The 111,061-nt window shown below is 64.2% G+C and carries 114 protein-coding genes and 1 tRNA gene (1 of these 115 cut by a window edge); 72 read left to right on the forward strand and 43 right to left on the reverse strand.

From position 1 onward, the window contains the following. Nucleotides 1–1,069: 1,069 nt before the first annotated feature. Together NKH29_RS03015 and NKH29_RS03020 are read right to left on the reverse strand one after the other, a co-directional pair. Nucleotides 1,070–2,137, reverse strand: coding sequence for a TraB/GumN family protein (locus NKH29_RS03015; protein ID WP_023722719.1), 1,068 nt, complete (start codon nt 2,135–2,137; stop codon nt 1,070–1,072). Nucleotides 2,138–2,221: 84 nt separating this feature from the next. Further along, the gene (locus tag NKH29_RS03020) at nt 2,222–3,160 is read right to left on the reverse strand and encodes a tyrosine recombinase XerC (protein WP_352998989.1); all 939 of its coding nucleotides are present in this window, start codon (nt 3,158–3,160) and stop codon (nt 2,222–2,224) included. Nucleotides 3,161–3,275: 115 nt separating this feature from the next. Here NKH29_RS03020 and rimM point away from each other — a divergent pair, with 115 nt between their 5' ends. Both rimM and trmD read left to right on the forward strand, forming a co-directional pair. Next, on the forward strand, nt 3,276–3,875 hold the full coding sequence (gene rimM / locus NKH29_RS03025) for a ribosome maturation factor RimM (protein WP_352859611.1): 600 nt from the start codon (nt 3,276–3,278) through the stop codon (nt 3,873–3,875). Beyond that, nucleotides 3,872–4,570 carry a tRNA (guanosine(37)-N1)-methyltransferase TrmD gene (gene trmD / locus NKH29_RS03030; protein WP_352845356.1) on the forward strand — a complete coding sequence of 233 codons (699 nt, stop codon included), beginning with the start codon at nt 3,872–3,874 and terminating at the stop codon, nt 4,568–4,570. The genes rimM and trmD overlap by 4 nt, the downstream gene beginning before the upstream one ends. Here the strand turns inward: trmD and NKH29_RS03035 are convergent. Next, nucleotides 4,552–5,304 (reverse strand): sulfite exporter TauE/SafE family protein, encoded by a 753-nt coding sequence (locus tag NKH29_RS03035; protein WP_352998991.1) that lies wholly within the window; start codon nt 5,302–5,304, stop codon nt 4,552–4,554. The two genes, trmD and NKH29_RS03035, sit on opposite strands and share 19 nt — an antisense overlap. Before the next feature lie 367 nt (nt 5,305–5,671). On the opposite strand from NKH29_RS03035, the gene rplS reads away from it, so the two are divergent. The 5 genes from rplS to leuC all read left to right on the forward strand — a co-directional run bounded on the left by rplS (nt 5,672) and on the right by leuC (nt 10,505). Further along, a complete protein-coding gene (gene rplS, locus NKH29_RS03040) occupies nt 5,672–6,211 on the forward strand; it encodes a 50S ribosomal protein L19 (protein WP_023722714.1) in 540 nt (179 codons plus the stop codon). Nucleotides 6,212–6,468: 257 nt separating this feature from the next. Beyond that, complete coding sequence (locus NKH29_RS03045; RefSeq protein WP_352998993.1) at nt 6,469–7,266, forward strand: transporter substrate-binding domain-containing protein; 798 nt, start codon at nt 6,469–6,471, stop codon at nt 7,264–7,266. Between the two features lie 76 nt (nt 7,267–7,342). Beyond that, a complete protein-coding gene (locus tag NKH29_RS03050) occupies nt 7,343–8,158 on the forward strand; it encodes an amino acid ABC transporter permease (RefSeq protein WP_352998995.1) in 816 nt (271 codons plus the stop codon). A 51-nt stretch (nt 8,159–8,209) separates the two neighbouring features. Then, a complete protein-coding gene (locus NKH29_RS03055; protein WP_352859608.1) occupies nt 8,210–8,845 on the forward strand; it encodes a class I SAM-dependent DNA methyltransferase in 636 nt (211 codons plus the stop codon). A gap of 250 nt (nt 8,846–9,095) precedes the next feature. Further along, nucleotides 9,096–10,505, forward strand: coding sequence for a 3-isopropylmalate dehydratase large subunit (gene leuC / locus NKH29_RS03060; protein ID WP_352998997.1), 1,410 nt, complete (start codon nt 9,096–9,098; stop codon nt 10,503–10,505). Between the two features lie 59 nt (nt 10,506–10,564). Here leuC and NKH29_RS03065 read toward each other — a convergent pair whose 3' ends face one another. Continuing rightward, nucleotides 10,565–10,876 carry a hypothetical protein gene (locus NKH29_RS03065; RefSeq protein ID WP_352468075.1) on the reverse strand — a complete coding sequence of 104 codons (312 nt, stop codon included), beginning with the start codon at nt 10,874–10,876 and terminating at the stop codon, nt 10,565–10,567. Between the two features lie 161 nt (nt 10,877–11,037). On the opposite strand from NKH29_RS03065, the gene NKH29_RS03070 reads away from it, so the two are divergent. Together NKH29_RS03070 and NKH29_RS03075 are read left to right on the forward strand one after the other, a co-directional pair. Beyond that, nucleotides 11,038–12,279, forward strand: a complete 1,242-nt coding sequence (locus NKH29_RS03070; protein ID WP_352998999.1) for a GGDEF domain-containing protein — start codon at nt 11,038–11,040, stop codon at nt 12,277–12,279. Nucleotides 12,280–12,310: 31 nt separating this feature from the next. Beyond that, entirely contained in the window at nt 12,311–13,531 is a 1,221-nt protein-coding gene (locus tag NKH29_RS03075) for a GGDEF domain-containing protein (protein WP_352999001.1), read from the forward strand. Here NKH29_RS03075 and NKH29_RS03080 read toward each other — a convergent pair. Beyond that, nucleotides 13,515–13,874, reverse strand: a complete 360-nt coding sequence (locus tag NKH29_RS03080) for a hypothetical protein (RefSeq protein ID WP_352917800.1) — start codon at nt 13,872–13,874, stop codon at nt 13,515–13,517. The genes NKH29_RS03075 and NKH29_RS03080 overlap by 17 nt on opposite strands. Before the next feature lie 251 nt (nt 13,875–14,125). On the opposite strand from NKH29_RS03080, the gene NKH29_RS03085 reads away from it, so the two are divergent. The 8 genes from NKH29_RS03085 (at nt 14,126) to NKH29_RS03120 (ending at nt 20,392) form a co-directional block, all read left to right on the forward strand. After that, entirely contained in the window at nt 14,126–14,497 is a 372-nt protein-coding gene (locus tag NKH29_RS03085; protein ID WP_031195237.1) for a hypothetical protein, read from the forward strand. A 242-nt stretch (nt 14,498–14,739) separates the two neighbouring features. Beyond that, a complete protein-coding gene (sdhC, locus tag NKH29_RS03090; protein WP_292663224.1) occupies nt 14,740–15,159 on the forward strand; it encodes a succinate dehydrogenase, cytochrome b556 subunit in 420 nt (139 codons plus the stop codon). Nucleotide 15,160: 1 nt separating this feature from the next. After that, entirely contained in the window at nt 15,161–15,556 is a 396-nt protein-coding gene (gene sdhD, locus NKH29_RS03095) for a succinate dehydrogenase, hydrophobic membrane anchor protein (protein ID WP_352643747.1), read from the forward strand. 3 nt (nt 15,557–15,559) lie between these two features. After that, complete coding sequence (gene sdhA, locus NKH29_RS03100; protein ID WP_352643748.1) at nt 15,560–17,398, forward strand: succinate dehydrogenase flavoprotein subunit; 1,839 nt, start codon at nt 15,560–15,562, stop codon at nt 17,396–17,398. Nucleotides 17,399–17,724: 326 nt separating this feature from the next. Continuing rightward, nucleotides 17,725–18,162, forward strand: coding sequence for a DUF3052 family protein (locus NKH29_RS03105; RefSeq protein WP_352999004.1), 438 nt, complete (start codon nt 17,725–17,727; stop codon nt 18,160–18,162). Next, on the forward strand, nt 18,162–18,941 hold the full coding sequence (locus tag NKH29_RS03110; RefSeq protein WP_023722699.1) for a succinate dehydrogenase iron-sulfur subunit: 780 nt from the start codon (nt 18,162–18,164) through the stop codon (nt 18,939–18,941). The genes NKH29_RS03105 and NKH29_RS03110 overlap by 1 nt, the downstream gene beginning before the upstream one ends. A 6-nt stretch (nt 18,942–18,947) precedes the next feature. Beyond that, nucleotides 18,948–19,760 carry a nucleotidyltransferase domain-containing protein gene (locus NKH29_RS03115; RefSeq protein ID WP_023722698.1) on the forward strand — a complete coding sequence of 271 codons (813 nt, stop codon included), beginning with the start codon at nt 18,948–18,950 and terminating at the stop codon, nt 19,758–19,760. Continuing rightward, nucleotides 19,757–20,392 (forward strand): YceH family protein, encoded by a 636-nt coding sequence (locus NKH29_RS03120; RefSeq protein WP_352481035.1) that lies wholly within the window; start codon nt 19,757–19,759, stop codon nt 20,390–20,392. Before NKH29_RS03115 ends, NKH29_RS03120 begins: the two co-directional genes overlap by 4 nt. A 9-nt stretch (nt 20,393–20,401) precedes the next feature. Here the strand turns inward: NKH29_RS03120 and NKH29_RS03125 are convergent, their stop codons facing one another. Genes NKH29_RS03125 through NKH29_RS03135 form a run of 3 tightly spaced genes read right to left on the reverse strand, consistent with a single transcriptional unit; the run spans nt 20,402 to nt 21,444 of the window. After that, on the reverse strand, nt 20,402–20,911 hold the full coding sequence (locus NKH29_RS03125) for a hypothetical protein (protein ID WP_352999006.1): 510 nt from the start codon (nt 20,909–20,911) through the stop codon (nt 20,402–20,404). 30 nt (nt 20,912–20,941) lie between these two features. Next, nucleotides 20,942–21,295, reverse strand: coding sequence for a hypothetical protein (locus tag NKH29_RS03130; protein ID WP_352494069.1), 354 nt, complete (start codon nt 21,293–21,295; stop codon nt 20,942–20,944). Beyond that, nucleotides 21,292–21,444 (reverse strand): hypothetical protein, encoded by a 153-nt coding sequence (locus NKH29_RS03135; protein WP_352917796.1) that lies wholly within the window; start codon nt 21,442–21,444, stop codon nt 21,292–21,294. The genes NKH29_RS03130 and NKH29_RS03135 overlap by 4 nt, the downstream gene beginning before the upstream one ends. A 180-nt stretch (nt 21,445–21,624) precedes the next feature. On the opposite strand from NKH29_RS03135, the gene NKH29_RS03140 reads away from it, so the two are divergent. Further along, nucleotides 21,625–22,584, forward strand: a complete 960-nt coding sequence (locus tag NKH29_RS03140; RefSeq protein ID WP_352494071.1) for a helix-turn-helix transcriptional regulator — start codon at nt 21,625–21,627, stop codon at nt 22,582–22,584. Nucleotides 22,585–22,895: 311 nt separating this feature from the next. Here the strand turns inward: NKH29_RS03140 and NKH29_RS03145 are convergent, their stop codons facing one another. Then, complete coding sequence (locus NKH29_RS03145) at nt 22,896–23,321, reverse strand: OsmC family protein (protein ID WP_352494072.1); 426 nt, start codon at nt 23,319–23,321, stop codon at nt 22,896–22,898. Between the two features lie 236 nt (nt 23,322–23,557). On the opposite strand from NKH29_RS03145, the gene NKH29_RS03150 reads away from it, so the two are divergent. The 3 genes from NKH29_RS03150 to NKH29_RS03160 all read left to right on the forward strand — a co-directional run bounded on the left by NKH29_RS03150 (nt 23,558) and on the right by NKH29_RS03160 (nt 24,797). Beyond that, a complete protein-coding gene (locus NKH29_RS03150; RefSeq protein ID WP_352917795.1) occupies nt 23,558–23,794 on the forward strand; it encodes a hypothetical protein in 237 nt (78 codons plus the stop codon). 2 nt (nt 23,795–23,796) lie between these two features. Continuing rightward, nucleotides 23,797–24,153, forward strand: coding sequence for a YciI family protein (locus NKH29_RS03155; RefSeq protein ID WP_352999009.1), 357 nt, complete (start codon nt 23,797–23,799; stop codon nt 24,151–24,153). A gap of 116 nt (nt 24,154–24,269) precedes the next feature. Next, nucleotides 24,270–24,797: a hypothetical protein gene (locus tag NKH29_RS03160; RefSeq protein WP_023722688.1), complete on the forward strand. Its 528-nt coding sequence runs from the start codon at nt 24,270–24,272 to the stop codon at nt 24,795–24,797. A gap of 187 nt (nt 24,798–24,984) precedes the next feature. On the opposite strand, the gene NKH29_RS03165 is transcribed toward NKH29_RS03160, so the two are convergent. Next, complete coding sequence (locus NKH29_RS03165; RefSeq protein WP_352917816.1) at nt 24,985–26,229, reverse strand: ubiquinone biosynthesis hydroxylase; 1,245 nt, start codon at nt 26,227–26,229, stop codon at nt 24,985–24,987. Between the two features lie 100 nt (nt 26,230–26,329). Here NKH29_RS03165 and tesB point away from each other — a divergent pair, with 100 nt between their 5' ends. The 3 genes from tesB (at nt 26,330) to NKH29_RS03180 (ending at nt 29,216) form a co-directional block, all read left to right on the forward strand. Next, the gene (tesB, locus tag NKH29_RS03170; RefSeq protein ID WP_023722686.1) at nt 26,330–27,205 is read left to right on the forward strand and encodes an acyl-CoA thioesterase II; all 876 of its coding nucleotides are present in this window, start codon (nt 26,330–26,332) and stop codon (nt 27,203–27,205) included. A 219-nt stretch (nt 27,206–27,424) separates the two neighbouring features. Next, complete coding sequence (locus NKH29_RS03175) at nt 27,425–27,763, forward strand: P-II family nitrogen regulator (RefSeq protein ID WP_023679755.1); 339 nt, start codon at nt 27,425–27,427, stop codon at nt 27,761–27,763. A 31-nt stretch (nt 27,764–27,794) separates the two neighbouring features. Continuing rightward, entirely contained in the window at nt 27,795–29,216 is a 1,422-nt protein-coding gene (locus NKH29_RS03180) for an ammonium transporter (RefSeq protein WP_352481028.1), read from the forward strand. 130 nt (nt 29,217–29,346) lie between these two features. Here the strand turns inward: NKH29_RS03180 and NKH29_RS03185 are convergent, their stop codons facing one another. Then, nucleotides 29,347–29,496: a hypothetical protein gene (locus NKH29_RS03185; protein ID WP_023722684.1), complete on the reverse strand. Its 150-nt coding sequence runs from the start codon at nt 29,494–29,496 to the stop codon at nt 29,347–29,349. A gap of 136 nt (nt 29,497–29,632) precedes the next feature. On the opposite strand from NKH29_RS03185, the gene NKH29_RS03190 reads away from it, so the two are divergent. From NKH29_RS03190 to NKH29_RS03200, 3 genes are all read left to right on the forward strand, one after another. Beyond that, entirely contained in the window at nt 29,633–32,293 is a 2,661-nt protein-coding gene (locus tag NKH29_RS03190) for an FtsK/SpoIIIE family DNA translocase (RefSeq protein ID WP_352999011.1), read from the forward strand. 133 nt (nt 32,294–32,426) lie between these two features. Continuing rightward, a complete protein-coding gene (locus NKH29_RS03195; RefSeq protein ID WP_352481025.1) occupies nt 32,427–33,110 on the forward strand; it encodes an outer membrane lipoprotein carrier protein LolA in 684 nt (227 codons plus the stop codon). A 386-nt stretch (nt 33,111–33,496) separates the two neighbouring features. Beyond that, entirely contained in the window at nt 33,497–34,303 is an 807-nt protein-coding gene (locus NKH29_RS03200) for an exodeoxyribonuclease III (RefSeq protein WP_023721396.1), read from the forward strand. A 20-nt stretch (nt 34,304–34,323) separates the two neighbouring features. Here the strand turns inward: NKH29_RS03200 and NKH29_RS03205 are convergent, their stop codons facing one another. From NKH29_RS03205 to NKH29_RS03215, 3 genes are read right to left on the reverse strand one after another with little or no spacing between them, the layout of a single operon-like run. After that, entirely contained in the window at nt 34,324–35,175 is an 852-nt protein-coding gene (locus NKH29_RS03205) for a TIGR01459 family HAD-type hydrolase (RefSeq protein WP_352999013.1), read from the reverse strand. Further along, a complete protein-coding gene (locus tag NKH29_RS03210; RefSeq protein WP_352999015.1) occupies nt 35,172–36,473 on the reverse strand; it encodes an FGGY-family carbohydrate kinase in 1,302 nt (433 codons plus the stop codon). Before NKH29_RS03210 ends, NKH29_RS03205 begins: the two co-directional genes overlap by 4 nt. A gap of 1 nt (nt 36,474) precedes the next feature. Then, nucleotides 36,475–37,518 carry a class II aldolase/adducin family protein gene (locus NKH29_RS03215; RefSeq protein WP_352961997.1) on the reverse strand — a complete coding sequence of 348 codons (1,044 nt, stop codon included), beginning with the start codon at nt 37,516–37,518 and terminating at the stop codon, nt 36,475–36,477. 229 nt (nt 37,519–37,747) lie between these two features. Here NKH29_RS03215 and NKH29_RS03220 point away from each other — a divergent pair, with 229 nt between their 5' ends. From NKH29_RS03220 to NKH29_RS03245, 6 genes are all read left to right on the forward strand, one after another. Then, nucleotides 37,748–38,530: a DeoR/GlpR family DNA-binding transcription regulator gene (locus tag NKH29_RS03220; RefSeq protein ID WP_023721392.1), complete on the forward strand. Its 783-nt coding sequence runs from the start codon at nt 37,748–37,750 to the stop codon at nt 38,528–38,530. Next, nucleotides 38,527–39,906 (forward strand): FGGY-family carbohydrate kinase, encoded by a 1,380-nt coding sequence (locus NKH29_RS03225; RefSeq protein ID WP_352481021.1) that lies wholly within the window; start codon nt 38,527–38,529, stop codon nt 39,904–39,906. Before NKH29_RS03220 ends, NKH29_RS03225 begins: the two co-directional genes overlap by 4 nt. After that, nucleotides 39,903–41,447, forward strand: coding sequence for a sugar ABC transporter ATP-binding protein (locus tag NKH29_RS03230; RefSeq protein WP_352999018.1), 1,545 nt, complete (start codon nt 39,903–39,905; stop codon nt 41,445–41,447). The genes NKH29_RS03225 and NKH29_RS03230 overlap by 4 nt, the downstream gene beginning before the upstream one ends. A 20-nt stretch (nt 41,448–41,467) precedes the next feature. Then, nucleotides 41,468–42,445, forward strand: coding sequence for an ABC transporter permease subunit (locus NKH29_RS03235; RefSeq protein WP_502896313.1), 978 nt, complete (start codon nt 41,468–41,470; stop codon nt 42,443–42,445). An 85-nt stretch (nt 42,446–42,530) separates the two neighbouring features. Then, nucleotides 42,531–43,469 (forward strand): ABC transporter substrate-binding protein, encoded by a 939-nt coding sequence (locus tag NKH29_RS03240; protein ID WP_023721388.1) that lies wholly within the window; start codon nt 42,531–42,533, stop codon nt 43,467–43,469. Between the two features lie 117 nt (nt 43,470–43,586). After that, nucleotides 43,587–44,480 (forward strand): sugar phosphate isomerase/epimerase family protein, encoded by an 894-nt coding sequence (locus tag NKH29_RS03245; protein ID WP_352494078.1) that lies wholly within the window; start codon nt 43,587–43,589, stop codon nt 44,478–44,480. Nucleotides 44,481–44,523: 43 nt separating this feature from the next. On the opposite strand, the gene NKH29_RS03250 is transcribed toward NKH29_RS03245, so the two are convergent. Beyond that, complete coding sequence (locus NKH29_RS03250) at nt 44,524–44,979, reverse strand: Crp/Fnr family transcriptional regulator (RefSeq protein WP_023680480.1); 456 nt, start codon at nt 44,977–44,979, stop codon at nt 44,524–44,526. A 195-nt stretch (nt 44,980–45,174) separates the two neighbouring features. Then, entirely contained in the window at nt 45,175–45,858 is a 684-nt protein-coding gene (locus tag NKH29_RS03255; RefSeq protein WP_023721386.1) for a response regulator transcription factor, read from the reverse strand. A 144-nt stretch (nt 45,859–46,002) separates the two neighbouring features. Here NKH29_RS03255 and NKH29_RS03260 point away from each other — a divergent pair, with 144 nt between their 5' ends. Beyond that, nucleotides 46,003–46,539, forward strand: a complete 537-nt coding sequence (locus tag NKH29_RS03260; RefSeq protein WP_245278686.1) for a L,D-transpeptidase family protein — start codon at nt 46,003–46,005, stop codon at nt 46,537–46,539. 84 nt (nt 46,540–46,623) lie between these two features. Here the strand turns inward: NKH29_RS03260 and NKH29_RS03265 are convergent, their stop codons facing one another. After that, nucleotides 46,624–46,869 (reverse strand): hypothetical protein, encoded by a 246-nt coding sequence (locus NKH29_RS03265; protein ID WP_023721384.1) that lies wholly within the window; start codon nt 46,867–46,869, stop codon nt 46,624–46,626. A 162-nt stretch (nt 46,870–47,031) separates the two neighbouring features. Here NKH29_RS03265 and gcvA point away from each other — a divergent pair, with 162 nt between their 5' ends. Further along, nucleotides 47,032–47,952 (forward strand): transcriptional regulator GcvA, encoded by a 921-nt coding sequence (gene gcvA, locus NKH29_RS03270; RefSeq protein ID WP_352999020.1) that lies wholly within the window; start codon nt 47,032–47,034, stop codon nt 47,950–47,952. A gap of 25 nt (nt 47,953–47,977) precedes the next feature. Here gcvA and NKH29_RS03275 read toward each other — a convergent pair whose 3' ends face one another. The 6 genes from NKH29_RS03275 to tsaD form a co-directional block, all read right to left on the reverse strand. Further along, complete coding sequence (locus NKH29_RS03275; protein WP_023721382.1) at nt 47,978–48,397, reverse strand: DUF1761 domain-containing protein; 420 nt, start codon at nt 48,395–48,397, stop codon at nt 47,978–47,980. Between the two features lie 48 nt (nt 48,398–48,445). Beyond that, nucleotides 48,446–49,102 (reverse strand): class I SAM-dependent methyltransferase, encoded by a 657-nt coding sequence (locus NKH29_RS03280; RefSeq protein ID WP_023721381.1) that lies wholly within the window; start codon nt 49,100–49,102, stop codon nt 48,446–48,448. After that, nucleotides 49,099–49,524, reverse strand: a complete 426-nt coding sequence (locus NKH29_RS03285) for an EVE domain-containing protein (protein ID WP_352494080.1) — start codon at nt 49,522–49,524, stop codon at nt 49,099–49,101. The genes NKH29_RS03280 and NKH29_RS03285 overlap by 4 nt, the downstream gene beginning before the upstream one ends. A gap of 135 nt (nt 49,525–49,659) precedes the next feature. Then, nucleotides 49,660–49,956 (reverse strand): YciI-like protein, encoded by a 297-nt coding sequence (locus NKH29_RS03290; RefSeq protein WP_023721379.1) that lies wholly within the window; start codon nt 49,954–49,956, stop codon nt 49,660–49,662. A 26-nt stretch (nt 49,957–49,982) separates the two neighbouring features. Continuing rightward, a complete protein-coding gene (locus NKH29_RS03295; protein WP_352643901.1) occupies nt 49,983–50,984 on the reverse strand; it encodes an NAD(P)H-dependent glycerol-3-phosphate dehydrogenase in 1,002 nt (333 codons plus the stop codon). 11 nt (nt 50,985–50,995) lie between these two features. Then, nucleotides 50,996–52,081 carry a tRNA (adenosine(37)-N6)-threonylcarbamoyltransferase complex transferase subunit TsaD gene (tsaD, locus tag NKH29_RS03300; protein ID WP_352861565.1) on the reverse strand — a complete coding sequence of 362 codons (1,086 nt, stop codon included), beginning with the start codon at nt 52,079–52,081 and terminating at the stop codon, nt 50,996–50,998. Between the two features lie 106 nt (nt 52,082–52,187). Between tsaD and hemC the strand changes: the two genes are divergently transcribed. The 6 genes from hemC to NKH29_RS03330 all read left to right on the forward strand — a co-directional run bounded on the left by hemC (nt 52,188) and on the right by NKH29_RS03330 (nt 58,772). Continuing rightward, nucleotides 52,188–53,114 carry a hydroxymethylbilane synthase gene (gene hemC / locus NKH29_RS03305; protein WP_352999022.1) on the forward strand — a complete coding sequence of 309 codons (927 nt, stop codon included), beginning with the start codon at nt 52,188–52,190 and terminating at the stop codon, nt 53,112–53,114. Between the two features lies 1 nt (nt 53,115). After that, the gene (locus NKH29_RS03310; protein WP_352643902.1) at nt 53,116–53,832 is read left to right on the forward strand and encodes a uroporphyrinogen-III synthase; all 717 of its coding nucleotides are present in this window, start codon (nt 53,116–53,118) and stop codon (nt 53,830–53,832) included. Between the two features lie 554 nt (nt 53,833–54,386). Continuing rightward, nucleotides 54,387–55,892 (forward strand): COG4223 family protein, encoded by a 1,506-nt coding sequence (locus NKH29_RS03315; RefSeq protein WP_023721374.1) that lies wholly within the window; start codon nt 54,387–54,389, stop codon nt 55,890–55,892. An 8-nt stretch (nt 55,893–55,900) separates the two neighbouring features. Continuing rightward, entirely contained in the window at nt 55,901–57,517 is a 1,617-nt protein-coding gene (locus tag NKH29_RS03320) for a heme biosynthesis protein HemY (protein ID WP_023721373.1), read from the forward strand. A 39-nt stretch (nt 57,518–57,556) separates the two neighbouring features. Then, the gene (locus tag NKH29_RS03325; RefSeq protein ID WP_352481012.1) at nt 57,557–58,036 is read left to right on the forward strand and encodes a tellurite resistance TerB family protein; all 480 of its coding nucleotides are present in this window, start codon (nt 57,557–57,559) and stop codon (nt 58,034–58,036) included. 19 nt (nt 58,037–58,055) lie between these two features. Then, a complete protein-coding gene (locus NKH29_RS03330) occupies nt 58,056–58,772 on the forward strand; it encodes a glutamine amidotransferase (RefSeq protein ID WP_352588106.1) in 717 nt (238 codons plus the stop codon). Nucleotides 58,773–58,854: 82 nt separating this feature from the next. Here the strand turns inward: NKH29_RS03330 and NKH29_RS03335 are convergent, their stop codons facing one another. The 6 genes from NKH29_RS03335 to NKH29_RS03360 form a co-directional block, all read right to left on the reverse strand. Further along, a complete protein-coding gene (locus tag NKH29_RS03335; protein WP_352977058.1) occupies nt 58,855–60,096 on the reverse strand; it encodes an MFS transporter in 1,242 nt (413 codons plus the stop codon). Between the two features lie 182 nt (nt 60,097–60,278). Beyond that, a complete protein-coding gene (locus tag NKH29_RS03340) occupies nt 60,279–60,743 on the reverse strand; it encodes a Ros/MucR family transcriptional regulator (RefSeq protein ID WP_352999025.1) in 465 nt (154 codons plus the stop codon). A 165-nt stretch (nt 60,744–60,908) separates the two neighbouring features. Beyond that, nucleotides 60,909–61,613 (reverse strand): ROK family protein, encoded by a 705-nt coding sequence (locus NKH29_RS03345; RefSeq protein WP_023721368.1) that lies wholly within the window; start codon nt 61,611–61,613, stop codon nt 60,909–60,911. Nucleotides 61,614–61,632: 19 nt separating this feature from the next. Further along, nucleotides 61,633–63,009, reverse strand: a complete 1,377-nt coding sequence (gene zwf / locus NKH29_RS03350; RefSeq protein ID WP_352999027.1) for a glucose-6-phosphate dehydrogenase — start codon at nt 63,007–63,009, stop codon at nt 61,633–61,635. Between the two features lie 22 nt (nt 63,010–63,031). Further along, the gene (gnd, locus tag NKH29_RS03355; RefSeq protein ID WP_023721366.1) at nt 63,032–64,048 is read right to left on the reverse strand and encodes a phosphogluconate dehydrogenase (NAD(+)-dependent, decarboxylating); all 1,017 of its coding nucleotides are present in this window, start codon (nt 64,046–64,048) and stop codon (nt 63,032–63,034) included. 14 nt (nt 64,049–64,062) lie between these two features. Further along, the gene (locus tag NKH29_RS03360; protein ID WP_352999028.1) at nt 64,063–66,489 is read right to left on the reverse strand and encodes a glucan 1,4-alpha-glucosidase; all 2,427 of its coding nucleotides are present in this window, start codon (nt 66,487–66,489) and stop codon (nt 64,063–64,065) included. Nucleotides 66,490–66,707: 218 nt separating this feature from the next. Between NKH29_RS03360 and NKH29_RS03365 the strand changes: the two genes are divergently transcribed. The 5 genes from NKH29_RS03365 to NKH29_RS03385 all read left to right on the forward strand — a co-directional run bounded on the left by NKH29_RS03365 (nt 66,708) and on the right by NKH29_RS03385 (nt 73,405). Continuing rightward, the gene (locus NKH29_RS03365; RefSeq protein WP_023721363.1) at nt 66,708–67,721 is read left to right on the forward strand and encodes an ABC transporter substrate-binding protein; all 1,014 of its coding nucleotides are present in this window, start codon (nt 66,708–66,710) and stop codon (nt 67,719–67,721) included. Between the two features lie 47 nt (nt 67,722–67,768). Continuing rightward, entirely contained in the window at nt 67,769–69,289 is a 1,521-nt protein-coding gene (locus NKH29_RS03370) for a sugar ABC transporter ATP-binding protein (RefSeq protein ID WP_352641263.1), read from the forward strand. Nucleotide 69,290: 1 nt separating this feature from the next. Next, nucleotides 69,291–70,265, forward strand: coding sequence for an ABC transporter permease (locus NKH29_RS03375; RefSeq protein WP_352494089.1), 975 nt, complete (start codon nt 69,291–69,293; stop codon nt 70,263–70,265). A 2-nt stretch (nt 70,266–70,267) separates the two neighbouring features. Next, nucleotides 70,268–71,215, forward strand: a complete 948-nt coding sequence (locus NKH29_RS03380; RefSeq protein ID WP_352999031.1) for an ABC transporter permease — start codon at nt 70,268–70,270, stop codon at nt 71,213–71,215. 120 nt (nt 71,216–71,335) lie between these two features. After that, entirely contained in the window at nt 71,336–73,405 is a 2,070-nt protein-coding gene (locus NKH29_RS03385; protein ID WP_023721359.1) for a 3-hydroxyacyl-CoA dehydrogenase NAD-binding domain-containing protein, read from the forward strand. Between the two features lie 8 nt (nt 73,406–73,413). On the opposite strand, the gene NKH29_RS03390 is transcribed toward NKH29_RS03385, so the two are convergent. Continuing rightward, nucleotides 73,414–74,226, reverse strand: a complete 813-nt coding sequence (locus NKH29_RS03390) for a response regulator transcription factor (protein WP_352481005.1) — start codon at nt 74,224–74,226, stop codon at nt 73,414–73,416. A 114-nt stretch (nt 74,227–74,340) separates the two neighbouring features. Between NKH29_RS03390 and NKH29_RS03395 the strand changes: the two genes are divergently transcribed. The 10 genes from NKH29_RS03395 (at nt 74,341) to NKH29_RS03440 (ending at nt 85,370) form a co-directional block, all read left to right on the forward strand. Further along, on the forward strand, nt 74,341–75,471 hold the full coding sequence (locus NKH29_RS03395; RefSeq protein ID WP_023721357.1) for an ABC transporter ATP-binding protein: 1,131 nt from the start codon (nt 74,341–74,343) through the stop codon (nt 75,469–75,471). Continuing rightward, entirely contained in the window at nt 75,452–76,615 is a 1,164-nt protein-coding gene (locus tag NKH29_RS03400; protein WP_352999033.1) for an ABC transporter substrate-binding protein, read from the forward strand. Before NKH29_RS03395 ends, NKH29_RS03400 begins: the two co-directional genes overlap by 20 nt. Before the next feature lie 76 nt (nt 76,616–76,691). Next, nucleotides 76,692–77,555 carry an ABC transporter permease gene (locus NKH29_RS03405; RefSeq protein ID WP_352481004.1) on the forward strand — a complete coding sequence of 288 codons (864 nt, stop codon included), beginning with the start codon at nt 76,692–76,694 and terminating at the stop codon, nt 77,553–77,555. Then, nucleotides 77,555–78,367, forward strand: coding sequence for an ABC transporter permease (locus NKH29_RS03410; RefSeq protein WP_023721354.1), 813 nt, complete (start codon nt 77,555–77,557; stop codon nt 78,365–78,367). Before NKH29_RS03405 ends, NKH29_RS03410 begins: the two co-directional genes overlap by 1 nt. An 11-nt stretch (nt 78,368–78,378) precedes the next feature. Then, on the forward strand, nt 78,379–79,140 hold the full coding sequence (locus NKH29_RS03415; protein ID WP_023721353.1) for an SDR family NAD(P)-dependent oxidoreductase: 762 nt from the start codon (nt 78,379–78,381) through the stop codon (nt 79,138–79,140). A gap of 140 nt (nt 79,141–79,280) precedes the next feature. Next, a complete protein-coding gene (gene pcaF / locus NKH29_RS03420; RefSeq protein ID WP_352494090.1) occupies nt 79,281–80,486 on the forward strand; it encodes a 3-oxoadipyl-CoA thiolase in 1,206 nt (401 codons plus the stop codon). A 167-nt stretch (nt 80,487–80,653) separates the two neighbouring features. Next, nucleotides 80,654–81,685, forward strand: coding sequence for a BMP family protein (locus NKH29_RS03425; RefSeq protein WP_023721351.1), 1,032 nt, complete (start codon nt 80,654–80,656; stop codon nt 81,683–81,685). A gap of 183 nt (nt 81,686–81,868) precedes the next feature. Beyond that, entirely contained in the window at nt 81,869–83,374 is a 1,506-nt protein-coding gene (locus tag NKH29_RS03430; RefSeq protein ID WP_502895833.1) for an ABC transporter ATP-binding protein, read from the forward strand. After that, nucleotides 83,374–84,429 (forward strand): ABC transporter permease, encoded by a 1,056-nt coding sequence (locus tag NKH29_RS03435; protein WP_023721349.1) that lies wholly within the window; start codon nt 83,374–83,376, stop codon nt 84,427–84,429. The genes NKH29_RS03430 and NKH29_RS03435 overlap by 1 nt, the downstream gene beginning before the upstream one ends. After that, on the forward strand, nt 84,426–85,370 hold the full coding sequence (locus NKH29_RS03440) for an ABC transporter permease (RefSeq protein WP_023721348.1): 945 nt from the start codon (nt 84,426–84,428) through the stop codon (nt 85,368–85,370). Before NKH29_RS03435 ends, NKH29_RS03440 begins: the two co-directional genes overlap by 4 nt. Nucleotides 85,371–85,384: 14 nt before the next feature. On the opposite strand, the gene NKH29_RS03445 is transcribed toward NKH29_RS03440, so the two are convergent. Next, nucleotides 85,385–86,152 carry an SDR family NAD(P)-dependent oxidoreductase gene (locus tag NKH29_RS03445; RefSeq protein ID WP_352480998.1) on the reverse strand — a complete coding sequence of 256 codons (768 nt, stop codon included), beginning with the start codon at nt 86,150–86,152 and terminating at the stop codon, nt 85,385–85,387. Nucleotides 86,153–86,420: 268 nt separating this feature from the next. On the opposite strand from NKH29_RS03445, the gene NKH29_RS03450 reads away from it, so the two are divergent. Both NKH29_RS03450 and NKH29_RS03455 read left to right on the forward strand, forming a co-directional pair. After that, complete coding sequence (locus NKH29_RS03450) at nt 86,421–86,576, forward strand: hypothetical protein (protein WP_292657228.1); 156 nt, start codon at nt 86,421–86,423, stop codon at nt 86,574–86,576. Between the two features lie 131 nt (nt 86,577–86,707). Continuing rightward, nucleotides 86,708–87,673 (forward strand): LLM class flavin-dependent oxidoreductase, encoded by a 966-nt coding sequence (locus NKH29_RS03455; RefSeq protein ID WP_352814958.1) that lies wholly within the window; start codon nt 86,708–86,710, stop codon nt 87,671–87,673. Nucleotides 87,674–87,707: 34 nt separating this feature from the next. Here the strand turns inward: NKH29_RS03455 and NKH29_RS03460 are convergent, their stop codons facing one another. From NKH29_RS03460 to NKH29_RS03470, 3 genes are read right to left on the reverse strand one after another with little or no spacing between them, the layout of a single operon-like run. Next, the gene (locus tag NKH29_RS03460) at nt 87,708–88,658 is read right to left on the reverse strand and encodes a dihydrodipicolinate synthase family protein (protein WP_352999035.1); all 951 of its coding nucleotides are present in this window, start codon (nt 88,656–88,658) and stop codon (nt 87,708–87,710) included. Continuing rightward, complete coding sequence (locus NKH29_RS03465) at nt 88,648–89,643, reverse strand: Gfo/Idh/MocA family protein (RefSeq protein ID WP_023721344.1); 996 nt, start codon at nt 89,641–89,643, stop codon at nt 88,648–88,650. Before NKH29_RS03465 ends, NKH29_RS03460 begins: the two co-directional genes overlap by 11 nt. Continuing rightward, nucleotides 89,640–90,611 (reverse strand): Gfo/Idh/MocA family protein, encoded by a 972-nt coding sequence (locus NKH29_RS03470; RefSeq protein ID WP_352480996.1) that lies wholly within the window; start codon nt 90,609–90,611, stop codon nt 89,640–89,642. Before NKH29_RS03470 ends, NKH29_RS03465 begins: the two co-directional genes overlap by 4 nt. 97 nt (nt 90,612–90,708) lie before the next feature. Between NKH29_RS03470 and NKH29_RS03475 the strand changes: the two genes are divergently transcribed. The 7 genes from NKH29_RS03475 (at nt 90,709) to NKH29_RS03505 (ending at nt 97,874) form a co-directional block, all read left to right on the forward strand. Next, the gene (locus NKH29_RS03475; protein WP_031194640.1) at nt 90,709–91,422 is read left to right on the forward strand and encodes a FadR/GntR family transcriptional regulator; all 714 of its coding nucleotides are present in this window, start codon (nt 90,709–90,711) and stop codon (nt 91,420–91,422) included. 32 nt (nt 91,423–91,454) lie between these two features. Next, on the forward strand, nt 91,455–93,035 hold the full coding sequence (locus NKH29_RS03480) for an ABC transporter substrate-binding protein (RefSeq protein ID WP_352999037.1): 1,581 nt from the start codon (nt 91,455–91,457) through the stop codon (nt 93,033–93,035). A 66-nt stretch (nt 93,036–93,101) separates the two neighbouring features. Further along, complete coding sequence (locus NKH29_RS03485) at nt 93,102–94,061, forward strand: ABC transporter permease (RefSeq protein ID WP_352857106.1); 960 nt, start codon at nt 93,102–93,104, stop codon at nt 94,059–94,061. Continuing rightward, nucleotides 94,061–94,963, forward strand: a complete 903-nt coding sequence (locus NKH29_RS03490) for an ABC transporter permease (protein ID WP_352857104.1) — start codon at nt 94,061–94,063, stop codon at nt 94,961–94,963. The genes NKH29_RS03485 and NKH29_RS03490 overlap by 1 nt, the downstream gene beginning before the upstream one ends. A gap of 18 nt (nt 94,964–94,981) precedes the next feature. Then, complete coding sequence (locus tag NKH29_RS03495) at nt 94,982–95,899, forward strand: dihydrodipicolinate synthase family protein (RefSeq protein WP_352788032.1); 918 nt, start codon at nt 94,982–94,984, stop codon at nt 95,897–95,899. Next, nucleotides 95,896–96,906 carry an ABC transporter ATP-binding protein gene (locus NKH29_RS03500; protein WP_352481116.1) on the forward strand — a complete coding sequence of 337 codons (1,011 nt, stop codon included), beginning with the start codon at nt 95,896–95,898 and terminating at the stop codon, nt 96,904–96,906. The genes NKH29_RS03495 and NKH29_RS03500 overlap by 4 nt, the downstream gene beginning before the upstream one ends. Continuing rightward, nucleotides 96,906–97,874 carry an ABC transporter ATP-binding protein gene (locus NKH29_RS03505; protein ID WP_352480991.1) on the forward strand — a complete coding sequence of 323 codons (969 nt, stop codon included), beginning with the start codon at nt 96,906–96,908 and terminating at the stop codon, nt 97,872–97,874. Before NKH29_RS03500 ends, NKH29_RS03505 begins: the two co-directional genes overlap by 1 nt. Nucleotides 97,875–97,890: 16 nt before the next feature. Here NKH29_RS03505 and NKH29_RS03510 read toward each other — a convergent pair whose 3' ends face one another. The 3 genes from NKH29_RS03510 to NKH29_RS03520 form a co-directional block, all read right to left on the reverse strand. Further along, on the reverse strand, nt 97,891–98,604 hold the full coding sequence (locus tag NKH29_RS03510) for a haloacid dehalogenase type II (protein ID WP_352480990.1): 714 nt from the start codon (nt 98,602–98,604) through the stop codon (nt 97,891–97,893). A gap of 290 nt (nt 98,605–98,894) precedes the next feature. Beyond that, a complete protein-coding gene (locus NKH29_RS03515) occupies nt 98,895–99,227 on the reverse strand; it encodes a DUF167 family protein (RefSeq protein WP_023721333.1) in 333 nt (110 codons plus the stop codon). After that, nucleotides 99,224–99,526, reverse strand: coding sequence for a YggT family protein (locus tag NKH29_RS03520; RefSeq protein ID WP_023721332.1), 303 nt, complete (start codon nt 99,524–99,526; stop codon nt 99,224–99,226). Before NKH29_RS03520 ends, NKH29_RS03515 begins: the two co-directional genes overlap by 4 nt. A 164-nt stretch (nt 99,527–99,690) precedes the next feature. Here NKH29_RS03520 and NKH29_RS03525 point away from each other — a divergent pair. The 6 genes from NKH29_RS03525 to NKH29_RS03550 all read left to right on the forward strand — a co-directional run bounded on the left by NKH29_RS03525 (nt 99,691) and on the right by NKH29_RS03550 (nt 103,782). Beyond that, nucleotides 99,691–99,766, forward strand: a tRNA-Ala gene (locus NKH29_RS03525). Nucleotides 99,767–100,395: 629 nt separating this feature from the next. Beyond that, nucleotides 100,396–101,295, forward strand: coding sequence for a DMT family transporter (locus tag NKH29_RS03530; RefSeq protein WP_352999040.1), 900 nt, complete (start codon nt 100,396–100,398; stop codon nt 101,293–101,295). Continuing rightward, nucleotides 101,292–101,921: a LysE/ArgO family amino acid transporter gene (locus NKH29_RS03535; RefSeq protein WP_352999042.1), complete on the forward strand. Its 630-nt coding sequence runs from the start codon at nt 101,292–101,294 to the stop codon at nt 101,919–101,921. Before NKH29_RS03530 ends, NKH29_RS03535 begins: the two co-directional genes overlap by 4 nt. Nucleotides 101,922–101,986: 65 nt before the next feature. After that, the gene (locus tag NKH29_RS03540) at nt 101,987–102,826 is read left to right on the forward strand and encodes a hypothetical protein (protein ID WP_352999043.1); all 840 of its coding nucleotides are present in this window, start codon (nt 101,987–101,989) and stop codon (nt 102,824–102,826) included. Nucleotides 102,827–102,877: 51 nt separating this feature from the next. Beyond that, complete coding sequence (locus NKH29_RS03545) at nt 102,878–103,564, forward strand: LOG family protein (protein ID WP_352494101.1); 687 nt, start codon at nt 102,878–102,880, stop codon at nt 103,562–103,564. Continuing rightward, a complete protein-coding gene (locus NKH29_RS03550; protein WP_023721327.1) occupies nt 103,561–103,782 on the forward strand; it encodes a hypothetical protein in 222 nt (73 codons plus the stop codon). Before NKH29_RS03545 ends, NKH29_RS03550 begins: the two co-directional genes overlap by 4 nt. On the opposite strand, the gene NKH29_RS03555 is transcribed toward NKH29_RS03550, so the two are convergent. The 6 genes from NKH29_RS03555 to NKH29_RS03580 form a co-directional block, all read right to left on the reverse strand. Further along, nucleotides 103,779–105,833: a M3 family metallopeptidase gene (locus NKH29_RS03555; protein WP_023721326.1), complete on the reverse strand. Its 2,055-nt coding sequence runs from the start codon at nt 105,831–105,833 to the stop codon at nt 103,779–103,781. The genes NKH29_RS03550 and NKH29_RS03555 overlap by 4 nt on opposite strands. Before the next feature lie 90 nt (nt 105,834–105,923). Further along, entirely contained in the window at nt 105,924–106,334 is a 411-nt protein-coding gene (locus NKH29_RS03560) for a hypothetical protein (protein WP_023721325.1), read from the reverse strand. A gap of 11 nt (nt 106,335–106,345) precedes the next feature. Further along, nucleotides 106,346–106,990, reverse strand: a complete 645-nt coding sequence (locus NKH29_RS03565) for a carbonic anhydrase (protein WP_023721324.1) — start codon at nt 106,988–106,990, stop codon at nt 106,346–106,348. A 167-nt stretch (nt 106,991–107,157) separates the two neighbouring features. Continuing rightward, a complete protein-coding gene (locus NKH29_RS03570) occupies nt 107,158–108,183 on the reverse strand; it encodes a transporter (protein ID WP_352588145.1) in 1,026 nt (341 codons plus the stop codon). An 84-nt stretch (nt 108,184–108,267) separates the two neighbouring features. Beyond that, nucleotides 108,268–109,872 (reverse strand): inorganic phosphate transporter, encoded by a 1,605-nt coding sequence (locus tag NKH29_RS03575; protein ID WP_023721322.1) that lies wholly within the window; start codon nt 109,870–109,872, stop codon nt 108,268–108,270. A gap of 120 nt (nt 109,873–109,992) precedes the next feature. Next, complete coding sequence (locus tag NKH29_RS03580) at nt 109,993–110,529, reverse strand: TetR/AcrR family transcriptional regulator (protein ID WP_352641294.1); 537 nt, start codon at nt 110,527–110,529, stop codon at nt 109,993–109,995. 150 nt (nt 110,530–110,679) lie between these two features. Between NKH29_RS03580 and NKH29_RS03585 the strand changes: the two genes are divergently transcribed. Continuing rightward, nucleotides 110,680–111,061, forward strand: the 5' end (the start) of a protein-coding gene (locus tag NKH29_RS03585) for an efflux RND transporter periplasmic adaptor subunit (protein WP_502905034.1). 896 nt of this gene lie beyond the right edge of the window; 382 of the gene's 1,278 nt are visible here — the first part of the coding sequence; its start codon is at nt 110,680–110,682; its stop codon lies off the right edge, out of view.

Consider the following 111,061-nt stretch of genomic DNA (forward strand, 5'->3'; position numbering starts at 1 on the left):
GTTTAACTTCTCGATTGGTCATGGCACTTCCCCTTCCACGGGAATCGGTGATTGCAACGTCACCACCGTGCCATGGCCGCTCGCCCTTCAGAGCAAGCGCCGTTCTCTCTCCAAAACTTTTTGCAGAACCTTCAGGACACTATCCTTAGAGATTGGCTGAAACAGCCGCGATTCGTCATCCCAGGGCGGAGCAGGAGCGGAGCGATGTCGCGGAGACCCTGGGATCCATGCCGTTACCTAAGCGGCAGTGTTCCGGCGAACCAGAATCGAGTGCCTCTTCGCATCGGCTGGTAACCGGTGATTCTGCACCACTGCATTCTTCGGCGGATGTCACGGCATGGATCCCAGGGTCTGCGCTCCGCTTCGCGTTCGCTCCGCCCTGGGATGACGAGCCATCGACGGCTGTTCCCAAAAACAAAACGGCCCGCCTTTCAGCGGGCCGTTCATATATTAAGTCGGCAGTCTGATTACTGAGGGGCCGGTGCTGGTGCCGGGGCCGGGGCCGGGGCTGGCGCAGGGGCCGGAGCGGGTGCAGGTTCTGCCGGAGCGGGAGCCGGAGCGGGTGTTGCCGGAGCTGGCGCAGGAGCCGGTTCGGCTGGCTTCATCGGCTCGGCAGGTGCTGGAGCCGGAGCCGGTGTGCTGGCTGCGGGCGGTTCGGCAGGCGCAGGTGCCTCGCTACGTCTTCCAAAAACATAATAGGCGACAATTGCCAGGATAACGACGACCAGGGCAATCAGCCAGCCGCTGCCGCCGCCGCGTGGCCGTGCGGTACCCGGTGAGGTGAATGGGTCGTTCGGATTGGGTGTGTTCGCCATAAAAGTGTCCTCCGTGGATGAAAAACATCAAGTAATAGCCATCAACGTACAATCGTTGAATCGGTTTCACATTAGGCGTTGAAAACGCCGAAAACAGGGCAATTCTGATCCGGAATCGCTTGCAGGCATGCATTTCCACCGCAAAATGGGTTCGATCGAGCCAAACCGAACCTTTTTCAGTTTCTTGGCACGAAGCGCGGGTGGTCCGCCGGCGCGCCACGGCAATGATTCGGTGTGCAACTCCGCCGTGTTGTTCAGTTGACGGCGGTCACCGTGTAGCCGGTCTTGCGGAAACCCTCGACCAAGCCTTGCGCTCCGGGAAGGTGCATGGCGCCTACCGCCATGAAGACATTGCCGTGGGCGAGGATCGGCGCTGCACGATCGACCATCACCTTGTTGCGGCTGGTGATCATGGTCTGCTCGAATTCGGCGTAACCCGATTGGTCGTCGACCTGTTCGGGAATGACGGTCCGAAACAGCGGTACGTACATGCCAGTGTCGCCACGCCGGTAAAGCACGATCATGGTTTCGTTGACGTCGTTCACCTTGTCGCCAAGCTTCAGCGTATCGACCAGCCCCTTCAGGTGAAAGGCGATCGGCAGCGAAGCCATGGCGCGCAACTGGTCGGCGATTGTCTCCAGCCCCTCGACTGATTTGCCCGAAGCCTCGGCGTCCTTGGCAAGCTTGACGTCGAGCACCGGTGCGCCGCCAGCTTGGCGGGCGACTTCGCATGCAGGCAGCGCCACCATCGCCGACAGCAACCAGGGCTTCATCTTGGCGACGGTCGCTGGCGGGATGCCACGCGCATCGAGCGCCTTGTTGACCACCGCCGCATCCTGCGGCGACAGCAGCGACGAAAGCGTCGTCTTGTCGGTGAACATCATCAGATCCGGCTCTTTCAGCAGTGCGGCCATCATCTTCTGCTTGTCGAGCACTTCGGTGGTCTCGATGATGACGGTGCCAGCCGCATCGAATGCCTTCTGCGCGGCGGGCGGCAGCGTGGTGACGCGCGGGTCGGTAACGTGCATGGTGCCGAACAGGAAAGACGGTTTTTCGCCTGATTTTTCGAGCTTCCACAGCAGGCCCTTGCCGTTCGGCGTCACTGCCGCGTCCGCCTCGATCTTGCGGTAGGTGGCCGGGTCGTCCTTTTGCAGCGCCCCCAGCATATCGGTACCGGCGCAGACCGGGATCTCGGCGCGTGCTTTGCCTGCGGCGAGCAGCGCGATGATGAGGAAGGAGAGGAAAAACAGGGCGTTGAGCGCGACAAGCAGCTTCAACGACACATGGGTCGCGCGGTCGGCGATGGCGATGAGGCGTTTCATGCTGCGGTTCTAGGCGCAAAAAGCGGCAAAACGGTTAATCGGCGCATCAAAATTGTTGCGAGATGGCCACCAATCAAGCATCCATCACGCACGCGGATGAGCTGCTTCGTAAATCTCGAGCAGCCTGGCGCTGTCGACACCGGTGTATATCTGGGTTGTCGACAGGCTGGCGTGGCCGAGCAACTCCTGGATGGTGCGCAGGTCGCCGCCGCGCCCAAGCAGATGCGTTGCAAAGGAATGGCGCAGCGCATGCGGCGTCGCCGTGTCGGGCAGGTTGAGCGCCGAGCGCAGCTTGGCCATGTCGCGCTGAACGATTGCCGGGTTCAGCGGGCCGCCGCGGGCACCGCGAAATAGCACGCCCTTGGGATCGAGATGATAGGGACACAAGCGGCGGTATTCGGCAATCGCCCGCAGCGCCACCGGCAGCACCGGCACCAACCGCGTCTTGCCGCCCTTGCCGGTGACGCGCAGCACGGTCTCACCAGGCGAGGACAGATCGGCGCCCGACAGGCCGAGCGCCTCGGAAATGCGCAAGCCGGACCCATAGAGCAGGGTCAGCACGGCGGCGTTGCGCGCGGCGATCCACGGCTCCTCCGCCAGTTGGCCTTCCACCGAGACGACGTGTTTTGCATCGCTTGCGGTCAGCGGCTTGGGCAGCGATTTCGGCTGTCGCGGCGCGCGCAGGGCTGCCGCACCTGCCGCATTGGCGAGGCCGCGCCGTTCCAGGAAACGCAGCAGCGAGCGGATGCCGGCTAGGCCGCGCCCGAGCGTGCGGGCGCCGGCGCCCTCGGTACGGCGGGCAGCGAGAAAGCCGCGCAGATCGGCGGGGCGCAGATCGGCGATGTCGGAAATGCCGGGCGAGCCGCCGCAATGGCCGGTCAGGAAATGCAGCAACTGGCGCGTGTCGCGCTCATAGGCCTCGACGGTTTCGGGCGACAGCCGTCGTTCGCGCGCCAGCATCTTCAGCCAGGCCTCGCGCGCCGCCTGTAGATCGGGTTTTGCCGGTATGAGGAATTCCTGCATTGCGCTCTTCCAGTTCTCCGCCATCTTCCGGCACGCGGGTTAGGAAGCGGTGAAGAGCGGCATCATTGAAATGACGACGGGCTGGGGTTAGAGCAAGGCAAAGGATTTTCCGCAGATGAGCAAGCCGCAAAACCCCGTCCAGATGGCCGTGATCGGTGCCGCGCATGGCATCAAGGGCGAATTGCGCGTCAAGAGCTTTACCGGCGACCCGCTGGCGCTGGCCGATTACGGTCCGCTCTACGCCAGGGATGGCCGCGCCTTCCAGATCGTCGATATCAGGCCTGCCAACACGGTGGTGGTGGTGCGTTTCAAAGGCGTCAGCGATCGCAATGCCGCGGAGGCGCTTGCCGGCACCGAATTGTTCGTCGACCGTTCGGTGTTGCCGGATGAGGGCGAAGAGGATGAATTCTACCATGCCGACCTCGTCGGGCTGGAGGTCAAGGATGACACTGGTGCGGTCATCGGAAAGGTCGTCGCCGTGCATAATTTCGGCGGCGGCGACATTCTCGACGTGACGCTTGCCGAGCGCAAAGGCGTGCTCATCCCGTTCACGCAGGCCGCCGTTCCGGAAGTGTCGATCGCCGGCGGCTTTGTCCGCATCGATCCGGCCGCCGCAGGGTTGGTCGAGAACGAGGACGGCGAGCCTGCCGGTGACGACGGTTTCGACCCCAAGGGCAGGCCGCGCGGGCCGAGGGACGCCGGAGGCAACCGGTGAGTTTTTCGGCTTCGGTGCTGACGCTCTATCCCGAGATGTTTCCCGGCGCGCTGGGCCTGTCGCTGGCCGGGCGCGCGCTCGAGACCCGCATTTGGTCGCTCGAAACGATCCAGATCCGCGACTTTGCCCGCGATCGTCACCGGACCGTGGACGACACGCCGGCCGGCGGCGGCGCCGGCATGGTGATGCGGGCAGACGTGCTGGCCAGCGCCATCGACCATGCCTCGCCGCCGGGCGATCCACGTCCGCGCCTGCTGATGAGCCCGCGCGGCAAGCCGCTGAACCAAGCACGCGTGCGCGAGCTCGCCGCCGGGCCGGGTGCGGTGATCGTCTGCGGCCGCTTCGAAGGCGTCGACCAGCGGGTCATCGAATCGCGAGGCCTCGAGGAAGTCTCGATCGGCGACTTCATCCTGTCCGGCGGCGAGCCGGCGGCACTTGTGCTGTTAGACGCCGTGGTGCGGCTGCTGCCCGGCGTCATGGGCAATGCGGTGTCGGGCGACGAAGAGAGCTTTGAGAACGGCCTGCTCGAACATCCGCACTACACGCGGCCGCAGGAGTTCGAGGGCCGGCCGATCCCGGAGGTGCTTACTTCGGGCAATCACAAGAAGATCGCCGCCTGGCGGCGGGCCGAGGCGGAAAAGCTGACGAAAGAGCGAAGGCCGGATCTTTTGGCCGCTCAGCCCTTGTCGAAATAGTAAAACGCCAGGAACAGGCCGACCGCGATGACGAAGCCGCGCACCGCGTTCTGTGGCACGCGCCTGGCGATCCAGACGCCGGCATAGCCGCCCAGCGCGCCGCCTGGGATCATGATGATCGCCTGCAGCCAGGCGATGACGCCGCCGGAGACAAAGACCAGGATGGCGACCGCAGCTATGACAACGGCCAGCATGTTCTTCAGTGCGTTCAGCCGGTGATAGTCGCCGGACTGGGTGAGGCCGAGCGTCGCCAGCATCATGACGCCCATGCCGGCGCCGAAGAAGCCGCCATAGACGGCGGTGGCGAACTGCGCCAGCGATCCGACCAGCGAACCCACCGCGGCCTCATGCTCCGGCTTGGGCGCCGGCTTCAGCCATGGCCCGGCAGCGAACAACGCCGTCGCCGCCAGCAGCAGCCACGGCACCAAGGCGCGGAACGCCGGGTTGTCGAGCCCTAGAAGGATGAGCGCGCCAGACAGCGCACCGAAAGCCGAAATGAGGCTGAGCAGCAGTGCGCCGCGCCAGAAATGCTTGATGTCGTGCCAATAGGCGAGCGTCGAGGTGATGTAGCCAGGAAATTGCGTCACCGACGATGTCGCATTGGCGACGATCGGCGGCAGGCCGGCCAGGGTCATGGCGCCAAAGGTTATGAACGTGCCGCCGCCGGCAACTGCGTTGACCGCGCCTGATAGAAAGCCGGCGAGAAAGAGCAGGACCGCGTCCAAGATTGACATGAGGGGTGTCGTCGCTGGAGGAAAATGCTTATCTTCCGGCTTAGAAAGCTTGACGCGCGGGCGCAACCCCCTGGACCACAAGCGATCATGGGATTGCCACAGCGGGCGCCAGTCAAAAGAAGCAGCGCCAAAAAAGAAACAGCGAAGGCGTGACAAAGCGCCGAAATAGCTGTATGTGCGCGCCGAACCGGAAGAAAATCTGCCAAGAGCGATCTTCTGGCCCGTCAACAATGACGGTGTAGTCGCCCCTGCCCGATGTTCTCGAACAGACGTTCTCGAACGAAGGGCATAGCCGAGCGGTCGATGCGACTGCAAGGCGAGTGTCGGACGCTCTGACTGTCGGAAGAACAAGAAGTGGATTTATGAGATGGATATCCTCCGTCAGCTCGAGGCCGAGCAGGCCGCCAAGATCGAAGCCAAGCGCAAGCTTCCCGAATTCCAGCCCGGCGACACCGTGCGCGTCCAGGTCCGCGTGACCGAAGGCACCCGCACCCGTGTCCAGGCCTATGAGGGCGTCGTCATCGCCCGCGCCGGCGCCGGTTTCCAGGAGAGCTTCACCGTTCGCAAGATCTCCTACGGCGAAGGCGTGGAGCGTGTGTTCCCGGTCTATTCGCCGATGGTCGAGGGCGTCGAGATCGTGCGCCGCGGCAAGGTGCGTCGCGCCAAGCTGTATTACCTGCGCGATCGTCGCGGCAAATCGGCCCGTATTTCGGAAAACACCGGCGTGCGCGCCCGCAAGCTGAACGACGAAGAGCGCGATGCGCTGAACGCCGAGAAGGCGCGCATCGAGGCCGAGAAGGTGGCCGCCGCCCAGGCGCTGGCCGCCGAGAAGGCAGCGCAGGACGCCGCCGAGAAGAAGGCCGCCGACGAGGCAGCCAAGGCCGCGGAAACAGCTGCCGCCGAATAAGGCGTCTTCAAAACCCATGTTTTCGGAAAGGCGGCTTCGGCCGCCTTTTTGTTTCGCGAGGTGGATTCGATTTGCCAGTCCCGCAATCGATACGGATCGTTCCGTAATGCCGTCGTTGAAAGCATCGGAAATCCATTTTCGTGCCGAGCGGCGCATCGGAGCGGCTTGCAAGGCGCCTGCGGAAAGCTAAAGTCGGCGCCGGATTTTCCTGCATGCCTCGGCCGATCGAGGCGGTTCAGTTCCTGGGGAGCATAGTCATGATCAATTCGAAACTGCTGCTGGCCGGCCTGCTGGCTTGCCTTCTTGTGCCTGTCGCGGCTATGGCGCAGGCGTTGCCCGACCTCGGCGGCAAGAAAGTGGTGGTGGTGACGGAAAACGCCTATCCGCCGCTGCAGTTCATCGATGCCAAGACCGGCAAGCAGATCGGCTGGGAATATGACGCGATGAACGAGATCGCCAAGCGGCTGAATTTCAAGGTCGAGTACCAGAATACTTCCTGGGACGCGATGATCCAGGCGGTTTCCGACAACCAGTACAACATTGGCATGACCGGCATCACCATCAAGGACGACCGCAAGCAGAAGGTCGATTTCTCCGACCCGTATATGCGCTCGGAACAGTTCATGCTGGTGCGCGGCGACGAGAAGCGCTTCAGCGATGCCAAGACGTTCGCTGCCTTCAAGGACGGGCTGATCGGCGCGCAGGCCGGTACCACGCCGTTCTACACCGCGGTCTACAGCGTCCTCGACGGCAATGAACAGAATCCGCGCATCAAGCTGCTCGAGACATTCGGCGCGACGGTGCAGGCGCTGAAGTCCGGCGACGTAGACGTCGTGCTCACCGACGGCACTGCCGGCAAGGGCTATGTCGATGCGTCCAATGGCGGCCTTAAGCTGATCGGCGGCCCACTCGGCACCGAGGATTTCGGCTTCATTTTCCCCAAGGGCTCCGACCTGGTGAAGCCGGTCAACGCGGCAATCGCCGCGCTCAAGGCCGACGGCACGCTCGACGCGCTCAACAAGAAGTGGTTCCTCGACTACAAGATGGGGCAGTAGGACTTTTGTCGCGGGTGCCCGGTGATGCGCGGGAACTCGTGCTGACTCTGGGCGACTCTGTCACCGGTATTGCTTGATGCCGCCGGCGCCCCCAGCCTCCGCCAGATCCGACTTCCCGTGGTGGCTTGCCGTGGCCGTGACGATCGCCTTGGCCGCCGCCATCTTCATCGCCGCCAGCGACCTCTATGCCCAGGTGTTCGCGACCGTCGCCAAGGGCATCGGCGTCACCATCTTCGTCACCGTGGTCGCCTTCACGCTGGCTTGCGCCATCGGGCTTGGCGTGGCGCTGATGGGGCTGTCGGGCTCACGCTGGCTCAGCCAGATCGCCCGCTTCTACGTCGAGATCATCCGCGGCGTGCCGATCCTGGTGCTGTTGTTCTGGATCGCCTTTGCTGGCGCGCCGGCCTTCGTCGCGGCATGGAACGCGCTGACGGCGCCGCTGCAAAGCGCCGGCCTGTTCGGTGAGCTGCTGGTACGCGACGTGTCGCTGCTATGGCGCGCCATCATGGCGCTGACCATCGGCTATTCCGCTTTCATCTCGGAGGTCTTCCGCGCCGGCATCCAGGCGGTCGAGAAGGGTCAGATCGAGGCGGCGAAGGCGCTCGGGCTGACGCGCACGCAGCGCTTCCGGCTGATCGTCTTTCCGCAGGCGATCCGCACCATCCTGCCGCCGCTCGGCAATGATTTCGTCGCCATGGTCAAGGATTCCTCGCTGGTCTCGGTGCTCGGCGTCGCCGACATCACCCAGATGGGCAAGATTTACGCCGCCGGTTCGTTCCGCTTCTTCGAAACCTATTCGATCGTCGCCTATATCTATCTCATCCTGACCGTCGGTCTGTCGCTGGCGTTGCGGGCGCTGGAGAAGCGGCTGCGGCACCAGCATGGGGAATAGAAGACAGGCGAAAACGGCGCTACCATCGAACGAATGCGACCGGGGAGAACCATGATCATCGACAAAGCCAATGCGGCGCTGGAAGCGGTCTACACGGCCGACACGCCTGAGGCGCTCGCCAAGGCCTATGCGCAATGGGCTGCGACCTATGACGGCGAAACCGCGGCGCTCGGCTATCTCCTGCCGTTCCTGATCGCCGCCTGGGTGACGCGCCACGTGCCGTCAGGCGAAGGGCCGCTGCTGGACGCCGGCTGCGGCACCGGCCTGTCGGGGCCGTCGCTCAAGGCGCTCGGCTACCACGACATTGCCGGGCTCGACCTGTCGGAGGACATGCTGAAAATCGCCGGCAGCCGGCAGGCCTACAGCGAGCTGAAACAGGCGATGCTCGGCGGGCCATTGCCCTGGGCGGACGGGTATTTTCGCGCCTTCTTCTCGACCGGCGTGTTCACCATCAGCCACGCGCCGGCGTCCGGCCTGCGTGAACTGGTACGCATCACCAGGAAGGGCGGCCACGCCATCTTCACCGTCCGTGACCAGGTATTTGAAAGCGGCGGGTTTCAAGCCGTGTTTGACGAACTGGAGCAGGCGAAAAAATGGCGGCCGGTCGAGGAGAGCCCATGGTTCCGCTGCTATGCGATCGCCGAGCCCGACGCGCTGGTGAAGACGTTTGTGTTCGAGGTGCTGTGAAGCGCCTGCGAAGGCCGCCACGATTGCTGAAAAGCCAAAACATTGATAAGAGCAGCGCCATGGAAGAGCTTTTTGGCGATCCGGCCTATAAGGGTTTCGTGCTGCAGGACAGAAAACGCCTGCCGTCGCGATTTTCGGCGCGCGTCTGCGGGGCGCTGACCAGCCGACTTAGCTAAGGCAGACTCGCCAGGCTGTTTCGCCGGGCCGACCGGCGTCCTTTTCCTTTTTTTAAATCGACGGATTTACGCGAATGAGCGCACCGCGCACCCTCTACGACAAGATTTTCGACGACCATGTGGTCGACCGCCAGGACGACGGCACCTGCCTGCTCTACATCGACCGCCACCTCGTCCACGAAGTCACCAGCCCGCAGGCTTTCGAAGGCCTGCGCATGACCGGCCGCAAGGTTCGGCATCCGGAAAAGACGCTGGCCGTGGTCGATCACAATGTGTCGACCTCGCCGGAACGCAAGTTTGGAATCAAGAACGAGGAAAGCCGCATCCAGGTCGAGGCGCTGGCCAAAAACGCCAAGGATTTCGGTATCGAATACTATTCCGAGAAGGACATCCGCCAGGGCATCGTCCACATCATCGGGCCGGAGCAAGGCTTTACGCTGCCCGGCATGACCATCGTCTGCGGCGACAGCCACACCTCGACGCATGGCGCGTTCGGCGCGCTGGCGCATGGCATCGGCACCTCGGAAGTCGAGCATGTGCTGGCGACGCAGACGCTGATCCAGCGCAAGGCCAAGAACATGCTGGTGCGTGTCGACGGCGCGCTGCCGGAAGGCGTCACCGCCAAGGACATCATCCTCGCCATCATCGGCGAGATCGGCACGGCCGGCGGCACCGGCTATGTCATCGAATATGCCGGCGAGGCGATCCGTGCGCTGTCGATGGAAGGCCGCATGACGATCTGCAACATGTCGATCGAAGCCGGCGCGCGCGCCGGCCTGATCGCGCCCGACGAGACCACCTTCGCCTATGTCAAGGACAAGCCGCGCGCCCCCAAGGGCGAAGCCTGGGATGCCGCGCTCGCCTATTGGAAGACGCTGCAGTCCGACGAAGGCGCGCATTTCGACAAGGTGGTCGTGCTCGACGCGGCAAAGCTGCCGCCGATCGTCTCCTGGGGCTCCTCGCCCGAGGACGTCGTTTCGGTCCAGGGCATCGTGCCGAACCCGGACGACATCACTGATGAGAACAGGCGCACCTCCAAGCAACGCGCGCTCGACTATATGGGCCTGACGCCGGGCACCAAGATAACCGATATCGAACTCGACCGCGTCTTCATCGGCTCCTGCACCAATGGCCGCATCGAGGATCTGCGCGCCGCCGCCAAGGTGATCGAGGGCAAGAAGGTCAATCCGCGGGTCAGCGCGATGATCGTGCCCGGTTCCGGCCTGGTCAAGGAACAGGCCGAGGCCGAAGGCCTCGACAAGATCTTTGTCGCCGCCGGCTTTGACTGGCGCGAGCCGGGCTGCTCGATGTGCCTTGCCATGAACGACGACCGGCTGAAGCCGCATGAGCGCTGCGCCTCGACCTCGAACCGCAATTTCGAAGGGCGCCAAGGCTTCAAGGGCCGCACCCATCTGGTGTCGCCGGCAATGGCGGCGGCAGCAGCGATCGCCGGCCATTTCGTCGATATCCGCGAGTGGAAATAGCGCAGGCGCGCGCAGTCGGATATGAGTTGCCCGAGCCGCAGTGCGGTTCGGGCATTTCTTCAGCCGGGGCGCCTGACGAATTCGTGGAATCCCTCACGGCGGCCGGGTTGGTCCTTTGCGACGACCAGCGCCAGTTGGCGCTCGTCGAAGAGCTTGAACCATTCGTCCCATTCGACCAGTTCATAGCCGCCGGCATTGACCGGGCGTTCGGCCTCATCCTGGTCCTGGTAGGCATGCTGGCCGAAAACCAGCCTCAGCATGGGCTGCGTTCCGGCTTCAGGCGACACGTCGACGATCGCCGGAAAGCCGGCGCGCGCCGCGGCCCATGAGCGAATTGCATCGTGATCGGTCAGCATGATCGTGTCGGCCATCGGAGCGTCTCCTGGTTGCCGTCGTGAAACGCCGCTCGCCGTTCGCGGTTCCGCCCAGCGGCTTTGTCGACGCACCTGTCGTATATTCGCTTTCGCTTAACCGCTTGTTTGGGCTTCCGCTCTAACGTCTCCTGAGGGGAAGCGAGGGGAAATTACAGCGCTTGGACACCGGCCTGCTCATAGCGCTGCTCAATCCAGGCATCGCCCTTACACTCGGCGCGGCATTTCTCGTGCTGTGGTTCTATCAGCGCCACCGTCCCTATCTGATCGTGCTGGCAGCGGGCTACTCGGCCTCGGCCGCAGGCTTCCTGCTCCAGTATTTCACGCTGCCGGTCGGAATGGCGCCGACCAAGCTCATGTCCATCCTATGCTTCACCTTCGCGACCTGCTGTCTCGCCGGCGCGGTCATCGCGCGCTACGGGCGGCGCGTGCCGTATCCAGCGATCGGCATTCTGGCGGGCGGCGGCCTGGCCGCGGTCTCATGGTTTCTCTTTGCCCGGCCGGATATCACGTGGCGGATCCTTGCCATCAATTTCAGCTTCGGCGGCATCAGCCTGGTTGTCGCCGCCGAGTTGCGCGTGGTGCGCAACAACGGCCCGACGGAGATGATCCTGTTCGTGCTGTCGCTGCTTTCCGGCCTGAACTTCCTGGCGCGGACCCTTGCTGTCGTCATCGCGCATGGGCCGTTCACCAGCTATGAAGGGCTTTACACTTCGTCCTACTGGACGACGGCGCTGCTGTCGCATGCATTGCTGTCGCTGCTCATTGCACTCTGCCTGTTCGGCGCCGCCGCGCTCGATGTGATGAAGGCCCTGAAGACAGAAACCCTGACAGACCCGCTGTCGGGCTTGCTCAACCGCCGCGGTTTCGAGGAACGCGCCACGCTGGTCCTGCAGCACTGTGCCACGGCGCGGTTGCCGGCGACGCTGGTGCTGGCCGATCTCGATCATTTCAAGGCGCTGAACGATCAGCATGGCCACGCAGCCGGGGATCGCGTCATCGCCGACTTCGCCGCCAAGCTTCTATTGGCTGCAGGCACGGGCGGCGTTGCCGGCCGCATCGGCGGCGAGGAGTTCGCCGTGCTTTTGCCGCTCAGCGACCTTGGCGCGGCAAGACTGTTTGCCGAAACCATTCGCACGCTCTATTCGGCGGGCAGAATCGACGGGCTTCCGCCCGACACAAGAGTGACCGCGAGCTTCGGCGTGGCCGCCCGCACTAGCGACGAAGGGCTGGACCCGCTGATGCGGCGCGCCGACGAAGCGCTCTACAAAGCCAAAGGAAATGGCCGCGACAGCGTGTGCCTGTCCTATCAGCGGCTGAAACGGTCGTCCTTCCCAATCGGACCGGTGCCGGCGGAGCGTCAGCGGCGGCGTCGAATTAACGTCTTTTTCGCGCCTCGGTGATTTGCTGTTCGGCGGGGAGTGCCAAAACGCCATGGGCAGCGCTAATTTCATCCTGGTGATCAACCTGTTCGTTGCCGGGCTGCTGGCGGCGGCCTTCATGACGATCGCGGTCTATGACGCCGGACGGGTGTCGGCGCGCTGGCTGGCGTTCGGCTATGTGCTCGGCATGGCCTATTTCGCCATCGAGTTCAGCATTCCCGCCTTCGACAATGCGCGCCCCGTGGTTGTCGCCGCCTTTGCCGCTTTCCTTGGCGCAACCGTCGCCTTCAATGGCGGGCTTGCCCAGAAATACCGCGTTTCGCCGCCTTGGCCGCCGATGCTGTTCTTCCTGGTCTTCGCCACCGTGGCGGTCTACGTCGTACAGGACCTGCAACGTCAATCCTTTGTGCGCATGGCGGCCTACCAGTTTCCCTATGCGGCCATGCAATTCACCGGGCTGACGATCGTCTTGTCGTCCAGGCAAAGACGCGAGCGGCTCGACTATATGCTGATGGCTGTCCTGGCAGCCAGCACCTTGCAGTTCGCCAGCAAACCCTTCATCGCCCATGCGCTTGGCGGCTGGGGCGCCAACCCGCAATCTTATGCGCAGACCAGCTACGCGTTGGTGTCGCAGTCTATCGGCACCGTGTTCGGCCTGGCGCTTGCGCTGGTGACGTTGGCTATCCTGGTCCGCGACGTGCTCGCCGAGGCGACGTCGAAATCGGAAACCGATACGCTTTCACGGCTGCTCAACCGTGGCGGCTTCGAGCGCCATGCCGAGATCGCACTGCGCGACGCCATGCGGCGGGCTGTCTCGGCGGCACTGGTCATTGCCGATCTCGACCATTTCAAGCGCATCAACGATACGTACGGCCACGCGTCCGGCGATCGGGTCATCGAGACCTTTGCCGGTTTTCTCCGCGATGCCGCGGCCGACCATCATGTCGCCGGCCGGATCGGCGGCGAGGAATTCGCTATTTTCCTGCCGGGGACCAACCTCGCCGCCGCCCGGCTCTTCGCCGAGGGCACGCGTACCGCCTTCGGTGCCACGCCCATCGACTGCCTGCCGGCGGATCATCGCTGCAGCGCCAGTTTCGGCGTTGCCGAGCTTGGTTCGGGCGAAAGCTTTTCCGACCTGCTGCGGCGCGCCGACAAAGCGCTCTATCAGGCGAAGGGCAGCGGCCGCGATTGCGTGCGTGTCTCGGCCGGGCCGGCTGCTGCCCAGCCGGCGCCGGCGACAAACGGCAGCGCGGCCGTCAGCGGCACGGGCTGAGCTCCGGCATCTCGCCGTCGGAGAGGCCGTACATATAGCTGCGGCCCTTCACGAAAACCGGCGGCCTGTAGCAGTCGCCGTTTCGGACCTCATCCGAGTCGTTTTCATAGATCACCTCGGGCTGGCCGGCGCTGGTGTAGTCGGACAATTCCTTGGCGAGCTTGCCCTCGCCGACGAGGATGCGCTTGTAGCCGGCGGCGCTTTCGATGACCAGGTTGCCGAAGGAATCGGCATAGACGCGGTCGTGGTGGCGCGTTCCGGCGAATGTCGGTGCGGCGATGCCGACGGCGAGCGCCGCCAATAGGAACCCGCGAAGGCACGATCTTGCTGAATTCGAATGCATGGCGAGCTGCTCCATTGCTGAGAGGCAAGCCTCCTCGAATCAGAAATTAACCTTTTATTAACCTTTGTTAAGAGGGCAACCGCCGCCGCCGCGAGGTCTCGGAAAACATGGTTAATATTCGAGCGGCCACCGGCCATCATTCGGCCATGCTTGTTCCCACCATCGCCGGCATCGAGCGCGACTCAAAAAGCATGAAATCCGGCGGCTTGCCGGGGCATCGCGGCCGGTTTCGAGGCGCGGGGAAGCAGCATATGAGATTACGCCGCACGTTTCGGATAGCGCTGGCCGTCTCCTCGCTGCTGGCTGCCGCCGCCTGCACGCCGCAGACCAGTGCGCCCAAGCTCGGGAATACAGTGGCCGCTTCTGTCGCGATCGCTCCAACCGAATCGACACCGCAGCCGCGCACGGCGACCTACAAATGCGCCGACGGGAGCATGATGACCATCGAGAATCTCGGCACGTCGGTGCGCGTGCTCGGCCCGGACGGCACCAGCTCCGAGCTGCCGGCCTCACCCGCCAATCAGACCAGCCGGTACGGCGAGGCGCATGACGCAATCGTGATCGACGGGCGCGACGCATTGGTGATGAAGGGCGGTGCCTCACCGGTGGCCTGTACACGCTGATCGACCCGGCGCGGCAGCCATATTTTGCAGTGCAGCGACATTGTGCCGGCTCAAGGCCACAGCCCTAATCGATTGAAGCTGAAACCTTCGCTTTCATCAGACTAAATTACGTTTTCAAAACGGTTTTCCGGCTTTGACGCGGTGCAAAAAGAGCATTAGAAACCGGCTGTCCGAAGTCGCAACCGGAAGCGGTAATGCCGCATTTCCACCTGAGGCTCCAGAGACGCCGAACTGGGGGAGCCATGAGCAAATCACCAGCCACCCGCGAATTTGCCAGACGCGAACGGCCGCTTTCGCCGCACCTGACCGTCTATCGGCCGCCGATCACCATGACGATGTCGATCGTCCACCGCATCACCGGCGGGGCGCTCTATTTCGGCACGCTGCTGGTCGCCCTGTGGCTGATGGCGGCGGCGAGCTCGGAGGCGACCTTCAATGCCGTCAACTGGGCCTTCGGCTCGTGGCTGGGACGGCTGGTGCTGTTCGGCTACAGCTGGGCACTGATGCACCACATGCTGGGCGGTGTGCGCCATCTGATCTGGGACACTGGGGCAGGGCTGGAAAAGCATACCGCCTCGAGGATCGCCTGGGCGACGCTGGCCGGCTCGGTCACGCTGACGCTGCTGATCTGGATCGCCGGCTACATGGCGCGAGGAGCCTGAGATGAGCGGCAAGAACACCGACATGCGCACGCCGCTGGCCAAGGTCCGCGGCCTCGGTTCGGCCCGCGAGGGCACCGGCCATTTCTGGCGCCAGCGGCTGACGGCGATCTCCAACATCCCGCTTGTCCTGTTCTTCGTCGGCTTCCTGATCGCACTCAACGGCGCCAGCTATCTCGAGGTGCGCGCCGCACTTGCCAATCCGTTCGTGGCACTGGTGCTGGCGCTGGTGCTGCTGTCGGTGCTCTACCACATGCGGCTCGGCATGCAGGCGATCATCGAAGACTATGTGCATGGCGAAGGCACCAGGCTGGCGCTGCTCGCGCTCAACACATTCTTTCCCGTAGTCGTCGGCGTCGCTTCGGTCTTCGCGCTGCTTAAACTGGCATTTGGAGGCTGATTTTTGGCCAAGGACGCGAAGAACGCCAATACGGCTTCCGCCTATAGCTATGTCGACCACAAATTCGACGTCGTGGTCGTCGGCGCCGGCGGTGCCGGCCTGCGTGCGACGCTCGGCATGGCCGAGCAGGGCCTGCGCACCGCCTGCATCACCAAGGTTTTCCCGACGCGCTCGCACACGGTCGCCGCTCAGGGCGGCATCGCCGCCTCGCTCGCCAATATGGGCCCCGACAACTGGCAGTGGCATCTCTTCGACACGGTCAAGGGCTCGGATTGGCTGGGCGATACCGACGCGCAGGAATACATGGTGCGCGAGGCGCCGGCGGCGGTCTATGAACTCGAGCATTACGGCGTTCCCTTCAGCCGCACCGAGGACGGGAAAATCTACCAGCGGCCGTTCGGCGGCATGATGATGAATTTCGGCGAAGGGCCGCCGGTGCAGCGCACCTGCGCTGCCGCCGACCGCACCGGCCACGCCATGCTGCATACGCTGTACGGTCAGTCGCTGAAGCACAATGCGCAGTTTTTCATCGAGTACTTCGCGCTCGACCTGATCATGGAGCCGGACGGCACCTGCACCGGCGTCGTCGCCTGGAACCTCGACGACGGCACCATCCACCGTTTTTCGGCCAAGATGGTGGTGCTGGCGACCGGCGGCTATGGCCGCGCCTATTTCTCGGCCACCTCGGCGCATACCTGCACCGGCGATGGCGGCGGCATGGCCGCACGCGCCGGCCTGGCGCTGCAGGACATGGAGTTCGTGCAGTTCCACCCGACCGGCATCTACGGCGCCGGCTGCCTGATCACCGAGGGCGCGCGCGGCGAGGGCGGCTATCTCGTCAATTCCGAAGGCGAGCGCTTCATGGAGCGCTACGCACCGTCGGCCAAGGACCTTGCTTCGCGCGACGTGGTCTCGCGCTGCATGACGCTGGAGATCCGCGAAGGCCGTGGTGTCGGCCCGAAGAAGGACCACATCTTCCTGCATCTCGACCATCTCGACCCGGCCGTGCTGCACGAGAGGCTTCCGGGTATTTCGGAATCGGCAAAGATCTTTGCCGGCGTCGACCTGACCAAGGAGCCGATCCCGGTGCTGCCGACCGTCCATTACAATATGGGCGGCGTGCCGACCAATTACTGGGGCGAGGTGCTCAACCCGACCGCCTTGAACCCGGACCAGGTGTTGCCCGGGCTGATGGCCGTCGGCGAGGCCGGCTGCGCCTCGGTGCACGGCGCCAACCGCCTGGGTTCGAATTCGCTGATCGACCTGGTGGTGTTCGGCCGTGCGGCGGCGATCCGGGCCGGCAAGGTGATCGACCGCACATCGGCGATCCCCTCGCCAAACGAGGCCGCCGTCGAAAAGATCATGGACCGCTTCGACCGGCTGCGGCACGCCAACGGCTCGACGCCGACAGCGGTTTTACGCGAAAAGATGCAGAAGGCGATGCAGGAGGACGCTGCGGTGTTCCGCACCCAGGAATCGCTGGAAAGCGGCTGCAGGCGCATTTCGCAGATCTGGGGTGAACTCGGCGACGTCAAGGTGTTCGACCGCTCGATGATCTGGAACTCCGACCTGGTCGAGACGCTGGAGCTGGAAAACCTGATGGCCAACGCTATCACCACCGTCTATGGCGCCGAAGCGCGCAAGGAAAGCCGCGGGGCGCACGCGCGGGAGGACTTTTCGGCCCGCGACGACGCGAACTGGCGCAAGCACACGCTGGCCCGGCTCAACGAGGCCGGCGAGGTGGCGCTCAGCTACCGGCCGGTGCACACCGAGACGCTGCTCAAGGAGGCAGACGGCGGCATCAATCCGGCCAAGATCGCGCCAAAGGCCAGGGTGTATTGAGATGAGGCTGCTGGCGGTCGCGATGCTTTCCATTGCCGTCAGCGGCTGCGCAACGTCGGCTGATACCGTCTATGTTTATGATAACGCTGATAAAATATCAAAGTCAGTGAACGACATCCCGGTTTGGAGGGACGCCTCCAGCGCGCAATCGTCAAACAGGTTTTGGTTCGAGAAAGGCAACGGGCCGGTTAGTTGCGTGGTAGGGGACGGGCATTTGCCAGCCCGGGCCGCGAGAAGGCAAATCGTGGGGAAAGCCGTGGAAGTGCGCGTATACGGCAGTTGTACGGGATTCGTAAATTCCCTTTACGTTCACGCGGAGAAATAGGGTGGCGTTGACGACAACGGGATATTCCGGCACGCCCCTTCCGGCCAAGCTCGGCCTGAAGGACGGGATGATTGCCGCCTTCGTCGCCTTGCCGCCCGAGCTGGACGACCTTGCCGAAGCAGTGGACTTTGCCGAGCTCGACCGGCTGGCCAACTGGTCAGCGATTTCAGGCGTTCATGAGAAATACGATGCCGTGCATGCTTTCGCCCGGCGGCGTGTCGAAATCGAGGACCGTCTTGGCGACGTAGAAGCGGCGATTAAGCGGCACGGCATGGTTTGGGTGTCGTGGCCAAAGAAGGCATCGAAAGTGCCGACCGACGTCAGCGAGGACGTTATTCGTTCCGAGGCGCTGAAGCTCGACCTCGTCGACGTCAAGGTCGCCGCGATAAACGAGATCTGGTCCGGGCTGAAGCTCGTCATCCGAAAGGACCTGAGGTAATGGTCGAACTCACGCTTCCGAAAAACTCGAAGATCATGGCCGGAAAAACCTGGCCGAAGCCGGAGGGCGCGACCAACCTGCGCGAATACCGCATCTACCGTTGGTCGCCGGACGATGACGAGAACCCGCGCATGGACACGTATTTCGTCGACATGGACGATTGCGGGCCGATGGTGCTCGACGCGCTGCTCTGGATCAAGAACAAGATCGACCCGACGCTGACGCTGCGCCGTTCCTGCCGCGAAGGCATTTGCGGCTCCTGCGCCATGAACATCGACGGGTCGAACACGCTGGCCTGCACCAAGGGCTGCGACGACATTTCCGGCGCGATCAAGGTCTACCCGCTGCCGCACATGCAAGTGGTCAAGGACCTTGTGCCCGACCTCACCAATTTCTACGCCCAGCACGCCTCGATCGAGCCGTGGTTGAAGACGGTGTCGCCCGAGCCGGCCAAGGAATGGCTGCAGAGCCATGAGGACCGCGAAAAGCTCGACGGGCTCTACGAGTGCATATTGTGCGCCTGCTGCTCGACCTCCTGCCCGAGCTACTGGTGGAACGGCGAGCGCTATCTCGGCCCGGCGACGCTGCTGCAGGCCTATCGCTGGCTGATCGATTCCAGGGACGAGGCAACGGGCGAGCGGCTCGACAATCTCGAAGACCCGTTCCGGCTCTATCGCTGTCACACGATCATGAACTGCGCCCAGACCTGCCCCAAAGGGCTCAACCCGGCCAAGGCGATCGCCGAGATCAAGAAGATGATGGTGGAGCGACGGGTTTAGCAGCAGATGAAGCAGCTACCTGCCGATTTTTCATCTGACGCCGTCGCGGCGATCCGGGCGCGACTCGATGTCGTGCGAACGCAAGGCGTGACGATCCTGTTCGCCATCGAAAGCGGCAGCCGCGCCTGGGGGTTCCCGTCTCCCGACAGCGACTATGACTGCCGTTTCGTCTATGTCAGGCCGGCATCGGATCACCTTGTGTTGGAACAGGCACGCGACGTGATCGAATTTCCCATCGAAGGCGAGATCGATGCCGGTGGCTGGGATCTGCGCAAGGCCTTGCTGCTCGGGCTCGGCGGCAATGCCGTCATCGTCGAATGGGCAAAATCATCAATCGTCTACGAAGAGGTCACGGGATTTCGGCGGCGCCTTCTCGACCTGCTTGCCGAGATCGTCGATCCGGCAAAAGTAGCGCGTCACTATCTCGGCCTGGCGCGTTCACATGTTGCCAAGATCGGCAGCTTTTCCGGCGAGGTGAAGCTGAAGAAGCTGTTCTATCTCATTCGACCACTGGTCGCGTTGGACTGGATGGAGCAGCGCGGCCTCGCCGGTCTACCGCCGATGAACCTTGGCGAGTGCATCGACCAGATCGAGATGCCAGCGCAGGCAAGCGATGAAATCCGCAGCCTGATCGACCGCAAAAGCCAGACGCGGGAAATGGGGACCGGTCTCATCCCGACGGCGATCGCGCGCTATCTTGAGGCGCGCTATGGTCACCACGAAATGAACCTTGCCGGCGTGATCCGGGATGAAGCCCGCCAGGCGCGAAACCGTGTCCTTGCAACCGACTTTTACCGCCGGGAGGCTGAACTTCAATGAGCGATGAGCTTCCCATCCTCTCCCCCATCGAGGCGCGTGTGCTCGGCTGCCTGATCGAGAAGAAGGAGCTGACGCCCGACGTCTATCCGCTGACGCTCAATGCGGCACTTGCCGCGGCCAACCAGAAGACGGCGCGCGAGCCGGTGATGTCGGTCGAGCTGGCCGAGGTCAGGCGGGCGCTTGGCCAGCTGGAGCAGAAGGGCCTGGTCAGGCAGGTGTTCGCGTCGCGCGTCGAGCGCTACGAGCATGTCGTGGCGCAGCGCTTTTCCCTGACCTCGGCGCAGATCACGCTGCTCGGCCTGTTGCTGCTGCGCGGCCCGCAGACGGCTTATGAATTGCTGGCACGAAGCGAGCGCATGGCGCGGCTGCCGTCGATCGACGAGCTCCGCGGCAATCTCGATCTGCTGATCGGCCGCAGGCCGCCGCTGGTGCAGCAGATCGACCGCGGCCCGGGCCAGCGCGAGGACCGTTATGTCCAACTGCTCAGCGGGCCGGTGCAGCTGTCGGCTGCCGCGGCGCCCCAGCAATTGCCCTTGCCGGCCTCGGATCTGGAAATGCGCGTGCAGGCCCTCGAGCAGGAGGTCGCGGCATTGCGCGCCCGCCTCGACGCGCTGACCGGGGAGGGGCACTGAATCGCGACCTCACCTCCTGCTGTAGACGCCGCTCGCCTCGCCCCCCGGATCGACCAGCCGCAACTGCCGGCCATTCAGCTGCCAACTCAGCGAGACCGGCTTCAGGTCGCCGGCGCCGAACTTCCAGGTGCCGGTCAGATCGGGCCGGCAGCCATTGACGGATTTGTAGGTTCCGGCCTTAGGCGTGAAGACCAGCGTCGAGCCGTGCACGGTCGTCGTGCCCGTCTTCAGCGTCAGCGACTGGATTTGGCCGCAGCCGTCGACCAGCGAGGATTCGAACAGCGCATATTGCGTGCGCCCGTTGGCGCTGAAGGTGAAGGAGATGCTGCCGCCGCTGCCCGGCGCACAATGGCCGAGCGTCGTGCAATAATCGCCGCTGGCGACTGCAAAGCCCCATTTGCCGACAAGTGCTGGTGGTATCGAGCCCTGGCGCGAACGGGCTGTCCGCCCCTTGCCTTGGCCGGCGGCATCGGCCGGGCCGACGGCCAGGCAACCGGTCAGGCCCCGCCAGTGTGACAAAAACCGCCAGGCGCGCGGGTGAGGAGCCGGTCAGCATCCCTTGTTCGCGATAAGCTTGTGCAGATGGGCAAGCCGCGTGGCTATGACATTGTTGACGATCGCCATCTTGCCGGGGGGTGCCATGCCGCCATATTTCTTCGGCGAAGGCCCATGGTTCCTGGCCTCCTCGTAGCCGGCGGCCTGTTGCCGCAACTCGGCACAGGACATGCCGGCATATTTCGCCTGCTCCTGCGGGCTGATGACACCCGATTGCGCCATGCCGATGGAGTTTGCCGCCGCCATGCCGCCGAGGCCGACAGCCGCGGAAATCGGATTGAGGCCGACGCAGCCGGAAAGGCCAAGGCACAGCATCGGCGCCGCCAAAAAAGCATATCGCAGGCTCATGGCTGACGCTCCCTGATGCGCGGCGGCAGCTTCAGGTCGCGATGATCGGTGGCGGTTTTTCCGAGCGCAAGCGACAGGAGATAGACGCGCGGATTGAAGCCCGCCGAGGCGACCGCCGACAGCGTCCTGAGCAGTTGCAGGTGATACATCGAACCCCCTTGTGGTGGTCATTGCCGATGGATTTCCGGTTTTGGAAACGGGCTGCAAACTACGTCCGATGAGACAAGCCGGCTTGGACGAGACGGCCCTAAAAACGGCCTAAACGGCCCTGTATTGACGTTTCAGGGGGCTCGGCGCATATCAGCGCGCTCTCGGGCTGGGGGATGCCGATGAATGCGACGACCTCGTTCAGGCTGATGACGGACGCGTTTCCGGAGCAAGATCGCGTCGAGGTGATGCGCGAGGTCTACGGCCGCACGGTCCTCAAGGTCGAGCTCGATCCGCTCGCACCGACGCGTGTCGACATGAAAGTGCGTGCGCTGCCCGGCCTCGGCATTGCCACCGGCACTTCCTCGGAATTCCGGGCGCATCACTCGATGCCGCTGATCGACAGCGACGACCTCATCCTGTTGGCGGCGCTCGATGGCGCGAGCGTCATGAAGCATCGCGGCCGCGAGGAACCGATCGGCAACGGCCGGGCGCTGATGATGAGCGGCGAAGAGGTCGGCCTCAACCTCATCCAGCCCGGCGGCATGCGCTTCGTCAATATGAGCTTCTCGCTGAGGCAGCTTTCGCCGCTGATCGGCGATCCGGCTTCGGTGCTTATGCAGCCGTTGCCGACCACGAGCGGGGCGATGCGGCTGCTGCTCGACTATGTCCAGTCGATCCAGGATGCAGACGATGCGCTGACGCCGGAAACCTGGCAGCTGGCCGCGACTCACATTTTCGACCTTGCCGCGCTTGCCATGGGGGCGACCAGGGATGCCGCCGAAATTGCGCGTGGCCGCGGCGTGCGGGTGGCGCGACTGCGCGCCATCAAGGCCGATATCCTCGCCCATGGCGGGCACGGCGAGCTGTCGGCCGAAGACATCGCCGCCCGCCACCATCTCTGCGCCCGCTATGTGCGAAAACTGTTCGAGAGCGAAGGCACGTCGCTGTCGGACTTCATGCTGCGCCAGCGGCTAGTGCGCGCGCATCGCATGCTGGGCGATCCTTCTCATGCCGACCGCAGCATCACGGCAATCGCCTTCGATGCCGGCTTCAACGACCTTTCCTATTTCAACCGGGCGTTCCGCCGGCGCTATGACGCGACGCCGTCGGACGTGCGCGCTGCGGCCTTAAAGAACTGACATTGGGTTACGCCCGGGCATGATGGGAGCCCGTGGGGCCCCCGACTCTCAAGACTGGGTTCCTCGCCCACCGCGAAGCGGGGGAGAGGTGGCCGCGAAGCGGCCGGAGAGGGGGCTTCATAGAGCGCGGTTCCCCTCTCCGTCTCGGCTTCGCCGAGACACCTCTCCCCACTGTCGTGGGGCGAGCAACCCAAGCTGGAATAAAGCCGCGATCTTCCCTCTATCCTGCCAGCCCCCCGCAAGGGAGATCGGATGGCCGCTATGCTGTCGCCAATCATCGACTGGCTGTTCGATGCAGGTTTGCTTACGGCTCACCCGAGACTGGCGTCGAGCGATACTTTGATGGCGCCGAGCGCTTTCGAGACTGGGCATTCGGCCTTGGCCTTTTCGGCCAGTTCCTTGAACTTGGCGGCATCGATGCCCGGCACCTTGCCGACCAGCGTGATCGCGCTGCCGGTGATGCCGGTGCCGGGGACCAGCGTTACCACGGCCTTGGCGTCGAGCTCGGCAGCCGGAGTGCCGTTCTCGGCGAGGAAATGCGAAAGCTGCATGGCGTAGCAGCCGGCATGGGCGGCGGCGATCAGCTCTTCCGGGTTGGTGCCGGATTTGCCGCTCTCGTCCTCGAAACGCATCTTGGCAGAATAGGGCGTACCTTTCAGCGTCCCGCTCTGGGTTTCGAGCGTGCCTTTGCCTTCCTTGAAACTGCCTTTCCAAACGGCGTTGGCGGTGCGGTCCATCAATTCCTCCTTGATTGTCGTGATTGAGCCCGTGATCGGCATCCAGTCGACTATAGCGCGCGCTGGAGCGAAGGCCACCCGCGCTTTCGTATCGGCGGCAGCGTGACACATCATGGTCAAGCAAAAAAATCGCTCGGGAAAAAAATCGCGAAAAAAATATGCGTGCAAAAATGTCGACTTCCATCTGTCCCGGCCGTCCTGCGGGCCATGGAATTGGTGGCTGGATGGAGGATCACATGAACAATCTGTTTTCTGCTCACTGGACAAACACCAGCCACAGGGCCGGTGAACAACAAGCCGACTGGTCGCGCCTGCCGCCTTCCGGCTTCGGCCGGCTGCTTGCGGCGATTGCCATTATCGGGATTGCGGTGTCCTTTCTGGATTATGCAGCGGGGCTCGATCATACAGCGGGCAAAGGCCCGGCCGAGATTTCCCTAGCCTCGGCTGCCGCTTCAACCCAGGAATGGAGGTAAAGATGAAATACGTTTGCCTGGTCTACGGCGAAGAAAAAGATCTCTACGCAATGACGCCTGCGAGGCTGGCCAAGCTCGACGCCGATTCGCTGGCCTATGACAGGTCGGTGGCGCAAAGCGGCCGGCTGATCATCGCGCAGGCGCTGCAATCGGTGCAGACGTCGAAGACCGTGCGCCGGCGCAAAGGCAAGCGGCTGGTCACGGACGGCCCCTTCGCCGAGACCAAGGAGCAGTTGCTCGGTTTCGTCATGATCGAGGCCGGGGACCTCGACGAGGCGCTGGAGATCGCCGGCGGCATTCCGCTGGCAGAAATCGGCACGATCGAGGTGCGGGCGATCTACAATGTGCCGGGGTCGTAGAGATGTCGGCGGCCGGCGACTGGCGCAGGCTTTCGTTTCTTCAATTGACGCAACTTTTGCGTGTTGAAGCGAAACGACACTTCTCTTATCGTCGCCTGAGATTGGGGATCTTGGGCATGCATATATTGATTGCTGCAATCGGCCTGCTGGGGGCAGCGGCGTTCTGGTGGTACCGGCTGAAGACCATGAACGACGCGGCGCGTGAGGTTGCCGACGTCGTTGGCCGCGTCCAGGGCAATGTCCGCCGCAAGAAACTGCGCAAGCAGGCGGCGCTCTCGCCGTTGACGGCGATCGACGATCCGGTCGTGGCGGCGGCGACGCTGATCACCGCCATTGTTTCCGAGCATGGTCCGGTGCTGCCGCAACGCGAAGCTGCCATTCGATCGGTGATCTCGGAGATTGCCGACAAAAAGCAGACCGATGAAGCGGTGATCTACGCCAAATGGGCGGCCTCGCAAATCGACGATGCCACGGTCGTCATCGACAAGCTGGCACCGTTCCTGCGCGAACGCCTCGACGCGGCTGAAAGGAACGATCTGCTACAGATGGTCAGCCGTGTCACGGAAGTCGGCGGGCAAAGCCAGCAGATTTCCGACCAGCGCATGCTCCGGCTGCGCCAGAAGCTCGGTTTCGAGGTCAATTAGGGTGTGCTGATATTCAGGTGATGCCGGCCTGCAAAGGGTGGCTTCCTGCGCTTCCTATTCTCACGTACCCAAACGCACGCTCCGCTCCGGTTCTCGGAAGCCACTGTTGGTCGCTTCGCGCCCCGTCTTCGACTCCGGCTCGGCCTGACCTGAATCTCAACACATCCTGGCATGTCTGTGAGATGGATCAGATCGCCTCGCCCTTCAACAGCTTCGGCGTGTCGCCGGACAGACCTGACGCCTGGCGGATGAAGAACCCCCTCAGCCGCGGCATGCGTTCGACAAGGCCAAGACCGACGTCGCGCAACGTACGCAGCGGGCCGAAATCGTTGGAAAACAGCCGGTTCAGCACATCGGTGGTGATGCCCATCTGCACCGTGTCGAAGCGCCGCCATTGCTGGTAGCGCTCAAGCACGTCGAGCGCGCCGATGTCCTGGCCGAGCCGGTCGGCCTCGACCACCACCTCAGCAAGTGCCGCCACGTCCTTGAAGCCCAGATTGAGGCCCTGGCCGGCGATCGGGTGGATGCCGTGGGCGGCGTCGCCGGCCAAGGCGATGCGCGGCGCGACGAAGGCGCGCGCAATGGTCAGCCCGAGCGGCCAGGCGCGGGGCTTGTCGGCGATATGGATTTCGCCGAGCTTGAGGCCAAAGCGGTGCTCGAGCTCATACTCCAGGACCAGGGTGTCGCCTGCGACCAGCTTTTCGGCATCCTGCGACCGTTCGACCCAGACGATCGACGAACGGTTGGTGCCGTCCTTGCCCGGCTTGAGTGGCAGCGTGGCAAAGGGGCCGGCCGGAAGAAAATGCTCTTCGGCGCGGCCGTTGTGCGGCCGCTCATGCGCCACCGTGCAGACGATGCCGGACTGGCCATACTCCCATTTCACCGTTTTGATGCCGGCCATGTCGCGCAGCTTCGAGTTGACGCCGTCGGCGGCGACCAGCAGCCGCGCCTTAAGCGTCGCGCCATCGGCAAGATGCACGGTGATGCCGGCGCCGTTGGTATCGAAGGCGCGCACGGCGACGCCCTCGATGATGCCGATGCCGAGCTGTTCGGCGCGCCGGCGCAAGGCGCCGTTCAAATCCTTGTTGGCGACCATATGCGCAAAGGGTTCGCCGGGCGCGACCTCGCCGTCGAAGGTGAGGAACACCGGACGGACCGGATCCGTTGTGCGCGAATCGGTGACGGTCATTTCGGTGATCGCCTGCGCCTCCGGCGCTATCTCGTTCCAGACGCCGAGCTGGTCGAGCATGCGGCACGCGGCGGCTGCAATCGCCGAGGCGCGGCCGTCCTTCTGCCAGACGCCGGCGGGTGCTGCGTCGACGACGGCAACGGCGAGGCTCGGCCGCGCCTGCTTCAGAGACACGGCGGCGGCCAGGCCGATATAGCCGGCGCCGGCGACCAGAACGTCGAGCGAATTCTTGCTGTCCACCATGGCAATTCCTTTCGCAGCCTGACTGTCGCCGGGCATTCCGCCCTTGACTGCCCGCTGTTCCTGTCGGAAACCGCCATGGTAATTTTGCGGCGAGGTCAAGATGACGGCAGCCATGGACGAGCTTCTCGGCATTCTCGACCTCGAGCAGCTGGAACACAACCTGTATCGCGGTCGCAGCCCCAAGCTCGACTGGCAGCGCATCTTCGGCGGCCAGACCATCGCCCAGGCGCTTGTCGCCGCGCAGCGAACGGTCGAGGCCGAGCGCCATGTGCACTCGCTGCATGGCTATTTCATGCGACCGGGCGACACCAAGGTGCCGATCATCTACGAGGTCGACCGCATCCGTGACGGCGGCTCCTTCACCACGCGCCGCGTCGTCGCGATCCAGCACGGCCAGGCGATCTTTTCGCTGGAAGCCTCATTCCAGCAGGATGAGGTCGGCCTGGAACATCAGGTGCCGATGCCGCAGGACGTGCCGGCGCCCGACACATTGCTGTCGCAGCGCGAATTGCTGGGCAAGTTCGGCGAAGCCGTGCCCGACGGCATCAAGCGCTATTGGGAGCGCGACCGGCCGATCGAGATGAAGCCGGTGATGCTGAAGCATTACACCAGCCGGGAAAAGCTCGAGCCGAAGCAGAACATCTGGATCCGCACCACCGGCCCGGTGCCGGCCGACCGCGCCACGCAGGCGGCCGTGCTCGCTTACCTCTCCGATATGACGTTGCTCGACACCTCGACTTTTGCCCACGGCCGCGCCATTTTCGATCGCGACATCCAGGCAGCGAGCCTCGACCACGCCATGTGGTTCCATCGCAGCCACCCGCTCGACGACTGGATGCTGTACACGCAGGACAGCCCGTCGACGCAAGGATCGCGTGGCTTTACCCGCGGCTCGCTGTTTGCCCGCGACGGCACGTTGATCGCCTCGGTTGCCCAAGAAGGACTCATCCGGCTGAAGCGGCCGCCTGCCGAGTAGGCATTTTTCGAATTTTGCCTATTTTTTAAGCATTTGCATTGACGCGACTGTGAACAGGCAGCCGACAAACCTTCCCGATTTCGTTGTTTAACAACAGCTTAACACCCTGCTTCGGCAATTGGCACGGAGCTTGAATCCTAGCGGGCACTCTCCGGCTCTCATGGGGATCGGCGAAGTCGTGCAAACGCGGGGACCCGCAACAGCAAAGGGTGAAACCTTATGAAGATCGTGATGGCAATCATAAAGCCGTTCAAGCTCGACGAGGTGCGCGAGGCGCTCACCGCAGTCGGCATCCAAGGCCTGACCGTCACCGAAGTAAAAGGCTACGGACGTCAGAAGGGGCACACGGAAATCTATCGCGGGGCGGAATACGCGGTCAGCTTCCTGCCGAAGATCAAGATCGAAGTCGCGGTCGCCGTCGACATGGTCGACAAGGCCGTCGAAGCCATCACCGCGGCGGCCAAGACCGGTCAGATCGGCGACGGCAAGATCTTCGTCTTCGGCATCGACCAGGCGGTGCGCATTCGCACCGGCGAAACAGACACCGACGCGCTTTGAGCCGCGGACACGTATTCCAATGGAGAGTTCAATGAATATTCCTTCCACCTTGAAGATAACGGGACGCGCGGCCGTTTTGGGTTCGCTCGCTCTCGCTGCACTGGGCACGGTTGCTGCGTTCGCTCAGGAAGCGGCTCCGGCAGCACCGGCAGCGGCGCCGGCATTCACCGTCGACAAGGGCGACACGACGTGGATGATGATCTCCACTATTCTGGTGCTGCTGATGACCATTCCCGGCCTTGCCCTTTTCTACGGTGGCCTGGTTCGCGCCAAGAATATGCTGTCGGTGCTGATGCAGGTCTTCACCATCACCAGCGTGGTCATGATCGTCTGGGTTTTCTACGGCTACAGCCTGGCCTTCACCCCCGGCAACGCCTTCGTCGGTGGCCTTTCCAAGATGTTTCTGGCCGGCGTCGACGTGACGACGGTGTCCGAAACCTTCACCAAGGGCGTGGCCATTCCCGAACTGGTGTTCGTTCTCTTCCAGATGACCTTCGCCTGCATCACGCCTGCCCTGATCGTCGGCGCTTTCGCCGAACGCATCAAGTTCTCCGCCGTGATCCTTTTCACCATCCTCTGGGTCACCTTCGTATACTTCCCGATCGCGCACATGGTGTGGTTCTGGGGCGGCCCGAGCGCTTATAGCGATCCGTCGGGTCTCATCTTCGGCTTCGGCGCCATCGACTTCGCCGGCGGCACCGTCGTTCACATCAATGCAGGCATTGCCGGCCTTGTCGGCGCGCTGATGATCGGCAAGCGTATCGGCTACCAGAAGGACGTCATGGCGCCGCACTCGATGACGCTGACCATGGTCGGCGCCTCGCTGCTGTGGGTCGGCTGGTTCGGCTTCAATGCCGGTTCGAACCTGGAAGCGAACGCCTATGCCGTGCTGGCCATGGTCAATACGTTTGTCGCCACGGCGGCGGCGGCAGTGACCTGGATCGTGCTTGAAACGCTGCTGCGCGGCAAAGCATCCATGCTTGGCGCCGTTTCGGGTGCTGTCACCGGCCTCGTCGCCGTGACACCTGCCGCCGGCTTTGCCGGACCGATGGGCGCCATCGTGCTCGGTCTCGTCGCCACTTGCGTCTGCTACTTCTTCGTCTCGGTGGTGAAGAACAAGTTCGGCTACGACGACAGCCTCGATGTTTTCGGCATCCACTGCATCGGCGGCATCATCGGCGCGCTCGGCACCGGTATCCTGGTCAATCCCGCTCTCGGCGGCGCCGGCATCGTCGATTACTCGACAGCCGACTTCGCCGCCGGCTACGCCGGCACGGCCACCCAGCTGATGTCGCAGTTCAAGGGTGTGCTGGTGACAATCCTCTGGTCGGGTATCGGCAGCGCGATCCTCTACAAGATCGTCGACCTGATCGTCGGCCTGCGTCCGACAGCCGATGCAGAGCGCGAGGGGCTCGATCTCACCTCGCACGGCGAAGTGGCCTATCACCCGTAAGCTCGTCCGGGGCGGCCTCGGCCGCCTCGCGACGTCCCATCCCGTCGTGATGCTCCCGCAAGGGCTCACGCCTTGAGGCCCGGAAATCTTCCGGGCCTCTTTTTGTGCGCGGATGGCCGTGACGGCTCGATCACGATCGCTTGATCAAGGTGCTCGATCCGTCGGCGGCGTGAAACATCTGCCGCAGCGGCTCCAGCGTGCCCGCCATTTTCGCCGAGTCAGCGTGGTTGCCAATGCCTGTCGCAGGATCACCGCCGCGTTTGAACAGGAAGTCAGGCATGACATCCTGCGCCCGTTCCGCAGACGCAGGCTGCCCATGGTTAATGCGCCCTTAACCTTCCCGCCGCTAGTCTGACAGCCGAATCTGCCGTGTTGCGCGTCCGCGCCCGGCCGGGCAACGACAGACGAGGAAGAGCATGCGTTCAGGGGCTTCAGCACCGTTTGCGCTGGCCGATACGGGGCACGGCATCCGGGCGTTCGCGAGGCGCCAGGTCGGGCGGCTGGTCGGTGCCGGGCTGTTTGCTCTGGTTGGCTTCGGCGTCGCCGCCCTTGCCACCTGGAACGTCGCCGATCCGAGCTTCTCGCACGCCACCGATAATATCGTCACCAATGCAATGGGTTATGCCGGCGCCGTCTTTTCCGACATTGCCATGCAGTTCTTCGGACTCGCCGCCGTTGCGGCGCTGGTGCCGGCGGTGATCTGGGGATTTCTGCTGTTTACCGCGCGCGGCGTCGACCGGCTGCCGAAACGGGCGCTGGCCTGGTTCGGGTTTTCGCTGCTTGGCGCGGCAATTGCCGGCTGCGTGGTGCCGCCCAAGACCTGGCCGCTGCCGACCGGCCTCGGCGGCGTCTTTGGCGACATGGTGCTCAACATTCCCGGCCTGGTCATCGGCGGCTATCCGACCGGCCTCGTCGCCAGCGTGCTTGCCGTGCTCCTTGCAGCACCGGCGCTGGGGCTGTTTCTGTATGGTTCGGCGCTGATTTCACGCAAGAACGGCTTTGCCGTGCTTGATCAGCCCACTGCTGCCGATCCGCAGGACGACCTGCTTTTCGACAATGAAGAGGACGAGGGCGACGAAGGCATATTGGCGCTTGGCGCCATCACCCATTGGTGGCTGTCGCTGCGGGCCTATCTGCGTCGCCGCGCCGCGCGCCGGCGCGAGCGCGACGATTTCGAGCCGGAGATGGAGCCGCGGGCCAGCGCCTGGCGGCGGGCGGCAGAACGGGTCGAATCGGCCGAGTTCGCCGAGGCGCGGATGAGCCCGGGCGGGCGCGCCCGCGTCGAGCCGGAATTCTTCGCCGCCATGGTCAACGACCGCAGTGCCTCGATCGACCCCGACGATGCCGATGTCTTCGATAACGACGACAATGACGACGACATGGATTTCGCACCCGAGCCGGCCGGCCAACGCCGCGTCGCGCCGACGGCGAAGGTGCAGAACTTCCGTTCCGATGCGGCGACACGCGTCGAGGCGCCGGCGCCGCGGCCGGCACCCGGCGCCCGGGTCCAGCGCGAGGCGCAGACCTCGCTGATCGGCTCGGAAAAATTCGAGATGCCGTCACTGCATTTCCTGTCGGAACCGAAGAACGTGGTGCGCGACGCCAGCCTGTCGAAGGACGCGCTGGAGCAGAACGCCCGCCTGCTCGAGGGCGTGCTGGAGGATTTCGGCGTCAAGGGCGAAATCATCCATGTGCGCCCGGGTCCGGTCGTCACGCTTTACGAGCTGGAACCCGCGCCCGGCATCAAATCGTCGCGGGTGATCGGCCTGTCCGACGACATCGCCCGCTCGATGAGCGCCATCGCCTGCCGTGTCGCCGTGGTGCCTGGCCGCAACGCCATCGGCATCGAATTGCCGAACGCCAGGCGCGAGACCGTCTATTTGCGCGAGATCATGGCCAGCCGCGATTTCGAGACCACCAAGGCCAAGCTGGCGCTGGCGCTGGGCAAGACCATCAATGGCGAGGCGGTCATCGTCGACATCGCCAAGATGCCGCACGTGCTGGTCGCCGGCACCACCGGCTCGGGCAAGTCCGTCGCCATCAACACCATGATCCTGTCGCTGCTCTACCGGCTGACGCCGCAGGACTGCCGGCTGATCATGATCGATCCGAAAATGCTGGAACTCTCGGTCTATGACGGCATCCCGCATCTTCTGACGCCGGTGGTCACCGATCCGAAGAAGGCGGTGGTGGCGCTGAAATGGACCGTGCGAGAGATGGAGGACCGCTACCGCAAAATGTCGAAGGTCGGCGTCCGCAACATCGACGGTTTCAACGCGCGCGTGCAGCAGGCCGAGAAAAAAGGCGAAAGAATCTCGCGCACCGTGCAGACCGGCTTCGACCGCCAGACCGGCGAGGCGATCTACGAGACGGAGAACCTCGACCTCGAGCCGATGCCCTACATCGTCGTCATCATCGACGAGATGGCCGATCTGATGATGGTCGCCGGCAAGGACATCGAAGGCGCAGTGCAGCGCCTGGCGCAGATGGCGCGCGCCGCCGGCATCCATGTCATCATGGCAACGCAGCGGCCGTCGGTCGACGTCATCACCGGCACCATCAAGGCCAACTTCCCGACCCGCATCTCCTTCCAGGTGACATCGAAGATCGACAGCCGCACCATCCTGGGCGAGCAGGGCGCCGAACAGCTGCTCGGCATGGGCGATATGCTCTACATGGCCGGCGGCGGCCGCATCCAGCGCGTGCACGGTCCCTTCGTTTCCGACGACGAGGTGGAGAGGATCGTCGCGCATCTGAAATTGCAAGGCGTGCCGGAATATCTCGACGCCATCACCGAGGATGACGACAAGGATGATGATGAGCCGTCGGGCAAAGGCAGTGGCAGCAGCGGCGACGTCGGCAATTTCGAGGATTCCGACGATCCCTACGACCAGGCGGTCGCGGTGGTGCTGCGCGACGGCAAGGCCTCGACCAGCTACATCCAGCGCCGGCTCGGCATCGGCTACAACCGCGCCGCCTCGATCATCGAGAAGATGGAGAAGGAAGGCATTGTCGGCCCGGCCAACCATGCCGGAAAACGCGAAATCCTGGTGCCGACGGAGGACGACAAGTTCTAGAGCGCATCCGCGCCGGCAACTTTGAACCTCTCGGCGCGTTGCAACGGATGAGCGCTGCGCGCCCGCCAAACTTAAGCCCAACTGGGGGGCCAGACCAATATAACGAGCAAGCAATCAGATGATGGTGACCGGCATGAAAAACGCATCTTTCGCCCCAAGCAGGGATTTCGCCCCAACCCGCCGACAGGTGCTCGGCCTCGGTCTGGTCCTGGCCGGTGCCGCGGCCGTCAACGTCGTGCCCGGCTTCCAGCTGCTGGCGTCGGCGCAAGCAGCGGTTCCGGCGACGGCGCAGAAGATCGCCGATCATTTCTCCTCGGTCAAATCGATGAGCGGCGAGTTCGTGCAGTTCGGGCCAAAGGGCGAGCAGACCGGCGGCAAGTTCTTTCTGGAACGGCCGGGCAAGATCCGCTTCAACTATGACGGCGCCTCGAATTTCAGGGTGATTTCCGACGGCAAGTCGGTGGTCATCCTCAACAAGAAGCTGCGGACCTCCGACCTCTACCCGCTGTCGAAGACACCGCTGAAGCTGCTGCTCGACGACAAGATCGATCTGTCGGGCGGACGCGTCAGAAGCGTTAAGGAAGAAAACGATCTCACCACCATCCAGCTTGCCGACAAATCGGTGTTCGGCAATTCGAAGATCACCATGATGTTCGATCCGAAATCCTATGAATTGCGGCAGTGGACCATCACCGATGCGCAAGGCAAGGACACGACGGTGATGATCTTCAACACCAAGGAGGGCGTCAGTTTCGCGCCCGACACCTTTGCCATCGACTATACGGCCAACCGGGAACTGAACACCAAGTCGCGCTAAGGTGTGTCGATATTCAGGTGATGCCGGCCTGCAAACGGCGGTTTCCTGCGCTTCCGGCCTTCGCCGGCCAAAGCACTCATGAGCGGTCGTGGCAGTTAACGCTACGGCCGGCGTAGGCCGGTGCTCACGTACCCAAAAGTACGCTCCGCTCCGGTTCTCGGAATCCACCATTCTGGTCGCTTCGCGCCCGTCTTCGACTCCGACTCGGCCTGACCTGAATCTCAGCACACCTTGGGCTTGGTTCCTGTATTGATATTTCTGGAAAGTCATGGGCCGCGCCCCCCAAGGCGCGGCCGTCTTGTTTTTGCGGTGCGCGGCTGGCAGTAGTTTCCGCGATTGACTTCCGTCGGGCCATCCGGCGGATCTTGCGTTGTCCGGAACCCCACATGCCGTTTTCCGTCGCTACCTGGAACATCAACTCCGTCCGGCTGCGCATGCCGATCGTCGAGCGTCTGCTGGTCGAGCAGGCGCCGGACGTGCTCTGCCTGCAGGAAACCAAGGTTCCTGACGAATTGTTTCCGGAGAAGGCGTTCCGCAAGCTTGGCTACGAGCACATCGCCTTCCATGGCCAGAAGGGCTACCACGGCGTTGCGACGGTGGCACGGCGGCCGATCGAGGTGGTCGAAAAGCGCCGCTTCTGCGAGATCGACGACAGCCGGCATCTGTCGGTCACCGTCAAGGCTGGCGGCAAGGCGATCCTGCTGCACAATTTCTACGTGCCGGCCGGCGGCGACGAGCCCGACCCGGCCGTCAACCGGAAGTTCAAGCACAAGCTCGATTTTGTTGCCGAGATGAACGCCGTCCGCGCCGAGCATGACGAGGTTTCCGGCTCGATCCTGGTCGGCGATCTTAACATCGCGCCGCTCGAGCACGATGTCTGGTCGCACAAGCAGCTGCTCAACGTCGTCAGCCATACGCCGGTCGAGACGGAAAATTTCGAAGCGATGCGGCTCGCCGGCGACTGGGTCGACCTGATGCGGCTCAATGTGCCTTACGAGGAGAAGCTCTACACCTGGTGGAGCTATCGTGCACAGGATTGGCAGGCGTCAAATCGCGGCCGCCGCCTCGACCATATCTGGTCGTCGCCAAACCTGGTGCCGCAGTTTGCCGGCTATGAAATCCTGCGGCCGGCGCGCGGCTGGGAGCGGCCCTCCGACCATGTGCCGGTGATCGGGCGTTTCAACCTCGATTAGCTTTGTCTCGCCTTAACAATTCAGCGAAACCTGAAGCTATCCGCGATGTAGTCGGGGCGGGCGTTCAGCGTGGCGAAAACAGTCTCCAGATCAGGTGTCTCCGCCAATATGCCGGACAGGACCAGCGTCGTCGCGACGCCGACGCCGTTGCCGCCGGCGATGTCGTGCTCGACGCTGTCGCCGACGCAGACCACGTTGCTGCGCTCCGGGTTGCCCGCCAGCGCCAGCGCTGCCTCGAATATCTGCGGATAGGGCTTGCCGATGCGGGTGACGCTGCCGCCGAGGTTCTCATAGAGATCGGCTAGCCGGCCGGCGCCGAAGCGAGGCCCGACGGCAGTCAGCATGATGTTGTCGGGGTTGGTGCAGAAGCACGGCACCTGGCGCGCCGCTGCCGGACCAAGAAGCCGGCGATAATGATCGAGGTCGTAGCGATCGCCCTCGCTGGCGGAAATCAGTACCAGTTCTGCATCGTCGCCGTCCTTGGCCAGGACAAGGGGAAGGCCGTCGACAGCCGAACGGTCATTGTCGCGGCTGATCAGCAGGCATTTTGTCTGCGGGCGCAGGGTCCTCGATGCCGCCATTTCGTGGAAGGAGCGCCACGCCACCTCGCCGGAGGAGACAAAATGGTCCCAGCTTCCCGGTGCGAAGCCGAGCTTCAGCAGGCGGCGCTCATTGGGTTGCGCCCGCTTGCCGGAATTCGAGATCAGCACGATGGTCTTGCCGGCGCGCTTGAGTGCCGACAGCGCGTCCACCGCGCCGGGATAGGGGCTGGTACCGTCGTGCAGCACGCCGAACTGATCGAGCAGGAACACCTGGTAGCGCTCGGCCAGCGCGCCGATCCCGTCGAGGTGCTGAATTATCTTGGCCGTCATAAAAGCCCCGCTGCGCCTGCGCCCATCAGCGCCAGCCGCGCCGTACCGGCGGCGGCCTCGTCCGACAGAGCCGGCAAGAGGGCGACGCCGAGCTTGCGCTGCCGGATCGCCGTCCAGGCCGGATTGGCCGCACCACCGCCGACGCTCCTGACCGACGTCAGCCGGGGGGCACCGAGTTCGGCAAGCCGGCGATAGCCGAGCGCTTCGATCGCCGCAATACCCTCGAACATCGCTTTCAGATAGTCGGCGTCGTCGGCGGGCCGCGGCTCGAGGCGGGACGGCAGCGCCGGATCGGCTACGGGGAAGCGTTCGCCCGGCGCCGGCAGCGGGTAATAATCGAGGCCGGTCTCGGTCGCCGGGTCGATCTTTTTGCTGAGCTCGACAATGCGGGCGACGGGGAAATGCTGGGCCAGCACCTTGCCGCCGGAGTTCGAGGCGCCGCCCGCCAGATAGGTGTCTCCCAGCCTATGGCTGTAGATGCCGAATTGCGGCGCCGAGATCGGCCGGTCGGAGAGGATCTTGATGGTCAGCGATGAGCCGAGCGCGGTGACGCCGGCGCCCGCGGCAGTCGCACCGGTCGCCAGGAACGACGCGCAACCATCGGTGGTGCCGGCGACGACAACCACGTCGCGCGGCAGGCCGAACATTTTCGCAGCGCTGGCGGTGAGCGTGCCCGTGACATCGCCCGGCCGCACGATTCGGGGCAGGAATTCCATGCGCATGCCGGTCGCCGCGATCCAGTCCGGCCAGCGCCGGGCCTCGACGTCGTAGCCGGTTTTCAGCGCGTTGTTCTCGTCACTGACATCGAAGCGGCCGGAAAACTGTCCGGCGATCCAGTCGGCCTGGTGCAGCACAGTGGCGACGCCGGGCAGGTGCTGGAAAGACAGCGCCTTGGCGAGACCGGACGTCGCCCCAAGTGCAGCGCTCGTTGCCGGTGCCGCGCCGGCTATTGCAGTCAGAATAATGTCGTCAGCGACCTTGTCGTTGTACATCAGCGGTTCGGCCAGCGGCCGCCCGGAGCCGTCGACCGGCAGCAGCGTGCCCGACGTACCGTCGACGGCGATCGAGAGCACTGCCGCGCGATCGATACATTTGAGCACTTCCGCCAACGTCGCGCCGACCGCCTCCCACCATACGGCGGGGTCGCGGCCGTTCAGCCCAAATCGCTCAAGGGCAATTGCGGAATGCGCGGCGATGGAAAAGTCCGGGCGCATTGCGACGGCGCGCGCGCCGGATGTGCCGATGTCGATGCCGATGGCAAGCGGGCCAGTTGATAGCGGGCTTGACGAACGCGGCATGTCAGCTGCCTCCGGCATTGAGTTTCTGGCGATATTTTTCGGCGTCCCAGTTGATCAGTTCGTCATTCTCCGCCGCTGTCAGATAATTCAGCTTCGCTGCGACATCGACCCGCGCCGTCACGTCGGCGAGGCAGCGCTGCATGGCGTCGGCGCCGGCGCCGGCGTCGCCGCGCATCAGCACGCCAAGGCCGGGAAACAGGATCGCCACGGGTGCGGCGCCGCAGCGCTCGATCACGCGCTTCACATCCTCGCCCGGTCCCGCCACGACCGAACCCTCGCCGAGAAAGATGACGTGGTCGGGGTAGAGGCTGCCACCCGAAGCCATGCGGCAGCTTTCGGGGTCGATCGCCACCGCGTGCGCCTCCACGTCGGCTGGCAGTCTGTAGCCGCTGCCGCCGGCGCGCGCCGTCAGTGCGGCAATGTCCGGCTCAGCCACCTGGCGCGGCGGCCGCGCCAGGAGCCGGGTTACGCGGCGCAGCAGCATGTCGGCCGCGGCGACGGTCTCGGCTGCAACGACCAGACCGTGATTGCCGAGGATCAGGATGTCTACGCCTGGCCGCAAGCGCTCGGCGATCCCTTGGGCAAGCGGCAGCCCCGGCCGGCGATAAGGAACATAGGTCCATTGGTGGCCATCGAGCCGCCTGGCGACCTCGGCCTCGCAATCGGCCTGCACGGCCAGCGAAATGGTCTCGACGCAGTGGACATGCAGGACGATACGCTGCGGCATCAGCGCATGCACCGTGGTCTCGATCGACGGGCGCAAGCCGCGTGGATTGAGGGCGCCGATGGCAAAGGCCTGCGGCTGTTCGGCGGCCGGGTCGCGCCGTTCGATGGCTTCAAGCAATGGCGGGATGCTGACCGGCACCATGATGTCTGCGGTAAGCGCGTCCTTCAGCCAGGTACCGGAGGCCTTGATCCAGAGCGTGTCGCCGGCTTTCAGCGAGGTATTGCCGCCGGCGGCCTGGGTCAGATGCGGGTCGCTGCCGATGACGGCCGAAAGCGACCGCAGCGCTGCCAATTCCTGCGCATCCGCACTGATCGTCATCGAAATTCCTCCACAAACCGGCCGCGTGGCCACGGCTTTGGACGGCCCGTTGCCGGGACTAAGACCGACGCTGGTATCGCAGATGCGAGTAAGTTACGTCAACAGTGATGTTATCGCGTCAAATCACGCTTGCAATCCGATGCCCGTTGAGTAAGTTGCACCAATTGCCGTGCAAAATGGCAATGCCGTGCAAAATGGCTTGGGAGGCAAGCGCATTGGGAGGTAAGGGTTGAGCGACTCCGGCCGCCAGCGCCAGATTGTCGAGCTTTTGCGAGACCGGCCTTTCGCATCGGTGCGCGAGCTGCAGGAGCGGCTTGGCGTGTCGGCGGCGACGGTGCGGCGCGACATCGACAAGATCGACGAGGCCGGCGAAGCGCGCAAGGTCTATGGCGGCATCTCGGCGCTCGATGGCGCTTCGCAAGTTGGCGTCGCCTATGCCAGGCCCTATGACGAGAACCGCGACCTCGCCGTCGAGGCCAAGCGGCAGATCGCCGCTCTCGCTGCCACCATGGTGCGCGACGGCGACGCGGTCATCGTGCATGGCGGTTCGACCTGCTTCCATCTCGGCGTCAAGCTCGCCGACCGCAACATCCGGCTCTACACCAACTCGATGCCGCTCGCGGCCTATCTCAGCGATCACGGCCATTGCAGCCTGACCGTCGCCGGCGGCGAACTGCACCGCGAGCCGGGTATCATCCATTCGCTGACCCAGACGGTGCCGTTCTACGCCTCGAAGTTCTTTCTCGGCGCGCAAGGCATCGGCCAGGAAGGCCTTCTGGAATCGCACCCGCTGCTGGTCCGCTCGATCGTCGAGCTCAGCCTCTGCGCCGACCAGATCGTCGTGCTGGCCGACAGCCGCAAACTGTCGATCCACGCCCGCAACGTGGCGCTGCCGCTGTCGCGGATCGGTACGCTGGTCACCGATGAGGGCCTGTCCGACACCGACGCGCGCATGCTCGAAGATGCCGGCGTCATGGTGCGCATCGCCGCTTCCTCGGGAGGCGCCCAGTGAAAGTAGCCGTCCTCGATTTCGGCAAGACCAATTCGAAGCTGTTCGTCTTCGGCCAGGACGGACGCATCCTCGACGAGCGCCGCACCCAGCCGAGCTGGATCCGCAAAAACGGCTTCAGCGTGCTCGACGAGGCAACGCTGCACGACTGGGCGGCCCGCGCCATCGATGACGCCGTCGACACGCATGGCGTGGAAGGGCTGATGGTATCCGGCCATGGCTGCACCTTCGCGTTGGTCGACGACGCCGCGCTGACGCATCCGATCCTCGATTACGAGCAGGAACCGCCGGCCGAGATCGCCGCGCAAATCGATCGCCGCATTCCGGATTTTGCCGAGACCTTTTCGCCGCGCCTGCCGCTTGGCTTCAACTACGGCCGCCACATGTTGTGGCTGAAGGAGGTGGAGCCCGGTGCCTTCGCCGCAGCGAAATCGATCCTCGGCTACCCCCAATACTGGAGCTGGCGCCTTGGTGGCCGGCCGGTATCGGAAGTGTCCTATCTCGGCTGCCACTCGCATTTATGGGCGCCGCGCAAACGCGATTTCAGCTCGCTGGTCGATGGCGAGGGCTGGCGCGGCCAGATGCCCGCCTTCGAGCGTGCCGGCGCGGTGATCGGCGAGCAGCGCTTCGGCCGAGCCGCGAAGCCGGTCGCCATCCATAATGGCGTCCACGACAGCAATGCCGCGCTCCATGCCTACCGCCGGCAGCAGCTCGGGCCGGTGACCGTGGTCTCGACCGGCACCTGGGTCGTCGTTCTCAATCCGGACTGCCCGCTCGACGCACTCGACGGCGAGCGCGACATGCTGGTCAACGTCGATGTCGATGGCGGCCCGGTGCCAACCATCCGCTTCATGGGCGGCCGCGAATTCGCGACGATCAGCGCCGGCTGGCAGGGCGCCATCGCGCCGTCATCGATACAGCGGGTGATCGACGCCGGCATCATGGCGCTGCCGAGCTTCGCGCCCGGCGGCCCGATGGCACACCGGCGCGGCGAACTGGTCGGGCGCACGCCCAACGCCGACGAACGCGCGGCCATGGCGCTGCTCTATGTCGCGCTGATGGTCGATTTGTGCCTCGAGCTGATCCATTCCGACAATACCGTCATCGTCGACGGCGGCCTGAACAATGGCGGGCTGCTTGCCGCGCTGCTGGCCCAATTGCGTCCCGGGCAGGCCTTCCTGCAGGGCGCAACGCTGGAGGGCAGCGCCACCGGTGCCGGGGCGCTCGCCTTCGAAAGCGCCGGACGCGAGTTTGCCACCGAGGCGCCGGAGGCGGTGCATGCGGCAAGCTTCAGCGGCCTTGCCGGCTACCGCAACGACTGGCGCGGCCTTGCCGCCGATCGGGGTGCCCCCAGAGCAGCTGCGGGAGGTGCGCGATGAGCGCCATCGCCCGGATCGAGACGGTGCGCCAGCCGGTGCTGGAGATGCGCCACATCTCGAAGACATTCGGCCCGATCCGCGCCCTGCACGATGTGTCGCTGACCGTCCATGCCGGCGAGCTGCACGCGCTGATGGGCGAGAACGGTGCCGGCAAGTCGACGCTGATGAAAGTGCTGTCCGGCGCCTACCGGCCGGATCCCGGCGGCGAGATCCTGATCGACGGCATGCCGGCCGCCACCGGCGACCCGATCAAGGCACGCGCCGCCGGCATTGCGGTCATCTACCAGGAGCTGTCGCTGGCGCCCAATCTGTCGGTGGCGCAGAACATTTTCCTCGGCAACGAGCCGCGACGGTTCGGCATCGTCGATCGCGAGCAGTGTAACCGGCGCGCCAGCGACATCATCGCGCGGCTCGGCGTGACTTTTTCAGCGCGCACCCCGGTCACCAGCCTGTCGCTCGGCGAACGCCAGTTGGTCGAAATCGCCCGCGCGCTGTCGACCAATGCGCGCATCATCGTCATGGACGAGCCGACCACGTCGCTGACCTCGCGTGAGACCGACCGGCTGTTCGAGGTGATCGCGACGCTGAAGTCGCAAGGTATTGCCATCATCTACATCAGCCACCGCATGGACGAGGTCTACCAGCTCGCCGACCGCGTCAGCGTGCTACGCGACAGCGGCTATGTCGGCACGCTCGACCGCGCCGATCTGAACGCCTCACGCCTGGTATCGATGATGGTCGGGCGCGATCTGTCGACGTTCTACAAGAAGGATCACCGCCCGCCGGACAGCAAGCGCGCCGTCGCGCTGTCGGTGCGCGGCATGTCGGACGGCAATCTCATAAAGAATTGCTCCTTCGACCTCCACAAAGGCGAGGTGCTGGCACTGGCAGGCCTGGTCGGCTCGGGCCGCACCGAACTGGCACGGCTGATCTTCGGCGCCGACAGGCACATATCGGGCACGCTGGAGCTCGGCGGCAAACCGATATCCATCGGTTCGCCAAGCGAGGCGCTGGATGCCGGCATCGCCTACCTGACCGAGGACCGCAAGCAACTTGGCCTGTTCCTCGACATGTCGATCTCCGACAACATCAGCATGGGCGTGCTGGCAAGCGACGCGAAGGCCGGCGGTCTGCGCGACTTCACGGCCGCCGAAAGGCGCGCCGCCAAGGCGGTGTCCGAGCTCTCCATCCGCACCAGCTCGGTGCAGGCCAATGCCGGCTCGCTGTCGGGTGGCAACCAGCAGAAGGTGCTGCTCGCCCGCCTGCTGGAAACAGAGCCGCAGGTCGTCATCCTCGATGAGCCGACCCGCGGCGTCGACGTCGGGGCGAAGTCGGAAATCTACCGGCTGATCGACAATCTGGCCAAGAAAGGCATCGCCATCCTGATGATCTCCAGCGAACTGCCGGAGGTGATCGGCATCGCCGACCGCGTGCTGGTGATGCGCGACGGCACCATTGCCGGCGAGGTAACGGCGTCGGAGGGCGAGCCACTGCGGCAGGAAGCGATCATGGAACTTGCAACGGGAGCGGCTCAGCGATGACCGACAAGGTGGCCGACACGATGAAAGCGGACGACCGGGCGGTGGGCAGGAGCACAAGGTGGCGCACCGCCATCGCTGCGCTCGGCATGCTGCCGATCCTGATTCTGCTGGCGGTCGGCTTCCAGTTCATCAACCCGCGCTTTTTCACCCAGACCAATCTGCTGATCGTCATGCAGCAATCGTCGATCAACATCGTGTTGGCGGCCGGCATGACCTTCGTCATCCTGACCGGCGGCATCGACCTGTCCGTCGGCTCGATCCTTGCCGCCTCGGCGATGGTGGCGGTGATGGTGTCGCTGGTGCCCGATTGGGGACTGCTGGGCGTGCCGGCGGCCATTCTCGTCGGGCTCGGCTTCGGCGTCATCAACGGCCTGCTGATCGCCTACATCAAGCTGCCGCCCTTCATCGTCACGCTGGGATCACTGACCGCCGTGCGCGGCGTCGCCCGGTTGCTTGGCCAGGACACGACGGTGTTCAACTCGGACCTGCCGTTCGACTTCATCGGCAACGGTTCGCTGTTCGGCGTTCCATGGCTGGTCATCATCGCGCTGGCGGTCGTGGTGCTGTCCTGGCTGGTGCTCAAGCGCACCGTGCTTGGCACCTGGATCTACGCCGTCGGCGGCAACGCCGAGGCCGCCAGACTGACCGGCATCAAGGTGCCGCTGGTGCTGCTCTTCGTCTACGGCGTTTCCGGCCTTCTGGCCGGCCTTGGCGGCGCCATGTCGGCGGCCCGGCTCTATGCCGCCAACGGGCTGCAGCTCGGCCAGTCCTACGAACTCGACGCCATTGCCGCGGTCATCCTCGGCGGCACCAGCTTCGTCGGCGGCGTCGGCTCGATCTGGGGCACGCTGATCGGCGGCCTGATCATCGCCGTGCTGTCAAATGGGCTCATCCTCGCCGGTGTTTCCGACATCTGGCAGTACATCATCAAGGGATTGGTCATCATCGTGGCGGTCGCCCTCGACCGTTACCGGCTCCAGGCAGGAGCAAGAACGTGATGGCCCTTAGTCGCCGGCGTCCATCGAGCCGGTTTCATGTGTAACGCACCGTGAGAGGCGCGGGCATCAGGAGGAAAATAAAACTATGAAGATCATCGCTAAACTGCTCTGCGGCGTCGCCCTTGCAGCCGCCGTCATCGCGCCGGCATCGGCCAAGGACCTGAACAAGGTCGGCATCTCGGTCGGCCTGCTCGGCAACCCGTTCTTCGTCGCCACCATCAAGGGCATCGAGGACGCGGCCAAGAAAATCAACCCGAATGTGCAGGTGACATCGGTATCGGCCGACTACGATCTCAACAAGCAGGTCTCGCAGGTCGATTCCTTCATCGCCGCCGGCGTCGACGTCATCATGCTCAATGCCGTCGATGCCAAGGCGATCGCACCGGCGGTGAAGAAGGCACAGGCGGCCGGCATCGTCGTTGCCGCTTTTGACGTTTCGGCGCCGGGCGCCGACGTCACCGTGATGACCAACAATGTCAAGGCCGGCGAAGAGGCGTGCCAGTATCTGGTCGACCATACCGGCGGCAAGGGCGACTACGTCATCCTCAACGGCCCGGCCTCGTCGTCGATCCTGGAGAGGGTCAAGGGCTGCAAGGACGTGCTGGCAAAACACCCCGACATCAAGGTCCTTTCAGACGACCAGAACGCCGAAGGCTCACGTGACGGCGGCTTGAAAGTGTTTCAGTCGCTGCTGACCCGTTTCGACAAGATCGACGCGGTGTTCGCCATCAACGATCCGACGGCGATCGGCGCCCAGCTTGCGGCCAAGCAGCTCAACCGCTCGGAGTTCATCTTCACGGCGGTCGACGGCGCGCCCGATATCGAGAAGGAACTCGCTTCCGGCACGTCGATGATCAAGGCCTCGGCCTCGCAGGATCCCTATGTGATGGCCGGCCAGTCGCTGACGATGGCGGCTGACCTGCTTGCCGGCAAGAAGCCGGCCGAGCCGACGGTGCTGCTCGACCCGAAGCTGATCACGGCCGACAATTTGAAGGATTACAAGGGCTGGACCGCAGCTCGCTAAACCTCCCAAGCCTGGTGCGGCCGGGATGACCGGCCGCACCTTTTTTGTCTGAGCAACGGATTGCCAAACACCGATTTGGACTTGGGTCCGCTACTGCTGGAATAACCGGAGACAATCATGTCGCGCATCGGAATCCACTCATTCGTCTGGTCGGCGAGCTCGACGCAGAGCGATCTCGAGCGGACGCTGGCCAACACCAGCGAAGCCGGCTTCGACCTGATCGAATTCTCCTATCTCGACCCCGCCAATGTCGACATTGACGGCTTGGCCAAGCGGATAGCCGATCTCGGCCTCGGCGTCGCGATCAGCATCGGACTGCCGGCCGACGGCGATATTTCGAGCGCCGACAAAACGATTGCGGCGCACGGCGTCGAAATCCTGAAACGTACGATCGCGCTGACTCGCGATCTCGGCGGCCAGAAGGTTGCCGGCATCCTCAGCACCAGCCACGGCTTGCAGAGCGAGGCGCCGACGCGCGACCAGTGGAACCGCAGCGCCGGCACGCTTGCCGAGGTGGCGGAGACGGCAAAGTCAGCCGGCGTCACCCTCAACCTCGAGATCGTCAACCGCTTCGAAAGCAACCTGCTCAACACCGCCGCGCAAGGCATGGCCTTTATCGAGGACAGCGGCTCCGACAACATCTTCCTGCATCTCGACACGTTCCACATGAACATCGAGGAGGCCGATGTCGGATTGGCCATCCGCAACGCCGCAAAGAAAATCGGCTATGTCCATATCGGCGAGAGCCATCGCGGCTTCCTCGGCACCGGCAATATCGATTTCGCCGGGATATTCGATGCGCTGACCGCTATCGGCTACAGCGACGACCTCAGCTTCGAATCCTTCTCGTCGGAAATCGTCGACGAGAACCTGTCGCGGAAAACCGCGATCTGGCGCAATCTGTGGACCGACAATATGGAGCTGGCCAAACATGCGCGCCGCTTCATTGCGCTCGGACTGGAGACGGCGCGGCGCAAGGCCGAGCTTGTTTCCGCAACGCACCGGCCTTGAGAACTCGCAAATTCCGAAATCTGGTTAAACCAGAGGCGCTACATTAGCCGGCAAAACGCGGCCCAAGTTCCTCGATCCGGCGGATCATCGCCTGGAAATCCTCCAATATGCGCTGGTGCAAGTGAACCGCCAGCTCCGGGTATTCCTCGAGGATGCGGCGGAACATCTTGCGGCTGAGCCGCAGCACTTCCGAATCGATTTCGGCGGAGGCGCTGGTCAGCCGGTTGGTGTCGGCGATCAGCGCCAGTTCGCTGAGTATGGTGCCGGGACCGGCGGTGCCGATCGGGATGCGCTCCCCGTCGTGCTCGCGATAGAGCACGATGCGGCCGCTGACCACGATGTAGGCCGAATCAGCTTCGTCGTCCTCGCGATAAAGCTTGTGGTCGGCTTTCAGCATGGTGGTTTCGGCGCCGAAGGCGAGCAGACGCAGCTGTTCCTGCGTAAAGCCCTCGAAGAGCCTCACGGTGGACAGGATGCGGATGTCGTCATCCAGCGCCATCTAGCTATGTCCCCGAACCGTCAGTCCCACTCCTCCCTAGAGCGCCGCGCGTCCCCCGGACGCGCAAGGCGTTTCAAAAATCGGTTCCGCTCCTTGGACCCGATGCCTCCGCGAGTTCGATCCAGACCCACCTCCAGCTCAGGACCGTACCCGAAAAGCGCCCCGCCCGGATCGCTTATTTGAATAATGAAATGTTTAAGGAACCAGCTTGTAGCCGCCGCTTTCTGTCACGAGAATTTCCGCGTTGGAAGGATCGCGCTCGATCTTCTGGCGCAGCCGGTAGACGTGGGTTTCGAGCGTATGCGTGGTGACGCCGGAATTGTAGCCCCAGACTTCCTCCAGCAGCACGTCGCGGGTCACCACCTTCTGGTCGGCGCGGTAGAGATATTTGATGATCGAGGCTTCCTTTTCGGTCAGCCGCACCTTGGCGCCGCGCGGGTCGATCAGAAGCTTCTGGCTGGGCTTGAACGTGTAGGGGCCGACCGAGAAAGTGGCGTCCTCGCTCTGCTCGTGCTGGCGCAGCTGGGCGCGAATGCGGGCCAGCAGCACGGCAAAGCGGAACGGCTTGGTCACATAGTCGTTGGCGCCGGCCTCGAGACCAAGGATCGTGTCGGAATCGGTGTCGTGGCCGGTCAGCATGATGATCGGCGCCTTGTAGCCGCCCTTGCGCAATATCTTCACCGCCTCGCGGCCATCCATGTCGGGCAGGCCGACATCCATGATGAGCAGGTCGATAAGCCCGCCGCGCGCCGCGGCGACGCCTTTGGCGGCGGTCGCTTCCTGCAGGACATCGAATTCCTCATAAAGCGACAATTGCTCGACAAGGGTGCCGCGCAGGTCGTCATCGTCGTCGACGATCAGAATGGTGCGTGAAGTCATGGATCAATCCGTTGTTTTGAAAAGAGATTTCAGTTGACCGCTGCCTGTTTATGCGGAAGCTGACCGGCACAACAGCCGTTCACAGTGATTTGTTCCGTGGCACGATCATACAAGAAAAAACACGATCGCAATGCAGTCGGCGCAATTTTGCCGAAAGGGCTTACCGTGCTCACCGTGCGCGCGCGGCCCGGCCATGCCAGCCAGGGCTTTCTACAGGCCGGCAAACTCGTGTTTCCATGTGCGCTGGGGCATGGCGGCATCTCGGCCGGCAAGCGCGAGGGCGATGGCGCCACGCCGCTCGCCTCGATGCGGATATTGTCGGGATATTTTCGCGGCGACCGTTTTTCCAGCGGCCGCCGGACGCGGCTGGCGATGACGCCGATCGGCCGCGACCTCGGCTGGTGCGAAGTGCCTGGGGACCGCAACTACAACCGCCCGGTCAAAATCCCCTATGGCGCCAGCCATGAGCGGATGCAGCGGGCCGACGATCTCTACGATGCCTGCCTGGTGCTGGACTGGAACATTGTGCCGCGCCGGCGCGGGCGCGGCAGCGCCATCTTCTTCCACCTGGCGCGCCCCGGCTTCACGCCGACGCAAGGCTGCGTCGCGGTAACAGCCCGCACCATGGCACGGCTGCTGCCGCTGCTGTCGGAGCGGACGGTGGTGAGGGTGGTAAGGTAAGGGAATAGGGGAATAAGGGAGTAGGGGAATAGGGCAGTAAAAGTAGAGACAGGGGCGGGCGCGCCGCTTAGCTCCCCTACTCCCCTACTCCCCTACTCCCCTACTCCTTTGCCACCCTATGTCGAGAAGGCCGAGCCGGCCGAGTTCGCGGTCCATGGCGCGTGCGATGTCCTTGCGTTCGCTACCGATGTCGCGCAGCTGGCGATCGGAGAGATCCTCGACATTCTCGTAGGGAAGATTGGCCGCGATTCTCGCGTGCCGAAGCCAGTCGAGCACGGCGCGCAGCCAGGCCGGGCGGAGGGTTACAGAGCGCAGGGCGATGTCAGACATGGTGCAATCCGCTTCTCCGGACATCAAATCCGGTTTGATGTTTCTTCGATGCTCAGATCATGGCGGATTGAAATTCAAACGGGAAACGAGTAGTTTTTTCTGCATCTTCAAGTTTTGTTTGAGGATTGGAATGCTCGACCGAACCCTCCTCGTCTGGCCCTGATGGCGCGCCTGCTGCCTGGAACCCGTGCGCTGCGGACGCTGGAGGCGGCGGCCCGGCACCTCAATTTCACCCGCGCCGCCGACGAGCTCGGCCTGACGCCGGCAGCGGTCAGCCACCAGATCAAGGAAATCGAGGATCAGCTCGGCATCATGCTGTTCACACGCACCAGCCGCACAATCCGGCTCACCGAGGCGGGTGCGGTGCTGTTCGAGGCCTCGACCGACGCGCTCGACCTGCTTGGCCGCGCGGTCTCACGGGCGCAGAAGACGGCGCGCGGATCGGCGCTGCTGAAGGTCACCCTCGATGCGCAATTCGCGACGAAGTGGCTGATGCGGCGCGTCGACGATTTTCGCAAACAGCATCCGGCAATCGAGCTGCGCTTCGATATCAGCTATGAGGTGCGCGATTTCGACCGCGACGATGTCGATGTCGGCATCCGTTTCGGCGCCGGCAAATATCCGGGGCTTCGCTCGCACCGGCTGTTCGAAAACGTCATCATTCCCGTCTGCAGTCCGGCCTTGCTGCGGTCAGGGCCGCCGCTCAAGGAGCCACGCGACCTGTTCCATCATACGCTGGCGCATATCGAGTGGTCGCGCCAGGGCGTCACCTGGCCGAACTGGAGCATGTGGATGGCGGCGGCGGGCGTCGACGATTTCGACGACAGCCGGACCATCGTGTTCGGCAATTCGACGGATGCCGTGCAGGCCGCGCTCGACGGCAACGCGGTTGCGCTCGCCGATTTCGCCATGGTGGCAAACGACCTTTCGGAAGGCCGGCTGATCCGGCCGTTCGAACTCGGCATCAAGGTCGCGCCCGAGTTCGCCTATTTCCTGGTCTATCCCGAAAATGCGGCGAACGATCCGCGCATCGTCGCCTTTCGCGATTGGCTTCTCGAGGAAGTCGGCAAGACCCCAACCTAAAGGTCAGCCTGTCGCCGCCTAAAGGTCAGCCTGTCGCCGCCGCGCCGAACCAGCCGATCACCGCGCCGATGAGAAGCATCACGCCGAGCCAATGGCCGACATCGATGAGCGTCAGATCCCAGCCGAAACCTTCGTAGCGATGGTTGACCGAAAGCGTCGTGGCGACGAACCCCAGCCAGAGAACGAAGCCGAAGATCACCCCGGCAAGCAGGCTCGGTTCGCCGCCGGTCACTGCGCCGATGATCAGCGACATGACCAGCGCCATGACAAGCTCCGCGACGAAGGAGACGACGAAGGGCAGCATCGACTTGCTCATCGTCGCCGGATCAAGCTTGGCGGCCTTCAGCCACGGCTTGCTCAGGCCCATATACCAGGCCGCGCCGAACAGCCACGCCACCACGGCGGCGACGATTACCGCCAGCCAATTGATTGCTGAAAAATCCATGATTCCCTCCGGTCGATTGCGCGATGGAACGCCTGTTCGGCGATGCCGTCAAGCAAGGCACCAGACGGTGGTGCGCTTGACCTCGGCGTCCTCCAGCGCGCGGGTCACCGCCACTTCGTAGACGGCAAGCGGTTCCAGCCCGGTCTTCGGCAAATAGGAGCGGCCGGGATCGCCGACGAGGATGTCGGCGCCGCGCGCCTTCAACGCTGCGAACCACGGCATCAGCCTGTCGGCGAAAGCTTTGTCGTAGAAGACGTCGCCGGCCAGCACCAGATCCCAGCCCGCATCGGTGCCGATGCAGTCGCCGGCGAGGAATTCTATCTCGACGCCATTGGCCTCGGCATTGAGGCGGACCGCGGTCGCGCAGAACGGGTCGATGTCGGCGGCGATCACCTCGGCAGATCCGGCCTTCACTGCTGCAATGGCGACGAGGCCGGAGCCGGAGGCGAAGTCGAGCACGCGCCTGCCGCGCACCGCCGCCGGATTGTCGAGGATGTAGCGGGCAAGGCCTTGGCCGCCGGCCCAGGCGAAGGCCCAGAAGGGCGGCGGCAGGCCGATTTCGGTCAGCTCATCCTCGGTCCGCTGCCACAATTCATGCGCCTCGTCGGCCAGCTGCAGGCGTATCTCCGGCACATGCGGCGGCGCCATCAGCGCCGTGTTGTCGAGGATGAATTTCTTGGCACTGTCCGGCGTCAGCGCCGTCATGGCGCCGGCGTCAGTCCGCTCATGCGGCAGACCTCCTGCCATTCGGCAGGCGTCACCGGCTGCACGGACAGCCGCCCGAGCCGCACCAGCGCCATGTCGGCCAGCTTTGGATTGGCCTTGGCCTGTTCCAGCGTCACCGGCTTCGGCATGTCCTTGAAGGCGCGGATATCGACGCACTCCCAGCGGGGATCGTCGGTCGTGCTGTCCTGATGGGCCAGAGCGCAGATTTCGGCGATGCCGACTATGTCGAGCCCATCATTGGAATGGTAGAAAAAGCCGAGATCGCCGATCTGCATCGCCTTCATGTTGTTGCGCGCCGCATAATTGCGCACGCCGTCCCATTGCGTGCCGGCCTTGCCCTTGGCCTTGAGGTCCTCGAAGGAGAAGACCGAGGGTTCGGATTTGAACAGCCAGTAGTTCATTGTCTTGCTCCTCCTCAGGTGCCGTCGCGACTAAAAGCGCGTCGCGTTCGACCGGCGTCATGCGACGCGCTTCAGGTTCTTGTTTTATGCATGTCGTTATCACAAAACCGCTGCACACTTTTGCGCGACATGCATTTAGATACCCGCCGGTTTGTTGAAGCTCCAGTTCCACTGCCGGATTTCGACGCTTTCGAACAGCCCTGCCTTGGTATAGGGATCGGCCGCCGACAGGGCTTTTGCCGCAGCCAGATCGGGCGCCTCGACAACGGCGAGAGTGCCGTTCGGCTTGCCGTCTGCGTCGAGGAACGGGCCGGCGAAGGCCAATTTCTTGTCACCGTTCAGCCCTTCCAGGAAGGCAAGGTGCTTAGGCCGCGTATCGAGCCGCACCTGCAGGCTTCCTGGCTTGTCCTTGCAAATCAACGCAAACAGCATCTTTCCATCTCCGCAATCGTTCGGGATTACATGTCGGTTTCGGTTTTGAGCGGCCTGGTCATCAACGCCGACACAGCCTGGTCTATGGTGACGGTGCCGTCCAGTATGGCGGCGACGGCGGCGATGATCGGCGCGTCGATCCGGCGCTCGCCGGCGATGCGGGCGGCGATCGCCGCCGTCGGCACGCCTTCAGCCAGAGGCAGGCCGGCAAGCGGCTTGCCTTGCCCGAGCGCCAGCCCATAGGCGAAATTGCGCGACTGGGCGGACGAGCAGGTGAGCAGCAGGTCGCCGAGGCCGGAAAGCCCCATCAGCGTCTCCGGCTTTGCGCCGAAGGCGGCACCGATGCGGCGCAATTCGACGAAGCCGCGCGTCACCATTGCGGCCTGGGCGCTGGCGCCGAGCCCGGCGCCGGTAACGGCACCCGCGGCGATGGCAAAGACGTTCTTCAGCGCGCCGCCGATCTCGACGCCGATCAGGTCGTCGCTCGAATAACAACGCAGGTTTTCAGCCGAGAAACGGGCGGCAAGGTCGGTGGCCAGAGCCTCGTCGCGGGCGGCGACCACCACGGCCGTGGGCAGGCCCCTGGCGACGTCGGTGGCAAAGCTTGGGCCGGACAAAGCGGCGACCGGATTTGCCGGCAGGATTTCCTCGGCAATGGACGACAGCAGCGCGCCGGTGTCGCGCTCGATGCCCTTGGCGCAGAGCACCAGCGGGACGCCTTTCGGCACATGGCTGGACGCGGCCGTCAGCATGGCGCGCAACGATTGCGCCGGCGCCACCGCCAGCACGCAGTCGGCGTCGGCGAGAGCCAGTTTGATGTCACTTGTCGCCGCGATGCCGGGATCGAGCGCGATGCCGGGCAGATAGCGCGGATTTTCGCCACGGTCGATCGCCGCGACGGTCTCCGGGTCGCGCGCGAACAGCCGGACCGAATGGCCGGCGCGCAGCATGGCCAGCGCCAGCGCCGTGCCCCAGGCACCGCCGCCAAGCACGGCGACACGCCAGCCGGCGCTGGCTTTGCGCGTCATGGCTTTGCTCGTCACGCCTTGGCCCCGCGCCGGCCAGAGCCGACCATCGGGGCCGAGACGCTGTCCAGCGGCCAGCGCGAGCGCGGCACGAAATCGGCGGCGTTTTCGCCTGATATGCCGGCGCGCAGCCGCTCGATGCCGGCCCAGGCGATCATCGCCGCATTGTCGGTGCAGAGATTAAGCGGCGGGGCGACGAAGCTGAACCCGGCCTGTTCGCACAGCGCTTGCAATGTCGCCTTGATCGTCCGGTTGGCGGCGACGCCGCCGGCGACAACCAGCGCAGGCTCGGCCTTGTCCGGGAATTGCTGACGGAACCTGGTCAGCGCCCGCGAAACACGGTCGCCGAGCGCATCCGCCACCGCCGCCTGGAACGAGGCGCAGATATCGGCGACGTCCTGGTCGCTCAGCGGGGCGATCGCGGATGCCGCCTGGCGCACTGCGGTCTTGAGGCCGGAAAAGGAAAAATCGGGCTGCGCCGAGCCCTTCATCGGGCGCGGAAACGCAAAACGGGCCGCATCGCCATTTGCCGCCGCCTTCTCGACATTCGGTCCGCCCGGATAGGGCAGGCCGAGCATCTTGGCCGTCTTGTCGAAGGCTTCGCCAAGCGCGTCGTCGATGGTCGTCGCCCAGCGCTGGTAGTCGCCGACGCCGCGCACGGCGACGATCTGGGTATGGCCGCCGGAAACCAGCAGCAAGAGGTAGGGAAAGTCGAGCCCGTCGGTCAATCTGGCCGTCAGCGCGTGGCCTTCGAGATGGTTGACGGCGATCAGCGGTTTTTTAGCTGCCGCGGCGATTGCTTTTGCCGTCATCAGGCCGACGATCAGTCCGCCGACAAGACCGGGACCGGCGGTGGCAGCAATCGCATCGATGTCGGCGAGATCGACGCCGGAATCAGCAAGCGCTGCCTCGATGATGCCGTCCAGCGCCTCGACATGGGCACGCGCGGCGATCTCCGGCACGACGCCGCCGAAAGCGGCATGCTCCTCGATCTGGCTGAGCACGATGTTCGACAGGATTTGGGGCGCGCTGCGATCGTCCAGCGCCACCACGCTGGCGGCGGTCTCGTCGCAACTCGTCTCGATGCCCAGAACGCGGATCAATTCGTCGCTGTCTCCAAGGATTGTACGGCCTGCCTTTCCCCGATAGGAGAAAGCCGGGAAGACGGACCTCGATCCTGCCGGGGGTTATCACGGACGGCGCGCCATGCAAACAACCTTGAAAATCGGAACACGCGGCAGCCCGCTGGCACTGGCGCAGGCGCATGAAACGCAGGCGCGGCTGATGACGGCGCATGTCATGTCGGCCGAGGCGTTCGAGGTGGTCGTCATCTCGACCAGCGGCGACCGCATCCAGGACCGGCCGCTGTCCGAAGCCGGCGGCAAGGGCCTGTTCACCAAGGAGATCGAGGAGGCGCTGCTGGCGCGGCGCATCGACATCGCCGTGCATTCGTCGAAGGACATGCCGACGCTGTTGCCCGAGGGGCTGGAGCTGGCCGCCTTCCTGCCGCGCGAGGACGCGCGTGACGCCTTCATCGGCAAGGCGGCGCGAACGATTGCCGGCCTGCCGCAAGGCGCCAGGGTCGGTTCGTCGTCGCTCAGGCGCCAGGCGCTGATCCGGCGGATGCGGCCGGACATCGACGTGGTGATGTTTCGCGGCAATGTGCAGACGCGGCTGCGCAAGCTCGACGAAGGCATCGCCGACGGCACCATCCTCGCCTATGCCGGGCTGAAGCGGCTCGGGCTCGAAAATGTCGTCACCGACCTGATGCCGCTCGACGTCTTTCCGCCGGCGCCGGGGCAAGGCGCGATCTGTATCGAGAGCCGCATCGGCGACCGCGACGTGGAAGCGATGCTGACGGCAATCCACGACGTGCCGACCGGCCAGGCGCTGGCCTGCGAGCGCGCCTTCCTGGCGGCGCTCGACGGCTCCTGCCGCACCCCGATCGCCGGCCATGCGACGATATCCGGCGCAACGGTTTCCTTTGCCGGGCTGATCATCTCGCCCGATGGCACGCAGTCGCATGAAGTCAGGCTGGAAGGGCCAGCGCAGGAGGCGGCGCGCATTGGCGCGGAAGCCGCCGCGACCGTTCGGGCCAAAGCCGGCGAAACATTCTTCGACGGCTGGACCTGACATGCTCCGCGTCCTGGTGACGAGACCCGAACCGGGCGCCTTGCGCACGGCGCGCCGGCTTGCGGATGCCGGCTTTCAGCCGATCCTGCTGCCGCTGACCGAAACGGTGGCGCTGCCCGTCGACGTCGGCGCGGTCGCCGATGCGGCTGCGGCGGTCGCGGCCACCAGTGCCAACGGCGTTCGCCATGCGCCGAAAGAGGTCATCGCGGCGCTCGCCGGCTTGCCGTGCCACACCGTCGGCAGGAAGACGGCGGAAGCCGCCCGCGCGGCCGGGTTTCTGTCGGTCAGCGAAGGCCCAGGGAATGCCGAGGCGCTGGCCGATGCGCTTGCTGGTGGTTACGCGGGGCAGACCATCGTCTATCTCTGCGGGCGGGTGCGCTTTCCGGGCTTCGAGGAGCGGCTGCAGGCGGCGGGCGCTCAGGTCCGCGCCGTCGAGACCTACGACACCGTTGTGCTGGATTACTCCGACGAGGCCGTGCTTGCGCGCCTGTCCGCCCGGCCGGTCGAGGCGGTGCTGCTCTATTCGGCCAAGGCGGCCATGGCGATGCAGGCCCTGGCTAGCCGGCCGGCGGTGCGCGGTTTTTTTGAAGAGACGCGCTTTTTCGCATTGTCGGGACGTATTGCCGCGGCCTTGGATGATGCCGCTGGCGAAAGGATCCGGATTGCGCCCCAACCAAACGAGGACGCGCTGCTGGGACTTTTGCGGGCGCGGCGCTGACCGGCATCCGCCTGTTCCGGACGTTGGCATACCTCCTGCCGGCATCCTCAATTTATTCCGCAGCAGGCGCTGTCGGCGAAGCTGCCGATCTCCCCCCTTGCGGGGGAGATGCCCGGCAGGGCAGAGGGGGGTGCTGTCCCTCCGACCTGTCAGCCAATCGAGCCCTCCATTGCCGGTTGGGGGATGGGTTTAGGTAGACGTTGGTGCTCTGTCACACCCCCCTCTGGCCTGCCGGCCATCTCCCCCGCAAGGGGGGAGATCGGCAGCTTGGCGGGCAGCCACCAACCTGAGACAATTGCGCTCGGGCACATTTTGTTCTTGCTTTGTGCCGGCAGCTATGCTAATAATTTCAGCATGGTGCTGATTCGCCCCAACGACCCGCCGCCGAGGCGGGTTTTTCATTTCTGGTTCCGCATGCCGTGTCCCAAAACCGCTGCGGCGTTTTGCCAAAACTGAACTCCAAGCCGTGGCGTCATCACGCCGCCCCTTTTCACCGCTTGGTGATGTGCTAGACCCTTCAAACCATCCCGAAGCGAATTTTGCGGAGCCCGAGCATGGTCAAGACGCCGAAGATGCGGCATTCCAAGAGCCGCCGTGAGCCGGTGACCATCGATCTCGAGCCCGGCGCCGTCTCGCGAGTCGCCGACGAACAGGATGCCAGCTCGCAGCAGCCGGCCGCGGCGCAGACCTACGAGGCGCGGGCCGAGGAAGCGGCGAACGCATCGCAGCCGGAGCCGCCTGAGGAGCCGGTGCATGCCGACCAGACCGATCTCGAACCATGGGAACATGCCGACGCAGCCGCGCGGGCCGGCACGCAAGAGCCGACGGACGCAGGCGCCGATTCTGCCAGGGAAGCGGAAATCCCTTATCCGGCCGGTTCGGATGCGCCGGTCGGTCGCTTCACGGCTTCCGACTACAGTTTCGAAGATGCACCCAGCGGAACCGGGGCCAACGAACCGAGGATACCAGGTTCCGGCGAGAAGACAGCTGAGACGAGGGACGACCATATGGCAGCGCAGCCGAAGCGGAGCGGCATCAACGGCATCGCCGCCGGTATTGTCGGCGGCGTCATCGCGCTGGCCGCCGCCGGCGGGCTGCAATTTGCCGGCCTGCTCGGGGCGCCGGGGTCGGGCGGCGTGTCGCTCGACCCCGTCAATAGTGAGATCGCTTCGCTGAAACGCGAGGTCGCGGACCTCAGACAGGCCGACGCCAACAATGACGCATCAGCCAAGGTGGACGGGCTGTCGTCGGCGCTGGATCAGGTCAGGGCGGACGTCACGGCGCTCAAATCGGCGGTCGAGCAAGGCGGCGCCGGCGACAATGCCGGGCTGGCCGCACTTGGCGACAAGGTCCGGCAGATCGAGACGGCGGTCGCGGGCCTCGGCAAGGCCGGCGGCACGGCGCCGGTCGATCTCGAGCCGCTCAACGAAAGGCTGGCCGCGCTCGACGCGCTGGTGAAATCGGCCGGCGAGACGGCAAAGGCGCAGGAAGGCCGGCTTGCGGCGCTGGAACAGTCGGTTTCACAGCTCTCGGGCAAGGTCGATGCACAGGCTTCGCAGCCGAAGATCGCGCTGGCCATTGCCGCCTCGGCGCTCAAGGCAGCGCTCGACCGCGGTGCGCCGTTCGCGACCGAACTCGAAACCTTTGCCGCGATCTCACCCGATGCACCCGAGATCGCGACGCTGCGCGCCTATGCCGAAAAGGGCGTCCCAACGCGCGCCGAGATCGCCGCCGAAGCGGACGCCACCGCCAACGCCATGGTCGCTGCCGCGACGCCTGTCGACCAGAATGCCGGCATCCTGCAAAAGCTGCTGTCGAGCGCCGAATCGCTGGTCAAGGTCAGGCCGATCGGTGCGGTCGAGGGCGCCGGCGCCCCGGAAACCGTCGCCCGCATGGAGGTCGCCGTCAATCAGGGCGACTACGCCAAGGCGCTCAGCGAATACGAAACGCTGCCTGAAGCGGCCAAGGCCGCCGGCGCCGACTTTGCCGGCAAACTGAAAGCGCGGATGGAGGTCGAGACGCAGATCGATTCGCTCATCGCTGGCGCGATGAAGGCGTGAGGAACCCGATGATCCGCATCCTCGCCTTCCTTGCCGTCGTCTTTGCGCTCGGGCTCGGGTTCGCCTGGCTGGCCGACCGGCCGGGTGAAATGCTCGTCACCTTCAACGGCTATCAATACCAGGTCAGCCTGATGGTCGCGGCGGTGGCGATCGTTGCCGTGGTTGCCGCGGTGATGATCGTCTGGTGGCTGGTCAAGGCGCTGTGGACCAGCCCCTATACGATCTCGCGCTATTTCCGCGTGCGGCGCCGCGACCGCGGCTATCAGGCGCTGTCGACCGGCATGATCGCCGCCGGCGCCGGTGACGGCGCGCTCGCCCGCAAGAAGACCAAGGAAGCGGCAAAGCTGATCCGCTCCGACCAGGAGCCGCTGATCCAGCTGCTCGACGCGCAGGCCTCGCTGCTCGAAGGCGACCATGAGGGCGCCCGCGAAAAGTTCGAGACCATGCTCGACGATCCCGAAATGCGGCTGCTCGGCCTGCGCGGACTGTATCTCGAAGCCGAGCGGCTCGGCGACCGCAACGCAGCCCGCCACTATGCCGGCCGTGCGGCGGCGGTGGCGCCGCAGCTGGCCTGGGCGGCCGAATCGACGCTGGAAGATCTGACCGGGCGTGGCGACTGGGATGGTGCGCTGAAACTTGTCGACGCCCAGAAGTCAACGCGGCAGATCGAGCGCGACGCCGCTAACCGGCGCCGCGCTGTGCTGCTGACCGCCAAGGCGCAGGCGCTGATCGACAGCGATGCCAATGCCGCCCGGACGGCGGCTCTCGAAGCCAACCGGCTGCGGCCGGATTTCGCGCCGGCGGCGGTCGCCGCGGCGAAATTGCTGTTTCGGCTGAACGACGTGCGCAAGGGCTCGAAAATCCTCGAGGCGGCGTGGAAGGCCGAGCCGCACCCGGAGATCGCCGAGCTCTACACCCATGCCAGGCCCGGCGATGCCGTGCTCGACCGGCTGAACCGGGCAAAGAAGCTGCAGGACCTGAAGAAGAACCATGCCGAGGCCTCGCTTGCCGTGGCGCGCGCCGCGCTCGATGCGCAGGACTTTTCAACCGCCCGCCGCGAGGCCGAAGCCGCCATCCGCATCGATCGCCGCGAAGGCGCCTATCTGCTGCTGGCCGATATCGAGGAGGCCGAGACCGGCGACCAGGGCAAGGTGCGGCAGTTGCTGTCGAAGGCGGTGAGAGCGCCGCGCGACCCGGCCTGGGTCGCCGACGGCGTCGTCTCCGACCGCTGGGCTCCGGTATCGCCGATCACCGGCAGGCTCGATGCATTCGAATGGCGAGCGCCGATGGAGCGGCTCGGCCAGTTGATCGACAGCGATGAGGATACGCAGGAGGCATCGGTGCCGGCAATTGCGGCTTCAGCCAAGCCGGTACAGGAAACAGCCGAGGCGATCGAGCACACAGCGGTTGCTGCCGAGACACCGGGCACCGCGACCGAAGCAAAGACCGAAAACCGTGCCGGCGAGGATCATGTGACACCGGTCGCCGCGGCGGCGTTTGCCGCGGTGCCGGACGATGCCGAAGCCGTCGAGCCGGCGCAGGAGTTGACGCGGCTGCCCGACGACCCCGGCGTCGACCCCGACGACGAGGCGGGTAAATCGACGCGCCGGTTTCGTTTGTTCTGATCCGGGTCGAGTGGACCCGGTCTTATTGGGAATGATTTGATGTTCGAACGCGTTCTGTCGTTTCTAAGGGACCTGCCGTCCGGTAGTGGCGCCAGCGCCAGCGCCGACGATCCGCGCGTTGCCGCATCCGCCCTCCTTTTCCACGTGATGAACGCCGACGGCGTGCGCCAGGATACCGAATGGGAACGGTTCAAGAAGGTGCTGGCGGAAAGCTATTCTATCAGCGGCGACGAACTCGATGCGTTGGCGGCTGCCGGCGAGCGGGCCGACAATGAGGCGATCGACCTTTACGCCTTTACCAGCGTGCTCAAGCGCCATCTCGACGCCGAGGCGCGAAAGGCCTTTATCGGCCTGATGTGGGAGATCGTCTATGCCGATGGCGAGCTGCACGAACTCGAGGACAATACCGTCTGGCGGGTCGCCGAGCTGATCGGCGTCGAACGCCGCGACCGCGTCGAGGCGCGCCTCAAGGCGGCGGCCGCGGCTCCTGGTGCTGCCGGAACGTCAAGCGACGAATAGAACAGGATCCCGCCTTCCAATGCCGCCCAAGCCAAGCCCGAGACCAAAGATCCTGATCGTGCTGCATCAGGAGCAATCGAGCTCGGGACGGGTCGGCCATATGCTTATCGAGGAAGGCTTCGATCTCGACATCCGCCGCCCGCCGCTCGGCGAGGCCTTGCCGCAGACGCTGGATGGCCATGCCGGCGCCGTGGTGTTCGGCGGGCCGATGAGCGCCAATGACGGCGACGAGTTCGTCCGCCGCGAGACCGACTGGCTCAAAATTCCACTCAACGAGAACCGGCCGCTGCTTGGCATCTGCCTCGGCGCGCAAATGCTGGTCAAGCATCTCGGCGGCAGGGTCGAGGGCCATGGCGAGGGCCTCGTCGAAATCGGCTGGTATCCGCTAAAGGCGACTGAAGCAGGCAGCAGGCTGATGCATTGGCCGGAGATGGTCTATCAGTTCCATCGTGAGGGCTTTTCGCTGCCGAAGGACGCAACACTTTTGGCGACGGCCGAAACCTATCCCAACCAGGCCTTCCGCTATGGCGACAATGCCTGGGGCATCCAGTTCCATGGCGAATTGACCCGGGCGATGATGCAGCGCTGGGTGGTGCGCGGCGCCCATCGCTTCGAATTGCCCGGCGCGCAGCCCGGCCGCGACCATCTCGGTGGCCGGCTGATCTGGGACATGCACCTCAAGCGCTGGCTCGGCGAGTTCCTGCCCATGATTTTTGGCAAGCCGGCGCTGCGGTGAAGTCGGTGCATGTCGCCCAAAAGTGTGCAGCGGTTTTGGGAAAACGACATGCACAAACAAACGAACTAAAGCGCGTCGCGCTTTAGTTTCGCCCCCTGAGATGACGCACCTTGCGCAGCTGTGGGAACAGCACCGCCCATAGACCGGCGACAGCGATCGCGCCGACGCCGCCGACCACCACGGCCGGAACCGTGCCGATCAGCGCGGCCATGGTGCCGGCGCGGAATTCGCCGAGCTCATTGGAGGCGCCGACAAACACCTGGTTGACGGCGTTGACGCGGCCGCGAACGTCGTCCGGCGTCCACAGCTGGATCAGCGTCTCGCGGATATAGACGCTGAACATGTCGGTGGCGCCGAGCAGGGCAAGGGCTGCGATCGACAGCCAGGTGATGGTCGAGAGGCCGAACAGGACGGTGAACGCGCCGAACAGCGCGACGAAGCCGAGCATGACAAGGCCGGCATGGTTGCGGATCGGATGCCCGGCCAGCCAGATGGCGACGCAGATGGCGCCGACGCCGGGCGCCGAGCGCAGCAGGCCGAGCCCCCACGGGCCGAGTTCGAGGATATCGCGCGCATAGACCGGCAGCAGCGCCGAGGCGCCGGACAGGAGCACCGCGAACAGATCGAGCGAAATGGCACCGAGCACGATCTTTTCGCTCCAGATATAGCCGAAGCCGGCGAACAGGGTCTGTACCGTCGGCCTGTCGGTCCGGCTGCGCTGGGCGGGCTTCGGGATGGTGAAGATCAGCACGGCGGCAATGAGCATCAGCACGGCCGCGGTGGTGTAGGCGGCTTCGGCCGAAAGCCCGTAGAGCAGACCGCCGGCGACCGGCCCGACGATGGTTGCCGTCTGCCAGGCGGACGAGTTCCAGGCGATGGCGTTGGCGAAATCCTCGGGCGGCACCAGATTGGCGAACAATGATGACGAGGCCGGCCCGAAGAAGGCGCGCGCGATGCCGAACATGGCGAGCACGATGAAGACCGGCATCGGCCCGGAGAGGCCGCGCAGCGTCAGCAACAGAAGCGCCAAAGCGCAGCCCGCCTCGACCAGCACCGCCAGCGCCATGATCAGGCGGCGTCCAAAACGGTCGGCAACGTCGCCAGTGACCAGCACCAGCAGCAGCGAAGGCAGGAACTGGACGATGCCGACAAGCCCAAGGTCGAACGGGTCGCGGGTCAGATCGTAGATCTGCCAGCCGACGGCGACCGACACGATCTGGGTGGAGAATGTCGAGAGGAAGCGCGCCGCCCAGTAGCTCAGGAACGGCCGATGGCGAAAGGCGGCATAACGCTGGTCAGGCGGTACTTGGGATTCTGTGGTCATGGATCAGGCCCCCTGGCGGCGATGTCGGCCGGCGGGGCACTTCCACGATGGGCGCTGGTCCGGCCAAGAGAGCCTTTAGCGCAGTTCAGCGCAGGGCGCGCGCAAAAATCCGGCCTGGATCAACAATTTCCGCTCCGCCGGGCGTTGCCGCTGGCGGAGCGACCGGACCTGCTCCGAACGCTTTAGGCCGTCGCCTTGGCCTTCCTGCCCCTGCCCTTGACGGGCGCGGGCGGGGCGGCCTTGCGGCCGAGACCGATTGCCTTGGCCAGCTGCGAACGCGAGGCCGCGTAGTTGGGGGCGACCATCGGGTAGTCGGACGGCAGGCCCCATTTGGCGCGATAGGCGTCGGGCGTCAGCCCGAAATGGACGCCGATATGGCGCTTCAAGGATTTGAACTTCTTGCCGTCCTCGAGACAGATGATGTAGTCCGGCGTCACCGATTTCTTGGGATTGACGGCAGGCGTCAGCGGCGCGGCGACCGGCACTGCCGGTTGCCCGAGCCCGCCTATGGAAGCGCTGACGTTGGCGATGAGATCGCCGAGGCCGGAAGCCGGCAAGCGGTTCTTCTCGACATATGCGGACACGATATGGGCGGTCAGCTCAAGCAGGTCGATGTCTTTGCGAGCGTTGTTGTTGTCGTCGGTCAATCTATTTCTCCGTCCGTGGGGGTCGCAGAAAATTCCTAGTCGGCAAATCTGCGCAATGCAATGACGCCGCACCACGTCACACATTATTTTGAATAATAATACTAACGGCAGCGCGGGATTAACAACCCTGAGCCGGTGCTCGATAATATCAGACAATCAGCAATATCAGATAATCAGGGATTTGTCGCGCCACAGTCGAAATCCGCCCTCGAAGGCGCGTGTATTGTCGCCGCGTCTGCAATCGGCGGGCAAGTCGGCGAGTTCCTCGACATTGCCGCCGCCGATGACCACGTAATCCGGCTGCATGGCGGCGCGAAGCCGGTCGACCACGTCAAAGACGTGTTTGCGCCATTTCTTCTTGCCGCGCTTTTGCAGGCCGCGTTCGCCGACATAGTCTTCGAAACTGCCGCGCTTCTTGTAGGGGAGATGGGCAAGCTCCATCGGTTGGGCGACGTTGTCGACGATCATCGCGGCCCCGAGGCCGGTTCCGAGGCCGAGGAACAGCATGCGGCCGCCTTCATAGCTGCCGACGGCCTGCATCAGCGCATCGTTGACGACCTTCACCGGTTTGCCGAACTCAGCGGCGAAATCGCAGCCGACCCAGCCCTTGCCGAGATTGGCGGGTTCGGTGAGCGGCCGGTTGTGGTGCACCGGACCCGGATAGCCCATCGAGACGACATCGTATTGCAGCCCTTCGGCCAGCGTCTTCACCGCCGCGACCATCTGCTGCGGCGTCAGCTCCGGTCCGGAAGCGGTCTTGCGCTCGTCGCCGCCGGCGCTGGTGCGGATCTTGACGTGCGAGCCGCCGATATCGATCGCAAGCACGATCTTTTCGGCGTCGGGTGCCGGTCGCTTCACCGCTTTGGCCATCGCTTTCGCCTCCCAGAAATCATTTCGATGGATTGATCCAGCCGTTCGGCGGGCCGAATCCAGTCATCGCTTCGGTCGGCCCCCAGGTCTTTGGCGCGTAGATCGCGGGCGGCGTGGTGTCGCCGAGCACCGGGCCGACGATGCGCCAGGCGAGCTCGCTGGCGTCCTGGCGGGTGAACAGCTGGCCGTTGCCGTTCATAGCGTCGCCGATCAACCGCTCGTAAGGCGGCATGTCGCCCTTCGAATCGTCGAGCGCGGTGAGCTCGACCTGCTCGCCGACCATGTCGTCGCCGGGCGCCTTGCGCCGGGCTCCGATCGAGATCGCCACCTGCGGATCGATGCGGAAGCGCACGTGATTGCAGTCGCCGGGCTTGATTGGATCGAAGACGTCGAGCGGCGGCCGTTTCAGCCGCACGATGACCTCGGTGGCGTGCACCGGCAGGGATTTGCCGGCGCGGATGAAGAACGGCACATCTTGCCAGCGCCAGGTATCGACGAAAAAGCGCACCGCCGCGAAGGTCTCGACCGGCGAGTTCGGCGCCACGCCCGGCTCGTTGAGATAGCCGTCGAACTGGCCGCGCACGACATCGTCCCTGGTCAGCGTCCGGATCGCCCGCAGCACCTGCACCTTCTCGTCGATCAGATCGTCGGCCGAGCGGCCGACCGGCGGCTCCATGGCGAGCAGCAAGAGGATGTTGAGCAGATGGTTTTCGATGACGTCGCGGATGCAGCCGACCTCGTCATAGAAGCGGCCGCGGCCCTCGACACCGAAATCCTCGGCCATGGTGATCTGCACGCTCTCGACGAAGTTGCGGTTCCAGATCGGCTCGAGGAAGGAATTGGCGAAGCGGAAATAGAGCAGGTTCTGGATCGCCTCCTTGCCGAGATAATGGTCGATGCGGAAGATCGACTTTTCGTCGAAGACCAGATGCAGTACCCGGTTCAGCCAGCGCGCCGATTGCAGATCATGGCCGAACGGCTTTTCCACCATCAGGCGTGCGCCCTGGGCGGCGCCCGACTGCTCCAGTCCCTGGACGACGACCTCGAACATGGCGGGCGGCACCGCCAGATAGTGCAGCGGCCGCTGTGCGCTGCCGAGCGCGGTCTTCAGTTTATCGAAGGTCGCAGGCGCCCGGTAGTCGCCGCTGACATAGCGCAGCAGCGTCGCGAGCCTTGCGAAGATCTTCTCGTCGATGCTGCCGATGGCGTTGACGATGCCGTCGCGGGCGCGCGCCTGCAGCTTGGCGATATCCCAAGGATCGAAGGCGACGCCGATCACCGGCTCGTTCAGCGTTCCCTTGGCCACCATGGCGTAGAGGGCGGGGAAGATCTTCTTGTGGGCGAGATCGCCGGTGGCGCCGAAAAGCACCAGCGTGTCCGATCGTTCCTGGCTCATGGGTGTGCCTCCCTGTCGCCCGTCACGAGCCGGCCTTGGGTTTTTCGACATGGCCGCCAAAGGCATAGCGCATGGCGGACAGAAGCTTGTCGGCGAATTCGGACTCGCCTTGCGAGGAGAACCTGTCGAACAGCGCCGACGACAGCACCGGCGCCGGCACGCCGGTGTCGATCGCCGCCTTCAGCGTCCAGCGGCCTTCGCCGGAATCCGAGACCCGCCCGCCGAACTGTGTCAGCGACGAATCGGCCTTCAGCACGCCGGCCGTCAGGTCGAGCAGCCACGAGCCGATGACGCTGCCGTGCCGCCAGACCTCTGCCACCTCAGCGATGTCGATGTCGAACTGGTAATATTGCGGGTTCTCGAGTGGACTGGTTTCGGCGTCGGCGGTGCGCTGCCGCTTGCCGGCGTTCGCCGACTTCAGGATGTTCATGCCCTCGGCATAGGCGGCCATGACGCCGTATTCGATGCCGTTATGGACCATCTTGACGAAATGGCCGGCGCCGCTCGGTCCGCAGTGGAGATAGCCGAAGGGAGCGGTTCCGGCGTCCTTGGCAGGGGCGGGCGAAGCGGCGTCGGCGCCCGGCGCCAGCGTTGCGAAAATCGGATCGAGATGCTGCACCGCGCTGTCGGGGCCGCCGATCATCAGGCAGTAGCCGCGCTCGAGGCCCCAGACGCCGCCGCTGGTGCCGACATCGACATAGCTCAAGCCTTTCAAGGCCAGGCGCGCGGCGTGGTCGACGGCCTCATGATAATAGGAATTGCCGCCGTCGATGATGATGTCGCCCGGCTCCATCAGGGCGGCCACCTGGTCGACGATCCGGCCGGTGATCGCCGCCGGCAGCATCAGCCAGGCGCTGCGCGGCTTGGTCAGCTTGCCGACGAACTCCTCCATCGAGGCGGCTCCGACCGCGCCGGCGGTCACAAGCGCCGCGACGCTCGCCGGGTTAATGTCGTAGACGACGCATTCGTGGCCATCGCGCAACAGGCGCCGAACCATGTTGGCGCCCATCCGGCCCAGTCCCATCATTCCTATCTGCATGGTCTCGTCCTGCCTTACTTGAGGGATCGATGATCTAGTGGCTGTGCGGTATCGCCGATGCCGACAGAAAAGTCAGCATTCTCCCAACGGCCGGCATCGGACCAGAAGAATGTGAAGACAATGCTATTGCCCGGAGCGGCGTCGGCAACCGGCAACTCTGCGAGATGGATACCGAAAAGGTTCGCGGCGGTCTCGGTGTCATGGACGGTTGCCCAATTGTCGCTGCTCCAATGAACCACCGCCCGGGCCAGAAGTTCGATGCGCAGCGCCTTGCCTGCCGGGACGGTACGGATCATGTGGTTGAAGCGCCATGCCCTGAGGCACGACACCGTCCTGCCCTCGATATAGCGCTTGACGCCTTGCGGCGGCATGTCGAACACGGCGCCGTCGCGCAGCGAACGCAGCAGCTTGATGTGCTCGGAATGCGCCCAGACCAGCGGCTTGGCGCTGCCGGAGGGGCCGCCATGCCGCAATTCGCGCTCCGGCATGTCGGGACCGTCCCAGACCTGCTCCGGCAGCAGGCCGCCCGGCCCGGCGGAGCCCTCAAACGTGGCGAGCAGGCGTGCCGCACTGTCCCTGCGCCCTGCCGCCAGCTCGTAATGGGCGCGCTCGCCGACCAGCAGCGGCCAGGGCCGGCCCTGGCCGGTTCCATCGAAGGGTGCGCCGTCGGCATGCTCGCCATAGCCGTCGCCATTGTAGCGGTACCAGAGCGGCCCCTGCGGCAGTTCGCAGCGTAATTGCGCGTCGATGACCTTGACCGTGTCGAGGATGCGCGGATCGTCGGCTGCCCTCAGGCCGAAGCGGACCAGCGCCAGCGCATCCGGGCTGACGATCGCTTCGGCTGGGCGGTCCGCATCACCGGGCGGGCGGTTCTTGATCGGCACAAAGCCGTCCTTCGGCGATGCGGCGCCGGCGGTGTCGGGCGGGGCGATGCGGACATAGTAGCCTTCGACGCCGGCTTCGTCGCATGCGGCGGTGCCGGCGACGTAGGTCCAGCGCTCGATCTGATCGTTCCAGATATCGGCGGTTTCGCGCAGATAGTTTGCCGGCTCTGTTTTGCCGGCGGCATCGAACATGTCCGCAGCCGCAAGCAGCGCGGCGATCTCGACGGCAAGCGTGAACGGGCTGTAGCCGGCGTCTTCCTCCCAGCGGTCCTCGCCGGTGACGGGGCCGTTGCGTACGACATAGGCGGCAGCGCGCTCGATCATCGGCATGAAGGAGGAGAGTACCGCAGGCGGCAAATGCCCGGCGCGGCGCAGCGCGTCGGCGAGCAGCAGCGGAAAGGCGCACTCGTCCATCTGGATGCCCGGCCAATAGACCGACCCGTCGAGCCAGGCGTTCTGCGGCCAATGGCCGTCCGGCTGCTGGATCGAGCGCAGATAGCCAAGGATGCGCAAGGCTTCCGCCGGGTCGCCGGCGGCGAGGAATCCGCCGGCGGTTTCGACCAGATCGCGCGGCCAGACCAGGTGATAGCCGCCGAGATCGTCGTCGCCCTTGTTGAAGCCCCACGGGATCGACAGGCTGGCCACGGCTGCTCCGGTCGACGAGCGGTGTGTCGCCAGCACCGCCGTGCTGAGGCGGTAGGGATTGAGGGCGGACACCGCATGCCGGTCCAGCGGCAGCAATCCGGCCTGCCATTGGCGCCATTTGTCGACGTAGGATCCGGCTGCGGGCCCAAAACCTTGGTTCAGGCTGGCGAAAGCAGTTTCCGCCGCCTGTTGCGGCGTCGTGCCGAAGCCCAGCGCCAGCAACATTTTTGGGTTCGCAGCCGAAAAGGCGATCTCACCGGTCAGCGCGACATTGCCGTCCTCGGCCCTGCGGCAGGCCGGATCGAGCCGGCCGCTTTGACGAAGCTGCTGCCAGCCGTCGGAGACGCCGACATAGCCGGCCGCGCACGCCTTCCACGGCCGCGACGAGGCGAGCGCCAGGCAGACGCCGCGTCCCGATGCAAACAGAACAGGCTGTCCTTCATGGTCGTCGATCCAGGCAGTGTTGCCCATGCCGGCATTGACGAGGTGCGGCGCCAGCAGCGCGTAGACGCGGTAGTCGCTGGCGGCACCCTTGAGCGACGTGAACATGATCTCCTGCAGCAAGACGGGACGTTCCGGATCGGTGAGGACGCGCTTCTCGATCCGGTAGCTTCCATCGGCTGCGGTGTTGACCAGCCGATAGGCAGGCACCCCGTCCTCGAGGGGTTCGATGCGATGTTCGGCGTCGCGCTTCTCTTCGGAGAAATAGCCGTCGGGTCCGGTGACGATCAGCCCCAGATCGCGGGTGCATGCGCTGTCGAGGCGGGAATAGTAGATCTCGTTGAGGATACCGTGGCTGATGGTGAACCAGATCGGGCAGGCCGGCGACAGCGCGGTGCCGACGCCGCTCTTGGCGCTCGACGTCCAGCGCGCCGGAATGCCGGGTGCACCCGGGGCAAGGTTCACTGCCATTTAATCGGTCTCCATCGCCATCCCTAGACCAGGAGTCGAACCGGTTTCAATGATTGCACCGCAAGTTGATCGTCGGCCATGGATTGATGTTGACAGCTTGCTGGCTATCTGCATTTGTCTGATAATAGATAAAAAACAGCATTGTGAGCGTATCAGCCATTAGCCACCAGCCAGCCATTAGCCACCAGTAAGACAGCAACTCACGGGAGGAGTATGACATGAAGAAAATATTCGTTTTGGGCGCCCTTGCAGCGATGCTTGCCGCAGGCACCGCGCTTGCCGATACCAGCGGCAAGAAGATCGCTTTCTCCAACAATTACGCCGGCAATTCGTGGCGGCAGGCGATGCTGGACAGCTACGGCATCGTCACCAAGAAGGCAGTCGCCGACAAGGTGGTCGGCGCCGCCGACGTCTTCACGACGGCCGACAAGGAAGTGCCGACGCAGGCAGCCCAGGTGCAGAACCTGATCCTGCAGGGCTATGACGCGATCGTCATCAACGCGGCATCTCCGGATGCCCTCAACGGCGCCATCAAGCAGGCCTGCGACGCCGGCATTGTCGTCGTCTCCTTCGATGGCATCGTCACCGAACCCTGCGCCTACCGCGTCGTCGTCGACTTCAAGGACATGGGCAAGCAGGAAGTCGAGCAGATGGCCAAGTTCCAGCCCAAGGGTGGCAATCTGCTGGAAATCCGTGGCCTTGCCGGCACTTCGATCGACGATGCCATCCATGCCGGCATCCTCGAAGGTGTCGCCGCCCATCCCGAGTTCAAGATCGTCGGCTCGGTGACCGGCGACTGGGACCAGACCACGGCACAGAAGGCCGTAGCGACGATCCTGCCGTCGCTGCCGGATGTGGTCGGTGTCGTCGACCAGGGCGGTGACGGCTACGGCGCGGCGCAGGCCTTTGCCGCCGCCGGCAAGCCGCGCCCGACCATCATCATGGGCAATCGCCAGGACGAGTTGCAATGGTGGAAAGAGCAGAAGGAAAAGGACGGTTACCAGACCTGGTCGGCTTCGATCGCGCCAGGCGTATCGACGCTTGCCTTCTGGGTGGCGCAGCAAGTGCTCGACGGCCGCACCGACGTGCCGCACGACCTGCTGGTTCCTTATCTCGCCTTCACACAGGACGATTTCGAGGCAGCGTTGCCGAAGATTCCGAAGGGCGGCGTCGCCAGCCACGAATACACGCAGGAAGACGCCGTCGCGGCGATTAAGGCCAACATCAAGTGAGCATGGCACTATTGTTGCCGCCACAGATAACCGGGTATCGTTGAGGGATGCCCGAGGCCAGTGCAGACATCATCAGGCCTGACGGCGCCGAAAAACATTTCGGTGCCGTCAGTATGGACATCATAAGACTGGGCGGCGCCGAAAAACATTTCGGGGCCGTCAGGGCGCTCGACGGTGTCGATTTCAGCGTTCGTGCCGGAGAATGCGTCGGTCTCGTCGGCCATAACGGCGCCGGAAAGTCGACGCTCATGCATATGGTGGCCGGCACGCTTACCCCCGACAGCGGGCAGATCGCGGTCCGCGGCGGCGTCGAGGCAAGTTATTCGGTGCCGCGCGCACAGCAGCTCGGCATACGTTGCGTTTTCCAGGAACTGTCGCTCTGCCCGAACCTCAGCGTCGCCGAGAATACGCGGATCAACCACGCCTCGCTTAATGGCTTCGGCTGGCGGCGCAAGGCCGCCCATCTGATTGCCGCCAAGCTCGACGAGATATTCCCCGGCCACAGCATCTCGGCATCCGACATCGTCGGCGATCTTTCCATCACCAGCCGGCAGATGGTGGAGGTGGCGCGCGCCTTCACGGTCACGCAGGAGCCGCTCGAACTGGTCATCCTCGACGAGCCGACATCCTCGCTCGATGCGCATACCGCCGGCCAGCTGCTGGCGTTCGTGCGCCGCTTCATCGCCGCCGGCAAGAGCTGCATCCTGATCTCGCATGTGCTGGGCGAAGTGCTCGGAAATGCCGATCGCATCGTGGTGATGCGCGACGGCAAGGTGGTCGCCGCCGGGCAGGCCGACGCCTTCGACCGCGACAGGCTGGTGACGGCGATGGGCGGAGCGGAGGCGCGCGAGAAGGCCGCCGCAGAGATTGCGAGCGGCAAGCCGGAGCCCGGTCCGCTGCGGGTCCGGGCGCGGCCGGCGCGACAGCAGGACGGCAATGAGCTCATCGCCCGTGCCGGTGAGATCATCGGCCTTGCCGGACTTGCCGGGCATGGCCAGACCGACCTGTTGCTGGCGATCTTTGCCGCGGCTTCCCGCGCCAAGACCGGCATCGAGGTCACCGCGCCGGTGGCGCTGGTTGCCGGCGACCGCCAGTCGGACGGGATTTTTCCGCAATGGTCGATCGCCGAGAACATCGGCATCCGTTCGCTGGCGCGATTGCGCAACGGCCTCTTGATCTCGCCGCAGCGCGAAGCCGAGCTCGCCCAGCTGTGGCAGCGGAAAATCGGCATCCGCACGCCCGACATGAACAACAACATCTTCTCGCTGTCCGGCGGCAACCAGCAGAAGGCCTTGTTCGCGCGGGCGCTCGGCTCCGACGCCAAGATCGTGCTGATGGACGATCCGATGCGCGGCGTCGATATCGGAACCAAGCTCGAAGTCTACGATCTCGTGCGCGAAGAAGCTCGGCATGGCCGCACATTCCTCTGGTACACCACCGAAACCGAAGAGCTCGACAATTGCGACCACATCTATGTGTTCAAGAACGGCCGGATCGTCGCCAACCTTCGTCGCGACGAACTGACGGAGGAAAAGATCATCCAGTCCTCGTTTGGCGACGCGGCCTGAGATGACGGCGGCATCCATCGAGAATGGGCTAAAATCGTCGGCTCGCGCCACGAGGCGGGCGCGCATGCTGCGCAGCCTGCTGCCGGCACTGTCGTTGGCGCTGGTGCTCATCGCTATCGCCTGGCTCAACCCGCGCGCCATCAGCTATTTCGGCTTCAGCCTGATGCTCAATCTGGCGATCCCGATCGCGCTGGCGACGATCGCGCAGATGTTCGTCATCGCCGGCAACGAGCTCGATTTGTCAATCGGCACCTTTGTCGGCTTCGTCGGCTGCGTCACGGCGACATGGCTGAAGGACGCGCCGTTGCTCGGCGTCGTCATCCTGCTCGGGTCGATCGGTGTCTACGCGCTGCTCGGCGCGCTGATCCATCTGCGCAACCTGCCCTCGATCGTGGTGACGCTCGGCATGAGCTTCGTCTGGCAGGGCCTGGCCATCCTGATCCTGCCAAAGCCCGGCGGCAAGGCGCCGGACTGGCTGCTGGCGCTGATGGCCTTCAAGCCACCCGTCATTCCGTTCCCGATCATCGCGGCATTGCTGATCGCGGCGGTCGTCCACTTTGGCCTGATGCGCACCTCCTATGGTGTCATCCTGCGTGGATCGGGCGGCAATTCAGCCGCACTCAAGCGCGCCGGCTGGTCGCTGCTCCGTACCAAAATCGCGCTGTTTGCGCTGACCGGCCTGTTCGGCGTTTTGTCCGGCATGGCGCTGATCGGCATCACCACCTCGGCCGATGCCAATATCGGCAATGGCTACACGTTGCTTTCGATCGCCGGCGTCATCCTCGGCGGCGGCGAGTTCGTCGGCGGCCGGGTGTCGCCGATCGGCGCCGTCATCGGCGCGTTGACGCTGGCGCTGGCCGCATCGCCACTGCTGACGTTCATGCACATTCCGCCCGACTGGCAGGTTGCCGCCAATGGCGCCATCCTGATCATCGTGCTGGCGGCCCGGGTGCTGATCAGCCGCAGGGAGAGGTGAGCATGGTCTCGCTGCGGACACTGCTCGCCAGACCCTGGATCTGGTCGTTCTTCGGGGCGCTGCTGGTGTGGTTGGCGACGATCGCCTTCACCGGCGGCTATGGCGGAGGCGGGATGATCACGGCGGCGCTGTCGCTCGCCGTCTTCACCGTCATCGTCGGCGTCGGGCAGATGTTCGTTATCACGCTCGGGCCGGGCAATGTCGACCTGTCGCTGCCGGCCAATATCGGCCTTGCCAGTGCTGTCGCCATGAAGGTCGTGGACGGCAATGAGGCGATGATCGCGGTCGGGCTGCTGGCCGCGCTTGCCTGCGGCATGGCGATCGGTGCCGTCAACTACCTGCTGATATGGGCGCTGCGCATTCCGCCGATTATCGCGACGCTGTCGGCCAGCTTCGTCATCCAGTCAGTCGATATCAGCTATGGGCGCGGCTTGCAGATCAAGCCGCCGCCGGGCTTTGCCGATTTCACCAACTGGCAGGTGTTCGGTATCCCGGTGCTGGCGATCCTGACCGTGCTGTTCACCATCGGCGCCGGCATCGTTTTGCAGCGCATGATCTACGGACGCTCGGTGCTGGCGATCGGCCAGAACATCCGCGCCGCCTGGCTGGCAGGCGTCAATGTCGGCCGCACCCGCTTCCTCACCTACACGCTGTCGGGCGCGCTCGGCGGCCTCGACGGTGCACTGCTCGCCGGTTATTTCCGCGGCGCCAATGTCGATATCGGCAATGAGTATCTGCTGGCGTCGATCGCGGTCGTCGTCATCGGTGGCACGTCGGTAGCCGGCGGCAAGGCCAATGTGCCGGGGGTCTGGGGCGCGGCGCTGTTCCTCGTGCTGCTGTTGACCATGCTCAACACGTTCGGCGTAAGCGTCGGCGTGCGCCTGGTGCTGACCGGGCTGATCATCGTCGGCGTCATCACCGCGGCCGGCGGGCAGAAGGCGCTGCGCTAAGGCAAGGCCACCCGGCGGCGAGAGGATATCGATCCGGCCCGCAAACATGTGGTTCCCATCCGCATGCCAGCGCTGTAAATCCCGTCGGGCTCCTGGCCAACATCATTGTATGAGGTTTGCGTGCCCGATTTCGTCAGCACTACAAGGCACGGCAACGTCGCGCTGGTGACCATCGACAATCCGCCGGTCAACGCGCTGAGCTTCCATGTGCGCGAGCCGTTGATGCGGGCGCTCGTTTCCCTGCGGGACGAGCCGTCGGTGGGAGCAATCGTGATAGCCTGCGCCGGGCGGACCTTCGTCGCCGGCGCCGACATCACCGAATTCGGCAGACCGGCGCAGCAGCCGGAATTGCGCGCCATTGTCGCCGTGCTGGAAACCATCGCCAAGCCGACGGTCGCCGCCATTCACGGCACTGCGCTCGGCGGCGGCCTGGAACTGGCGCTCGGCTGCCATTTCCGTGTTGCCGACCGAGCGGCAAGGCTCGGCCTGCCGGAAGTCAAGCTCGGCCTGCTGCCGGGCGGCGGCGGCACGGTTCGCCTGCCGCGCTTGGTTGGTCCGCTGAAGGCACTCAGCATGATCGTTTCGGGAACGCCGATCAATGCGGCCGAGGCGCGCGCCGCCGGTCTGGTGGATGCCGTCTTCGATGGCGACCTGACCGCGCAAGCGGTGAGTTTCGCCAGCGAAACGGCCGCGAAAGGCGGTCCGTTCACGCCGGTGCGCGACCGCAACGATCGCCTCGACCAGGCCGACTTGCCGGCCTTCGACAAGGAGGCGGCAACGCTTGCGGGCAAAGCGCGCGGTCTCGAGGCGCCGATAGCCTGTGCGCAGTCGGTCCGCAACGCCCTCACGCTGCCCTTCGACGAAGCGCTGGCGGCCGAACGCGACCTGTTCGTCAAGCTTGTCGCCGGCGACCAATCACGCGCGCAGCGGCATTTGTTCTTCGCTGAACGTGAGGCGGCAAAGCTTGCCGGCAAGGATGTCGTCAGGCGCAAGATCGCCCGGGTCGGCGTCATCGGCGCCGGCACGATGGGCGGCGGCATCGCCATGGCGTTCGCCAATGGCGGTCTTCCCGTGACCTTGCTGGAAACAACGCAGGAAGCATTGCAACGCGGGCTGGCGACGATCGACAAGAACTATGCCGTTTCCGTCACCCGCGGGTCGCTGAGCGAAGACGCCAAGCGCCAGCGGCTGGCTTTGTTCAGGGGCAGCACCGACTATGCAGACCTCGCCGATTGCGACCTGATCGTCGAGGCTGTGTTCGAGGAAATGGCGGTCAAGAAGGAGGTATTCGGCAGGCTCGATGCGGTGGCCAAACCGGGCGCGATCCTTGCCACCAACACCTCTTATCTCGACGTCAACGAGATCGCCGCTTCGACGTCGCGGCCGCAAGATCTCCTTGGCATGCATTTCTTTTCGCCGGCTAACGTCATGAAGCTTCTGGAAATCGTCCGCGCCGACAAGACCTCGCCGGACGTGCTGACGACCATCGTCGATCTGGCGCGGCGGATCGGCAAGGTGCCGGTCGTCGTCGGCGTCTGCCACGGCTTCGTCGGCAACCGCATGCTGGCGGCGCGGGGTGCGGAACTGGAGGCGCTTCTGCTCGAGGGTGCAATGCCGCGCCAGGTCGACCAGGTGTTCACCGATTTCGGCTGGCCGATGGGGCCGTTCCAGATGAGCGATCTCGCCGGCCTCGACATAGGCTGGCGCAACCGCAAGGCGCGTGGCCAGACGGCTGACATCGCCGACACGTTGTGCGAACAGGGCCATTTCGGCCAGAAGACCGGCAGCGGCTTCTATCGCTATGAGAACGGTTCGCGCACGCCGCTGCCCGATCCGGAGGTCGAAGCGCTCATCCACAACAAGGCTGCTGAACGCGGCATTGCACCGCGGGCAATCGGCGCCGAGGAGATCATCGAGCGCACGCTCTATCCGATGATCAACGAGGGCGCCAAAATCCTCGAGGAACAGATTGCCGCCCGCGCGTCCGATATCGACGTCGTCTGGGTCAACGGCTATGGCTTCCCGGTCGGCAAGGGCGGGCCGATGTTCTGGGCAAGCCGCGAAGGCGTGGACAAGATCATCCGGCGGTTGGATCACTGGCACCAGCAGACCGGCGAGGACGTCTTCCGGGCCGCACCTCTGCTCAGGCAAATGGCCGAAACCGGTTCCTGGGACGGCGCTGCCGGCTGAACTTGGGACTACCGAATCCGTGCATCCATGATCTCGACAAAACGCGCGAATAGGCCCGCCTGCGATTTGATCTTGAGCTTGCGGTAGATGTTACGGCGATGGACTTTTACGGTTCCCGGCACGATGCGCATCGCCCTGGCGATTGATTCCGTGGAATGGCCCTGAAGCACCAGGTCGACGACATGCTGTTCGCGCGGCGTGAGCGAAAGGCTCTTCCAGATGTGAGCACGTTCGAACTCGCTGACTGGAGCAATCGTTTCGTCCTGCTTCGTCTCTGCCGGTTTGTCGGCCGGAAGATCATGCCAGCGCAGCCTGATGAGATTGATCACCGCAGGCGCCATGTCGCGCAGCAACCTCGCATCGGCGGTTCCGAAAGGTCCCGAAGCGCGCAATCGCATCAGCGAGAGCACCAGTGCGTCCTTTCCCGGCAGCGGCACAAAAAAGCCGACCTCCTCCGCAAGTCTGGTCTGGCTGTAATAGGAGCGGTAATATTCGCTGGCATAGAAGCGATCCGGCGCCAATTCGCGCATGCGCCAAAAGCCTTCCTTGCGCTCGACCGCAGCATGGTGGAACGGATCGAGCAGATAAGGCCCTTCCTGATAGAGCGCGACGAAGACGTGGCTGTCGGCCGGCGAGAATGTCTCGAACAGCAGCGGCGGGCGTAAGGCGCCGCGATAGCCGAAGATCACGCAATGATCGAAGCTGACATGCTGCCGGAGCCAGGCCACCATTGCCTTGCCGAAAAGCTCGCCGCTGGTCTCCCGCGTCGCTGCGATGAGCGCAGCGAGCCGGCTGTATTCATCGCTGCGCGAAACGCCCAATTCATACCCCTCCAGACGAGAAAATAGACAAAATATACCACCTGGGAGGTATATACTAGCCGCCATTGGCTCTGATAGCGTTTCGAGATCAACTAGCCGCTGGAGCCCGCAGCTTTGACCGCAGTGCCCGACATCGAGTTTCGCGGGGTCACCAAACGCTACGGCAGCGTGATCGCGGTCAGCGGCATCGATCTTGCCATCCCGCCGTCTGCCTTTGTCGCCTTGCTCGGGCCGTCCGGCTGCGGCAAGACAACCTGTTTGCGCATGATCGGCGGCTTCGAACAGCCAAGCGAAGGCGCGGTATTCATCCGTGGCCACGACATGGCCGGCACGCCGCCCTATCGGCGGCCGGTCAACATGGTGTTCCAGCAATATGCGTTGTTTCCGCATCTGGATGTCGAGGACAACATCGCCTATGGCCTGCGCCAGGCGCGGCCGCGCCTGTCGTCGCGCGAGATCAGCCTGAAAGCAGGCGAGGCGCTCGCCATGGTGCGGCTTGCCGGCTATGGACGCCGCAAGATCCATGAGCTTTCCGGCGGCCAGCAGCAGCGTGTCGCCCTGGCGCGGGCGCTGGTCAACAAACCGGCGGTGCTGCTGCTCGACGAGCCCCTGGCGGCGCTCGACAAGAAGCTGCGCACCGACATGCAGATAGAGCTGCAGAACCTGCAGCGCGAGATCGGCATCACCTTCGTCCTGGTCACCCACGATCAGGAAGAAGCACTGTCGATGAGCGATTTCGTCTGCGTCATGAATGGCGGGCGTATCGTCCAGCTTGGGCAGCCGAGCGAAATCTACGACGAACCCGCCGACCTCTTTGTCGCCGATTTCGTCGGCAAGACCAATCTGTTGAGCGGCAAGGTCGTCGGGCTCTCGGGCAAGCTCGTCGAGGTGGCGCTTGCCGATGGCACTGTCATTGCCGCGCGCAAGCGGACTTCGATGGCTCAGGGTGAAGCCGTTTCGGTCAGCCTGCGCCCTGAATCGCTAAGCCTCGGCGCGCCCGGAAGCGGCCGGCTGAACGGGCTTGTCCGCAACCGGATCTTTCTCGGTTCGACCGCGGAATATGCAATCGAGGTCCAGGGCATCGGGACGCTGCTCGCAAAGGCCGATCATCTGATTGGCGGTGGAAATCTCTTCAAGCCGGGTGAACCCGTTGCCATCGGCTTTGCAGCCGGAACGCCGCTGGCGTTTCCGGAGAATAACGGGACCAACCAGAGGGAAAACAAAAATGTCGAAATCATATCGTGACGGACTGCCGATAAGCCCTGAAAAGTTCGTCGATCAATTGATGCGCGTCAAGCGGGGTTCCATCGGCCGCCGCGAGTTCCTTGGCCTTACCGGCCTGGGCATCGCAACGGCGGTGATGGCCCGCGAGCTCGGCATCATGCCGACGCCGGCTTTCGCCCAGGAAGGTCTTGGCGACCGCATGTCGATTGCCACCTGGCCCAATTATCACGACCCGGCGACGTTCGAGAATTTCCAGGCCGAGACCGGCGTTGCCGTCGAGGTCAATGTGTTCGGCTCAAACGAGGAGATGCTGGCCAAGCTGCAGGCCGGCGCCTCGGGCTGGAGCCTTTTCGTTCCAACCAACTACACGATCTCGACTTACAAGAAGCTCGGCATCATCGAAGCGCTCGATATGGCCAAGCTTGCCAATTATGACGGCTCGCAAGAAGACCCGCGCTTCACTGGGGAAGGCACCATCGACGGCGTGACCTACGCTGTGCCGAAGAATTGGGGCACCACCGGCTTTGCCGTCAACACCAAGAAACTGGCCAAGCCGATGACGAGCTGGAAGGAATTCTGGGACACGGCGATGGCGGAGGGCGACGGCCGGACCATGGTTCATGATTACCAGCTGACCACGATCGGCAACGCGCTGAAATATTTCGGCTTCTCGTTCAACTCGCTGAAGCCGGACGAACTCGCCAAGGCGGAGGAATTGCTGCTGAAGGTCAAGCCGCATCTGTTCGCGGTCTCCAGCGACTACCAGCCGTCGATGCGTGCCGGCGACGCCTGGATGACGATGTGCTGGACCAATGACGGGGCGCAGCTCCACCGCGACATCCCCGAAATCGCCTACGTGCTTGGCAAGGAAGGCGGCGAGATCTGGACCGACTTCTACGCAATCCCCAAGGATGCGCCCAACAAGCCTGCGGGTTATGCCTTGCTCAACTATTTGATGAACCCGAAAGTCGCGGTCAGGGAGCACCTGGCCAACGGTGCGCCTTCCACCGATGCGCGGGTCAATGCGCTGCTGCCCAAGGAGGTGCTGGAAAATCCGATCCTCTATCCGGCGGCGGATCTGCTCAAGCCACTCGAATTCGGTGCAGCCGCGACCTTGACCGACCCGGGCCGGGCCGAATTGATGGCACGCTTCAAGTCGGCTTGAACCGGGCGGACCAAAGGTCCGATGCAGGCAACTCCCCCGGCGGACAGATGTCCGCCGGCATCGGGGCGATTTTTCAATGCGCAGCAATGTTCTTCGTCACAATCTCCTGACCGCCCTGCTGCTCGGTCCGGCGACCGCATGGCTGTTGGTGTTTTTAGTTTTGCCGTTCGTGGCGATCGCCGTTTTCAGCGTCGGCGAGCGGGCGCCGGAAGGCGGCTATCAGGCCGCTTTCACCTTGGCGCAGTATGCCAATCTTCCGGCGCGGGCGACCGCCTTCTGGAACACCATGGTGCTGGCGCCGGCCGGTGCACTGGCCTGTCTTCTCGTTGCCTATCCGGTCGCCTATTACCTCGCCTTGCGCGCGCCGGAGCGGTGGCGGCTGATCCTGCTTGCGCTTGTCGTCATCCCGTTCTGGACCAGCCTGCTGATGCGGACTTATGCCTGGATGTATGTGCTTGGCGGGCGCGGCGTCCCAGCTCTGCTGGCCTATGTCGGGATGGAGGATGTGCGGCTGATCAATACGCCGGGAGCGGTTCTGCTCGGCATCGTCTATGGTTATCTGCCGCTGATGATCCTGCCGATCTATGTCAGCCTCGAGCGGCTCGATCGCCGGCTGCTGGAGGCCTCCGCCGATCTCGGCGCGACGCCGATCTCGACATTCCTCGGCGTGACGCTGCGGCTGTCGCTGCCAGGTGTGATGACCGGCTTCTCGCTGGTCATGATCCTGTTGCTCGGCGAATATCTGATCCCAACGCTACTCGGCGGCGGCAAGGTCTTCTTCATCGGCAACGCGCTGGTCGATCTGTTCCTGCAATCGCGCAACTGGCCGTTCGGATCGGCAATCGCCATAACCCTTGTAGCGGTTTCCGTGGTCGTGCTGCTTGCCGCGAACCGCATTTCGACACGGCTTTCGGGTGCCCGCCGGGTGGACCTGATCTGATGCGTGCCTTCGTCGTTGCGGTCTTTGCCTTTCTCTACCTGCCGATCGCGCTGGTGGTGCTGTTCTCGTTCAACGCCGGCCACCACGCCAGCGAGTTCACTGGCTTCTCGGTGCAATGGTACGGCAAGGCACTGGCGAACCCGTTCCTGGTCGAAGCGCTGAAGAACAGCCTGTTAATCGCCACGACCAGCGCCTTGCTCGCGGCACTCTGCGGCACCGCGGCGGCGCTTGGCCTGGCGCGTGTCGGCGCGCGGACGCGAGCCGTCTTCGATGCGCTTTTGGGTGCTGCGATCGTCGTTCCTGGCGTCGTCATCGGCATCTCGACGCTGGTCGCGCTGGTCCAGCTATTCGGGGTGGTCAACCCGTTTGTCGCTTCGCTGTGGCCGAACGATCAGCCACCGCGCCTGGCGCTCGGCTATGGCTCGATCATCGCCGCGCACGGGCTGTTTTCGATGGCGCTGGTGGCGATGATCGTCGGCACGCGCCTCGGCAGCCTCGACCGCAATCTGGTCGAGGCTTCGAGCGATCTTTACGCCACCCCGCTGACGACGTTCCGCAGCATCGTGTTGCCGCAGATCATGCCGGCGGTGGTCGCCGGCTTCCTGCTCGCCTTCACATTCTCCTTCGACGATTTCATCGTCGCTTTTTTCGTCGCCGGCGCGCAGACGACATTGCCGATCTATGTCTTTGCCTCGATCCGGCGCGGGGTCACGCCGGAGATCAATGCCATCGCGACGATCGTGCTCGTCGCCTCCGTTCTGCTCGTGGTGCTCGCCCAATGGCAATTGCGCCAGCGAAAACCATCCCACTGAAAGACAAAAACATGATTCTGAAAGATCGCATCGCCGTGGTGACGGGCGCCGGGTCGGGGATCGGGCGTGCCGGCGCCATGATAATGGCCAGGGAAGGCGCGCTCGTGGTGATCGCCGACAGGGACCAGGCGGCGGGGGAAGCAACCGCTTCCGACATTCGTGCGTCCGGCGGTCGGGCCGAAGCCGTCGCCACCGATGTCGGCGACGATGCGGCGGTCGAGCAACTCGTCGCAGGAACGCTGGGCCGGCATCGGCGGATCGACATCCTGCACAATCATGCCGGGATCCAGGTCGGCGGCACGCTGACCGAAGTCGGCGCCGACGGCATGGATGCCTCCTGGCGGATCAATGTGCGGGCGCAGTTCCTCGCGGCCAGGCTGGTCATGCCGTCGATGATCGCGCAAGGCGGCGGGGTGATCCTGAATACCGCCTCGAATTCGGGTGTGTTCTACGACCGCGAAATGATCGCCTACGCGACCTCAAAACATGCCGTGGTGGCGATGACCCGGCAGATGTCGCTCGACTATGCCCGGCACAATGTCCGCGTCAACGCGTTGTGCCCCGGCTGGGTCGACACGCCCTTCAACGAACCGTTTATCGCGCAGATGGGCGGGCGGGCGGCGATCGAAAACTATGTCCGCACCAAGATCCCCATGCAGCGCTGGGCCAGCGCCCAGGAAATCGCCGAAGCGATCCTGTTTCTCGTTTCCGACCGCTCGTCCTTCATGACCGGGCAGGCGTTGGTGATCGACGGCGGTGAAAGCATCGGCTGATCCGCAACTCCCGGCGGGCGGGAGCTGAAATTCCCTTTGGCCTAACGGCCGGCGGCAAGATGTGCTTTCGTCTCAAGGAGAATGCGGCCAACATGGCTGGGCCGGGAGCAGAAATCGTCAGCGCAAAGGGAAGCTGCATAATGGCCGAGGCCTATATCTGCGACTATATCCGCACGCCGATCGGCCGCTTCGGCGGTTCGTTGTCGGCGGTGCGTGCCGACGATCTCGGCGCAATCCCGCTGAGGGCGCTGGTCGAGCGCAATCCCGGCATCGACTGGGCTGCCATCGACGACGTCGTCTATGGCTGCGCCAATCAGGCCGGTGAGGACAATCGCAATGTGGCGCGCATGGTACTGCTGCTGGCCGGCCTGCCGAAGGAGATTTCCGGCTCGACCGTCAATCGCCTCTGCGGTTCGGGCATGGATGCCGTCATCATCGCAGCGCGCGCGATCAAGGCCGGCGAGGCGGAGCTGATGATATCCGGCGGCGTCGAATCGATGTCGCGCGCACCGTTCGTGCTGCCGAAGGCCGAGACCGCGTTTTCGCGCAATGCCGAAGTTCACGATACCACGATCGGCTGGCGCTTCGTCAATCCACTGATGAAGAAGCAATACGGCGTCGATTCGATGCCGGAGACGGGCGAGAACGTGGCGGAAGAGTTCGCCGTCTCTCGCGCCGACCAGGATGCGTTTGCCGTGCGCAGCCAGGACAAGGCGGTCGCCGCACAAGCCAATGGCCGGCTGGCAAAGGAAATCACGCCGGTGACGATCGCGCAGCGCAAGGGTGACCCGATCGTCGTCTCGAAGGACGAACATCCGCGCTCGGGTACCACGATCGAGGCGCTGGCCAAATTGCCGACGCCGTTCCGGCAAGGCGGCACGGTTACGGCCGGCAACGCGTCGGGCGTTAACGATGGTGCCGCGGCGCTGATCGTCGCCTCGGAAACCGCCGTGAAAAGATACGGGTTGACGCCGATCGCCCGCATCCTCGGCGGTGCCACCGCCGGCGTGGCGCCGCGCATCATGGGCATTGGTCCGGTGCCGGCCACGCAGAAGCTATGCGCCCGGCTCGGCCTGGAGCCGCAACAATTCGATGTCATCGAGCTCAACGAGGCCTTCGCCTCGCAAGGCATCGCCGTGCTGCGCCAACTCGGCATTGCCGAGGATGCGGAGCACGTCAACCCGAATGGCGGCGCCATCGCGCTCGGCCATCCGCTCGGCATGTCCGGGGCGCGCATCACCGGCACGGCGGCATTGGAACTGCGCGAACGCGGCGGCCGCTACGGCCTCGCGACCATGTGCATCGGTGTCGGCCAGGGCATAGCGGTGGCGCTGGAGAGATTGTGAGCGAGCAACTCCGGCCGTTCTGAAGGTGCGGCTGCGCGAATTCCCACGTCGTTCCGCCCTTCAAATTTGACCATGTGGACAAAAGCCGGGCACCGTTCCATAGTTCCTTCGCTGATATTCCAGAGAAGAGAGCCGGCTCGACACGGCGCCAATCAGAGGGGCATGCAATGGACAACGGGAAGAGCAGAATCCAATCGAAACGCGAAGGGCTTTCGCGACGCAACGTGCTGGAGCTGGGCGCGCTCGGCCTTGCGGCGGCGATGCTGCCGGGCAGCGCCTTTGCTAAGACCAAGAAGCTGAAAGTGGCGGCGATCTTCGCCACGCCGATCGAGGAGCCGTGGGACAACCAGATCCACGTCGCCCTGCAGAAGGCCGAGAAGGAACTCGGCATCGAGTACAAATGGTCGGAGAAGGTGCAGACCGCCGATTTCAGCCGTGTCATGCGCGAATATGCGCAAGGCGGCTATGAGCTGGTGCTGGGCGATGCCTTCGCCGCCGAGCGCGAATCCCGCAGGACCGCCAAGCAGTTCCCGAAGACCGCCTTCCTGTTCGGCTCCGGCGCCGGGCCGGCCGAGCCGAACTTCGGCGTTTTCGACAACTGGATTCACGAGCCGGCCTATCTGTCCGGCATGATCGCCGGAAAGATGTCGAAATCGGGCACGATCGGCGCGGTCGCGGCTATGGGCATTCCGGAAGTGAACCGGCTGGTCAACGCCTTCTTTGCCGGCGCCAGGGAGGTCAATCCCAACATCAAGAAGAAGGTCGCCTTCATCGGCTCGTTCTTCGATCCGCCAAAGGCAAAGGAAGCGGCTGTTGCCCAGATCGACGCTGGCGTCGACGTCATCTATGCCGAGCGCTTCGGCGTCATCGAAGCGGCGGCGGAGAAGAAGATCCTCGCCATCTCCAACATGTCGGACCAGTCGAGCCTCGGCCCCGACACGGTGATCACCGGGCCGGTCTGGGACATGTATCCGACCGTCGAGCAGGCGATCAAGCTGGTCAAGGCCGGGGTCTTCACCGCGCAGGATTACGGCGATTTCTCGCGCATGGCCAAGGGCGGCTCCTACCTCGCGCCGTACCATAAATTCGACAAGACGCTGCCGGCCGAGGTCAAGGAATTGGTCGAGAGGAAGAAGGCCGAGATCCTCGACGGCAATTTCCGAGTCGACGTGGACGAGAATACGCCGGTCTCGGACTGAGTGCGCCCGCCCCTCCCCCTTGAGGGGAGGGTGGCCCGCAGGGCCGGGTGGGGTCCTCCGCGACGCGCTCCGTCTCTTAAGTCAAAAGTCGAGGCGGTTGAGGCGACCCCTCCCGCCTCGCTTCGCTCGGTACCTCCCCGCAAGGGGGAAGGGTATCCGCGCCATCTCTCACCAGGAGTGCCCTTGCCCGCCCCTCTCATCGAAATGCGCGGCATCACCAAGAGCTTCGGCGCCGTCAAGGCGAACGAGGCCGTCGATCTCAGCGTCGCGCCGGGTGAAATCCTCGGGTTGCTCGGCGAAAACGGCGCCGGCAAGACGACGCTGATGAACGTGCTGTTCGGCGCCTATGCGCCCGACGCCGGCGAGATCCTGGTGCAGGACCGGCCAGTGGCGATCAACAGCTCGGCCGATGCGCTGGCCGCCGGCATCGGCATGGTGCACCAGCATTTTCATCTCGCACCGCGACTTTCGGTGCTGGAGAACCTCTTGATCGGCATTCCCGGCAGATCGGGCCGGATCGACCGCGCCGGGGGGCTGGCGCGGCTCGCCGAGATCGGCCGCCAGCATGGGCTGGCGCTCGACCCGGACCTTCCCGTTTCGGCGCTGTCGGTCGGCGAGCAACAGCGGCTCGAAATCGTCAAGGCATTGTTTCGCGGCGCAAGGCTGCTGATCCTCGACGAGCCGACGGCGGTGCTGGCGCCAACCGAGGTCGACGGACTGTTTTCGGCGCTGCGCTCGATGGCGGCACAGGGGCTCGGCATCATCTTCATCTCGCACAAGCTCAACGAGGTGCGGGCGCTGACGCATCGCTGCGTCGTGCTCAGGCACGGGCGCGTTGCCGGCCGCGTCGATACGCCGGCCAGCACGATATCTTCGGAGATGGCGCGGCTGATGTGCGGCCACGAGATCGTGCCTCCGGCCAGGGGACCGTCGACACCGGGTCCGGCGGTGCTGACCCTCGATGGTATCTCGACATCGCATCATTCCGGCATGGCGCTGCGCGATGTGTCGCTGTCGGTACGCGGCGGCGAGATCCTCGGCATTGCCGGCGTCTCCGGCAACGGCCAGCGGGCGCTTGCCGAGGTCATCTCCGGCGTGCGAGCGCCCGATGCCGGCCGCATGACGATAGCCGGCAAAGCCGTTTCGCGGTTCTCGCCGAGCGCAGTGCAGGCGCTCGGCCTTGGCCGCATCCCGGAAGACCGTATGACGACCGGGCTGGTCACCAATCTGCCGCTTGCCGATTCGATGGTGCTGCCGCGCATCGGCACGGTGGCGTTCAGCCGCAACGGCCTGCTCAGACAGGATGCGATCCGCACCTTCGCCGAGGCGCAGATCAAGGCCTACGATATACGTTGCCCCGGGCCGATGACGCGCGCCGGGGCGCTGTCCGGCGGCAATCTGCAGAAGGCGCTTTTGGCGCGCGAACTCGCCTTCGACCCAAAGGTGCTGATCGTTTCGCAGCCGACACGCGGCCTCGATATTGGTGCCGCGCGCTTCATCCACGAAAAATTCCTCGACATGCGCGCCAAGGGCTGCGGCATTATCGTTATCGGCGAGGACCTGGAAGAGTTGCTGATGCTCTGCGACCGCATTGCCGTGATGTATGAGGGCCGCATCGTCGGCACGCTGAACAGCGCCGATGCCAGCGTCGCCAGACTCGGGTTGATGATGACCGGGGCGGAGGCCTGATGTTCCGTCTCGAGGCCCGCACCTCAACGCCCGCCTGGTTCAATCTGGCGCTGCCGCTGCTCGCCATCGGCGCGACGCTGATCCTGTGCAGCGGCCTCATTGCATTGGCCGGCGCCGGCGTCGTCGAGGCATATGGCGTGATGTTTTCGGCGTCGTTGGGCGACAGCTACGCCATCACCGAAACGCTGGTGCGTGCCGCGCCGATGATCTTCACCGGTCTTGCCGTGGCGGTCGCTTTCCGCGCCAAATTCTGGAACATCGGCGCCGAAGGGCAATTGCTGGCCGGTGCGGTGGCGAGCTGTGCCGTCGGCGCCATCCCGATGCCGGGGCCGCTCGCCATGTTGCTGATGGCGCTGGCGGGCGCCGCCGCCGGCGCGGCCGTCGCCCTGATCCCTGCCACACTGCGGGTAAAATTCAGGGTCGATGACGTGGTCAGCTCGCTGCTGCTCAATTCGGTCATTTTCTACGCGCTGATGGCGCTGATCGAGGGCCCATGGAAGGATAGTTTCAGCGGCTACCCGATCTCGCCGCCGATCGAGGATTCAGCGAATTTCCCAGTGCTGCTCGAAGGCACGCGACTGCATCTCGGCGTCGTCGCGGCGCTGGTCGCCGCACCGGTCATCTGGTTCGTGGTCGCGCGCACGACGCTTGGTTTCCGCATCAGGGTCACCGGCGAGAACCCGGAAGCCGCGCGCTATGGCGGCATCAATGTCGAGCGGGTGCTGATTTCGACGGCGCTGCTATCAGGCGCGCTGGCCGGCCTTGCCGGCGTCGGCGAGGTCGGCGGCGTGCATTTCCAGGTGATGAGCGACATCTCGCCGGGCTATGGCTATTCCGGCATCGTCGTCGCCATGCTGGCGAGGCTCAATCCGCTCGGCGTCGTGCCGGCGGCGATCTTCCTTGCTGCCGTCATGACCGGCGCCGAGGCGATGTCGCGGGCGACCGGCGTTCCGGCCTTCCTCAGCGATGTCATCCAGGGAACGGCGCTGCTCGCCATGCTGGTGGCGCTGCTGTTCACCGCCTATCGCATCCGTCGCGTGGGAATAGCCAAATGAGCGTGGTGCTGGAGCAGATATTCCAGGTCGGCTTCCTGGCCGCCATCATCCGCATCGCCACGCCGCTTGCCTTCGCGACGCTGGGCGAGATGTTTTCCGAGCGCGCCGGCGTGCTCAATCTCGGCATCGAAGGCATCATGCTGTTGTCGGCAATGACCGGCTTCACCGCGGCGAGCCTCAGCGGCAGCCTTTGGCTTGGCGTGCTCGCCGCCGTGCTGACCGGCGCGCTGATGGGCGCCGTGCATGCGCTGTTCACGGTGGCGCTCGGCCTCAGCCAGCATGTCTGCGGCATCGGCGTGACGCTGTTCAGTTCAGGCCTTGCCTATTTCCTCTACAGGCTGATCTTCGGCCAGCAATCGGTACCGCCGAACATCAAGGGGTTCGAGACGCTGCCGATCCCGATATTATCCGGTATTCCGGTGCTTGGGCCGGCGGTGTTCAACCAGTTTTCGCTGGTCTACATGGCAATGCTGTCTATTCCCCTGGCCGCCTTCGTGCTCTACCGCACGCCATGGGGCCTGTCGGTCCGCATGGTCGGTGAAAACCCGCGCGCCGCTGATTCGGCCGGCGTCAGCGTCATCGCTACGCGCTTCCAGGCGGTGATCCTCGGCGGTGCCTTGATGGGGCTGGCCGGTGCCTTCCTGTCGATGGCGCAGTTCAACGCCTTCACCTTCGGCGTGGTTTCGGGGCGTGGCTGGGTGGCGATCGCACTCGTCGTCTTCGGCCGCTGGGATCCATGGCGCTCGGCAGGCGCCGCACTGTTGTTCGCCTTCGTCGACGCGCTGCAATTGCGCATGCAGGCAAGTGGGCTCGGCCACATTCCTTATGAGGCGTTCCTGATGCTGCCCTTCATCTTCACCATCGTCGCCATGGCGGTGATGTCGCGCAATGCGGTGGCTCCTTCGGCACTGCTCAAGCCGTTCCGGCGCGAAGAGCGGTAGCGGCGCGCCGTCCTTCACATCGCGGTAAAGCCGTTATCCACGAACAGATGGGCGCCGTTGACGAAGCTGGCCTCGTCGCTGGCCAGGAACAGGGCTGCCCTCGCCACCTCTTCCGGCTCGCCGATCCGCCCCTGCTGCGCCGCCATTGCCGCGTCTGAGACATCGACGCCGAGTTTGTCGAGATCGGCGACCTCGCGCAGGCCATGCGGCGTCCTGATGAAGCCGGGGCAGACCGCATTGCAGCGGACGTTGCGGTCGCGGAATTCGACGGCAATGGCACGCGCGAACATGTGGCAGGCACCCTTGGTGGTGTCGTAAAGCACCTCCATCGGCGTCGCCGCCACCGCCGAGATCGACGAGGTGCAGACGATGGAACCGCCGCCGGCGGCGATCATGCCGGGCAGCACGGCGCGCGTCATCAGGAACATCGAACGCACATTGACGGCATGCAGCCAGTCCCATTCCTGCAGCGTGGTCTCCAGGAAGGGTTTGATGACGATGGTGCCGGCATGGTTGAACAGAACCGTGACCGGGCCGAATTTTTCCATCACGCCCTTCACCGCCGCTTCGACCTGCCGCTCGTCCGATACGTCGGCGACCCAGTGCTCGGCGACCTGGCCGCGTTGCCTGATTGCCGCTGCGGTGGCAGCCGCCGCTTCGCCGTTGCGGTCGATGATCGCCACCTTGGCGCCCTCCGCCGCGAAAAGCTCCGAGGCCGCACCGCCCATTCCCGTCGCGCCGCCCGAAATGATGGCGACCTTGCCGGCCAGTCTTGTACCCATGTTTTGCTCCCTGCTGCCTTGCCGTGACGTCGCGGCTTTCCGCTCAAGCAGCGATGCTATCCCTCATCCATTGGATGGCCAAGGAGCCACAGACACATGGACCGGACGTTTTCTGCCGTCACCCCGGCACGCCTCAAAAAGGCAGCGCTAAGCAGTAAAAGCACTAATTTGTCTAGCAGTTGGAGAAAATTGTTCTAAAGATCGCGCGAAAATAGCACTCGACAAAGTCTACTGATTTTATAGATTAAGCGCCGAGACGGAGGTCGATATGTCCTATAGCCAGAACGCTCAGACTGCCCGCAAAGGCCAAAGGCTGAGTTCCGACCAGGTATGGCGGCCGGCCTACGCCGGCGCTTTCGCTTATCTCGTCTTTGCCCTTGCGTTCGTATTCACCGGGGCAGTGGTACTGGGGCTGATCCCCTGATTTGTAAAGGCTCTGATCGTCGAGGCTTCCTCGGGATAGCGGCCTGCCGTTTGCAGAAATTCCGGAGTTGAATGAACCGAATGCCGGTGCGCTTTCGCGCGCCCTGATTCAACGTGATGGAGGAGATGGCAATGCCGATCGAGTTCACGCATGTTCCCGGTAAGATCCACGCTGCCGACGCCAGCTTTTTCTACGACTTTGTCGAGACCGCGACGAAGCTGTCACTGATCGAGGATGCCGGATTCCAGAAGATCGTCATCGACGACCAGGCCGGGCTGCTGACCAATATGGACCTTGCCGCCCAGACGCTGGACCGGACCTCCTCCCTCGAGGTCGTGCTCACGCATTGGGCGGGCGTGATCGAACCAACCGTGGCGGCGCGGCAGCTCGCTGCCCTCGACGCGAGAAGCCGTGGCCGGCTGTCGCTCAGGATGCTCAGCGAGCCGCTGAGCGACGACGATGCCGAGGCACGTCCGGCCGGCCATACGGTGGTCTGGCAACGCATCGACGAATATCTGGTGCTACTGAAGCGGTTGTGGTCGAACGACAGGCCGTTCGACCATGAAGGCGCCTTTTACAGCGTCAACGGCGGCTATGTGCCGCGCAAGGGGCCGCATGGTGCCGACGTGACCATCCGCATGGGCGGACAGTCGGGCACGGCGCTCAGGGTCGCGGGCAGGCATGCGGATGTGTTCGAGCTGGCGCCCGGCTCGCTTGCAGAAATCCGACAGTCAATGGAGCGCGTACGCGGCGCTGCCGCCGAACACGGTCGGGCCGGCAAGCTGCGTTTCGCGCTTCCCGTCCGAATCCGTTCGGAAGACCGAATCCGTTCGGAAGATAAGCCGGCCGCTTCCTGCCAGAAGGCGCTCGAACTTGCCGGGCCGCCGGCGCAGGTCGCGCTGTCGCTGCTTTCCTACGCCGCTTTGGGGATCAAGGAGTTCATGATCGTCGGCGTCGACAGGCCGCGCGAGATTGCGACTGCCGGCCGCGAGGCGATCGCACTGCTGCGCAACTCGCTGGCGCGGCGCGAGGCCGATATCCCTCAGCCGGGGGCGTTTGCGTCCCGTGCGACACAGGGCGCGAGAGCCGGCTGCTGAAGAGCCCCCGTCGTCCCGCGCCTTGCTGACGGGTCTACCACCATTCCGGGAAAGCCGCGTGAGCGGCCCTGGCCAGCGTCGGGATTTCCTGATCGGGAACGGAGCTGTAGGGCCAGAGCAGTCGCGGGCCGAGTGGCGCCCAGCCGCCGGCCGCCGCCATCGCCTTGTCGAGCGCTGCATCGCTGACATTGTAACGGGTGCGAAACGGTAGGACATGTGCGGCGAGGAAGGCCCGTATGCGGGCCTCGACCTCGGCAGCGGCGGCCATGTCGGTGCGGATCATCTGCCACCACTGTACCGCACCCTTCGGGTTGAGGCAGGCAACGTTGGAATAGCTGCCATGGGCTCCCCCAGCATAGCCTGTCGCCAGCGTGTGGCCGGGGACGAAGACGGAGAATCCGTCCAGTTTGTGGCGCATATCGGCATACCAGTCGGCGTCACCGCCCGGCAGTTTGGCGCCGACCAGCGACGGCACGGCCGCGCGCAGCCGGGCGATGCCTTCGAGTGTCAGGCGACGCTTGGCGTGCGGCGGGTTGTAGAGCACCAGCGGCGTTTCGGGCGCGGCCTCGCAGAGGCGGCCGACAAAACGCATGACCTCGTCGTCGCTGGGCGGCCACCAGTCGGGCAGTGTGAATTGCACCGCCGCCGGGCCAAACGCCGAGACCCGCGTCAGCCGCTCCAGTGCGACGCGCGGATTGGACTGGCTGATGCCGATCTGGAAAGGAAGGCGCGCGCCGCCGGCTGTTGCGGCGACCAGCCCACAAAGCCGGTCGAATTCGGGCTCGGTCTGGCAATGGAATTCGCAGGCCGTGCCATTGGAATAGACGCCGTCGACGCCTGACGCGCAAAGCCGCGCGATCGTCTCTTCCGTCGCCTGCCAGTCGATCGCTCCGCGATCGTCGATGGCCAGCATCACCGCGCCCCAGACGCCGCGCGGTGCGTGTGCGGGCAAGCGGGCCAGATGGTCGTCGAGGTCAGCGTGCACCGGCGATCTCGTGTTCGTGGCGGGTTTCGTTCGACGCGAAGGCAGCCTCGATAATGCCGATGATCTTGCGTGCATAGAGACCGTCGACCGGCACCGGCGTGTCGTCGGCAATGGCATCGCGCATCGCGCTCCATTCGCGCACCAGCGCGTTGTGCATCCAGTTCGGTTCGAATGAACCGGGCAACTCGGTCCAGACCGTATCGCGTCCAAGCATCGTGCCGCGATCCATGTCGATGCGCAGCGTTCCCTGCTCGCAGACCAGATCCATGGCGTAGGTGGTAGCGCCGGTGCGATAGCCGATGCTCTGCACCTGGCCGATGCCGCCGCCGGCGAAGCGCAGCCCAAGCAAGGCGCTGTCGTCTGCTTCCTGGTCATGGAACTTGGCGCCGAGCATGCCGCTCACCGACACGACATCGTCATCCATCAGCCAGACCAGGCGGTCGAGCGCGTGGATGCCGGCCGTCAACAGCATGCCGCCGCCGGTCGACTTGCGCAGATGCCAGTCGCGGCGATTGTGCTCCATCCATAGCTTGATGATCCAGCTCGATCCGATGAGCGGCCGGCCGAGCTCTCCTTGCTCCAGCTTCTGCCTGGCTGCCATGCAGGGCAGGGCGAAATGCATGAGATGGGCGACCATCAGCTTGACGCCGCTATCGGTTACGGCGGCGTTGATCGCGTCGCAGGCAGCCGCCGTCGGCGCCATCGGCTTTTCGAGCAGGATGTGCTTGCCGGCGTTTGCTGCGCCGATGGCCATTTCGGCATGGAGATGGTGCGGGGTGGCAATGAGGACCGCGTCGACCTCCTTGTCGTCCAGCAGCTTGCGCCAATCAGTGTAGCCGCAGCCGCCATATTCGGCGGTGAAGCGCTGCAGCGCATCGGCATTTCCACGAGAGGCGGCGACGAGACGAATGCCTCCCACCTCACGGATTGCCCGCGCATGGGCTGCGCCGAAATCGCCGGCGCCGATAATTCCTATCCCAATCATGATCCTGCCTTTTCATAAGCGGCGTCGATCAGAGACATCGCCGCAACATAATCCTCGATGGACACCGGCGGAGGCGCCTTTCTGGCCAGCCGGTCAAGCGTATCACGCATGAACAGACGATAGCGCGTTGCCGGCAGTTCGACCGGCAAATCGGCAACGGCCGCATCGTCGAGCGTTGCGCAGGTGGCATGGTCGCCATGATCGATGAGGGTGGCATTGGCACTGACGATACGCCACTCGAAGTCACCGCCGGGGCGCATCGAGGCAAAGGTGTAACCGGCCTCGACGATGAACACCGCGCCGGCCTCGTCTTCCAGCACCAGCAGCGCATGGTCCTCGACCGGGCCGGGATGAATGCGGTTCGCGATCGAAACGCTTTTCAGGCCGAGCTTGCCGGTTGCGAGGCTGAGTGCCGCGTCGACGCCGTGTATGCCGAGATTCCTCAACGCACCCCCGCCGCCAACCGCCGGATCGACGACCCAGGCGACACCGTCGGCGATGTAGCGTTGCGGCGGGCCGTTGACCAGCCGGAACTGGCAATGCGCCACCGGCCCGGCGCGACCTTGCCGGCGCAGCCGTTCAAAGCCGGCAACGGCCGGCCCGAAACGGTTGGGCAGGGGAACAGCGACAAAAGCCTGGTGCTGCCTGGCAAGCTCGCGCAGCGCCATCAGTTCCCTCGTATGGCTGGCCGCCGGCTTCTCCAGGATCAACGGTATCCCTGCCGCGATGATCGCGCGTGCCCGCGCCGGCACCCTCGAAGGGTGCCCCATCAACAGGATCGCATCCGGCGGGCTGGAGAGTATCTCCGTGAAATCTTTGATAAACGGCAGATCGTGGTGCGCGGCGAACCCATGCGCTTGGCCAGGATCCTCGTCCCAGATGCCGGCGATCTCCGCACCGTAAAAGCGTGCGGCGTCGAGGTGCATTTCGGCGTGCCAGTGGCTCGAGCCGGCGAGGGTAATCTTCATTCGAAGGCAGCAGGTTTGTTATGGGCTTGCAGGATATCCTACAAGTAGCTATACGACAAGCGGGCAGGCTAATCCGGCGGATGATGAAAGCAGTGGGATGGCGGAACTGAAGTCGATCGAACCGTTGAGCAGACCGCCGCTTCTTCACGTCACCGTGCAGGAAAGCCTCAGGGCCTATATCGAAAGCAACCAGCTCAAGGCAGGCGATCCCTTGCCGCCGGAAACGTTCCTGGCGCAGCGGCTCGGCGTCGGCCGCAACTCCGTGCGGGAAGCCATCAAGGCGCTGGAATCGATCGGCATCCTGGAGACGCGGCGCGGCATCGGCGTCTTCGTCAAGGAGTTCTCGTTCAAGCCGCTGCTGGATAACCTGGCATACGGCTTGCAGGATTCGCTGCGCGATGTCGAAGAGCTGCGCGAAATCCGCCGCGTGCTGGAAACCGGCCTCATCGCCAAGACGATCGAGATGATCAGTGCCGAGGATATCGAGGCGCTGCGCCAGTTGACCGAGCGCATGCGGCAACGTGCCGAGCGCCATGAGAGCTTCGCCGAAGAGGACCAGCAATTCCACCAGCTGCTGTTCCGCTGCCAGAACAATCACATGCTGAGCGCACTGATCGACATCTTCTGGACGGCGTTCGACAAGGCCTCGAATTTCACCAATCTCGATAATCCGACGCCGCTGGCGACATGGCGCGACCATCACGAGATCGTCGAGGCTGTCGCCGCCAAGGATGTCGACCAGGCGCGTCGGCGGCTCGACGACCATTACCGGGGGATCCAGCAGGTTATCGCCAAAAACCGAGCAAGCTGAAGAACAACCTGAATATGCCAAGGGAGGAAACCATGCGCATCAGGACCATCGCATTCTCAGTCGCCGGGCTGCTGCTCGCCAGCATTGCCCCATTGACCAATGTCCAGGCACAAAGCGCCAAGACCATTGCGGGCGGCTTCGACGTCGGCCCGGGCGGTTTTCCCAAGAACTTCAACCCGCTGGTCGCGACCGGCGGCTACACCTGGCTCAGCACCTATTTCGAACCGCTGGTCATCTTCAATGCCGGGCTGACCGAGATCGAAGGCGACCTCGCCAAGGACTACAAGATCAGCGACGACCAGCTGAGCTATACGTTCAACCTGGTCAACGAGACCTGGCATGACGGCAAACCGTTCACCTCGAAGGACGTCAAGTTCACCCTCGAGCTTGCCAAGAACAAGGCCTCCGGCAGCCTGTTTGCCGCCCGCCTCGCCAACATCGCCTCGGTCGATGCACCGGATGACCACACCGCAGTGGTGAAGCTATCGAAACCGAACGGCTCGTTTCTATCCATCCTCTCGCAGCTAATGATCCTGCCGGAGCATGCCCTGGCCGCTCTGCCGCCGGAATCACTGGCGACAAGCACCTGGTGGTCGACCGCTCCGGTTGGCACCGGCCCGTTCAAGTTCAAGCGCTACGTGACCGACCAATATGTCGAACTGGCAGCCGATGACGACTATCGCAGCGGCAAGCCGAAGGTAGACGTGCTCATCAACCGCTATTTCGAGTCGCCGGCGGCGGCCGTCGCCGCGCTCCGCGCCGGCGAGATCCAGTTCACCTATGTCGAGCCCGACGATGCGGCATCCTTCAAGAGCGACAGCAATTTCAAGGTGATCGAAGGTGCCTCGTACGTGGTCAACTATATCGGCCTGAACCAGAAGGTCGACCTGTTTAGGGATATCCGTGTCCGCCAGGCGATTATGTATGCGATCGATCGCAACGCCATCATCGACAGCCTCTACGGCGGTGCCGCCAAGCCAGCCAATTGCGGCTATGTCGCGCCGCATCTCGTTCCGGCAGACCTCGAACCCTATGCCTACGATCCGGCAAAGGCCAAGGCGCTGCTGACCGAGGCGGGCTGGGACAAGATCAATGGCGACAAGCCGATCACCTTGCTGACCTATTACGGCTCGCCGCAAGCCGCCAACGTGATGGCCGCTGTCCAGTCGATGCTGGCCGAGGTCGGCATCAATGTGGTGCCGCGCGTCGTCGATACGCCGACCTACAACGGCATCGTCTACAAGCAAGGCACGCCGGACTGGAATGCATTTCCGATGGTCTATGCCGGCCTGCAAAACGGCCCCAATCCGGCCGGCCTCAACCCCGGCCTCAACAAGTCGCAGATTCCACCGGCAGGCTTCAACACCATGCGCATCGAGTTCGATGATCTGAGCACTGCATTGGACGCCGCGCTCGGTCAAACCGATCCGGCCAAGCTCGATCAATCCTGGCAGGAGGTCTGCAAGGTCATGAACAAGGACCTGCCCTGGGCGACGTTGTGGGTGGCCAACCGCTATGGCGTGGCCTCCAACAAGCTGCGTGACTTCGTCTGGACGCCGGCGCCGGGCGGCGGTCCTTATGCAGCTCACCCCGAGCGCTGGGACATCCCGTAAGAACTCCGCAACCAAGCGAGCAGGCGGAACCACTTTGGCGCCGCCTGCCATCGCCACGGATAGCCAATGTTGAGCTTCATTGCCCGCCGCAGTGCCACAGGATTGCTGATGCTGGTCGCGCTCAGCATCCTGATCTTCATCCTGCTGCGGCTGGCGCCGGGCGATCCGATCGACGCCTATATCAACCCGTCGGTCCCCATGTCGGCTTCCGACCTCGAGGGCCTGCGCGAACGGCTCGGGCTCGATCGGCCGCTTCCCGTGCAATATCTCGCCTGGCTGCGCGCGGCGCTGAGCGGTGATTTCGGCTATTCGATCCAGCGCAGCGGCGTTGCCGTGCTGCCACTGGTCATGGAACGCATCGGCCCGACGGCGCTGCTGATGGGCACGGGCCTGGCGATCGCCATCGTGCTCGGCATTTCCGCCGGCATTTTCAGTGCGGTGCGCCGTAACGAACCGTCCGACATCGCGCTGTCGGTGCTGTCGTTTATCGGTATCTCCAGCCCAGCTTTCCTGACGGCGCTGCTTGGTCTCTATTTATTCTCGGTATTGCTGCGCTGGGCGCCGTCCGGCGGCATGCAGACGGCGGGCGCGCCGTTCTCGATGACGGATGTGCTTGCGCACCTCATCCTGCCCGCCTGCCTGCTATCGATCGGCCATGCCGCGCTGATCATGCGCTACATGCGCGCTTCGCTGCTGGAAGTGCTCAACCAGGATTACGTGCGGACCGCGCGTGCCAAGGGCGTGCGCGAGTTCTGGGTGATCATCAAGCACGCCACCCGCAACGCGCTTTTGCCGGTCATCACCCTGATCGGCTCGACCGTGGGCATCGCCATCGGCGGCGCCATTTTCCTGGAAAGCGTGTTCAACTGGCCGGGCATGGGGCTGCTTCTGGTCAATGCCGTCGGCACCCGCGATTACCCGGTGATCATGGGCGCAACCCTGGTGATCGGCGTTTGCGTCATCCTGGTCAATCTCCTGACCGACGTCGTCTATGCCGTCGTAGACCCGCGCATTCAGGTGGCGTGATGGCAATCACCGCGCCGGACCCGACAGCCGACCGGACAGCCGCGCCACAGACCAAAGGCCCGCTTCGCCGCGCGCTCGACCGCTTTTTTGAAAACCGCGCGGCGCGCGCCGGGCTTTTGATCGTCATTCCCATCCTGCTGGCGGTTTCGACCTATCCTCTGTGGTGGCCGTTCGGCCCGAACGCCATCGACCTCAGGGCGATGAACAAGGCCCCGTCGGCCATTCATTGGCTGGGCAGCGACGGCGTCGGGCGTGACGTCATGGCCCGGTTGCTGCAAGGCGGGCGGATCTCATTGCTGGTTGCCGTCTGCTCGGTCGCCATTTCGACCGTCATCGGCTTCCTGGTCGGCGCCGTCGCCAGCTTTGGCGGGCGTCTCGTCGACGGCACGGTGATGCGCTTCGTCGATCTGGCGATGACGCTGCCGCCGGTGATCTTCCTGCTGGTGCTGGCTTCGATTGCCGGCACCGGCATCGCCCCGACCATATTGGTGATCTCGCTGCTCTCCTGGCCAGTGCTGTCGCGCATGGTGCGCGCCCGGCTGCTCGAACTGCGCGAGCGCGATTTCGTCGTTGCGGCCCGGGGCATGGGCGCGGGGCTGCCGCATCTGCTGTTCCGGCATGGCCTGCCCAACTGCATCGATATCCTGGTCGTCTACGCCACCTTGCAGATCGCCAACGCTATCCTGCTCGAGGCCGGCCTGTCCTTTCTCGGCCTTGGCATCGCACCGCCAGAAGCCAGCTGGGGCAACATGCTCAATCTCGCCCGCTCCACCGTCGTGCTGGAAAATTACCCGTGGCAATGGATGTTCCCGGGCGCCGCACTGGTGCTCACCGTCCTCGCCATCAATTTCATCGGCGACGGCTTGCGCGATGCATTCGATCCTCGCTCCGATCTCAACTGACCTCAAAGGTTCATCAAAATGCCCCTGTTTACCGGCGTCGTGCCACCTGTCGTCACCCCGCTCAATGCCGATTTCAGCATCGACTTCCCGTCGTTCACCCGCACCATCGAGAACCTGCTCGACGGCGGTGTCCACGGGCTGTTCGTGCTCGGCTCGACCAGCGAGGTGGTCTTCCACGACGAGGCAGGCCGCAGGGCCATCCTCGAGCATGCAGTCAAGGTCAATAACGGCCGGGTTCCGATCTTCGCTGGGGTCATCGACCCGACGACCGATCGTGTCATCAACCACGCACGTATCGCCAGATCGGCCGGCGTCGACGCTATTGTTGTCACCGCGCCGTTTTATACCCGCACCAGCCAGCCGGAGATCGGCGACCACTTCCGCTATATCAAGGATGCGATCGACATTCCCGTCATCGCCTACGACATCCCGGTCTGCGTTCACGTCAAGCTGGAGCGCAAGACCACGGTCGGCCTCGCCAGGGAAGGCGCCATCGCGGGCATCAAGGATTCCAGCGGCGATGACGGCAATCTGCGTTACGTGCTCAAGGATATGGCCGACGATCCGGGTTTCTTCGGCATGACCGGCTCCGAGATCCTGGTCGACAGTGTGCTGGCCATGGGCGCGCATGGCGTCGTGCCGGGCCTCGCCAATGTCGACCCGCATGGTTACGTCAGGCTGTGGAAGCTGACGCAGGCCGGCCAGCATGCCGAAGCACGGCTAGAGCAGGAGCGATTGTTGAAACTGTTCGAGATCGTCTGGATCTCGCTCGGCAGGACAAGCGCCGGCTCGGCCGGCGTCGGCGCCTTCAAGGCAGCGATGAAGAGCCTCGGCATCATCGCCTCGAACACCATGGCGCGGCCGCAACGCAGTCTGAACGGGGAGGAAACCGCAAAGATCGACATGATCCTTCGCGACGTGGGGCTGCTCCGCTGAGTGTCGCGCCGATACTCTCGATTTCCGGCCTGCGCGCGGTGTTCCGCATTGCGGGGCGCGACATCGCGGCGGTAACGGATGTCGACCTGACGATCGGCTCCGGCGAGACGGTGGCGCTCGTCGGCGAATCCGGATCCGGCAAATCCGTCACCAGCCTGTCGATCATCGGCCTGTTGCCGAAAAGGGTCGGGCATATCGCTGAGGGGTCGATCGCGCTGCGGCGCAAGAACGGCACGGTCACCGAGCTGACCAGCCTCGATGCCGAGTCGCTGCGCAAGATACGCGGCAACGAGATCGGCATGGTGTTCCAGGAGCCGATGGCCAGCCTCAACCCGGTCTACACGATCGGCGAGCAGATTGCCGAGCCGATCCGCATCCATCTCGGCAAATCGCATCGCGAGGCAGAAGCAGACGCGGTGCGGCTGCTGGAGCAGGTCGGCATTCCCGATCCGAAGCGGCGGGCGCGACAGTATCCGCACGAGCTGTCGGGCGGGATGCGCCAGCGCGCCACTATCGCCATGGCCCTGTCCTGCGATCCAGGCTTGCTGATCGCCGATGAGCCGACAACCGCGCTGGACGTCACAATCCAGGCCCAGATTCTCGATCTTTTGGCCGAGCTGCAGGCGCAGCGCGGCATGGGCATCCTGTTCGTCACTCACAATCTCGGCGTCGTAGCCGAAATTGCCGACCGGGTAGCGGTGATGTATGCCGGGCGTATCGTCGAAACAGGTCCGGTGAGCGAAGTGTTCACCCGCCCGCGTCATCCCTATACGGCGGGGTTGATGCGCTCGGTGCCGAGGCTCGGCGAGGCCACGGCGCTGAAGATAGCGGGGACGCCGCTGCCGACCATTGCCGGAAATGTTCCGTCGCTCGCCTTGCTGCCCAAGGGCTGTTCCTTCGCGCCGCGCTGCCCGATGGCTATCACTGCCTGCCGCGCCGCGGTGCCGCCATTGTTTGCGGCGACGCCGACCCAGCAAAGCCGCTGCCTGCGCTGGGAGGAGCTCTGATGGAGGGCGCCCCGTTCCTATCGGTCAAAAACCTGACCAAGCATTTTGCGCCGACCGCGTTTTCGCGCGGCCCCATCGTCAGGGCACTGGAGGATATTTCGTTCGAGGTCAGGCGTGGTCAGGTGGTCGGGCTGGTCGGCGAATCCGGCTCCGGCAAGACCACGATCGGCCGCTCGGTGCTGCGTCTGATCGAGCCGACATCCGGCCAGATCAGCTATGGCGGCACCGACATCACCAGGCTGGGTGCCGCCCAGTTGCGCCGCCAGCGCCGCAAGATGCAGTATATTTTCCAGGATCCCTTCGCCAGCCTGTCGCCGCGCATGACGATCGGGCAGATCCTCACCGAAGGCTTGGACATTCAAGGCATTGGCAGGAAATCCGAGCGGCGGGCGAAGGCCGAGAAGGCACTTGCCGCGGTCGAGTTGCCGGTCGACGCCTATGATCGCTACGCCCATGAATTCTCGGGCGGCCAGCGCCAGCGCATCGGCATCGCCCGGGCGCTGACGCTCGAGCCGGAATTCATTGTCGCCGACGAGCCGGTCTCGGCGCTCGACGTCTCGATCCAGGCCCAAATCATCAATTTGTTGCGCGACCTGCAGCTCCGGCTTGGGCTGACCATGCTGTTCATTTCGCACGATCTGGCCGTGGTCGAGTACATCTGCGACACGGTCATCGTGCTCTATCTCGGGCGCATCATGGAGGTTGCGCCGGCGGCCGAGCTCTATGCCCGGCCGCAGCATCCCTATACGCGCGCGCTGCTGTCGGCCATTCCGTCGCTCGATCCGTTGGCCAGGCAAGACCGGCAGGTGCTCAAGGGCGATATTCCCAGCCCGGCAAACCCGCCGTCGGGCTGTGTTTTCCGGACCCGTTGCCCGTTTGCGCTGGAGGCTTGCGCCGGGGCTGTGCCGCCGCTGAGGGCGACAGCCGAGGGTCATCTGAAGGCCTGCATCCGCGACGACATCGCTTAGGTTTTTTGCCCTGTGCCTACGCGAGAACTTGGGCGAGATGGACAAGGTCGTCGGCCACAAAGTCCCAGCTCTCAAGAGGCGAGAGATCGGTCGTCTGCGCCGGACCATGCTCTTTCGGCCGAGCAACAAAAGCGGTTCCGATACCGCACCTTCGTGCCGCAGCCAGGTCGTCGTTATGCCCGGCGACTAACACGGCCTCCGAAGGTCGCACCCCCAGGATCTCCACTGCGCGGAGATAAGCCTGTGGCGCAGGCTTGTAGGTGCCGAACACATCCGAGCCAAGGACGGTGTCCCAAGGCAGGCCGGCGCGCTTGGCAATATCCAGTAACAGCCGGGTATTGCCCCCGGACAACGGCGCGATGATGAAGCGTTCCCTCAGCCTCGCAAGGCCTTTCAGCGAATCGGGCCACGGCTCCAGCCGATGCCAGGCGAGATTGAGTTCCTCAACTTCGGCGGCCGGCAGCTCGGATGGGGTCAGCCCGAACTGGACGAGAGCGGCGTCCAGATTCTCCCGGTTTATCCCGTCGAGTGAAACGAAAGGCCGGTGCCCTGTCCGCACCGCTTCGGTCGAGGCGTCATAACGCAACGCCCATGCATCGGCGAATTCACCGGGATCGACCTGCTGTGCACCATTTCGCGCGAGGAAGGCGCCGGCCTCCCTTGCGATACCGCTGCGCCAGTCAACGACGGTTCCCAGAACATCGAAGAATAGGACTCGAATAGTGGTCATATTGAGCTTCCGGTCGGGGTTGCGGTGCGTGTCCTGCCGCATCGGTCGCGATAGGACGGATCGACCTCGTCGAGCTGCTGATCAGATAGTCGAAATGTTTAAAAGCCTGATCGCGAAGGTGGTTCCCCCAACCTCATTGAAACGTCATCGACGCCAACCCATATGCAATCGGCGTCGGATGTTTCCTCCCATTCGTCCGGCGCGTTCCCCTCTGAAGGTTTTCGACCTTCACATCTGGCCGGGCTTGCAGCCCGGCCTTTTTTCTGCCGGGCTCGGTGAGCGAGCCGAGATCATGGCGCAGGCGTGCCGGGCGTATCGATGCGTTTGGTCAGCGCCGCGGGATCGCCAAGCACGCGCAGCGTCTTCAGTCGCGCGGTGCCGCCGGCGACGACCGAGACGGCTGATGCGGGTACGTCAAGCGCCTTGGCGACCAGCCTTTCCAGCGCTCGATTGGCGGCCCCGTTTTCCGGCACGGCGCGGACACGGGCTTTTAAATAGCTTCGCCCATCCGCCGATGTCTCGATGCCTTCCAGCCTGTCCATCGCTGATTTCGGCGTCAGCCGGACGAACAGGTCGATGCCGTCGGCGCGAAGTCGAAAGAAACGGTTCGTCCCGTGACTCACATCGATCCGATACCGAACATCGGCTGAACCGTCGTGTCTAGGAAGACGCTGATAAATGTCAGCGCCAGCAACAGGATGATCGGCGAGATATCGATGCCGCCAAGGTCCGGGAGAATGCGGCGGATCGGCCGCAATGCCGGCTCGGTCAGTCGATAGAGCATGTTGCCGATCGAGTCGACAAGCTGGTTACGCGAATTGACGACGTTAAAGGCGTAAAGCCAAGAGAAGATAGCCGCGCCAATCACAATATACCAATAGATATTAATCGCGGCATGCAGCGTGTAAAAGACTGCGATCATCGGTTGCTCCTTGCGAACGCCCGACATGTAGCCACTGCAGGGGAAAGCGGCAAGAGCCGCCTCTGCCGCATGGCGAAGCCGGACCAGCGGCAGACGAGAATTCGGCGACACGCACAGCCTTGACAGGAAACCTCAGCGGCCGATAAAAGCCCCATCCGCTGGACGGGGCTGTAGCTCAGCTGGGAGAGCGCGTCGTTCGCAATGACGAGGTCAGGAGTTCGATCCTCCTCAGCTCCACCAGCGGATTTTTCGAATCCCCTTGCCTGGTTGCATGCCGAAGACAGCGGCCTTGGGCGCTGTTCCGCTTGCGCAAGCTTACTCGGGCAGGGGCGATTTCGCGACGCCGAGAGAAGGCCGCTCGCGACTTGCGGCCATCGACCGGCGTTTACGAACGCGTTAGGCATCGGGCGGCAAAGATCAGCCTCTCAGGTCGCTCGTCCGGCAGGCCAGAGGGCGTTGCCTCCTTCTCCAACCTTCCGAACGACCCCCTAACCTTGCTGCGCTGAGCGTCGCTTCGGCACCATGACCACCTCGAAAAACGCCCCGTAAGCCATCCGTAAGCCACGTTATCGGAACCTCACCCCGTCGATAAAAGTCGATTGCCGCAGGCCCTTCGCCTGTGTCCATCGATCAGGCGGCGGGGGTTTGAAATGGCGGCTACTTCAGCACTTCGAGACAAAATCCGCGACGCCGGACCGAGCGCGCAGAGCGGTTCCAAAGGTTCTCAGCGCGGCCGGCACACAGCACCACCGGCAGCCTGCAAGCGCAGTTCCAGCGCGTCTTCAGGGCGTGCCGGCCGAAGCCCGCCAGGCTCTCGCAAACAGCTTGAATCGGCACATGCCTGCAATCGGCTCTAGGGGGAAGAGCCGATGTCGAAGCTTCACGCCAACCTGCTTCTCCTGCTTGCCGCCGCTTTGTGGGGTTTCGGCAATGTCTCGCAGAAGACTGTGCTCGGATATCTCGACCCGCTGAGCGCGGCCGGCATGCGCTGCCTGATCGCCGGACTTCTGGTGCTGCCGCTGATGATTGGAGAAAGCCGGGTAGCGAAGACCAAAGGTTTTCGCGCCAGCTTGGCAAGGGTCGGCGCGCTATTCGCCATTTCGATCGTTCTGCAGCAGATTGCCTATCTCGGCACCTCGGTCACCAATGCCAGCTTACTGATCAGCACCGCGACCGTGATGACGCCGGTTGCAGCGTGGGTTCTGGTCGGGGAGCGGCTGACCGCGACGGTCGGGTTTGCCGCCGGCATGACCCTGATCGGCGCGCTGCTATTGTCTGGCGGCATCGCCGGCTTCAATGGCAGCGACACGACGGTGGTGCTGTCGGCCGCATGCTATGCATTGTGGACGGTCGAGCTCGGCCGCCACATGCAAACCCATGGGCGCCCGTTTGCCACCATGGCGGCGCAGTTCCTCGGCACTGCGGCGGTCACCCTGCCGCTAGCCCTCTCGCATGGCAATTTGTCGGTCGCGACGGCACTCGATGCCTGGCCGCAACTGCTTGTGCTCGGCGTGTTCTCGACTGCCGCCGGCTTCGGCATCCAGACCGTTGCCCAGCGCTTTACCTCTGCCAGCCACGCAGCGGTGATCGTCAGCGCCGAAAGCCTGTTCGGCGCGACTGGCGCCGCCCTTTTTCTCGGTGAGCGGATCTCGCCCATGGGGGCTCTCGGCGCGATGATGATGCTCGGCACCATCCTCTATCTCGTCACCTCGCCCGGGCCGGCGAATCCGGCCGATCCCGTCATATCATCGCTGGAGGGAGCTCCATGAGCTTTGCCGACGCGGGCGGATTCCAGGCTGGGCTTGCGCTCGGCATGGCCTCGATGGCCTCGATAGGGCCGAACAACCTGATGATGATCAGGGAAGGCTTGCTGCGCGGGCGGGTGATGTTCGTGGCGAGCCTGGTGTGGGCGACCTATGTCGCCCTGATCGCCATCTCCTATATGCTCGGCAGCTCGATCGCCGGCCTCGATCCCTCACTCGGAACGGCGCTCTCCTGGCTTGGCCTGGCGGCGGTCTCCTGGTTTGCGGTGAAATCCTTTCGTGCAGCATTGGCCGTCGGCGAGGCCGAGGACCGCTCCGGCAAGGCCGAGACCAGCCGCTCCTGCGTAGCCCGCGTCATGGGCGTGGTCGGGATGAACCCGCTGACCTACGTCGAGCGGCTGTTCGTGCCGGCGGCGTTCGGCCAGTCTTTCGCTGCGAGTGGTACGCAGCTCGAATTCATGGTGACGCTGATCCTGATGTCGGCGCTCGGCTGTTACGGCTATGCGCTCGGCGGCGGCCTCGTGGCGCCGCTGCTGCGCAGCCGTGCCAGCCTGCGCATCTTCGATCTCATCTCCGGGCTCATCCTGTCCACCGTCGCATTGGTCATGGCCGTGGGGCTCGTCTCGCCATGACCGCCCGTAGCAAACGCCCGCTCATCGTGCCGTCAAATGCCACCGCAGCTGAAAAGGAGGATCCAATGCAATTCGACAACGACCGTGCGCCGTTCGGCCGGCATTTCGCGCTTTCAATCTGGAACGACGCGCCGGCCAGCTGGCGTGATGCCTCCGGGCTGGTCGATCGCCTCTCCTTCGAGCCGTCGATTATCGACTTAAAACCGAAATCTGCCGGCCCCAGTCGGACCGCCCGGGCGGTGTCGCGATTTGCGGCTGCCATCCGGGCGCGCATTTCCGGTCCGGGCGGCTACTACAATCTTGGCAACGCGCTGGGGCTGGCAATGGGCGTGGCGATGCAGCTCGCCACCGGCCCTGAATGGGGTGCCGGCACCCTGTTCGACTATTTTGCCGGCAGCGGCAGCGCCGTGGCGTTGACGCTGGCGACGTCGATCTTCTTCTGCAGCGGCGAAGTCTATCACCGCGCCTGGGCTGGCCGCGATGTCCCCGATCCGGCGCTTAACCGGCGCGCCGATCTCCTGTCGGGGCTCGGCGCGATCGGGCTCGGCGTAGCGCTGTTCCTGCTCGGCCAACCGGTGCTGGCTGCGACTGCCGGACTGCTGCATGCGTTGGGAAAATTCGGCAGCGCCGTGTCCGGCATGATTGTGCCCGGTTGGCCGGCCAGGTGGCCCGATCCGTTCCGCAGCGCAGTGTTGGCCAGCCGCCTGCCTGCGGCATCGGCGGCAGCCCTTTCGGCCGGCTCCGCCGTGCCTGAAGTGTGGTCGGGGGCCTCACCCGCCCTTGTCACCGCGCCGCTGACATTGCTCGCCTGCTACGCGCTGTGGGCGAGGGCCGACCTTCTGCTGTTTGCCGACGCCGGCGAAAGCCCACCAACCCGTTCCGCCGCGGCGGGGCAGGGCGACTAGAGCCGCGCCCGCAGGACCATCGTTCAACTGAAGCCAAATGGAGACAGAGCCATGTTCGGAATTTTCAATGACGACGATGCGCCTTCCCTGGAGGGGCTGCTCTATCCGACGCAGACCCGTATCGGCACCGTCTGCGTGTTCGGCGGCGCCCGCGCCGGCAACGACCGGCGCCTCGCGCAAGCGGCCGCGGCGCTGGGCCGCGAAATCGGCAGTGCCGGCATCCGCCTCGTCTATGGCGGCGGCGGTGAAGGGTTGATGGGCGCCGTGGCTTCCGCGGCGGCAGACGCCGGCGGCGAGGTGATCGCGATTGCGCCGCACTTCCTTCTGGAGCGGATGCGGATGCCGCGCGGCGTCGCCCAAATCATAGCGGTTCCGGACATGCACATGCGCAAGCGGCTGATGTTCGACTATGCGGATGCATTTGTAGCGCTGCCGGGCGGAATCGGCACCATCGAGGAACTGGCCGAAGTGATGACCTGGCGCAAGCTCGACCGGCACGACAAGCCGATCCTGGTCGCCGACTTCTTCGGTTTCTGGTCGCCCTGGCTCGACCTGCTCGATCATCTCGAGGAGGCGGGGTTTCTCAGCGGCCACGTGTCGACGGCATGTCTTGTTGCCGACGTGCCGGCGGCAATCCTGCCGATGCTGCAGCGCGGCGTCTGCTTCACGCAAACGCAGCAAGGCGCGAGTACCGTCGGGCGCACCGCTCAATCTCTGGCACCCGTGGCGACACCATGACCGGAGCTGTCGATATGAAGGACCGCTTCGAAGCCATAGCGAACCCAAGCTGCCGGTTCGATATCTGGGACAATGAGAGCGGCGAGCCCGTGGTCCATCGCGGCCGATTGCTCTCCTTTGCCACGACCAAGACGGCGGAGCGGATCGCCGGCTTCCTCAACGAGACAGCCGCGGCCGGTGAGGCCGAGCCGGCCCGAGAAGGGCCGGGCAAGGCTTAGACCAGTCCGCGCTTGGCCATCATTGCTTCCGGTGAAGGCATCTTGCCGCGGAAGGCGGTGTAGAGTTCTTCGGGGTCCTTCGAGCCGCCGGCGGCGTAGATGTTCTTGCGCAGCCGCTCGGCCAGCGCCGGGTTGAACGGATCGCCTGCTTCCTCGAAGGCGGCGAAGGCGTCGGCGTCGAGCACTTCCGACCACATGTAGGAATAATAGCCGGCCGAATAGCCATCGCCGGCAAAGATATGGCCGAAATGCGGAGTGCGGTGACGCATCGCGATGGTGTCCGGCATATTGAGCCTTTCGAGCGTTTCGGCTTCGAAACGAAGCGGCTCTTGCGGCGCCTCCGGGCGCGCATGGTAGGCCATGTCGACCAAGGCCGAGGCGGTGAACTCGACCGTGGCGAAGCCGGCGCCGAAGGTGCGCGCCGCCAGCATCTTGTCGACCAGCGCCTTTGGCATCGGCTTGCCGGTCTTGACATGCAGCGCATGTTTTTCCAGCACCGCCGGTACCGTCAGCCAGTGTTCGTAGAGCTGCGAGGGCAGCTCGACGAAATCGCGGCTGACCGAGGTGCCAGCGACCGATGGCCAGGTGACGTCGGTCAGCATACCGTGCAGGGCATGACCGAATTCGTGGAACAGCGTCTTGGCTTCATCGACCGACAGCAAGGCGGCCTCGCCGGCCGGCGGCTTGGCGAAATTCATGATATTGTAGATGACCGGCTTCGAGCCAGGACCAAGCTTATAGCCGGATTTGAGTGCACTCATCCAAGCGCCGGAGCGTTTCGAGGGTCGCGCGAAATAATCGGCGAGGAAAAGGCCGCGCTCGCTGCCGTCGGCATTCTTCACGACGAAAACACGTGCGTCCGGATGCCAGGTGGCAATGCCCTTCTTTTCCTCGAAAGAAATGCCGAACAATCGTGTCGCCACGTCGAAACAGGCGTCGATGATGCGGTCGAGCTGCAGATACGGCTTCAGTTCGGCCTCGTCGAAAGCGAATTTCTCGGCGCGCAGCTTCTCCTGATAGAAGCGCCAGTCCCAGGCGGCGAATTTTTCATTGCTGCCGGCCTCGGCCGCCAGCCGCTGCAATTCGGCCTGGTCGGCGGCGGCCTTCTCCAATGCCTTTTTCCAAACCGGGTCGAGCAGCGTATGCACCGCCTCCGGCGTCTTGGCCATTGTGTCGTCGAGCTTCAACGCGGCATATGATTCGTAGCCGAGCAGCTTCGCCTTTTCGGCGCGCAGGCGCAGCATGTCGCGCACTACGTCCGTGTTGTCGGTGGCGCCGCCATTCTGGCCACGCATGATGAAGGCGCGGAACGCCGTCTCGCGCAGGTCTCGGCGTTCTGAGAAGGTCGAGAACGGCTCGTAGATCGAACGCGACAAGGTGACGGCGTAGCGGCCCTTCTGGCCGCGCATCTCGGCGGCTTCCGCCATCGAGCTTTTCAGGAATTCCGGCAGGCCGGCAAGGTCAGCCTCGTCGAGGAACAGCGCCCAGTCGCGCTCGTCGGCAAGCAGGTTCTGGCCGAAATTGGTGCCGAGCGACGACAATTCCTCGTTGATCGACGCCAGCCGCTTCTTGCCTTCGGCGTCGAGCTTGGCACCGGAGCGGACGAAGTTTTTCCAGGTCTTTTCCAGTACGCGCAGCGTTTCGGCATCGAGCTTCAGAGTCTCGCGGCGTTGATAGAGATCGTCGATGCGGGCAAAGAGGCGCTCGTTCATCGAGATCGCCGAGAAATGCCGCGACATCTTCGGCGAAATGTCGCGCTCCAGCGCCTGGATTGCCTCGTTGGTGTGGGCGCCAGCGCGGCACCAGAAGATCGACGAGACATGGTCGAGAGCCTCGCCGGCGAGTTCGAGCGCGGCAAGTGTATTGTCGATGGTCGGCGTCCCGGTGTTGCCGGCAATCGCCTCGATCTCGGCCTCATGCGTCTTCAGGGCGGCGTCGAACACCGGAGAAAAATCACCGTCGCCAATGCGCGTGAAATCGGGCAGGCCGAGCGGCCCTTGCCATTCAGTCAGCGGATGGGCGGCGAGGTCGACGGCGGACGGCATGGGCAAACTTTCGCTGGATGGCGGGAGGAGGCGGATCGTCACCGATGTAGGACGCCGGCCGGCTCCACGCAACAGCACGCCCCGTTCATGATTTCCTCAGTAGCCGTCGCAGTTTTCCGCGATCGCGGCTTGCGAACTGGCGGTGATCTGGTCGTTGGCGACCGCAAAGGTCTCCTGCATCAGCATGTCGTTGCTGGGAAAATCATAGCAGGCGATCACAGTGGTGACGCCGCCCTCGGTCTTCTCGATCCGGTGGCGGATTTCGGCGCCGGCGACGGCGCCTTGCCACTCGGCGATCGAAGCGATGAATTCCTGCTTGCTTTGCACGACGCCGAGGTCGTCGAGCTTGATGCGGACGTCGTCGGCGAGCAGGTCCGACAATTCGGTGCGGTCGGCGACGAGCAGTGCCGAATACCAGCGGTCGATGATCGCGCTGTCGTCGGCGCGGGCGAAATCTGCCGAGCACAGCAGTGCTGCCGCCGCGAACGCGACCGGAATTCGCACCATGCCCTTGTCTCCTACTCCGTCTCCGGCCGCTCGAAATCGCCGGTCTCCTTGTTCATCACCCAAAGCTCACCGGTCGAAATATCGAACCAGGCGCCGTGCAGCGATAGCCGCCCCTTGCCTTCGAGGATCGAGACGCAAGGGAAGGTACGCAGATTGGCGATGGAATATCGGATCGATATGCGCTCCAGCGCGGTCTGGCGCTCGGTCGCGGTCATGAAGGTGCTGGACGATACGGTCTCGGCCGCCGGCGCGATCAGGCTCATCCATTTGCCGATGAAATCACCCGGCGACAACGGCGCGGCCGTGGTGTCGAGTGCCGCGCGGATGCCGCCGCAGCGGCCGTGGCCCATCACCACGATGTTCTTGACCTTGAGGCTCTGCACGGCAAATTCGAGCGCTGCCGATGTCGAGTGGAACTGATCGTCGGGCGCATAGGGCGGCACCAGATTGCCGACATTGCGCAGCACGAACAGTTCGCCCGGCCCAGCATCGAAGATCGCTTCGGGCGCGGCGCGGGAATCGCAGCACGCGACGATCATAGTTTCCGGTGCCTGGCCTTCCCGGGCCAGTGCGCGATAACGCCCGCTTTCGGTCAGATAGCGGCCACTCATGAAATTGCGGTAGCCGGTGAGAAGATGCTCGGGAAGATGGGGCATGGGCAGCGGCGGGAGCCTTTCCGGGTTAAAGGCACGGTTCAATCCCGAAAGGCTCTAGCGCATCGGCCCGAAAATCGGAACCGATTTTCGGAAGGCGGGACGGCGTGGTTTCGACGTGCCAGCCCGTACTTTGCATACAGGCGAACGAACGCCGCCATTAGTCGGCCTCAGAACCGCAGTTTGGCGCCGGCGCATAGTAGAAGCCAGTAGAACAGGCCGGTCGCGCCGACCGCCAGCAGCATCGCCAGGATGAAGCCGCTGGGGCTGTCGGTGAATGGCAGCCCGCCGGTGTTCATGCCGAATATGCCGACGATCAGGGTGCCCGGCAAAAGCAGTGCGCTCATCACTGCCAGCGCCTTGAGGCTGCGGTTCGATTCGTCGGCAAGCTCGGCCGCAAGCTCCTCCTGCAGCAGCCTTGCCCGGTCGTTGATCATGACGACCTCGCGGTCGAGCCGTTCCAGGCGGGCAGCAAGCCGGCGCAGAACTTCATGTGCGCCGGCGGAAAGGTTCCAGGCGGAACGGTCTTCATCCTGGAAAAGTGCTGCCAGGGCCGAGATCGGCCGATGCAAGGATACGGCAAGGCGGCGCACATCCTTCAGCTGTCGTCTTTCGTCGGCAAGTCGCTCGGTCACGAGATGGTCCTCGACCGCATCGAGCCGCTTCGTCGCCGCGGCGAGCCGCAGGCTGGTGGTCTTGCAAAAAGCCATGACCAGCGTTTCGAACAGCTCGAATGCTGTGGCGGGCCGCAGCCCCGCGGCAAGGGCGGTGTGCACTTCCTCCACCGCCGCGAGCGGATGGCGGCGGCCGGTGACCAGCAGCCGCTCCGAGACCGCAAAATGCAATCTGCCGATGGTCGTCGACTGATGGGCGATCTCGCCATGCAGGTCGGCGGAAATGCCGTGGACGACGCCATTCTCATGCGCCAGCACCAGGCTGTCCTCATGTCCTTCGAGGATTGCATGAGCCGACGCCGGCAGCGCGCAGGCATGGCTGACCCAGGAATGGGCGCGCCGGTCGACAAGGTCGACATGCAGCCAGACCCAGCCGTCCAGTGAGGCCAGCGCGGCCTCTGTGTCCCGGGGCGCCAGCGATTCGGGAGCTTTGCCGGGAGCGGCATGATAGGCCCAGACCAGCCCGGGGGCATGATGCTGGTCGTCCGCGGCAAGCAATGTCAGATGCGATGCGTCATTCATGGCCGCCGCCGAGACAATGCACGTTCAGGATCTGGGCGGCGCCGGAGCCGGCGCCGCGACATTCTGGCCAAGTCCTATCCCCGCTCAGAATATCTGGCGGAAGATGACGAACAGCACGAAGGCAAGACAGATGGAGACCGGAAGGGTCAGTATCCAGGCCATCAGCATGTTGCGCACTGTCGACCATTGCAGGCCCGAGCCGTTCGCCGCCATGGTGCCGGCAACGCCCGACGACAGCACATGGGTGGTCGAGACCGGCAGGCCGAGATAGTCGGCCGATGCGATGGTCGCCATTGCAACAAGCTCTGCGGACGCACCCTGGCCGTAGGTCAGATGGCTTTTGCCGATCTTCTCGCCGACGGTGACGACGATGCGCTTCCAGCCGACCATGGTGCCGAGGCCGAGCGCCAGCGCGATGGCGACCTTGACCCAGAGCGGGATGAACTTCGTCGCGTTGTCGACCGCCTTGTGATAGGTCGTCACCGCCTTCAGGTCGTCGGCCTCCATCGGCAGCAGCTTCTTCTTGTCGATCAGTTTCAGCGCTTCACCGATAAGATAGATGTTGTTGCGGGCGTTGCTGACCAGCGTTGTCGGCAGCTTTTCCACGGACGGATAGGGCGACAACATTGCGCTAGTGTCGTGGATGAAGCTCTGCAGCGCAGGCGTGGTCTCGTCCTTCCAGGTCTTGGTGCGAACGGCGTCACCGACCACGGTCGCCGCGTCGGTCACGGCGACGCCGGGCTTGACGTATTTGCCGAGTACCGTTTCGACCTGCGTCGCCGCCGATTTGTAGGCTTCGAGATAATTGATATCCGGCGTGCGGTTCAGCGCGAAGGCGGTCGGCACCACGCCGATCAGGATGAGCATGATGAGGCCCATGCCCTTTTGCCCGTCATTGGAGCCGTGGGCAAAGCTGACGCCGGTGCAGGTGAAGATAAGCAGCGCCCGGATCCACAGCGGCGGCGGGGCGCTCGACTTCGGCGCCTCGTAAAGCTCGCGGTTCCTGACCAGCAGCTTCATCACCAGAAGCAGCAGCCCAGCCAGGCAAAACCCGACCAGCGGCGAGATCAGAAGCGACAGGCCGACATTGCTTGCCTGCGACCAGTCGATGCCGCTGGTGATGGAACCGGCCGGCGCCGTGAACTGGTTGGCGAGGCCGACGCCGATGATCGAACCGATCAGCGTGTGCGAGCTCGAGGCAGGCAGGCCGAGATACCAGGTTCCGAGGTTCCACATGATCGCTGCGACCAGCAGCGCAAAGACCATGGCCAGCCCGGAGCTCGATCCGACCTGAAGGATCAGTTCGACCGGTAACAGCGAAATAATGCCGAAGGCGACCGCCCCGCTGGCGGTGAGCACGCCGAGGAAGTTGAAAAAGCCGGACCACATCACTGCAAGCTCGGCCGGCATGGAATGGGTGTAGATCACCGTTGCCACCGCATTGGCGGTGTCGTGAAAACCGTTGACGAATTCGAAGCCGAGCGCGATCAGCAGCGCCAGGCCAAGCAGAATCCACGGCACCGCGACGGTGCTGGTCAGGTCCTGGCTGAGCGCGTAGCCGACATAGGCAAGGCCGCCCAGGATGATGACGGCAAAGGCCGGCAGAAACCATTTGCCGGTGCTGTTTGGCCGGTCGAGCGGATGCTCCGGCCTTGGAATTCCTGCTTCGCTGGAAACAATATCGACCATACCCCACTCCTCTTGCGTTGCAGCAAAGAATGGGAGGACGCTATGTCGGCACAATGAAGCCTGTGTGACGGCAGAGCACTTTGAGATTGGAGCAGATAGTGCTGGACGGTGGTTCCTGATCTATTCCGCGATCTCCAGCAGGGTCGATATCAGCAACCGGCGCTCGTCGGCGGAGAGAATGTCCGAACCGAACAGGTTCATGCTGCGAAGCCCTTCGATAGCGAGATAGCAGACCAGCAGCGCCTTGAGATTCGGCGTCTCCTCCTTCAGCCGCTCGAACACTTGCCGCCTGAACGATTTTATCGGCGTCAGGAAATCGGGATCCTCGGCAATCGCCGAAAATATCCAGGTCGCCGACGGTTTCGACTCCTCGGCATGCTCGGCCGAAAGCCTGATATAGGCCGCAAGCGGGCTCTCACCGCTGACGCCGTTGGTGCGGGCGGCCTCAAGCGCCTGTTGGAACGCGCTGAGATAATCCTCCACCAGCGCCTGCATCAATTTCGCCTTGGTCGGGAAATTGTAGAGAAGACCACCCTTCGACACGCCGGCACGGCTGGCGACCGCATCCAGCGACAGGCTGCCGGGACCCGTCTCGCGCGCCACGTCGGCGGCGGCGGCGAGGATCTTCTCGCGCGAATTTGTTCTGCGGGCCTTCATCAATCGTTCCCCATTCATTAGCTTAAGCGGAATTGACAAGACCGTCCAGACGGTACAGTAAGATTGCCGTCATTTGAAATTGGGACCAGTCACAGGTATGTGTTCCGGTCATCCGACCGTTATGCTGGGCCATGGCCGAGGGGACTGTTCGTGATCAAGCGCTTCATCATCGCCTTCATTCTGCTCGTGCTGGTGTGCGGCGGCATCGTCGGCTTCAACCTGTTCCGCGACAATGCGATCAAACAGTTTTTCGCCACCATGAAGCCGCCGGCCGCGACCGTGTCGACGGTCATCGTCAAACCGATGTCCTGGACGCCCGGCGTCGAGGCGATCGGTACTGTCAGTGCCGTGCGCGGCGTCGACCTGACCGTCGAAACCGCGGGTATCGTCAAGGACATCCAGTTTCATGCCAATCAGAAGGTCGCCGCCAACGCCGTGCTGCTGCAGCTCGACGATGCCGTCGAGCGGGCCGACCTCGTGGCGTCGAAGGCGCAAGCCACATCCGACCAGACGACGCTGATGCGCGCTCTTG

This window comes from Mesorhizobium sp. M1295, assembly GCF_040318135.1.
Taxonomy (GTDB): Bacteria; Pseudomonadota; Alphaproteobacteria; order Rhizobiales; family Rhizobiaceae; genus Mesorhizobium.

Excerpts from the sequence above, each read along its gene's own strand:
- NKH29_RS03015 (WP_023722719.1), bottom strand. The coding sequence starts at position 2,137 with ATGAAACGCCTCATCGCCATCGCCGACCGCGCGACCCATGTGTCGTTG.
- NKH29_RS03020 (WP_352998989.1), bottom strand. The coding sequence starts at position 3,160 with ATGCAGGAATTCCTCATACCGGCAAAACCCGATCTACAGGCGGCGCGC.
- rimM (WP_352859611.1), top strand. The coding sequence starts at position 3,276 with ATGAGCAAGCCGCAAAACCCCGTCCAGATGGCCGTGATCGGTGCCGCG.
- NKH29_RS03035 (WP_352998991.1), bottom strand. The coding sequence starts at position 5,304 with ATGTCAATCTTGGACGCGGTCCTGCTCTTTCTCGCCGGCTTTCTATCA.
- rplS (WP_023722714.1), top strand. The coding sequence starts at position 5,672 with ATGGATATCCTCCGTCAGCTCGAGGCCGAGCAGGCCGCCAAGATCGAA.
- NKH29_RS03045 (WP_352998993.1), top strand. The coding sequence starts at position 6,469 with ATGATCAATTCGAAACTGCTGCTGGCCGGCCTGCTGGCTTGCCTTCTT.
- NKH29_RS03050 (WP_352998995.1), top strand. The coding sequence starts at position 7,343 with ATGCCGCCGGCGCCCCCAGCCTCCGCCAGATCCGACTTCCCGTGGTGG.
- NKH29_RS03055 (WP_352859608.1), top strand. The coding sequence starts at position 8,210 with ATGATCATCGACAAAGCCAATGCGGCGCTGGAAGCGGTCTACACGGCC.
- leuC (WP_352998997.1), top strand. The coding sequence starts at position 9,096 with ATGAGCGCACCGCGCACCCTCTACGACAAGATTTTCGACGACCATGTG.
- NKH29_RS03065 (WP_352468075.1), bottom strand. The coding sequence starts at position 10,876 with ATGGCCGACACGATCATGCTGACCGATCACGATGCAATTCGCTCATGG.
- NKH29_RS03075 (WP_352999001.1), top strand. The coding sequence starts at position 12,311 with ATGGGCAGCGCTAATTTCATCCTGGTGATCAACCTGTTCGTTGCCGGG.
- NKH29_RS03080 (WP_352917800.1), bottom strand. The coding sequence starts at position 13,874 with ATGCATTCGAATTCAGCAAGATCGTGCCTTCGCGGGTTCCTATTGGCG.
- NKH29_RS03085 (WP_031195237.1), top strand. The coding sequence starts at position 14,126 with ATGAGATTACGCCGCACGTTTCGGATAGCGCTGGCCGTCTCCTCGCTG.
- sdhC (WP_292663224.1), top strand. The coding sequence starts at position 14,740 with ATGAGCAAATCACCAGCCACCCGCGAATTTGCCAGACGCGAACGGCCG.
- sdhD (WP_352643747.1), top strand. The coding sequence starts at position 15,161 with ATGAGCGGCAAGAACACCGACATGCGCACGCCGCTGGCCAAGGTCCGC.
- NKH29_RS03110 (WP_023722699.1), top strand. The coding sequence starts at position 18,162 with ATGGTCGAACTCACGCTTCCGAAAAACTCGAAGATCATGGCCGGAAAA.
- NKH29_RS03115 (WP_023722698.1), top strand. The coding sequence starts at position 18,948 with ATGAAGCAGCTACCTGCCGATTTTTCATCTGACGCCGTCGCGGCGATC.
- NKH29_RS03120 (WP_352481035.1), top strand. The coding sequence starts at position 19,757 with ATGAGCGATGAGCTTCCCATCCTCTCCCCCATCGAGGCGCGTGTGCTC.
- NKH29_RS03130 (WP_352494069.1), bottom strand. The coding sequence starts at position 21,295 with ATGAGCCTGCGATATGCTTTTTTGGCGGCGCCGATGCTGTGCCTTGGC.
- NKH29_RS03135 (WP_352917796.1), bottom strand. The coding sequence starts at position 21,444 with ATGTATCACCTGCAACTGCTCAGGACGCTGTCGGCGGTCGCCTCGGCG.
- NKH29_RS03140 (WP_352494071.1), top strand. The coding sequence starts at position 21,625 with ATGAATGCGACGACCTCGTTCAGGCTGATGACGGACGCGTTTCCGGAG.
- NKH29_RS03145 (WP_352494072.1), bottom strand. The coding sequence starts at position 23,321 with ATGGACCGCACCGCCAACGCCGTTTGGAAAGGCAGTTTCAAGGAAGGC.
- NKH29_RS03150 (WP_352917795.1), top strand. The coding sequence starts at position 23,558 with ATGAACAATCTGTTTTCTGCTCACTGGACAAACACCAGCCACAGGGCC.
- NKH29_RS03155 (WP_352999009.1), top strand. The coding sequence starts at position 23,797 with ATGAAATACGTTTGCCTGGTCTACGGCGAAGAAAAAGATCTCTACGCA.
- NKH29_RS03160 (WP_023722688.1), top strand. The coding sequence starts at position 24,270 with ATGCATATATTGATTGCTGCAATCGGCCTGCTGGGGGCAGCGGCGTTC.
- NKH29_RS03165 (WP_352917816.1), bottom strand. The coding sequence starts at position 26,229 with ATGGTGGACAGCAAGAATTCGCTCGACGTTCTGGTCGCCGGCGCCGGC.
- tesB (WP_023722686.1), top strand. The coding sequence starts at position 26,330 with ATGACGGCAGCCATGGACGAGCTTCTCGGCATTCTCGACCTCGAGCAG.
- NKH29_RS03175 (WP_023679755.1), top strand. The coding sequence starts at position 27,425 with ATGAAGATCGTGATGGCAATCATAAAGCCGTTCAAGCTCGACGAGGTG.
- NKH29_RS03180 (WP_352481028.1), top strand. The coding sequence starts at position 27,795 with ATGAATATTCCTTCCACCTTGAAGATAACGGGACGCGCGGCCGTTTTG.
- NKH29_RS03185 (WP_023722684.1), bottom strand. The coding sequence starts at position 29,496 with ATGCCTGACTTCCTGTTCAAACGCGGCGGTGATCCTGCGACAGGCATT.
- NKH29_RS03190 (WP_352999011.1), top strand. The coding sequence starts at position 29,633 with ATGCGTTCAGGGGCTTCAGCACCGTTTGCGCTGGCCGATACGGGGCAC.
- NKH29_RS03195 (WP_352481025.1), top strand. The coding sequence starts at position 32,427 with ATGAAAAACGCATCTTTCGCCCCAAGCAGGGATTTCGCCCCAACCCGC.
- NKH29_RS03200 (WP_023721396.1), top strand. The coding sequence starts at position 33,497 with ATGCCGTTTTCCGTCGCTACCTGGAACATCAACTCCGTCCGGCTGCGC.
- NKH29_RS03205 (WP_352999013.1), bottom strand. The coding sequence starts at position 35,175 with ATGACGGCCAAGATAATTCAGCACCTCGACGGGATCGGCGCGCTGGCC.
- NKH29_RS03210 (WP_352999015.1), bottom strand. The coding sequence starts at position 36,473 with ATGCCGCGTTCGTCAAGCCCGCTATCAACTGGCCCGCTTGCCATCGGC.
- NKH29_RS03215 (WP_352961997.1), bottom strand. The coding sequence starts at position 37,518 with ATGACGATCAGTGCGGATGCGCAGGAATTGGCAGCGCTGCGGTCGCTT.
- NKH29_RS03230 (WP_352999018.1), top strand. The coding sequence starts at position 39,903 with ATGAGCGCCATCGCCCGGATCGAGACGGTGCGCCAGCCGGTGCTGGAG.
- NKH29_RS03235 (WP_502896313.1), top strand. The coding sequence starts at position 41,468 with ATGAAAGCGGACGACCGGGCGGTGGGCAGGAGCACAAGGTGGCGCACC.
- NKH29_RS03240 (WP_023721388.1), top strand. The coding sequence starts at position 42,531 with ATGAAGATCATCGCTAAACTGCTCTGCGGCGTCGCCCTTGCAGCCGCC.
- NKH29_RS03245 (WP_352494078.1), top strand. The coding sequence starts at position 43,587 with ATGTCGCGCATCGGAATCCACTCATTCGTCTGGTCGGCGAGCTCGACG.
- NKH29_RS03250 (WP_023680480.1), bottom strand. The coding sequence starts at position 44,979 with ATGGCGCTGGATGACGACATCCGCATCCTGTCCACCGTGAGGCTCTTC.
- NKH29_RS03255 (WP_023721386.1), bottom strand. The coding sequence starts at position 45,858 with ATGACTTCACGCACCATTCTGATCGTCGACGACGATGACGACCTGCGC.
- NKH29_RS03265 (WP_023721384.1), bottom strand. The coding sequence starts at position 46,869 with ATGTCTGACATCGCCCTGCGCTCTGTAACCCTCCGCCCGGCCTGGCTG.
- gcvA (WP_352999020.1), top strand. The coding sequence starts at position 47,032 with ATGGCGCGCCTGCTGCCTGGAACCCGTGCGCTGCGGACGCTGGAGGCG.
- NKH29_RS03275 (WP_023721382.1), bottom strand. The coding sequence starts at position 48,397 with ATGGATTTTTCAGCAATCAATTGGCTGGCGGTAATCGTCGCCGCCGTG.
- NKH29_RS03280 (WP_023721381.1), bottom strand. The coding sequence starts at position 49,102 with ATGACGGCGCTGACGCCGGACAGTGCCAAGAAATTCATCCTCGACAAC.
- NKH29_RS03285 (WP_352494080.1), bottom strand. The coding sequence starts at position 49,524 with ATGAACTACTGGCTGTTCAAATCCGAACCCTCGGTCTTCTCCTTCGAG.
- NKH29_RS03290 (WP_023721379.1), bottom strand. The coding sequence starts at position 49,956 with ATGCTGTTTGCGTTGATTTGCAAGGACAAGCCAGGAAGCCTGCAGGTG.
- NKH29_RS03295 (WP_352643901.1), bottom strand. The coding sequence starts at position 50,984 with ATGACGCGCAAAGCCAGCGCCGGCTGGCGTGTCGCCGTGCTTGGCGGC.
- hemC (WP_352999022.1), top strand. The coding sequence starts at position 52,188 with ATGCAAACAACCTTGAAAATCGGAACACGCGGCAGCCCGCTGGCACTG.
- NKH29_RS03310 (WP_352643902.1), top strand. The coding sequence starts at position 53,116 with ATGCTCCGCGTCCTGGTGACGAGACCCGAACCGGGCGCCTTGCGCACG.
- NKH29_RS03315 (WP_023721374.1), top strand. The coding sequence starts at position 54,387 with ATGGTCAAGACGCCGAAGATGCGGCATTCCAAGAGCCGCCGTGAGCCG.
- NKH29_RS03320 (WP_023721373.1), top strand. The coding sequence starts at position 55,901 with ATGATCCGCATCCTCGCCTTCCTTGCCGTCGTCTTTGCGCTCGGGCTC.
- NKH29_RS03325 (WP_352481012.1), top strand. The coding sequence starts at position 57,557 with ATGTTCGAACGCGTTCTGTCGTTTCTAAGGGACCTGCCGTCCGGTAGT.
- NKH29_RS03330 (WP_352588106.1), top strand. The coding sequence starts at position 58,056 with ATGCCGCCCAAGCCAAGCCCGAGACCAAAGATCCTGATCGTGCTGCAT.
- NKH29_RS03335 (WP_352977058.1), bottom strand. The coding sequence starts at position 60,096 with ATGACCACAGAATCCCAAGTACCGCCTGACCAGCGTTATGCCGCCTTT.
- NKH29_RS03345 (WP_023721368.1), bottom strand. The coding sequence starts at position 61,613 with ATGGCCAAAGCGGTGAAGCGACCGGCACCCGACGCCGAAAAGATCGTG.
- zwf (WP_352999027.1), bottom strand. The coding sequence starts at position 63,009 with ATGAGCCAGGAACGATCGGACACGCTGGTGCTTTTCGGCGCCACCGGC.
- gnd (WP_023721366.1), bottom strand. The coding sequence starts at position 64,048 with ATGCAGATAGGAATGATGGGACTGGGCCGGATGGGCGCCAACATGGTT.
- NKH29_RS03360 (WP_352999028.1), bottom strand. The coding sequence starts at position 66,489 with ATGGCAGTGAACCTTGCCCCGGGTGCACCCGGCATTCCGGCGCGCTGG.
- NKH29_RS03365 (WP_023721363.1), top strand. The coding sequence starts at position 66,708 with ATGAAGAAAATATTCGTTTTGGGCGCCCTTGCAGCGATGCTTGCCGCA.
- NKH29_RS03370 (WP_352641263.1), top strand. The coding sequence starts at position 67,769 with ATGCCCGAGGCCAGTGCAGACATCATCAGGCCTGACGGCGCCGAAAAA.
- NKH29_RS03375 (WP_352494089.1), top strand. The coding sequence starts at position 69,291 with ATGACGGCGGCATCCATCGAGAATGGGCTAAAATCGTCGGCTCGCGCC.
- NKH29_RS03380 (WP_352999031.1), top strand. The coding sequence starts at position 70,268 with ATGGTCTCGCTGCGGACACTGCTCGCCAGACCCTGGATCTGGTCGTTC.
- NKH29_RS03400 (WP_352999033.1), top strand. The coding sequence starts at position 75,452 with ATGTCGAAATCATATCGTGACGGACTGCCGATAAGCCCTGAAAAGTTC.
- NKH29_RS03405 (WP_352481004.1), top strand. The coding sequence starts at position 76,692 with ATGCGCAGCAATGTTCTTCGTCACAATCTCCTGACCGCCCTGCTGCTC.
- NKH29_RS03410 (WP_023721354.1), top strand. The coding sequence starts at position 77,555 with ATGCGTGCCTTCGTCGTTGCGGTCTTTGCCTTTCTCTACCTGCCGATC.
- NKH29_RS03415 (WP_023721353.1), top strand. The coding sequence starts at position 78,379 with ATGATTCTGAAAGATCGCATCGCCGTGGTGACGGGCGCCGGGTCGGGG.
- pcaF (WP_352494090.1), top strand. The coding sequence starts at position 79,281 with ATGGCCGAGGCCTATATCTGCGACTATATCCGCACGCCGATCGGCCGC.
- NKH29_RS03425 (WP_023721351.1), top strand. The coding sequence starts at position 80,654 with ATGGACAACGGGAAGAGCAGAATCCAATCGAAACGCGAAGGGCTTTCG.
- NKH29_RS03435 (WP_023721349.1), top strand. The coding sequence starts at position 83,374 with ATGTTCCGTCTCGAGGCCCGCACCTCAACGCCCGCCTGGTTCAATCTG.
- NKH29_RS03440 (WP_023721348.1), top strand. The coding sequence starts at position 84,426 with ATGAGCGTGGTGCTGGAGCAGATATTCCAGGTCGGCTTCCTGGCCGCC.
- NKH29_RS03445 (WP_352480998.1), bottom strand. The coding sequence starts at position 86,152 with ATGGGTACAAGACTGGCCGGCAAGGTCGCCATCATTTCGGGCGGCGCG.
- NKH29_RS03450 (WP_292657228.1), top strand. The coding sequence starts at position 86,421 with ATGTCCTATAGCCAGAACGCTCAGACTGCCCGCAAAGGCCAAAGGCTG.
- NKH29_RS03455 (WP_352814958.1), top strand. The coding sequence starts at position 86,708 with ATGCCGATCGAGTTCACGCATGTTCCCGGTAAGATCCACGCTGCCGAC.
- NKH29_RS03465 (WP_023721344.1), bottom strand. The coding sequence starts at position 89,643 with ATGATTGGGATAGGAATTATCGGCGCCGGCGATTTCGGCGCAGCCCAT.
- NKH29_RS03470 (WP_352480996.1), bottom strand. The coding sequence starts at position 90,611 with ATGAAGATTACCCTCGCCGGCTCGAGCCACTGGCACGCCGAAATGCAC.
- NKH29_RS03475 (WP_031194640.1), top strand. The coding sequence starts at position 90,709 with ATGGCGGAACTGAAGTCGATCGAACCGTTGAGCAGACCGCCGCTTCTT.
- NKH29_RS03480 (WP_352999037.1), top strand. The coding sequence starts at position 91,455 with ATGCGCATCAGGACCATCGCATTCTCAGTCGCCGGGCTGCTGCTCGCC.
- NKH29_RS03485 (WP_352857106.1), top strand. The coding sequence starts at position 93,102 with ATGTTGAGCTTCATTGCCCGCCGCAGTGCCACAGGATTGCTGATGCTG.
- NKH29_RS03490 (WP_352857104.1), top strand. The coding sequence starts at position 94,061 with ATGGCAATCACCGCGCCGGACCCGACAGCCGACCGGACAGCCGCGCCA.
- NKH29_RS03495 (WP_352788032.1), top strand. The coding sequence starts at position 94,982 with ATGCCCCTGTTTACCGGCGTCGTGCCACCTGTCGTCACCCCGCTCAAT.
- NKH29_RS03505 (WP_352480991.1), top strand. The coding sequence starts at position 96,906 with ATGGAGGGCGCCCCGTTCCTATCGGTCAAAAACCTGACCAAGCATTTT.
- NKH29_RS03510 (WP_352480990.1), bottom strand. The coding sequence starts at position 98,604 with ATGACCACTATTCGAGTCCTATTCTTCGATGTTCTGGGAACCGTCGTT.
- NKH29_RS03520 (WP_023721332.1), bottom strand. The coding sequence starts at position 99,526 with ATGATCGCAGTCTTTTACACGCTGCATGCCGCGATTAATATCTATTGG.
- NKH29_RS03530 (WP_352999040.1), top strand. The coding sequence starts at position 100,396 with ATGTCGAAGCTTCACGCCAACCTGCTTCTCCTGCTTGCCGCCGCTTTG.
- NKH29_RS03535 (WP_352999042.1), top strand. The coding sequence starts at position 101,292 with ATGAGCTTTGCCGACGCGGGCGGATTCCAGGCTGGGCTTGCGCTCGGC.
- NKH29_RS03540 (WP_352999043.1), top strand. The coding sequence starts at position 101,987 with ATGCAATTCGACAACGACCGTGCGCCGTTCGGCCGGCATTTCGCGCTT.
- NKH29_RS03545 (WP_352494101.1), top strand. The coding sequence starts at position 102,878 with ATGTTCGGAATTTTCAATGACGACGATGCGCCTTCCCTGGAGGGGCTG.
- NKH29_RS03550 (WP_023721327.1), top strand. The coding sequence starts at position 103,561 with ATGACCGGAGCTGTCGATATGAAGGACCGCTTCGAAGCCATAGCGAAC.
- NKH29_RS03560 (WP_023721325.1), bottom strand. The coding sequence starts at position 106,334 with ATGGTGCGAATTCCGGTCGCGTTCGCGGCGGCAGCACTGCTGTGCTCG.
- NKH29_RS03565 (WP_023721324.1), bottom strand. The coding sequence starts at position 106,990 with ATGCCCCATCTTCCCGAGCATCTTCTCACCGGCTACCGCAATTTCATG.
- NKH29_RS03570 (WP_352588145.1), bottom strand. The coding sequence starts at position 108,183 with ATGAATGACGCATCGCATCTGACATTGCTTGCCGCGGACGACCAGCAT.
- NKH29_RS03575 (WP_023721322.1), bottom strand. The coding sequence starts at position 109,872 with ATGGTCGATATTGTTTCCAGCGAAGCAGGAATTCCAAGGCCGGAGCAT.
- NKH29_RS03580 (WP_352641294.1), bottom strand. The coding sequence starts at position 110,529 with ATGAAGGCCCGCAGAACAAATTCGCGCGAGAAGATCCTCGCCGCCGCC.